Annotated in this window: 111 protein-coding genes and 1 tRNA gene (2 of these 112 cut by a window edge); 65 read left to right on the top strand and 47 right to left on the bottom strand. The window is 55.8% G+C overall.

Translation table 11 applies throughout. From position 1 onward, the window contains the following. Both EY643_RS08400 and EY643_RS08405 read left to right on the top strand, forming a co-directional pair. A protein-coding gene (locus EY643_RS08400) for an alkene reductase (RefSeq protein ID WP_170287328.1) crosses the window boundary here: on the top strand, window positions 1-225 show its 3' end. The gene continues 840 nt to the left of window position 1, outside the view; 225 of the gene's 1065 nt are visible here — the last part of the coding sequence; the start codon falls outside the window, past its left edge; it ends in the stop codon at window positions 223-225. Between the two features lie 47 nt (window positions 226-272). Next, complete coding sequence (locus tag EY643_RS08405; protein ID WP_152661780.1) at window positions 273-1199, top strand: NAD-dependent epimerase/dehydratase family protein; 927 nt, start codon at window positions 273-275, stop codon at window positions 1197-1199. Here the strand turns inward: EY643_RS08405 and EY643_RS08410 are convergent, their stop codons facing one another. Together EY643_RS08410 and EY643_RS08415 are read right to left on the bottom strand one after the other, a co-directional pair. Continuing rightward, a complete protein-coding gene (locus EY643_RS08410) occupies window positions 1200-1958 on the bottom strand; it encodes an SDR family NAD(P)-dependent oxidoreductase (RefSeq protein ID WP_152661781.1) in 759 nt (252 codons plus the stop codon). A gap of 4 nt (window positions 1959-1962) precedes the next feature. Continuing rightward, window positions 1963-2463 carry a hypothetical protein gene (locus EY643_RS08415; protein ID WP_152661782.1) on the bottom strand — a complete coding sequence of 167 codons (501 nt, stop codon included), beginning with the start codon at window positions 2461-2463 and terminating at the stop codon, window positions 1963-1965. A 108-nt stretch (window positions 2464-2571) separates the two neighbouring features. Between EY643_RS08415 and EY643_RS08420 the strand changes: the two genes are divergently transcribed. From EY643_RS08420 to EY643_RS08500, 17 genes are all read left to right on the top strand, one after another. Further along, window positions 2572-3666 (top strand): AraC family transcriptional regulator, encoded by a 1095-nt coding sequence (locus EY643_RS08420; RefSeq protein ID WP_170287329.1) that lies wholly within the window; start codon window positions 2572-2574, stop codon window positions 3664-3666. Further along, a complete protein-coding gene (locus EY643_RS08425) occupies window positions 3663-4415 on the top strand; it encodes an SDR family NAD(P)-dependent oxidoreductase (protein ID WP_152661784.1) in 753 nt (250 codons plus the stop codon). The genes EY643_RS08420 and EY643_RS08425 overlap by 4 nt, the downstream gene beginning before the upstream one ends. A gap of 4 nt (window positions 4416-4419) precedes the next feature. After that, complete coding sequence (locus EY643_RS08430; RefSeq protein WP_152661785.1) at window positions 4420-5427, top strand: SDR family NAD(P)-dependent oxidoreductase; 1008 nt, start codon at window positions 4420-4422, stop codon at window positions 5425-5427. A 418-nt stretch (window positions 5428-5845) separates the two neighbouring features. Then, on the top strand, window positions 5846-7636 hold the full coding sequence (locus EY643_RS08435) for a DUF1302 domain-containing protein (protein WP_152661786.1): 1791 nt from the start codon (window positions 5846-5848) through the stop codon (window positions 7634-7636). Window positions 7637-7682: 46 nt separating this feature from the next. After that, on the top strand, window positions 7683-9044 hold the full coding sequence (locus EY643_RS08440) for a DUF1329 domain-containing protein (protein ID WP_152661787.1): 1362 nt from the start codon (window positions 7683-7685) through the stop codon (window positions 9042-9044). A gap of 79 nt (window positions 9045-9123) precedes the next feature. Further along, window positions 9124-10206: a WD40/YVTN/BNR-like repeat-containing protein gene (locus EY643_RS08445; protein ID WP_152661788.1), complete on the top strand. Its 1083-nt coding sequence runs from the start codon at window positions 9124-9126 to the stop codon at window positions 10204-10206. 24 nt (window positions 10207-10230) lie between these two features. Further along, entirely contained in the window at window positions 10231-12621 is a 2391-nt protein-coding gene (locus EY643_RS08450; protein WP_152661789.1) for an efflux RND transporter permease subunit, read from the top strand. A gap of 64 nt (window positions 12622-12685) precedes the next feature. Further along, window positions 12686-13333, top strand: a complete 648-nt coding sequence (locus tag EY643_RS08455) for a DUF3313 domain-containing protein (RefSeq protein WP_152661790.1) — start codon at window positions 12686-12688, stop codon at window positions 13331-13333. Window positions 13334-13593: 260 nt separating this feature from the next. After that, window positions 13594-14580, top strand: coding sequence for a LysR family transcriptional regulator (locus tag EY643_RS08460; RefSeq protein ID WP_152661791.1), 987 nt, complete (start codon window positions 13594-13596; stop codon window positions 14578-14580). Window positions 14581-14642: 62 nt separating this feature from the next. Then, entirely contained in the window at window positions 14643-15410 is a 768-nt protein-coding gene (locus tag EY643_RS08465; protein WP_170287330.1) for a DUF3450 domain-containing protein, read from the top strand. Next, window positions 15407-16759, top strand: a complete 1353-nt coding sequence (locus EY643_RS08470; protein WP_152661793.1) for a MotA/TolQ/ExbB proton channel family protein — start codon at window positions 15407-15409, stop codon at window positions 16757-16759. The genes EY643_RS08465 and EY643_RS08470 overlap by 4 nt, the downstream gene beginning before the upstream one ends. Continuing rightward, entirely contained in the window at window positions 16760-17284 is a 525-nt protein-coding gene (locus tag EY643_RS08475) for a MotA/TolQ/ExbB proton channel family protein (protein ID WP_152661794.1), read from the top strand. Next, window positions 17281-17691 (top strand): ExbD/TolR family protein, encoded by a 411-nt coding sequence (locus EY643_RS08480; RefSeq protein WP_152661795.1) that lies wholly within the window; start codon window positions 17281-17283, stop codon window positions 17689-17691. The genes EY643_RS08475 and EY643_RS08480 overlap by 4 nt, the downstream gene beginning before the upstream one ends. After that, window positions 17688-18386: a TonB family protein gene (locus EY643_RS08485; protein WP_152661796.1), complete on the top strand. Its 699-nt coding sequence runs from the start codon at window positions 17688-17690 to the stop codon at window positions 18384-18386. Before EY643_RS08480 ends, EY643_RS08485 begins: the two co-directional genes overlap by 4 nt. Beyond that, window positions 18376-20190 (top strand): tetratricopeptide repeat protein, encoded by a 1815-nt coding sequence (locus EY643_RS08490; RefSeq protein ID WP_152661797.1) that lies wholly within the window; start codon window positions 18376-18378, stop codon window positions 20188-20190. Before EY643_RS08485 ends, EY643_RS08490 begins: the two co-directional genes overlap by 11 nt. A gap of 39 nt (window positions 20191-20229) precedes the next feature. After that, window positions 20230-21537: a metal-dependent hydrolase family protein gene (locus tag EY643_RS08495; RefSeq protein WP_152661798.1), complete on the top strand. Its 1308-nt coding sequence runs from the start codon at window positions 20230-20232 to the stop codon at window positions 21535-21537. Window positions 21538-21605: 68 nt separating this feature from the next. Next, window positions 21606-21965, top strand: coding sequence for a hypothetical protein (locus EY643_RS08500; protein WP_152661799.1), 360 nt, complete (start codon window positions 21606-21608; stop codon window positions 21963-21965). Here the strand turns inward: EY643_RS08500 and EY643_RS08505 are convergent. From EY643_RS08505 to EY643_RS08515, 3 genes are read right to left on the bottom strand one after another with little or no spacing between them, the layout of a single operon-like run. After that, window positions 21962-24088, bottom strand: a complete 2127-nt coding sequence (locus EY643_RS08505) for an oxidoreductase (protein WP_152661800.1) — start codon at window positions 24086-24088, stop codon at window positions 21962-21964. The two genes, EY643_RS08500 and EY643_RS08505, sit on opposite strands and share 4 nt — an antisense overlap. Window positions 24089-24123: 35 nt before the next feature. Beyond that, window positions 24124-24921 (bottom strand): SDR family NAD(P)-dependent oxidoreductase, encoded by a 798-nt coding sequence (locus EY643_RS08510; protein WP_152661801.1) that lies wholly within the window; start codon window positions 24919-24921, stop codon window positions 24124-24126. Between the two features lie 24 nt (window positions 24922-24945). Beyond that, window positions 24946-25932: an FAS1-like dehydratase domain-containing protein gene (locus EY643_RS08515; RefSeq protein WP_170287331.1), complete on the bottom strand. Its 987-nt coding sequence runs from the start codon at window positions 25930-25932 to the stop codon at window positions 24946-24948. Window positions 25933-26111: 179 nt separating this feature from the next. Here EY643_RS08515 and EY643_RS08520 point away from each other — a divergent pair, with 179 nt between their 5' ends. From EY643_RS08520 to EY643_RS08550, 7 genes are all read left to right on the top strand, one after another. Beyond that, on the top strand, window positions 26112-26633 hold the full coding sequence (locus EY643_RS08520; protein ID WP_152661803.1) for an FAS1-like dehydratase domain-containing protein: 522 nt from the start codon (window positions 26112-26114) through the stop codon (window positions 26631-26633). Continuing rightward, complete coding sequence (locus EY643_RS08525) at window positions 26630-27052, top strand: MaoC family dehydratase (RefSeq protein ID WP_152661804.1); 423 nt, start codon at window positions 26630-26632, stop codon at window positions 27050-27052. The genes EY643_RS08520 and EY643_RS08525 overlap by 4 nt, the downstream gene beginning before the upstream one ends. Before the next feature lie 193 nt (window positions 27053-27245). Further along, window positions 27246-27953, top strand: coding sequence for a TIGR03619 family F420-dependent LLM class oxidoreductase (locus tag EY643_RS08530; RefSeq protein ID WP_240732867.1), 708 nt, complete (start codon window positions 27246-27248; stop codon window positions 27951-27953). A gap of 12 nt (window positions 27954-27965) precedes the next feature. Further along, window positions 27966-28493, top strand: coding sequence for a nuclear transport factor 2 family protein (locus tag EY643_RS08535; protein WP_152661806.1), 528 nt, complete (start codon window positions 27966-27968; stop codon window positions 28491-28493). 32 nt (window positions 28494-28525) lie between these two features. Beyond that, window positions 28526-29584 carry a TIGR03857 family LLM class F420-dependent oxidoreductase gene (locus EY643_RS08540; RefSeq protein WP_152661807.1) on the top strand — a complete coding sequence of 353 codons (1059 nt, stop codon included), beginning with the start codon at window positions 28526-28528 and terminating at the stop codon, window positions 29582-29584. Between the two features lie 2 nt (window positions 29585-29586). Beyond that, a complete protein-coding gene (locus EY643_RS08545; RefSeq protein WP_152661808.1) occupies window positions 29587-30654 on the top strand; it encodes a phosphotransferase in 1068 nt (355 codons plus the stop codon). A 57-nt stretch (window positions 30655-30711) separates the two neighbouring features. Next, window positions 30712-31686: a medium chain dehydrogenase/reductase family protein gene (locus EY643_RS08550; protein WP_240732868.1), complete on the top strand. Its 975-nt coding sequence runs from the start codon at window positions 30712-30714 to the stop codon at window positions 31684-31686. 38 nt (window positions 31687-31724) lie between these two features. On the opposite strand, the gene EY643_RS08555 is transcribed toward EY643_RS08550, so the two are convergent. Further along, window positions 31725-32639: an SDR family NAD(P)-dependent oxidoreductase gene (locus EY643_RS08555; RefSeq protein ID WP_152661810.1), complete on the bottom strand. Its 915-nt coding sequence runs from the start codon at window positions 32637-32639 to the stop codon at window positions 31725-31727. Between the two features lie 11 nt (window positions 32640-32650). Beyond that, the gene (locus tag EY643_RS08560) at window positions 32651-33826 is read right to left on the bottom strand and encodes a steroid 3-ketoacyl-CoA thiolase (RefSeq protein WP_152661811.1); all 1176 of its coding nucleotides are present in this window, start codon (window positions 33824-33826) and stop codon (window positions 32651-32653) included. Window positions 33827-34068: 242 nt separating this feature from the next. On the opposite strand from EY643_RS08560, the gene EY643_RS08565 reads away from it, so the two are divergent. The 3 genes from EY643_RS08565 to EY643_RS08575 all read left to right on the top strand — a co-directional run bounded on the left by EY643_RS08565 (window position 34069) and on the right by EY643_RS08575 (window position 37206). Then, on the top strand, window positions 34069-34536 hold the full coding sequence (locus tag EY643_RS08565; protein ID WP_152661812.1) for a MaoC family dehydratase: 468 nt from the start codon (window positions 34069-34071) through the stop codon (window positions 34534-34536). 64 nt (window positions 34537-34600) lie between these two features. Further along, window positions 34601-35749: a DUF819 family protein gene (locus tag EY643_RS08570; RefSeq protein WP_152661813.1), complete on the top strand. Its 1149-nt coding sequence runs from the start codon at window positions 34601-34603 to the stop codon at window positions 35747-35749. Between the two features lie 23 nt (window positions 35750-35772). Then, window positions 35773-37206, top strand: coding sequence for a pyridoxal phosphate-dependent decarboxylase family protein (locus EY643_RS08575; RefSeq protein WP_152661814.1), 1434 nt, complete (start codon window positions 35773-35775; stop codon window positions 37204-37206). Window positions 37207-37231: 25 nt separating this feature from the next. Here the strand turns inward: EY643_RS08575 and EY643_RS08580 are convergent, their stop codons facing one another. The 4 genes from EY643_RS08580 to EY643_RS08595 are packed head-to-tail and all read right to left on the bottom strand — an operon-like array spanning window position 37232 to window position 41041. Further along, window positions 37232-38407, bottom strand: a complete 1176-nt coding sequence (locus EY643_RS08580) for a lipid-transfer protein (protein ID WP_152661815.1) — start codon at window positions 38405-38407, stop codon at window positions 37232-37234. 3 nt (window positions 38408-38410) lie between these two features. Next, on the bottom strand, window positions 38411-38842 hold the full coding sequence (locus tag EY643_RS08585) for a hotdog family protein (protein ID WP_152661816.1): 432 nt from the start codon (window positions 38840-38842) through the stop codon (window positions 38411-38413). Further along, entirely contained in the window at window positions 38839-39816 is a 978-nt protein-coding gene (locus EY643_RS08590; RefSeq protein WP_152661817.1) for a bifunctional MaoC family dehydratase N-terminal/OB-fold nucleic acid binding domain-containing protein, read from the bottom strand. Before EY643_RS08590 ends, EY643_RS08585 begins: the two co-directional genes overlap by 4 nt. A gap of 52 nt (window positions 39817-39868) precedes the next feature. Continuing rightward, entirely contained in the window at window positions 39869-41041 is a 1173-nt protein-coding gene (locus tag EY643_RS08595) for an acyl-CoA dehydrogenase family protein (protein WP_152661818.1), read from the bottom strand. A gap of 80 nt (window positions 41042-41121) precedes the next feature. Between EY643_RS08595 and EY643_RS08600 the strand changes: the two genes are divergently transcribed. After that, the gene (locus EY643_RS08600; protein ID WP_170287332.1) at window positions 41122-41808 is read left to right on the top strand and encodes a TetR/AcrR family transcriptional regulator; all 687 of its coding nucleotides are present in this window, start codon (window positions 41122-41124) and stop codon (window positions 41806-41808) included. A 16-nt stretch (window positions 41809-41824) separates the two neighbouring features. Then, window positions 41825-42973 (top strand): acyl-CoA dehydrogenase family protein, encoded by a 1149-nt coding sequence (locus EY643_RS08605; protein ID WP_152661820.1) that lies wholly within the window; start codon window positions 41825-41827, stop codon window positions 42971-42973. Here EY643_RS08605 and EY643_RS08610 read toward each other — a convergent pair. From EY643_RS08610 to EY643_RS08625, 4 genes are read right to left on the bottom strand one after another with little or no spacing between them, the layout of a single operon-like run. After that, window positions 42962-45172, bottom strand: a complete 2211-nt coding sequence (locus EY643_RS08610) for a DUF3604 domain-containing protein (protein ID WP_152661821.1) — start codon at window positions 45170-45172, stop codon at window positions 42962-42964. The two genes, EY643_RS08605 and EY643_RS08610, sit on opposite strands and share 12 nt — an antisense overlap. Window positions 45173-45176: 4 nt before the next feature. Continuing rightward, a complete protein-coding gene (locus EY643_RS08615; RefSeq protein WP_152661822.1) occupies window positions 45177-45977 on the bottom strand; it encodes an SDR family NAD(P)-dependent oxidoreductase in 801 nt (266 codons plus the stop codon). Further along, complete coding sequence (locus EY643_RS08620) at window positions 45974-46648, bottom strand: VOC family protein (RefSeq protein WP_152661823.1); 675 nt, start codon at window positions 46646-46648, stop codon at window positions 45974-45976. Before EY643_RS08620 ends, EY643_RS08615 begins: the two co-directional genes overlap by 4 nt. Continuing rightward, window positions 46645-47862, bottom strand: coding sequence for an NADH:flavin oxidoreductase (locus tag EY643_RS08625; RefSeq protein ID WP_152661824.1), 1218 nt, complete (start codon window positions 47860-47862; stop codon window positions 46645-46647). Before EY643_RS08625 ends, EY643_RS08620 begins: the two co-directional genes overlap by 4 nt. A gap of 77 nt (window positions 47863-47939) precedes the next feature. Between EY643_RS08625 and EY643_RS08630 the strand changes: the two genes are divergently transcribed. Next, complete coding sequence (locus tag EY643_RS08630; RefSeq protein ID WP_152661825.1) at window positions 47940-48521, top strand: TetR/AcrR family transcriptional regulator; 582 nt, start codon at window positions 47940-47942, stop codon at window positions 48519-48521. Between the two features lie 14 nt (window positions 48522-48535). Here the strand turns inward: EY643_RS08630 and EY643_RS08635 are convergent, their stop codons facing one another. The 6 genes from EY643_RS08635 to EY643_RS08660 all read right to left on the bottom strand — a co-directional run bounded on the left by EY643_RS08635 (window position 48536) and on the right by EY643_RS08660 (window position 53693). Further along, window positions 48536-48958: a YqaA family protein gene (locus EY643_RS08635; protein WP_152661826.1), complete on the bottom strand. Its 423-nt coding sequence runs from the start codon at window positions 48956-48958 to the stop codon at window positions 48536-48538. Beyond that, the gene (locus tag EY643_RS08640; RefSeq protein ID WP_205743184.1) at window positions 48958-49725 is read right to left on the bottom strand and encodes a gamma-glutamyl-gamma-aminobutyrate hydrolase family protein; all 768 of its coding nucleotides are present in this window, start codon (window positions 49723-49725) and stop codon (window positions 48958-48960) included. Before EY643_RS08640 ends, EY643_RS08635 begins: the two co-directional genes overlap by 1 nt. Further along, complete coding sequence (locus tag EY643_RS08645) at window positions 49722-50747, bottom strand: amidoligase family protein (RefSeq protein ID WP_152661827.1); 1026 nt, start codon at window positions 50745-50747, stop codon at window positions 49722-49724. Before EY643_RS08645 ends, EY643_RS08640 begins: the two co-directional genes overlap by 4 nt. A 12-nt stretch (window positions 50748-50759) precedes the next feature. Next, window positions 50760-51584, bottom strand: a complete 825-nt coding sequence (locus EY643_RS08650; protein ID WP_152661828.1) for a TauD/TfdA dioxygenase family protein — start codon at window positions 51582-51584, stop codon at window positions 50760-50762. A gap of 62 nt (window positions 51585-51646) precedes the next feature. Next, window positions 51647-52999, bottom strand: a complete 1353-nt coding sequence (locus tag EY643_RS08655) for an ATP-binding protein (protein WP_152661829.1) — start codon at window positions 52997-52999, stop codon at window positions 51647-51649. A 1-nt stretch (window position 53000) separates the two neighbouring features. Next, complete coding sequence (locus tag EY643_RS08660) at window positions 53001-53693, bottom strand: response regulator transcription factor (protein ID WP_152661830.1); 693 nt, start codon at window positions 53691-53693, stop codon at window positions 53001-53003. A 145-nt stretch (window positions 53694-53838) separates the two neighbouring features. On the opposite strand from EY643_RS08660, the gene EY643_RS08665 reads away from it, so the two are divergent. After that, a complete protein-coding gene (locus EY643_RS08665) occupies window positions 53839-54288 on the top strand; it encodes a Spy/CpxP family protein refolding chaperone (protein WP_170287334.1) in 450 nt (149 codons plus the stop codon). Window positions 54289-54396: 108 nt separating this feature from the next. Here EY643_RS08665 and EY643_RS08670 read toward each other — a convergent pair whose 3' ends face one another. Then, window positions 54397-54666, bottom strand: a complete 270-nt coding sequence (locus tag EY643_RS08670) for a nicotinamide mononucleotide transporter (RefSeq protein WP_152661832.1) — start codon at window positions 54664-54666, stop codon at window positions 54397-54399. Between the two features lie 154 nt (window positions 54667-54820). Continuing rightward, complete coding sequence (locus EY643_RS08675; RefSeq protein WP_152661833.1) at window positions 54821-57298, bottom strand: TonB-dependent receptor; 2478 nt, start codon at window positions 57296-57298, stop codon at window positions 54821-54823. A gap of 167 nt (window positions 57299-57465) precedes the next feature. Between EY643_RS08675 and EY643_RS08680 the strand changes: the two genes are divergently transcribed. Then, window positions 57466-58416, top strand: a complete 951-nt coding sequence (locus EY643_RS08680) for a VOC family protein (protein ID WP_170287335.1) — start codon at window positions 57466-57468, stop codon at window positions 58414-58416. A gap of 1 nt (window position 58417) precedes the next feature. Here the strand turns inward: EY643_RS08680 and EY643_RS08685 are convergent, their stop codons facing one another. From EY643_RS08685 to EY643_RS08710, 6 genes are read right to left on the bottom strand one after another with little or no spacing between them, the layout of a single operon-like run. Continuing rightward, the gene (locus tag EY643_RS08685) at window positions 58418-58996 is read right to left on the bottom strand and encodes a VOC family protein (RefSeq protein ID WP_152661835.1); all 579 of its coding nucleotides are present in this window, start codon (window positions 58994-58996) and stop codon (window positions 58418-58420) included. Further along, window positions 58993-60129, bottom strand: a complete 1137-nt coding sequence (locus tag EY643_RS08690) for a nitrilase-related carbon-nitrogen hydrolase (RefSeq protein WP_152661836.1) — start codon at window positions 60127-60129, stop codon at window positions 58993-58995. The genes EY643_RS08685 and EY643_RS08690 overlap by 4 nt, the downstream gene beginning before the upstream one ends. Before the next feature lie 22 nt (window positions 60130-60151). Next, window positions 60152-60931, bottom strand: coding sequence for a GntR family transcriptional regulator (locus EY643_RS08695; RefSeq protein ID WP_152661837.1), 780 nt, complete (start codon window positions 60929-60931; stop codon window positions 60152-60154). A 10-nt stretch (window positions 60932-60941) separates the two neighbouring features. Further along, entirely contained in the window at window positions 60942-61874 is a 933-nt protein-coding gene (locus EY643_RS08700; protein ID WP_152661838.1) for a polysaccharide deacetylase family protein, read from the bottom strand. After that, the gene (locus EY643_RS08705; RefSeq protein WP_152661839.1) at window positions 61864-62817 is read right to left on the bottom strand and encodes a polysaccharide deacetylase family protein; all 954 of its coding nucleotides are present in this window, start codon (window positions 62815-62817) and stop codon (window positions 61864-61866) included. The genes EY643_RS08700 and EY643_RS08705 overlap by 11 nt, the downstream gene beginning before the upstream one ends. A gap of 1 nt (window position 62818) precedes the next feature. After that, entirely contained in the window at window positions 62819-63499 is a 681-nt protein-coding gene (locus tag EY643_RS08710) for an isochorismatase family protein (RefSeq protein ID WP_152661840.1), read from the bottom strand. A 229-nt stretch (window positions 63500-63728) separates the two neighbouring features. On the opposite strand from EY643_RS08710, the gene EY643_RS08715 reads away from it, so the two are divergent. The 4 genes from EY643_RS08715 to truC all read left to right on the top strand — a co-directional run bounded on the left by EY643_RS08715 (window position 63729) and on the right by truC (window position 66581). Then, the gene (locus tag EY643_RS08715; protein WP_152661841.1) at window positions 63729-64196 is read left to right on the top strand and encodes a winged helix-turn-helix domain-containing protein; all 468 of its coding nucleotides are present in this window, start codon (window positions 63729-63731) and stop codon (window positions 64194-64196) included. A gap of 153 nt (window positions 64197-64349) precedes the next feature. After that, window positions 64350-64703 (top strand): hypothetical protein, encoded by a 354-nt coding sequence (locus EY643_RS08720; RefSeq protein ID WP_152661842.1) that lies wholly within the window; start codon window positions 64350-64352, stop codon window positions 64701-64703. A gap of 140 nt (window positions 64704-64843) precedes the next feature. After that, on the top strand, window positions 64844-65833 hold the full coding sequence (locus EY643_RS08725; protein ID WP_152661843.1) for a type II asparaginase: 990 nt from the start codon (window positions 64844-64846) through the stop codon (window positions 65831-65833). Continuing rightward, complete coding sequence (truC, locus tag EY643_RS08730; RefSeq protein ID WP_240732869.1) at window positions 65820-66581, top strand: tRNA pseudouridine(65) synthase TruC; 762 nt, start codon at window positions 65820-65822, stop codon at window positions 66579-66581. The genes EY643_RS08725 and truC overlap by 14 nt, the downstream gene beginning before the upstream one ends. On the opposite strand, the gene EY643_RS08735 is transcribed toward truC, so the two are convergent. After that, entirely contained in the window at window positions 66564-67007 is a 444-nt protein-coding gene (locus tag EY643_RS08735) for a winged helix-turn-helix transcriptional regulator (protein WP_205743185.1), read from the bottom strand. The genes truC and EY643_RS08735 overlap by 18 nt on opposite strands. A gap of 86 nt (window positions 67008-67093) precedes the next feature. On the opposite strand from EY643_RS08735, the gene EY643_RS08740 reads away from it, so the two are divergent. The 7 genes from EY643_RS08740 to EY643_RS08770 all read left to right on the top strand — a co-directional run bounded on the left by EY643_RS08740 (window position 67094) and on the right by EY643_RS08770 (window position 72875). Continuing rightward, a complete protein-coding gene (locus EY643_RS08740) occupies window positions 67094-67483 on the top strand; it encodes an MAPEG family protein (protein ID WP_152661845.1) in 390 nt (129 codons plus the stop codon). A gap of 35 nt (window positions 67484-67518) precedes the next feature. Continuing rightward, the gene (locus EY643_RS08745) at window positions 67519-68166 is read left to right on the top strand and encodes a glutathione S-transferase family protein (RefSeq protein WP_152661846.1); all 648 of its coding nucleotides are present in this window, start codon (window positions 67519-67521) and stop codon (window positions 68164-68166) included. 62 nt (window positions 68167-68228) lie between these two features. Further along, window positions 68229-69710, top strand: coding sequence for a glutamate--tRNA ligase (gene gltX, locus EY643_RS08750; RefSeq protein ID WP_152661847.1), 1482 nt, complete (start codon window positions 68229-68231; stop codon window positions 69708-69710). Window positions 69711-69719: 9 nt separating this feature from the next. Then, the gene (locus tag EY643_RS08755) at window positions 69720-70463 is read left to right on the top strand and encodes a glutathione S-transferase N-terminal domain-containing protein (RefSeq protein ID WP_205743186.1); all 744 of its coding nucleotides are present in this window, start codon (window positions 69720-69722) and stop codon (window positions 70461-70463) included. A 15-nt stretch (window positions 70464-70478) separates the two neighbouring features. Beyond that, on the top strand, window positions 70479-71879 hold the full coding sequence (locus EY643_RS08760; protein ID WP_152661848.1) for an L-serine ammonia-lyase: 1401 nt from the start codon (window positions 70479-70481) through the stop codon (window positions 71877-71879). After that, window positions 71873-72490: a trimeric intracellular cation channel family protein gene (locus tag EY643_RS08765; protein WP_152661849.1), complete on the top strand. Its 618-nt coding sequence runs from the start codon at window positions 71873-71875 to the stop codon at window positions 72488-72490. The genes EY643_RS08760 and EY643_RS08765 overlap by 7 nt, the downstream gene beginning before the upstream one ends. Next, complete coding sequence (locus EY643_RS08770; protein ID WP_152661850.1) at window positions 72483-72875, top strand: YchJ family protein; 393 nt, start codon at window positions 72483-72485, stop codon at window positions 72873-72875. The genes EY643_RS08765 and EY643_RS08770 overlap by 8 nt, the downstream gene beginning before the upstream one ends. Window positions 72876-72884: 9 nt before the next feature. On the opposite strand, the gene EY643_RS08775 is transcribed toward EY643_RS08770, so the two are convergent. The 5 genes from EY643_RS08775 to EY643_RS08795 form a co-directional block, all read right to left on the bottom strand. After that, window positions 72885-74498: an ABC-F family ATPase gene (locus EY643_RS08775; protein WP_152661851.1), complete on the bottom strand. Its 1614-nt coding sequence runs from the start codon at window positions 74496-74498 to the stop codon at window positions 72885-72887. A gap of 104 nt (window positions 74499-74602) precedes the next feature. Then, entirely contained in the window at window positions 74603-75460 is an 858-nt protein-coding gene (locus EY643_RS08780) for a PA4780 family RIO1-like protein kinase (RefSeq protein WP_152661852.1), read from the bottom strand. Next, entirely contained in the window at window positions 75457-76866 is a 1410-nt protein-coding gene (gene dbpA / locus EY643_RS08785) for an ATP-dependent RNA helicase DbpA (RefSeq protein ID WP_420841645.1), read from the bottom strand. Before dbpA ends, EY643_RS08780 begins: the two co-directional genes overlap by 4 nt. Beyond that, window positions 76841-77323, bottom strand: coding sequence for an FKBP-type peptidyl-prolyl cis-trans isomerase (locus EY643_RS08790; RefSeq protein ID WP_152661853.1), 483 nt, complete (start codon window positions 77321-77323; stop codon window positions 76841-76843). The genes dbpA and EY643_RS08790 overlap by 26 nt, the downstream gene beginning before the upstream one ends. A 61-nt stretch (window positions 77324-77384) precedes the next feature. Further along, complete coding sequence (locus EY643_RS08795) at window positions 77385-77756, bottom strand: DUF4345 family protein (RefSeq protein ID WP_152661854.1); 372 nt, start codon at window positions 77754-77756, stop codon at window positions 77385-77387. Between the two features lie 34 nt (window positions 77757-77790). Here EY643_RS08795 and EY643_RS08800 point away from each other — a divergent pair, with 34 nt between their 5' ends. The 5 genes from EY643_RS08800 (at window position 77791) to EY643_RS08820 (ending at window position 81181) form a co-directional block, all read left to right on the top strand. After that, window positions 77791-78075, top strand: a complete 285-nt coding sequence (locus EY643_RS08800; protein WP_240732897.1) for a transporter suffix domain-containing protein — start codon at window positions 77791-77793, stop codon at window positions 78073-78075. 100 nt (window positions 78076-78175) lie between these two features. After that, window positions 78176-78251: transfer RNA gene (locus EY643_RS08805), tRNA-Ala, on the top strand. A 473-nt stretch (window positions 78252-78724) separates the two neighbouring features. Next, window positions 78725-79093, top strand: coding sequence for an EthD domain-containing protein (locus EY643_RS08810; RefSeq protein ID WP_170287336.1), 369 nt, complete (start codon window positions 78725-78727; stop codon window positions 79091-79093). Window positions 79094-79267: 174 nt separating this feature from the next. Next, window positions 79268-79801 carry a hypothetical protein gene (locus EY643_RS08815; protein ID WP_152661857.1) on the top strand — a complete coding sequence of 178 codons (534 nt, stop codon included), beginning with the start codon at window positions 79268-79270 and terminating at the stop codon, window positions 79799-79801. A 90-nt stretch (window positions 79802-79891) separates the two neighbouring features. Then, entirely contained in the window at window positions 79892-81181 is a 1290-nt protein-coding gene (locus EY643_RS08820; protein WP_205743187.1) for an amidohydrolase, read from the top strand. 55 nt (window positions 81182-81236) lie between these two features. Here the strand turns inward: EY643_RS08820 and EY643_RS08825 are convergent, their stop codons facing one another. Beyond that, complete coding sequence (locus EY643_RS08825; protein WP_205743188.1) at window positions 81237-81836, bottom strand: hypothetical protein; 600 nt, start codon at window positions 81834-81836, stop codon at window positions 81237-81239. A gap of 81 nt (window positions 81837-81917) precedes the next feature. Between EY643_RS08825 and EY643_RS08830 the strand changes: the two genes are divergently transcribed. From EY643_RS08830 to EY643_RS08870, 9 genes are all read left to right on the top strand, one after another. After that, window positions 81918-82763, top strand: coding sequence for a hypothetical protein (locus tag EY643_RS08830; protein ID WP_152661859.1), 846 nt, complete (start codon window positions 81918-81920; stop codon window positions 82761-82763). 129 nt (window positions 82764-82892) lie between these two features. Continuing rightward, window positions 82893-83555, top strand: coding sequence for a TetR/AcrR family transcriptional regulator (locus tag EY643_RS08835; protein WP_152661860.1), 663 nt, complete (start codon window positions 82893-82895; stop codon window positions 83553-83555). Between the two features lie 182 nt (window positions 83556-83737). Next, complete coding sequence (locus EY643_RS08840) at window positions 83738-85996, top strand: TonB-dependent receptor (protein WP_152661861.1); 2259 nt, start codon at window positions 83738-83740, stop codon at window positions 85994-85996. A gap of 85 nt (window positions 85997-86081) precedes the next feature. Beyond that, window positions 86082-88514, top strand: coding sequence for a beta-glucosidase (locus tag EY643_RS08845; protein ID WP_152661862.1), 2433 nt, complete (start codon window positions 86082-86084; stop codon window positions 88512-88514). 7 nt (window positions 88515-88521) lie between these two features. After that, complete coding sequence (locus EY643_RS08850) at window positions 88522-90012, top strand: sulfatase family protein (protein ID WP_152661863.1); 1491 nt, start codon at window positions 88522-88524, stop codon at window positions 90010-90012. A gap of 127 nt (window positions 90013-90139) precedes the next feature. Beyond that, window positions 90140-90880, top strand: coding sequence for an enoyl-CoA hydratase/isomerase family protein (locus EY643_RS08855; protein ID WP_152661864.1), 741 nt, complete (start codon window positions 90140-90142; stop codon window positions 90878-90880). Between the two features lie 43 nt (window positions 90881-90923). Next, window positions 90924-92138 (top strand): acyl-CoA dehydrogenase family protein, encoded by a 1215-nt coding sequence (locus tag EY643_RS08860; protein WP_152661865.1) that lies wholly within the window; start codon window positions 90924-90926, stop codon window positions 92136-92138. Between the two features lie 7 nt (window positions 92139-92145). After that, window positions 92146-93306 carry an acyl-CoA dehydrogenase family protein gene (locus tag EY643_RS08865; protein ID WP_152661866.1) on the top strand — a complete coding sequence of 387 codons (1161 nt, stop codon included), beginning with the start codon at window positions 92146-92148 and terminating at the stop codon, window positions 93304-93306. An 81-nt stretch (window positions 93307-93387) separates the two neighbouring features. Further along, window positions 93388-93933, top strand: a complete 546-nt coding sequence (locus EY643_RS08870) for a cytochrome b (protein ID WP_152661867.1) — start codon at window positions 93388-93390, stop codon at window positions 93931-93933. Window positions 93934-94280: 347 nt separating this feature from the next. On the opposite strand, the gene EY643_RS08875 is transcribed toward EY643_RS08870, so the two are convergent. The 3 genes from EY643_RS08875 to EY643_RS08885 form a co-directional block, all read right to left on the bottom strand. Next, the gene (locus EY643_RS08875) at window positions 94281-95603 is read right to left on the bottom strand and encodes a spinster family MFS transporter (RefSeq protein ID WP_152661868.1); all 1323 of its coding nucleotides are present in this window, start codon (window positions 95601-95603) and stop codon (window positions 94281-94283) included. Between the two features lie 38 nt (window positions 95604-95641). Next, window positions 95642-99193 carry a thioester reductase domain-containing protein gene (locus tag EY643_RS08880; protein ID WP_152661869.1) on the bottom strand — a complete coding sequence of 1184 codons (3552 nt, stop codon included), beginning with the start codon at window positions 99191-99193 and terminating at the stop codon, window positions 95642-95644. A 97-nt stretch (window positions 99194-99290) separates the two neighbouring features. Beyond that, window positions 99291-100220, bottom strand: a complete 930-nt coding sequence (locus EY643_RS08885) for an SDR family NAD(P)-dependent oxidoreductase (RefSeq protein WP_152661870.1) — start codon at window positions 100218-100220, stop codon at window positions 99291-99293. Between the two features lie 203 nt (window positions 100221-100423). Here EY643_RS08885 and EY643_RS08890 point away from each other — a divergent pair, with 203 nt between their 5' ends. The 3 genes from EY643_RS08890 to EY643_RS08900 all read left to right on the top strand — a co-directional run bounded on the left by EY643_RS08890 (window position 100424) and on the right by EY643_RS08900 (window position 106092). Continuing rightward, window positions 100424-101506: an alpha/beta hydrolase gene (locus tag EY643_RS08890; protein WP_152661871.1), complete on the top strand. Its 1083-nt coding sequence runs from the start codon at window positions 100424-100426 to the stop codon at window positions 101504-101506. 39 nt (window positions 101507-101545) lie between these two features. After that, the gene (locus tag EY643_RS08895; protein WP_152661872.1) at window positions 101546-102502 is read left to right on the top strand and encodes an SDR family NAD(P)-dependent oxidoreductase; all 957 of its coding nucleotides are present in this window, start codon (window positions 101546-101548) and stop codon (window positions 102500-102502) included. Window positions 102503-102642: 140 nt separating this feature from the next. Beyond that, the gene (locus EY643_RS08900; RefSeq protein WP_240732898.1) at window positions 102643-106092 is read left to right on the top strand and encodes a thioester reductase domain-containing protein; all 3450 of its coding nucleotides are present in this window, start codon (window positions 102643-102645) and stop codon (window positions 106090-106092) included. A gap of 37 nt (window positions 106093-106129) precedes the next feature. On the opposite strand, the gene EY643_RS08905 is transcribed toward EY643_RS08900, so the two are convergent. From EY643_RS08905 to EY643_RS08920, 4 genes are read right to left on the bottom strand one after another with little or no spacing between them, the layout of a single operon-like run. Next, complete coding sequence (locus EY643_RS08905; RefSeq protein ID WP_152661874.1) at window positions 106130-106552, bottom strand: PaaI family thioesterase; 423 nt, start codon at window positions 106550-106552, stop codon at window positions 106130-106132. Window positions 106553-106578: 26 nt separating this feature from the next. Continuing rightward, window positions 106579-107496 carry a metallophosphoesterase gene (locus EY643_RS08910; protein ID WP_152661875.1) on the bottom strand — a complete coding sequence of 306 codons (918 nt, stop codon included), beginning with the start codon at window positions 107494-107496 and terminating at the stop codon, window positions 106579-106581. Between the two features lie 18 nt (window positions 107497-107514). Then, window positions 107515-108132, bottom strand: coding sequence for a 4'-phosphopantetheinyl transferase family protein (locus EY643_RS08915; protein ID WP_170287337.1), 618 nt, complete (start codon window positions 108130-108132; stop codon window positions 107515-107517). A 43-nt stretch (window positions 108133-108175) separates the two neighbouring features. Continuing rightward, a complete protein-coding gene (locus EY643_RS08920; protein WP_152661877.1) occupies window positions 108176-109087 on the bottom strand; it encodes an oxidoreductase in 912 nt (303 codons plus the stop codon). A gap of 174 nt (window positions 109088-109261) precedes the next feature. Between EY643_RS08920 and EY643_RS08925 the strand changes: the two genes are divergently transcribed. The 3 genes from EY643_RS08925 (at window position 109262) to EY643_RS08935 (ending at window position 112180) form a co-directional block, all read left to right on the top strand. Beyond that, window positions 109262-109888 (top strand): TetR/AcrR family transcriptional regulator, encoded by a 627-nt coding sequence (locus tag EY643_RS08925; protein WP_152661878.1) that lies wholly within the window; start codon window positions 109262-109264, stop codon window positions 109886-109888. A gap of 78 nt (window positions 109889-109966) precedes the next feature. Beyond that, complete coding sequence (locus EY643_RS08930; protein ID WP_152661879.1) at window positions 109967-111316, top strand: MFS transporter; 1350 nt, start codon at window positions 109967-109969, stop codon at window positions 111314-111316. 12 nt (window positions 111317-111328) lie between these two features. Then, complete coding sequence (locus tag EY643_RS08935; RefSeq protein WP_152661880.1) at window positions 111329-112180, top strand: enoyl-CoA hydratase-related protein; 852 nt, start codon at window positions 111329-111331, stop codon at window positions 112178-112180. Window positions 112181-112312: 132 nt separating this feature from the next. Here EY643_RS08935 and EY643_RS08940 read toward each other — a convergent pair whose 3' ends face one another. The 4 genes from EY643_RS08940 to EY643_RS08955 form a co-directional block, all read right to left on the bottom strand. Beyond that, complete coding sequence (locus tag EY643_RS08940) at window positions 112313-113182, bottom strand: alpha/beta fold hydrolase (RefSeq protein ID WP_205743189.1); 870 nt, start codon at window positions 113180-113182, stop codon at window positions 112313-112315. 37 nt (window positions 113183-113219) lie between these two features. Continuing rightward, the gene (locus EY643_RS08945) at window positions 113220-113990 is read right to left on the bottom strand and encodes an SDR family NAD(P)-dependent oxidoreductase (protein WP_152661882.1); all 771 of its coding nucleotides are present in this window, start codon (window positions 113988-113990) and stop codon (window positions 113220-113222) included. 49 nt (window positions 113991-114039) lie between these two features. Further along, complete coding sequence (locus EY643_RS08950; protein ID WP_152661883.1) at window positions 114040-114942, bottom strand: crotonase/enoyl-CoA hydratase family protein; 903 nt, start codon at window positions 114940-114942, stop codon at window positions 114040-114042. Window positions 114943-115008: 66 nt separating this feature from the next. Continuing rightward, on the bottom strand, window positions 115009-115343 hold the 3' portion of the coding sequence (locus tag EY643_RS08955) for an SDR family NAD(P)-dependent oxidoreductase (RefSeq protein WP_152661884.1). It continues 391 nt past the right edge of the window; 335 of the gene's 726 nt are visible here — the last part of the coding sequence; its start codon lies beyond the right edge, outside the window; it ends in the stop codon at window positions 115009-115011.

A 115343-nucleotide genomic window follows, 5' to 3' on the forward strand; every position in this document is an offset into this window, starting at 1 on the left:
TATTTTGCTGCGAACATGATTGGCAATGAGAGCTATTCAGCTGTCGAAGCGGCGGCGGCCATCGCTGCCGGTGCAGTAGAAGCCGTGTCGTTTGGTCGGGACTTTATTGCCAATCCCGACTTGCCACGGCGAATTCGCGAGGGCCGCGACCTGGCGCGTATGGATTTCGCGACACTGTATACCCCGGGCGAGGAAGGTTATACCAGTTATCCTCCGCTCAATTGAATAACAACCATCCGTAAAAACGATGCATAACAGAAAAAGGATTGACCATGCCATGTAACCCGGTAGAACTTGCTGGCCGAAAGATATTGATCACTGGCCCCACCGGCCAGGTAGCACTGCCAGTTGTGGAGCACTACGCCAAAATCGCTGATGTCTATGCGTTGGCCCGATTCTCGAAGCAGGAAGATCGTGATCGAATCAGTTCACTTGGTGCGACGGTGATAGCCGCAGATCTGGCCGATACTGATTCCCTGGCCGCGATACCGGAGGATATCGACTACGTTCTCAATTTTGCCGTCGTCAAGACCGGTGATTTTGAATATGACCTCAAGGCTAACGGCGAGGGTGTGGGCAACCTCATGCTGCGCTGTCGCAACGCAAAGGCGTTTCTGCACTTTTCGTCAACGGCGGTTTACGATCACGAAGAAGGCCAGAAGCCGAGAGTGGAGAATGCCCCGCTCGGTGACAGCCACCGGGATATGTTTCCCACTTATAGCATTTCCAAGATCGCGGCGGAGACGGTGTGCCGGTTCACCGCGCGTGAGTTTGGGATTCCCGCCACGATAGCGCGCCTGAGCGTGCCCTATGGCGACAACGGCGGTTGGATGTATTTTCACCTGTTGATGATGCAGCAGGGCATGCCTATCGATGTGCACCCGGAGCGACCGAATTACTTCAACCCCCTGCATGCCGACGATTACATCGAAAAAATTCCTTATCTGCTGGGTGCGGCATCAACCGATGTGGTCACAGTGAACTTTGGGGGGTCTGAGCAGGTCGCGGTAGAAGAGTGGTGTGAATACATCGGCGAACTTACGGGTCTTTCGCCCGAGTTCAAGGAGAACCCGAAGGCATTCGGTTCACTGGCTATCGATCCGACCCTGATGCACGAACTGATCGGGCCGACTCGCGTGAGCTGGCGAGACGGTATTCGACGCCAGATCGAAAACCTGGCGCCCGATGCGTTGACTTGATCAGCGTACCGCGCCGCCGCCGTCTACCGACAGAATCTGTCCGGTAATAAAGGAGGCGCGGTCGCTGCACAAGAAGACGACTGCTTCGGCGATCTCCTCGGGTTCTCCCAGGCGGTCCAGCACCGCGGCTTTCTTCAGTCCAGCGGCTTTCTCTGGCTGCTCGGCAAAGTATTTTTCGATGCCCGGTGTGCGAATGACGCCGGGGGAGACGGCGTTGATGCGAATACCTTCACGACCGTATTCAGCAGCGGAGCTTTTGGTAAGCACATTGACGCCGCTTTTAGCGGCCGCGTATGCGGTGTTGAACGCCTGACCTCGCAGGGAGGCGTTGGAGGAAATGTTAACGATGGCTCCACCGCCCGCCGCCAGTAGTGCAGGGATTTCGTATTTCATGCACAGCCAGGTATTGGTGAGGCACATCTCCAGCGTCTGGTCGAATACGTCTCGCTCGAACAGATGAATCGGGCCGGATCCGCGGCTCAAGGCAGCGCTGTTGCAGGCAATGTTCAACTGACCGTAGTGGGCGACGGCGGTGTCTACCATTGCTTGCACAGATTCTTCGTTGCTGACGTCGCCGAAGACGAATACCGCGTTGCCGCCCGCAGCGTTGATAAGCTCGGTGGTCTCTTCGCCCATCTCACGGTTGAAATCAGCGACCACCACGCTTGCACCCTCGCGAGCGAACGCCCGGGCGATCGCGCGCCCAATGCCCTGGCCCGCGCCAGTGACCAGTCCGATTTTGTTTTCCAGTAAGGACATTGAGTTAAACCTCTTTGTTTGTCGTTGGGCGCAGTGCCACGAGTACCATGGGCACTACCAGTGCTGCGGCCATTAAACCGGCCCAGATGCCCTTGAAAATGCTGTAGGTAGTCGGGCGCACAGAATCAATATCGAGTATATAGAATCCAAGCAGGGTGAGTGGTGCGATCGTGCAGAGGCCTGACAGGCCAAAACAAAGCGCACTTTTGAAGGTATTGTGGGGCAAGCGATCGGCGAATTTCTGGAAACGATTTTCCGGCCCGAGTGCGATGCTCTCGAGCTTGCCTTTGCGCAGTTTGCCACGCTGCAGGGGGATCACAATCAGGGCCACGATAAAAGGAAGTATAAATGCTGTCGCCAGGACGTCGAAGGCGAAACTGGATTGACCGCCCCAGGCCAGTTCGGGGCCGTTGCGCAGCAGCAGCCAGGCAATCAGGCCATTGAATATGGCGTTTGATACACCGCTGATCCAGGCTTCTTTGCGTAGATGGTGGTCGGGATTCATGAGCGTGTCACTATACTATTCTCTGTCGCGTTTAATGATAGGCTGAAGTCGTGGTTACAACAGGGCAGCAGGGGTCACTTTGATAAACATAATCAACCGGCGGGGTATATGGCAGAAGTAACTGTGGCGGCTAAGAAAGTCTCGCGGCTGTTCGATTATCTGGATCACATTGGGCTTGATGCTGCAGCGATTGGCGCGAGGGTCAATCTTGCGCCAGCAACCGTGACGGCGCTCGACCCGGATTATGCGCTACCGCTGAGGCAGTATTCTTTGTTGTATAAGCATGCCGTAGAGGCCATGCAGACCCTCAAGGAGCCGTTACCCTGGGCAGCAGGGGTTGGCAGTGAGGCGTTCCAACTCATGTGCCACTGCATGATTTCTGCCCGGACCCTGGGCGACGCTATCGAATTGGCGGCGCGCTACGAGCACATGTTGTACCCAATGATTGGGCATCGAGTGCAACTCGAGCGCGTGGGTGACGAAGCTCGGCTTACCTACCACATCCGCTTCACTGAACGGGGTGCCGCACTGGCGCCCCAGGGCTGGGATCGGGCTGAATACCAGGACACGGTGGCCAAGGCATCCGGTCTGTTGGTGTGGCATGGTCTGTGTGGCTGGCTGATTGGTCGATCCCTTGCCACCAATTCACTAAGAATTAATGCGCCATTTCTCAATGCCGCCTATAGCCAGAGCCTGAAAACAATTTTCAACTGTGAGCCAGAGTTTGACGCTGACGCAAATTACTTTGCGTTTGCAGCCAGCGATCTCGAGCGGCGCCTCGTGCATACCGATGAGTCCTTGCGCCACTTTCTCGAGGATGCCGTGTACGAGCTTTTCATGCTGGAGCAGCGCAATGCCAGTACCAGCGCGGCGATAAGGTCTTTGATTGCCATTGACCTCCCGGTGGGCCTCCCATCCTTCGCCCAGGTCGCCCAGTACCTCAATATGTCCGAGTCGAGCCTGCGCAGACGCCTGCAGGCTGAAGATACCAGCTACCAGAAGCTGAAAGACGAGGTGCGTTGTCGGGTCGCGGTGGACAAGCTACTCAACGAGGATGTGAAGGTGGCTGATCTTTCAGACTATCTCGGATTTACTGAACCCAGTTCCTTTGTGCGTTCATTCAAAAGCTGGACGGGAGAGACACCTAGCTCTTATCGTCAGAATATAATCGATCTGAATGTTGGCAACGGAGCTCAACCATGATGTTAGAGAACAAAATTGCGCTGGTAACAGGGGCGGGGCAGGGTGTGGGTCAGGGCATCGCTCTGGCGCTGGCCGCCGAGGGCGCGAAGATAGCGGTTACCGGGCGTACCGAATCAAAGTTGCATACTACCTGCGAGTTGATTCGCGAGCGCGGCGGCGAAGCCCTCCCGGTTGTCTGTCAGGTGAAGTCTGAGGAGTCCTTGGCGAACTGCGTAGAAACCGTAGTGGGGCACTATGGCGGGCTACAGATACTGGTTAACAATGCACAGGAAGTCCCGCTGGGTGAACTGCACGACATCACCGACAAGGCATTCACCGCAGGTTTCGAATCCGGTCCGCTGGCTACGCTGCGCATGATGAAGCTGTGCTACCCGCACTTGAAGGGAGATGGTTGTATCGTCAATCTGGGAACATCTTCGGCCAAGCGCTGGGACGTCAATGGCTTTGGCGCTTATGCAGCGATCAAAGAGGCCATACGCGCATTGAGTCGTGCAGCCGCCTGCGAATGGGGCCCCGACGGTATTCGCACCAATGTCATTCTTCCTCATGCCAAGTCGCCTGGCCTGGAGTGGTGGATGAATCAGTACCCTGAGCAGGCAGCCGAATTTATCCAGAGCATTCCGCAGAAGCGCATCGGCGATTGTGAAGAGGACATCGGGCGTTTCGTAGCGCTACTCTGCAGTGAGGGTTCTTCCTATATCAACGGCCAGTCCATCGGTGTGGATGGCGGCCAGGCACTGATAGGCTAATGCCATGCGGGTAATGATTACCGGGGCAACCGGCTTTGTCGGTTACCACACGGCGTGTGAATTGATCGAGGCTGGCCACGATGTCAGTTTGTTGGTGCGCAGTGCCGCCAAGATGCGCCGTGTGTTTGGCGATCTCCCCGTTGCCAGTTATACCGAAGCCGATATGACCGATGAAGAGGGTGTTCGTCAGGCCATGTTCGGCTGCGATGGTGTTGTTCATGTAGCGGCGCTGGTTTCCACTCATGCCGCTGATCGCAAAAAAGTCCTTGAGACTAATGTGGCGGGCGTGCGCAATGTCATCGGCCAGGCGCTGGCACTCGGCATCGACAATATCATTCACGTTTCCAGTGTTACCGCGCTCTACGACCCTCAGCTGACTGTGCTCACTGAAGACTCCGCTCTCGGCAGCGGCGAAGGCGGATACGGCGAATCAAAGGTGGCCTGTGAGCGCTATGTGCGCTCACTTCAGGGCCCGGACAATCGGCTTACAATAACTTATCCAGCGACGGTGTTGGGCCCGGACAGCCCTGAAATGACCGAGGCGCACACGGGTGTGCAGACCTACTTGCGAGCCTTCGTGCCGATGATGAGTTCCGGCACCCAGTACATTGACGTGCGTGATATTGCGCGGGTTCATCGCCTGATACTGGAGGGCGTCGCACCCTCAAATCGCTATGTGTTGGGCGGGCACTACCTGAGTTGGCGGGAGCACCCCGGGTTTCTGCGCCAACTGACTGGCAGGCGGCCGTTGGCTATACCGCTGAATGGCAGCCTGATGCGGCTGGCGGGTAGGGTGGCAGACCGTGTGGTCCCGATTCTGGGTAAGGATACGCCGCTGACTGCAGAGGGCCTGACCTACGCCACCGGCTGGATACTGATGGACAACAGCCGGGTGCTGCGCGAGCTCGACTTCGAGTTTCGTCCGCTTGAAGTGACGTTCAAGGACACCATTCGCTGGCTGCATGGGGCGGGCGAACTCAACGCCCGTGAAACGGGCTTACTCGCCAGTTGATTAAAAAACTGCTGTGAAATTACGGGTTTACAAACCGGCCTGATGGCCTAAAATCACAAAAGCCTGTCCCAAATCAATATCTTGACCGCCCAAGATGTATTGTAATATTCGCCGACAGGAAGTGACCCTGACTTCAGATGCTTGAATACGTCTAATCAGAGCGAGCAGTTCGGGTTGCCATGGCCTCCTGGTATGGGGCCGTTGTTGTGTCAGCAATGGAAAGCACCGCAAGCGAGCAGACTGCCCGGCAGTCAGAATAACGCAGCGACACAACAGCCAAAGCGCAATCAATAGCCATGCTCGAGCGACGCCTTACGCAACGGTGCGCTGCACACGAGTCGGGCATTGAATGAAAAAAATAGCGGCGCGAGCTGCATAAATACAAGCATTGCAATACCTACTCGCAGAGGGAAGTACCATGAAGAAGAAGCTGCTAGCACTGTCGGTTCTCACCGCCATCAGCACGCAGGCCCACGCATTCCAGTTCGATACATCCGACGACTGGGAAGTTCGCTGGGACAACACCGTAAAGGGCAACCTGATGGTGCGCACCGAAGATCAGGACAAGCGAATCACGACTCCCCAATGCGCATACAAGGGTTGCGGTTGGTGGCTTGCTGACGACAATACCTTGTCGGTCGACAAGGGCGATGTCGTAAGTTCCCGGATAGACATTCTCTCTGAATTCGATGTTATCTATAAGATGAACTACGGCTTCAGGGTCAGCGCAGCGGGCTGGTACGACTACGCTTACAAAGACAGCGATCATCCGAAAGACCGCATAGCCACCTGGGCCAACGCCAGCGTTTCTCCCGGCGAATACAGCGATGCTGCCGATGACTACCATTACTTTGGTGGCGAAATTCTCGACGCATTTGTCTTCGGTAACTGGGACATCGGGGAAACAGCTCTGGGGGTCCGCGCCGGTCGTCATACCATTTACTGGGGCAACAGCTTGCTGGCGGCAGGCGCCATCAATGGCTTTGGCGGCTCAATGTCTCCCATCGATTTCAACAAAGCGCTCTCAGTGCCCGGCTCTGAAGCGAAGGAATTATTCCTGCCTACTGCCAAGCTTTCTACCGTATGGCAGCTTACAGACAACCTCACCTTTAATGGCTTCTACAATTTCGAGCATGAACGCCATCGCCTGCCGGAAACCGGTACATACTTTAACCCTGCGGCCGGCCTGACTGAGAATACGGACTTCGTAGTATTTCCGCCGACCATCATTGGCGAAGACTTGACCAATCCACTGCGCGCGGGCTACCGCGTGGATCACAAGGATAAGAGCGAGTCGGGTGACTGGGGTATCAATTTCCAGTACTGGATAGATGCCTGGGCACTTGAGACCAGCTTCATTTACATGAACGTGACCGATCGTAACCTGCACGGTCTGGCCGCAGGTGCAGATTTCAACCGTACCTTCCCGCTATTGGCTGCGGGTGTGTATCCTGACCCCACTCCCGGCTGGGACGAGGGTGCTCGGGCCATCGGTGATGGCTACTGGGTGTTCACGGAAGATATGGAGGTGATGGGGGTTTCCTTTGCCAAGGAAATTGCCGGTATCAGTTTTGGCCTGGATGTTGTCTACCGTCCGGACACCGCTATGGCACCTGGCCTCGGTGCGGCGTTGACTCGTGCATATAACGTGCCTGAACCTCTTGAAGGGCTGGTTCAGTCCTTGGGTTTTGACATCATTCGCAATGGCGACACCGAATTCCTGGATTTGTACACGCCGGGGGATACAGTGGCCCCCCTGGGCGATACCTGGTCAGTGGTGTTCAATGGCGTAGGTCTCCTGAATAATAACGGCTTGTGGGAAGGCGGCAGCTACATTTTCGAAGCAACAGCCGCAATGCTGGCTGACTGCACCAAGAATTGTCAGTTGCTGGACGACCGTATCAATGAGGACAGGGTCGTCACAACCCTGGCCGGTGTCTTCCGTCCCACCTGGTACCAGGTGTGGCCGGGGATCGACCTGACGATTCCGTTTAGCGTCAACTACACCATCGATGGTGAGAAGTCGCCCTTTACCTTTGGTGGCGACGAAGAGTCGGGCAGCGCCAGCCTGGGTGCTGAGTTGAGCATCAACCAGACCTGGACCGCGCGAGCAGCATACAACTGGCGCTTTGGTCCGGTACTGGCGGGCATCGGTGGTTTGCTGACCGACCGCGATAACTTCGCCGTGACTGTCAAACGTACTTTCTAAACATCCGGACAATAACGAACTACACGTTGTAGATGAGGATTTGAAAATGTTGCAGAAAAAAACCCTGGCAGCCCTTGGCCTGAGCACATTGCTCTCTGGCGCTGCTTTAGCTGCGGTTTCCCCCGAGGAAGCTGCGCGTCTGGGGCAGGACCTGACCCCCATGGGCGCGGAAGCCGCTGGCAACGCCGACGGCTCCATCGGTGCCTGGAACCCCGCCGGTTCGCCGATCCCTGCGGGCTTCGTCGAGGGCTCTGATAATTACATCGATGCCTACCCTGAGGATGAGGTGCAGTTCACCATTGATGTGAACAATTACAAAGAGTACGCCGCGAACCTCACCGAGGGTACGATCGCGATGTTCGAGAAACTGGGCGCTGACGGTTTCAAGATGGATGTCTATCAGTCCCGACGCGACTTTGTGACGCCGGACTGGGTGTATAACAACACCAAGAAGAACGCGACAGGGGCTACTCTGGAAGACGGTGGTCAGCGTGTCGCTAACGCCTATCCCGGCGTGCCGTTTCCTCTGCCCCAGAGCGGTCTGGAAGTGCTGTGGAATCACCTGACGCGTTATCTCACAGACCACTCGGTCACGTACGATACCTATTATGTGAGCTCTAACGGTAAGCCGATCCTGTCGACAACCGGGTTTATGACCAATGTCATGCCCATGTATGTGACGCCCGATCGCATCATGGACGACACTCCCTGGCTGAAACTGCGGATTAACTACAAGGCTCCGGCGCGCCGCGCGGGTGAAATCCTGCTCGTTCACGAACCCGGTGCTGACTTCACCAAGGGCAAAGGTCGCAAAGCGTGGCAGTATCTGACTGGACAGCGCCGCGTACGACTGGCGCCAGCCGTGAATTTTGATACGCCAAACCCCGGTGTTGCAGGCACTTCTACCTACGACGACTCTTTTATCATCAACGGTTCTCCCGAGCGTTTCGACTGGAAACTGGTTGGCAAAAAAGAGATGTACGTGCCTTACAATTGCTATGACTTTGTTTTCCAGACCGAAGTGAAAGATACGCTGGGCGAGAAGTTTCTTGATCCCTCGGTCATTCGCTGGGAGAAACACCGTGTCTGGGTGATCGAGGCCGATCTGAAAGATGGCAATCGTCACCTGTACTCGAAGCGTCGTTTCTACATCGACGAGGACAGCTGGCAAGGTCTGGCGGCAGAGAACTACGACGGCCAGGGTAATATGTGGCGTGTTCAGTACGCCTATGGTGCGAACCTGTACGACATCAAGTCGAACTACCATTTTGCATATGGTGCCTACGACTTGCTGCAGGGCATCTATAATATTAATACCAAGCCGGCCCCCGGTGGCTTCAAGAACGGCGTGAGCCAGAACGACAAGTACTTCACTCCCAAGGGCATGGCCCGCGGCGGTGTACGTTAAGTTGGTCTAGCCAGAAGGGGTGCCGCTTGTTGCGGCACCCTTTTTTTTGTATGGCACAAGAATAAACGGAAGTACCGAGATGGGAATAAAACGAGTACTGCTGGGCTGTCTGATGGCTCTCTCGATTACGCCGCTGTCTGGCGCCTGGGCCAAAACCTACGACGTCCTTGAATTACCTGCGGTCAAGAGTGAACTGGCTGCCAAGTCATTGATTTTCGCGGTGCGTGAGTATCACGGAACCTATTATGCCACCGGCCATCGCGGCCATATCCTCTTTTCAGAAGACGGTGGCGATACCTGGAACCAGGCCGAAGTGCCTGTTCGTAGCACGATTCTCGACATTCACTTTCCGACGCCCGAGCTGGGCTGGGCGGTGGGTCACGAGGGCGTCATCCTGCACTCGACCGACGCAGGTCGCAGTTGGGTAAAGCAATATGACGGTTTGCGCTATGGCGCCGAGGGCCTGGCTTTTTACGAAGAATTGGCGCAACAGAATCCCGACAACGATCTCTACCCCTACCTGATGGAGGAAATGCAGTTCGCCGTCGACCAGGGCGCAGACAAACCCCTTTTCAAAGTCTACTTCCACAATGAAAACTACGGTCACGCACTGGGCGCGTACGGCATGATCCTGCGCACAGAAGACGGCGGCAAAAACTGGATGCATGTGCTGCACAGTATGGAGAATGACTCCTTCTATCATGTCTTCGATTTTGCTCCGTTGCCGGAGCAGGGCCAGTTTTTCCTGGCCGGCGAAGCGGGGCTGTTCATGATCGGCGATGCAGTGGCCCAGACGGGCACTCTGGTCGAGAACATACCCTGGGAAGGCAGCTTTTTTACGGCCTCCGCCGCACCGGATGGCACCATTGTCCTTGGCGGTCTGCGCGGTCGCATGTTCCGCACAGCTGACGCGGGCGAGAGCTGGCTCGAGGTAGAGAAGCCGCCGGGAAGCTCGCTGGTGGATTCGGTGCTCATGAAAGATGGCCGTATGGTGTTCGCCGGTATCGCGGGCGACATTGTGTTCAGCACCGACAATGGCCTCACATTCAACTACCTGCCGGTGCGGCCTCAGGGCCGTATTTACTCCATCGAAGAGGGGCCGGAAGGCTCACTGTTCGTGGGTGGCCCGGCGGGCATTCAAAAACTTACGCTGCCGCAATAATCAAGCAAGACCGGAGAGTTAGACATGGCGCACGCTGAAAATTCAGATCTGCCGATTATTTCGGATCTCAGCGAATTTGATTTCAATTCGGGTACATTCCTCGAGAAGCTGGTATTCAATCACCGGGCTGTGGTGATGGCGCTGTGCGCTCTCGTCACGGTGGTGCTCGGTTTTTTTGCTGTCCAGATTGAGCTTAAAGCGGGTTTTGAAAAGACCCTGCCCAAGGCTCATGAATATGTCATCAATTACCAGGAAAACAAGGAAGACCTGAAGGGGTTGGGCAACAATCTGCGCATCGTGGTCGCGGTTGAAGAGGGTACGATTTTCACCAGGGAGAATCTCAAGTTCCTGGAGGAAGTGAACGATGCGATCTTCTTTATCCCCGGCGTAGACCGCAACGGGATGAAGTCGCTGTTTACCCCGAACACTCGCTGGCGCGTGGTGACGGAGCTGGGCTTCGAAGGCGGCCCGGTTATTCCCGGCAATTTCGATGGCTCAGATGCGTCCATCGCTGAGGTAAAACGCAATATATTGCGCGCGGGCGTCGGCGGCGACCTGGTGGCCAACGACGAAAAATCCGCGGCGATCATCGTACCCCTACTGGACAAGAATCCCGAGACCGGCGAGCGTCTTGACTATACCGAGCTCAGTGACAAACTCGAGGATATCCGCGCCAAGTACACCGAAGGACACGACGATCGCTCTATTCACATCATCGGCTTCGCCAAGCTGATCGGTGATCTTATTGACGGCTTGTTTTCGGTGATGATGTTCTTCGCCATTGCCGTGGTGATCGCAACGGTGCTGTTGTACTGGTACACCCGTTGTCTGCGCTCTACGGTCATGGTAATTGCCTGCACCCTGGTGGCTGTTGTCTGGCAGTTGGGCATTCTGACAATGCTCGGCTATGAGCTCGATCCGTTCTCGATTCTCGTGCCGTTCCTGATCTTCGCTATCGGTGTGTCACATGGTGCCCAGAAGCTCAATGGCGTACTGCAGGACATTGGCCGTGGCACGCATCGCTATATCGCTGCCCGTTACACCTTCCGTCGCTTGTTCCTGGCGGGTGTGACAGCGCTGCTATCTGATGGTGTCGGTTTTGCGGTGATGATGATTATCCAGATTCAGGTGATCCAGGACCTCGCAGTGACCGCGAGCATCGGTGTGTTGGTGTTGATTTTCACCAACCTGATTCTGATTCCGATCGTGTTGTCGTACACCGGAGTGGGGAAAACTTGCGCCGAGCGCGCCTCCCATCCGCCCAAGTCCATCGAAGATATGCATATCCTCTGGCGCTTCCTGCTGCAGTTCACTCACAGGGGGCCAGCTGCTGCAGCGATCGGCCTCAGTGTCGTGCTGGCAATAGTCGGTATTTTTGTGGCAATGGATCTGCAGATTGGCGACCTCGATAAGGGCGCTCCCGAACTGAGACCAGATTCTCGTTATAACCAGGACGTGGCCTTCATGATCGAGAACTACTCGGTCAGTACGGATGTGTTCGCGGTCATTATCAAGACCCCACCCGATGGTTGTATTGATCATGAGGGGCTTAGCCTTGCCAATGAACTCGAATGGCGCCTGCGGCAGGTGGAGGGCGTGGAAGATGTCCGTGGCCTGAATGTGCGCACCCGTGAAATCATGATGGGTATCAATGAGGGCTTCCCCAAATGGCAATCGCTATTCCGCAACCAGGACACGGTGAATTATGCGGTGAGCGAGTTGGTGACACTGGAATATGTGGACCCGGCCTGTTCTATATGGCCCATGCTGATCTACCTCGCGGATCACAAGGCGGCCACGCTGGAGCGGGTTGTTGACGCTCTGGAGCAATTCAACGCCGATTGGGGAGACGTCGAGAAGATCGAATTCATGGGTGCAGCGGGCAGCTCAGGGTTTGAGGCAGCGACCAATATTGTGGTCAAGAAAGCGAATCGTGAGATGCTGTTCTATGTCTACGGCGCAGTGACCCTGCTGTGTCTGCTGACATTCCGCTCTATTCCTGGCGTGATTTGTGCGGTCTTGCCGCTGATGCTGACATCCATTCTTTGCGAAGCGCTGATGGTGTGGCTGGGCATCGGGGTGAAGGTAGCGACCCTGCCGGTGATTGCGCTCGGGGTGGGGATAGGGGTGGACTACGCCCTATACGTGTTAACGGTGATACTGGCGAAAGAGAAACAGGGCATGGACCTGACAACCGCCTATTACGAAACGCTGAACTTTACCGGACGGGTCGTAGCGCTGATTGGCGTGACTCTGGCTGCCGGCGTAATTACCTGGGTGATGTCGCCCATCAAGTTCCAGGCAGACATGGGTATCCTGCTCACATTCATGTTTATCTGGAATATGTTCGGTGCGTTGATTCTGATGCCGGCGTTGGCCTGTTTCCTGGTGAAGCCTAAAACCGAAAACGCCTGATAGCTGAGGCAGTAAATGACGGCCACGGGGTGACTCGCTGGCCGTTTTTTTTAGGAGGTATAGCGTGTCATTTTCGAGAATGATTATTCAATTGTCTGCACTTTCGTTGGCACTGGCTGTGCTGCCCGCGTGCACAACACCGACTATCAGCGAGGAAGTCGCGACGGAATTTGCAGCAGAGGGCCTGGTTGTCATCAAGAACAGTGGATTTGATGAGGCCTATGTTTTGCCCGGGGCAGGTTTGCCCGAGTATAGCGAGGTCGATTTTGATCCGCTGGATGTCAGTCGTCTCGAGGTAACCCAGACGGCAGTAGCCGGGACAGTTCGGAGCCAGTGGCAAATGACCCCCGAGCGAGAACGCCATCTGCTCGAATCGTGGCAGGGTGCAGCCGCAAGGGCCTTTGACGATTATCCCAGAGCAGGAGCGAGAGCGGGCCTGATCGTTGAGGCCGCACTGTTGCAAGTGGCGCCCGGGCGCGGCGTGTCCAGCGAAACTGCGGCGAGTGGTTCGCCGATCTACGGTACATCGGATGTCGTGGATATTTCTGTGGAATTCCGCCTGCTTGATGCGGATACGGGGCAGTTACTTGGCGTGGTCCGAGATCGGAGGACGGTGGCCTCGCTGCAGTGGGGTAGAGCGGCCGGCACTGATCTTGCCGGCCTGTTCAATGCGTGGGCTGGGCTGCTCCACACCCGTGTCTCAGGGCGCTGAGCCGGGCCTCGTTACTTACCGTAGCGATCCGAACCCAGGTCGGCTTCAACGTGGCTGTTACCACACTTCTCTTGTATGAGGCCCAGTGCCAGTACGACTGCGCTAATAGATACAATATAAGTCATGTCCAATTCCTCTCGATTTGAGCCGGGGCTAAGCGCCGGCCTTGGTACCTAATGTATGTCCGCTTGATATATTCCTCAAATGGCATATATTCATCTAAATCATGAATTATATTCATCAAGTGGCGAGTGCAGCGCATGAATATCAGCGATCTGGGTAAGTTGGACCTCAATCTACTGGTAGCTCTGGAAGCGCTGATTGAGGAGCGCAGCGTGTCGAGGGCAGCGGAGCGCCTCTTTGTCACCCAATCGGCGATGAGCAAGACCCTGGGGCGGCTCAGGGAGTTGTTTGACGACCCTCTGTTCGTGCGTCGCGGCAGCGGGATGATTCCCACGCCCAGGGCGGAGCAACTCGCCCTGCGATTGCCCGGCGTATTGCAGGCAGTGCAAGCCATGGTCCAGCCCCTCGAGTTTGACCCGATGGCTTACGATGGGGAGATGAACCTGCTGGTGCAGGGGCATATGGGGGCCTGGTTCGTGCCGCCGCTGGTGCGCCTGCTGCGCGAGCGCGCGCCGCTGATGCGGATCAACACCATCTCCGGTGATGAGGCACCGTTTGAAAAATTGGCCGAGGGTAGTCTCGATCTGGTGTTTCAAATTGAACGGCTGTCGTACCCGGACGACCTGGAACTCACGACACTCGGTGTGGCCGAGCCGGTGTTACTGGCCCGCAAGGAGCATCCTCTCGTGGGGCGGAAGATCGGTCCCGAAGAACTGCTGGCCTATCCCCTGGTGAGCCTGCTGTCGACCGATATTGCCGGAATGCGGTTTTATGAGGGTGCCAGTAGCGAGCTACTGGAAATTCAGCGGCAGCATACACCCCAGTATAATACCGACGACCTGCAGACGGCTTTGGAGATACTTCGAACAACAGATTGCCTGTTTCCTGCCCCTCCGATGTTCGCGACCCAATTCGATCTCGACCGGCATGTCGTCGCACTGCCTGTTGTGGGTATGGAGGAGCTGAGTATTCGCTATGTCGCTGTGCGCCATCGGCGAGTTCAGGGTTCGCCGGTGCACGATTTTGTCTACGCGCTTGTGTTGGAACTGGTGGAGAGCTTTCGAGCGACGCTGGGTCTGCCGACACTGCATGCGCTGCGCGAAGAGCGCGGTCTGGCCTACTGAGTGCGGCTGCAAACTGGTATGCTCAGGGTTCGCTCAAATCTCACTCCAATAAGGATAAAAGCGTGCTAAAAGAGAGACTGACAGCGTTGTTGCTGGTGGCACTTGCCGCCTATGCTGGCAACGCGCCAGGGCAGGATGTCGACGCCAGCCTCGACGTTGTTGCTGAGACCAACCGCAGTGCCGAACGCTCCCAGCAAAAGGTCGATGAACTCTCCAGAGAGACCCGCATTCTGCTGGAGGAATATCGCAGCCTGCGCGAGAGTTCCGAATATCAGCAGGCTTATACTCGCGAGCTGGAGCAGCTGGACGCAGCGCAACAAGCGCAGATTGAGTCACTCAATCGCCAGATCGCGCAAGCCCGTATCACCCGCCAGCGTATTTTGCCCTTGATGCGTAGCATGGCCGACGCGCTGGAAAAGTTCGTAGTGCTCGACCTGCCATTCCACCAGGAGGAACGCGTGGCTGGCGTGTTGCAGCTCAAGCAGCGGCTCGACAATCCAGGGCTGTCGGTGGCGGCGCGTTTTCGGCTGCTGCTGGAGGCCTACCAGCTTGAACAGGACTATGGGAGCACCGTGGAAGCCTGGCGCGGGGCATTGCAGCGCGACGGCGACGAACTCTCGGTTGAATATCTGCGGCTGGGGCGGGCGGCGCTTTACTACCAGACCCTCGATCGTCAGCGCGCGGCCTACTGGGATACATCTCAGCAGGGCTGGGTAAATCTCGATGAAAGTCACCAGCGGAGTATTGCCCAGGCGATGCGAGTGGCCCGTAGTCAGGCGGCACCGGAGTTGCTTGAGCTGCCGCTGCAAATGACCGGGGGCGCGCAATGAAGGCGCTGCGAACTATCCCACTGTTTTCGCTCACTCTGGTACTGCTGTCGCCCCTTTTCGCTCAGGCGCAGGTTGACGACCTGGACCAGCTTCTACAATCCGTAAAACAGCAACAGCAGCAACAACGACAACTCAATCGACAGCGCGAGGCCGAATTCCTGGCCGACAGACAGCGTCAACAACGCCTGTTGAACCAGGCTCGCACCGCGTTCGAACAACAGCAACAGGAAAATCAGCCGTTGCTCGCCGTTACCGAGGCAAACGCTCGGGAAATTGAGCGCCTGGAAAAAGACCTTGCCGGTGTGGTCGAGGACATGGGCGATCTGTCCAGCGGCTTCCGTGAATTCGCCGGTGACTTTTCGGCGGTGTTGCAGGAATCGATGCTCACTGCTCAGTTGCCAGAGCGCGGCGCTACTCTGCGAGCACTGGCCGATGCCAACACCCAGGTGACCATCGAGGAAATCCAGTCACTCTGGCTGCTGGTTCAGGAGGAAATGACGGAGGCGGGCAAGGTGACACGCTTCGATGGTCAGGTCATCGATACCGCAGGTGTGAGCAAGACAGCGGATGTGCTCAGGGTAGGTGTGTTCACTGCGTGGGCGGGTGGGGAATACCTGCGCTATGTCCCGGAGACCGGCGAATTGCTAGCGCTCAGCCGGCAGCCGCCGGCACGTTATCGCTCTGCAGCAGCTGGCTTTGGCGGCAGCAGAGAACCTGTGGTGCTGGCTGTAGACCCGACTCGCGGCAGCTTATTGGGTATGTACACGTATACACCTGATCTGCGCGAACGCGTGGATCAGGGCGGCACGATCGGCCTGATTATTATCGCGCTGGGTTGCTTCGGTATTTTGCTGACCCTGTGGCGACTTATCGTATTGTTTTTCGTCAGTGTGAAAATCAAGCGCCAGCTCGGGCAACTCGATACAGCATCGGCAGATAATCCTCTCGGCAGAGTGCTGCTCTCAGTGTCTGATGTCTCTCATCAGGAAGAGGAACTGCTGCAACTGAAGCTTGACGAGGCAGTGCTTGCGGAGATGCCAGGGTTGGAGCGCGGCAATGGTCTGATAAAGCTCATCGCAGCGATTTCGCCGCTGCTGGGTCTGTTGGGTACGGTAACGGGAATGATCCTGACCTTTCAGGCGATTAGCCTCTTTGGTACTGGAGACCCGAAGTTGATGGCCGGTGGTATCTCACAGGCGCTGGTGACGACTGTGCTTGGGCTGGTGGTTGCTATCCCCCTGTTGTTCGGCCACAGCCTGGTGGCGTATCTTGCCCGCGGCATGATCCAGCGCCTCGACGAGCAGTGCGCCGGGGTGCTTGCACGCCATGCCGAGCGCAAGGAAAGCTAGATGACGATGCTCTATGCCATTGCAGACTTTGCCGATCAAGGCGGCGGGGTGCTGTGGTTGTTGTTTGGAACCTGCCTGCTCTTGTGGACATTGATCCTGGAGCGGGCATTGTTCCTGCGTTTTGCCTGGCCGTCGCAGGCCCGGTCCGCGATCCAGCAGTGGCAGCAGCGCAGCGATCGGGATTCCTGGCGGGCGCTGCGTATTCGCGAGGCACTTGTGTCTGAAAGCAGTATGGCGCTGCACGCGGTATTGCCGTTGATTCGCGTGCTGGTGGTGCTGTGCCCTCTGCTTGGCTTGTTGGGCACGGTGCTGGGAATGATCGGTGTGTTTGAAGTGATTGCCACCAGCGGTAACGACGACGCCCAGGCGATGGCTCGCGGTATCTACAGGGCTACCATTCCTACCATGGCAGGGCTCGTGGTCGCGCTCACCGGGATCTACTTCACCGTACGCCTGGGGCAACTCGCGGACCGGGAAGCTGCGAACCTGCAACGCCAGCTTGAACTGGATGGAGGTGTGGCATGAGTGCGAGACGCCATATTCCAGCCACGGATGATACAGAACTGGACATGACGCCCATGCTGGACATCGTGTTCATCATGCTTATCTTTTTTATAGTCACGACCTCTTTCGTCAAGGAGTCTGGCGTGACGGTCAATTCACCTGAAGCGAAAACGGCAAGCAGTCAGGAAAATGCGAATATTTTTATCGCTATCACTGCCGAGGGTGAAGTCTGGGTGGATCGACGTCCGGTGGACGCCCGTAGCGTGCGGGCAATCGTAGCGCGCCTGCATGCTGATAATCCTGAGGGCTCGGTCATCATTCAGTCAGATGAAGATGCGTCTACCCGCATGCTGGTCGAAGTGATGGATCAGGTGAGACTGGCCGGTGTTAAAGGAATAGCTATTGCCGCCAACAAGGGCGACGAGTGAGCTCAGCCCTGCCTTTACGATTAGTGCCCGCGGTCGGGGGGGCGCTGCTCATCACCCTGGCGGTCATCCTCTTTATGCAGAGTTTGATCGAACGAGGGCAGCGCGAGGAAATTCGTCTCGCGGTCTATGAAGATGTCACTATCCTGCGCAAACAGCCTGAGCCGGAGCGTGATAAACCGGACCAGCAGGCGCCTGAAGAACAACCACAGGAGCCGGTCCTTGAACCCTTGCAGGTGGCCGCGCCAACACCTGCTCCGATGGAACAGAACCTTGAGATGCCGGCACTGGATCTGGCGATTGGCGATCTCGCCATGACAGCGGGAGGAGATGCCTGGCGCGCGCCAGCCGGGCAGGGGGCCGTTGACTTTGGCAGCGGCGGCCAGGATGCCCGTGGCTACGTGGAAGTAGTGCCATACAATACTCGCCGGCCCAATGTGCCGGATGTGGCCTGGGAAAACAAAATCAATGGCTGGGTGCTGGTGGCCTTTACCGTGACTCCCAAGGGTGAAACCCGCAATGTTCGGGTGCTCGATGCTCGTCCCCGGGGTGTCTTTGAAGAGAAGGTGATCGCGGCGGTCGAGGATTGGCGCTACACCTTGTCCTTCAAGGGCAAGAACAGTGCAAACCTGGTCCTGACCCAGCGCGTCGAAGTGCGCTGGAAGGACTACCCGCAAAACCTGCCCAATGTCGATTAGATACACGCTGGCCGCGACGGTGCTTGCACTGTTCGCTTCGTTCTATGTCACTGTCTCAGTCGCGCAGGAGACCGGGCAGTATCGCAGCCGCATCCTGCTCGATCCACTGGATGAACTCGGCAAGGGCAGTGAGATGTCAGTGCGCGAACTGGAACAGAGTATTGACAGTATTCGCGACCCCTACGCTCGGTCCAGTGCAACCCGCCACCTCGCGCGGCACTATGTCAGCGAGGGCAACTACAAAGCCGCTATTGATTGGTATCAGGAGGCGCTGCGAGCCGACGGCCTGTCGCATGTGGCGAACAGGGAGATGCTGCGCGAGCTGGCCCAGGTCTACCTTCAGGCTGAGCAGTACGGTGCGGCGGCGGGGGCGTTGGAACAGGTGCTCGACATAGATCTCGTCCCGTCGGCGACTGACTACCTGTTACTGGCCCAGGCACGCTATCGCCAGGGTGACTATGTGGCGGTAGTTGTCGCCCTCGACGGTATCGAGGCGGCGGGCCTGGCGCTCGACAAGCCGCAGCGTGAGCAGGCGCTGGCCTTGTATTACCGGGTGGGTGCCTTTGCCCAGTGTGAGCCTCTCTTGCAGGCGTTGCTGGCGGCATCTCCGCAAGAGGCAGCTTACTGGCACCAGCTTGTATCGGTCTACCTGCAGCAGAACAAACGCCGCGAGGCTCTGGATCAGCTCCAGCTAGCCATGGAGAACGGCGTTGCGTTTAACCGCGCCCAGCGATCGCTGCTGGTTGATTTGATGGCGGTCAACGGCAATCCCTATGGCGCAGCCTTTCTTATGGAACAGTTCATGGCGAGCGGACAATTGGAACGCAATGGCGAACATCAGCGCAAGGCGTTCGAACTTTGGTTCCAGGCCCGTGAGCGTGACAAGGCTCGCACTGCACTGGCATCGGCGGCGCGCCTGACGGGGGATACTGAATTGTTCCTGTATCTTGCCCAGCTGCAACTCGAGGACGAGGAGTGGGTCGCGGTAGAGCAGACAATGATGACGGCGTGCGAGTCTCGATTGCAAGATCGATACGTGAGCCGGGCGAACCTGCTGCTGGGCGTGAGCTTGCTCAAGCAAGAGCGCGAAGAGGCTGCGCGACAGGTATTGATTAATGCGACCCTGATTGGCGGCGCGCATCAGCAGGCAGCCCAGTGGCTGAAGTTTATGGACGCCAGACCGGCTACCGAAGATGAATTACGCAGGTTGCGCGGGCCATGTATTGGCAGTGAAGGGAAGAAAGCCGCCCTGCGTGAGGAAGAGAAGGGCGGGCCGCTTGAAGAAACTCTTGTGGCCGAGGCCGAGCTACAGTCTCAAGTTCAGCCTGTAGCGGATGAAATTCGATCAGTCGAAGGTCTCATTCTCGACGACCAGATTCTCACCGTGCAGAGAGCGGCCGCGCAGCGCTATTTCTTTGCAGAGCACGACGAGCCTATTGCTGAGCTGCTGCCGCGTTTGCGCACCCTGGCTGTACGCCAGAGCGTTAGCCTGGTTAAAGCAAGTGGCACTGCTGATGGGCCGCCGCAGTTCCTGCATCACGGGGACGAGCAGGGTCTGGGGATTCCGCTGCGAGGCAGTGCTCAGGCGCGTGGCCGCTACAGGATCTATACAGCAGACGTTTTTCTTTACGTTGCGTTCCCTATTGACCCGGTTAAAGATCCGCACGTGCAGTTCGCTGCCGCCCAGAGACAGTTGGAATCTGCCGGCCATGCCCCATCCGGCGATTGGCGCCTCGTATCGGCCGACGCTCAGGGCGATACATTTGAGCTGCAACTGGGTGTAATGGCCCCCGGCGCACAATAAGCTACATACTAGACATTGGGAAAATCAGGAGTGAGTAACATGAAAGGATTCTTGCGGGCGGCTCTGGCCGTAGCGCTAGGCGGAGCGGCCAGTGTGACGGCACAGGCGGGTACGGTGATCTACTGCGGTCAACTGGTACAGGTCGAGCCACTCAAAATGCTGGAACGCCAGACCATTCGTCTGTCGGGCAATCGAATTTCTGCGGTGGAGGAGGGTTATCAGTCCCCTGCGCTTGAAGATGAAGTTATCGACCTGAAAAGTGCGACCTGCATGCCCGGCCTGATGGACATGCATGTCCATCTCGCGCACGAATTCTCGGCCCATGCCTATATGGAGGACTTTACCCTCAACGCGGTGGACTACGGTATTCGCGCGGCGGTGAATGCTGAGAAAACGCTGATGGCTGGATTCACCCAGGTCCGCGAGCTCGCGGACAAGAGCTTCGGCTCATCTATTGCCGTGCGCAATGCTATCGACAAGGGCCTGGTGGTCGGCCCACGTGTGATCGCCTCGGGCCAATCGATTGCGACTACCGGGGGTCATGCAGATCTCACTAATGGCCGCCAGCGTCAATTGATGTTCGATGTGGGGCCAACTGGCGGGGTGATTGATGGTCCTATTGAGGCGCGCAAGGCGGTTCGTCAGCGCTACAAGAACGGAGCTGACATGATCAAGATTACCGCCACAGGCGGTGTGCTCTCTCCTGCAAAGTCGGGTCAGAACCCGCAGTTCATGGCCGACGAATTGGCGGCCATCGTGGCCACTGCCCACGATTATGGGATGCCGGTAGCCGCCCACGCACACGGTACGGAGGGTATGTACCGCGCGGTAGAGGCGGGCGTTGATTCTGTTGAGCACGGCACCTATATGGATGAAAAAACCATGAAGCTGATGAAGAAGCAGGGAACGTGGATGGTGCCAACGCTGATGGCGGGCAAGTGGGTGCAAGACAAGGCTGAGACCGACGGTTTTTTCCCGGAGATGGTGCGCAGTAAGGCGGCGGTCATTGGCCCACTGATGATGGATACCTTTACACGCGCCTATGAATTTGGCGTGCCCATTGCCTATGGCACAGATACCGGCGTGTCAGCCCACGGTGATAATGGCGAAGAGTTTGCGCTGATGGTGGCGGGGGGCATGAAACCCCTGGAGGCCATTCGCAGTGCCACACTCAATGGTGCCCTGCTAACGCGCACCGACAGTGAGCTCGGAAAACTGGATTCAGGCTATTTAGCAGATATTGTGGCAGTGCAGGACGATCCGCGGGACGATATAACCACCATGGAACGTGTGGCATTCGTCATGAAAGACGGAGTGGTCTACAAAGATGTCGTGCGCCGAGACTAGATGGCGCGCCTGACGACAGTCGCGTAGGATTGCGACTGATCGGTCTTTGATTGCAACAGGATGACGCTATGAAGAACTCAGCACAAAGAATTCTGGCTCTGATGCTATTTGTTTTTCCGCTTGAACTCGCCTTCGCAGAGGAAGTGACTCGCGAAGAGGGGCTTGCGTTAATGGATGAATGCCAGCGGCAGCGCGAGGAGAACATCGCGCCATTGCGTGAGCAGGAGATCGAGAATTGCGTGGATCAGCAGGGCAAGGACAGAGACTACTGCGAAAGGTATAACCGTGACTTTGGCGAGTCCCGCTCCACAGCCACGGGCGGAATGCGCCTGGGCCTGTTCTGGGATCTCCCGGTCTGCGAGGACGCATTCGAGGCAGAGCGATACTTCAAGATGAATCCGCGGGCGAAGTCCTTTACCTTGCCCTAGATCTTCTGTGCGACTCGGCGGGCATCGAGAATCGCACCGTCGATATAGCCGATCTCACGGCAATCTCCGAGCTGGTGTAACTGGGCATCAATTGCGGTCAGTTCCGCGGCCAGGCGATTGTCTCCCTCAGCACCCATCGCGATGATGACCTGTTTTGCCGGCAGTGTGCGCTGTACGTTCTTGTGTTGAAACACGACTGAGTCTGCAGTGATCTCAGTGATGTCGGCTTTGTTTACGATCTCTACACCGTGGTCACGCAACTGATGCAGAACTCTCGCACGTCGCACGATTGCGAGCTCCGCGCCCAGTGACGGCCCGGGCTCTACCACCGTGATGTTACGACCTCGTTCAACTAAAAACTCCGCCAGTTCAAGCCCGACCAGGCCGCCGCCAATAATCACTACATCATCTGCTATCGGCATCCAGATACGGGAGGCAAATCGCAGTAGCTGGATCGAACGCAGCGCCTGGCTCCAGCGCGCCATTGTGAGAGCGAACCTGGCGAACAGGGACAGTTTTTTCGCGGCCTCTGGATTGTTGCCAAACAGTACGCCGCGCAACTCATCGCCGTCGAATACATGCCGTTGGTCCTTGCCGGGAATCGCCGGCGCCTTGCGCAGGGCACCCGTGGCCAGAATGACATGATCCGCTCCGTGAGCGGCGATAGCCCGGGCAGAGGCCTCCTTGCCGAGCTCCAGTTGTATTGGCAGGCGTTTCATCTCACCCGCAAGATAGTCGATCAGCCGACCATTCGGTTCATACGCCAGGGCAGCGACGCGGGCGGTGCCGCCGAGATCCCTTTCTTTTTCCCACAGGGTTACGCTGTGGCCGCGTTCAGCGAGAATGCGAGCGACCTCCATGCCACCGGGTCCGCCACCTATCACCAGTGCATTCACTGGTCGGTCGCTCGTGGCAATGATGTCGCCCTCGTGCTCGCGCCCCGTGGAGTGATTGACCGCGCACATCATGGGTTGGTTGATAAATATCTGGCTGACGCAGATGTAACAATAGATGCAGGGGCGAATACTCTCGGGGGTGCCTGCGGCGAGTTTGTTGGGCAGTTCTGGATCGGCCAACAGTTTGCGTCCCATGGCCAGAAAATCGAAGTCGCCGTCGGAGATGTGTTGGTCGGCCTTTTCGGGCTCGATCCGGCCGACACCAATGACAGGTATGCTGACGGCGCTTTTGATCTTCCGGGCGAAGTCCACGAAGCCGCCGGGTTCGTGAACCAGCGGCGCTTCAGTAAACGCAATGGCTTGCGCGATATTGCCGTAGGCGCTGACATCTATCGCGTCAGCCCCGGCCACCTCGCAGAGCTTTGCCGTGACCACCGCGTCGTCGATAGTGATGCCACCTTCGGTGCGATACTCCATGGCATCGAGGCGCACCAGTATTGGAAAGTCTGGCCCGCACGCCGTTCGTGTGGCGGTGATGACTTCAGTTAGAAAGCGTGCGCGATTCTCGCGTGAACCGCCATAACGATCTCGCCGTTTGTTGGTGTAGGGCGACAGGAAGCTCGCAAGCAGGTAGCCGTGCCCAGCGTGCAGTTCGATGCCGTCAAAATCACACCGTTTGGCTCTCTCTGCAGCTGCTGCGAATTCATCGACAATCTCTGCAATATCGAGTTCGGTCATCTCGAAGTACTGCGGTCCTTTGCCGTCAGGCCCTGCTGCCTTGATGAAGTGACCGATCTCTTCGCGTGTCAGTACCTGGAACATTTCGCTGGCTGACGGTTTTATTGTCGATGGGAGCGGTATCGCGCGGCCTGCTGCCGTATCTTCCTGGGCCAGCTTTCCGCCATGATTCAGCTGGGCGACAATTTTCGCGCCGTGATCATGTACACGCTCGCTCAGTTCGCTGAGGCCGGGTATGAACTCGTCGTCGGAGAAGGCAACGGTGTTGGGCATGGTGGAGCCCCTGGGAAAGCAGGCAGCAGACGTTTCCAGCACCAGCAGGCCGGTGCCGCCAGCGGCCCGTGCCTCGTAGTAGGCGATCAAGCGTTCATTGCAGTGACCGCTGGCATCAGCGAAATTCGAACCCATGGCCGCGAGTACAGTGCGATTGCGCAGTTGCATTGTGCCGATGTGGCCGGGTTGTAGGAGATGATGATACTTGGCTGACATGGTTTTACCTTGGCACTCTTCCTCCTGACCGATGGTTACCGGTTGTCGAGGGTTAGTTCCCAGTCGGGTACGTGCAGCTGTGGGGTCTTGCCGCCGTCAACCGGGAGCACGATACCGGTAATGAAGGTGGCGTCGTCCGACGCGAGAAAACAGATGGATTGCGCGAGGTCTTCAGGTGTCCCCAGGCGTTGGATCGGAATGGACGAGGCCATCAGCTTCTTCATCGCCTCGTTCTTCATTACCGACGCATCCAGCCCAGGCGTTTCCACGGCTCCCGGTGCAACCACATTGACTCGCACACCGTAGGGCGCTGCTTCCATTGCTGCACACATGCTGAACTGATTGACGGCTGCCTTGGCCGCAGAATAGGCGCCGGCAGCCATGCCTGCGCGCAGGCTGCTGACAGAAGAAATATTGATGATCGAGCCACTGCCCTGCGGTTGCATGACCTTTAATGCGGCTTGCACGCCTATGAAAACACTCTCAACACACACACCGAAATTGGCGCGCCAGGCGTCGATGTCCTGGTCGACGATCATGCCACCGATGACAGTGGGCGCGTTGTTGACGAGGATGTCCAGGCGACCAAATTCCTCTGCAGTATTCTCGATCAGCGCGGCGAATGCTCCGATGTCGGAGATGTCCAGGGCCACCGCGCGGCACTTGCCACCAAAAGCATCTACTTCCTCAACCAGGCTATCCAGACGCGGTTGACGACGGGCACAGGCAATGACCTGGGCGCCTTCTTTAGCGAGCTGCAGTGCTGTGGCCCTGCCAATGCCCATGCTGCCGCCGGTGACGATGGCAACTTTTCCGGTGAAGCGATTGCTCATGGTGGTGTACTCCTGTTGTAAAACTTATGAATTGCCAAGCTGCAGGACGGCCTTGCCAGTGAGGTGGAAGCCACGGCCATTGCGGCCGGCGAAGTCCACGCCCACGTGTTGTGCGTCTACGCTTGATACGCTCCCTTGCATTACCATCGTGTCGCCGGGTGTATTGGGGGCGAGCAATTTGAAGCTGAGCCGCTCGAGTCGTGCCCGGGGGCCCGCCCAGTCGCTCAGGTAGCGCCCGGCCAGGCCACATGTTGTGAGAATGTTCATGAAAATATCCGGCATGGCGGCGGCAACGGCCTGCGGCGCGTTGTGGTGCACGTCAATAAAATCCTGGCTTGCGACTGCGCCACTCACAATCAACTTGTGGGTGATGGGAATGGCCAGTTCAGGCAGCGTCTGGCCGGGTTCAAGCGAACGAGTATCCAGATCCTTGAAGTCGGGCTGCCATTTTCCTGCCGGGGGTTGCGGCGGCTCGAATGCCTGTGTCTTTTCGGTCTGGGCAGTGGGCTGGTATTGGAAATAGGTGATCAAGGCTTCCGCAAACAGCTCCTCATCTTCGGTGAGGTATTCAACCCGTTCGGTCACGAAGTGGCCCGCGCCCAGGGCGGTTTTTTTCAGCGGGGTAATACTCACCACAGTGGTGTAATGATGGGCTTGCTCTCCCTCGGAGAGGTAGCGGTGAAACTGGATGTCGTAGCTCACCGCCACGTTGGCCGGAAAGCCAGCGGCTTTGAGATCGTCAAAGACCTGGTAGGGCGCGGCATCGGTGGAGCCCGGTGCGTAGGTCATGGTGACGTCACGCATGGTCCACATCTGCATCATGGCAGGCGGGGCGATCGCGCCTTCGATACCCTTGCTCTCTTGATACGCCTCGTCGAGATACAGTGGGTTGTGATCACCCATGGCGCGACACCACTGCCAGATCTGGACCCGGCTGACAGGGTTGAAGCTTTTGTACGGCCCCAGACGCTTGCCTGTGAGCTGCTCAAGATCGATGGTGTCTTTGGTCATTTTGCCGTGCTCATTAACGCAGTGTTCAAGATAGGGCGAATGACTTCGAAGTGCTATCACCTCTGAAGCCAAATTCATTGATCTGAGGATTCAGACCGCGGTGGCTTTTTTGCCTGCAGGGGGCTTCGCTGGCCAGGCGCCAGGCCGTATAGTTTTCGCTGTGATAATTCGGAGTGACAATGTTGCAAAGCGATACGCTAGAGCAGTACCTGGGTGGTGATTGTGGCCCCTACCGGGCCTGGGATGCGGTAAATGCCGCAATGATACGCCACTGGTGTGAAGCGATGGGCGATGACAACCCGATCTACACCGATGTCGAGGCGGCGCAGGCCGCGGGTTTCAGCGGCGTGGTGGCGCCGCCAGCCATGCTTCAGGCCTGGACCATGGCCGGCTATGCTGGCGAAGCAGCGCCGGGGTCCACCGATGCCAATCCAATGGCAGTATTGCCGGTGCTGGAGGAGGCCGGTTATCCAGCCATTGTGGCCGTGAATTGCGAGCAGGAGTATGCGCGACCTATCGTGGAAGGCGACGAGATTTATCACCGATCTACGATTGAATCCATATCGACAGAGAAGACCACCGCGCTTGGCGTGGGTTTCTTTGTGACCCAGCTCTGCAGCTATTATAACCAGCGCGATGAGCTCGTTGGCACCATGCGCTTCCGGGTGTTCAAGTATCGCCCCCACGAGGCGACGCTATGAGTGTCAGCAAGGTTCACGACGTCGCAGCAGGGCAGCCCTTACCTGAACTATCGATTCCCATTACGCCAAAGTTGATAGTGGGTGGCGCCATCGCGTCTCGCGACTACCAGAATGTGCATCACGACAAGGATGCGGCACAGGCACTGGGCTCTCCTGACATTTTCATGAATATCCTCACAACCAATGGCCTGGTAGGGCGCTACATCACTGATTGGGCTGGCTCTGGCGCTTCCATGCAAAAACTTGCAATACGTCTGGGCGCACCAAATTTCCCCGGTGACACCATGGTATTGAGTGGTGCAGTTTCAGCGGTCGATGAAGATGAAGGTACCGCCACCATTAGCTTTCGCGGTAGCAACAGTCTGGGTGATCATGTCACCGGAACGGCTACGGTGAAAATAGTGGAACAGGCAGACTGATCAATATTTGAATACTAAAAACCACGGGAGTCACCCTGATGCATCTCGCATTTAGCTCGATGAATACGCCCAATGACCCGCATCCTGCGGAGCTTGCCACAGCGCTTGAGGAGAGCGGATTCGAATCCTTATGGTATGGCGAGCACAGCCACATTCCTTGCTCGCGGGCCACTGCTTACCCCCCGGAGGGGAGATGCCTGACCCCTACAAGTTGATGATGGACCCTTATCTCTCACTGATGACGGCTGCGAACGCTACCACGACCTTAAAACTCGGTACTGGCATCGCGTTGCTGATGGAGCGGGACCTGTTTTCGCAGGCCAAGACTATCGCCACGCTGGACAGGCTCTCGGGCGGGCGCGTCATGATTGGTACCGGCGTGGGTTGGAACCAGGAGGAGTTTGAGAATGCCAATCCGCATCCATTCAGGAAGCGGTACACGGTTTTGCGCGAAACCGTGGAAGCTACCCGTGCGCTCTGGACCGAAGAAGAAGCTGGATATAACGGCACTTTTGTTAACTTTGATCCGGTGTGGAGCTTTCCAAAGCCACTCCAGCCCGGCGGCCCAAAAGTGTTTCTGGGAGCGATGGGGCCCGTGGGCGTAAAACATGCCGCCAGCTGGGCCGATGGCTGGTATCCAGTGGATGTCGCCCTGGGTGACGTCGCAGCCAGTGTGGCGGCTTTTCGCGAGCAAGTAAAAGAAGCGGGGCGCGACCCCGATGACGTGGAAATCAACATCCAGATTATGGATACAAGTAACATGGATAAACTCAAGGAGTACCGTGACATCGGCATACAGCGAGCGACAATCGGCGTCAATATGGAGCTCTGGGATAAACCGGAAGCGGCGCTGCCAATGATCGAAGAGTACGCCCGTATCATTCCCGCGTTGCAGGCCTGACAGGATATCGCTATGGCTGTATTAAGCGCGGAACTATTGCGGGCGACGGCGGACAAGTTGATCGCCGCTCATCAAGAGGCCTCCAGAACCAACGACTGGCTCTTTTTCGTTGATGAACTGTACGCCCAGGATTGTATTTATACCTGCGAGTACGCCGGCGTGATGGAAGTCATTGCCAATGGCATAGACGAGATCAAGGCCACGCACTACGGCCGTGATATGCAAGTCGGCTGGGAGGGTTGGTCCTTTCCCTATGAGGGCGTCTATGTCGGTGGCGACAATAATCTGGTGACCCACTGGTGGAACAGAGGCCCGGGTGCGCGGCCTGATGGCAGTTACTACCAGACCCCGGGAGTGTCATTCATCACCCTGAATGCTGATGCCAGAATCTGCCGTCAGTTCGATATGTTCGATCTCGCCCACCAGATGCGCCTCTGTGACGATCTGGAGCAGGCGGGATTGCTCTCGCCGCAGTTAAAAGCGCAGTGGGTTATTCCCATGAAGGAGAAGTTGGCTGCGCAATTGACCCAAAATCACTGATGTCCGTATAACCTAAAAAAGAGCCGATATTCATGTCGCAACAAGAATTTCCCGAACTGGGCTGCTACCTGCTGCCCGGCCATACAAAAACACCTCGCGATGCATTGACCGAAGCACGGCATGCCGAGGATCTTGGCCTCGGCAAGGCGTGGTTGTCCGAGCGCTTTGACGTTAAAGACGCCGGGGTAATCTGTTCAGGTGCGCTGGCGGTGACCGAGCGTATTCACGTGGCAACGGCCGCTACCAACCTGCATACACGCCATCCAATGGTGCTGGCCACCATGTGCAGCTCATTGCACTACATGTCCGACGGGCGCTTCGAACTCGGGCTGGCACGGGGTGTTGCGATCCGCAATCAATTGATGGGGCTCGATACCGTCACCAACAAGCAGATGGTGGACGGGCTGGATATCCTGCGCACACTGTGGCGCGGTGAGAAGGTTATGTCTTATGAGGGCCCGATGGGTAACTTGCCCTATCTTAATCCGGGAGATTGGCTGGATGCCGATATCCCCATCTATTTTGTTGGCTTCGGCCCCAAGAGCCTGAGTCTGGCAGGAAAGCATTTTGATGGCGCACACCTGCATACCTTCATTACGCCTAAAGGCCTGGAAAATGCCCGCAAGGCGGTCGATGGCGGCGCAGGCGAGGTGGGACGATCCACTGAAGATTTGAAGATTTGCAGCGTTATGGCAACGGTCTTGAACCCCAGTCGTGAAGACCATCTGAGAAAAATCGTGGGCAGGATGGCGACTTACATGCAGGCGGCGGGCTATGCCGAAATGTTGGTGAGCCTGAATGAGTGGGATCCCCAGGTGCTCACTGATTTTCGTGCCGATGCTGAAGTGAGTTCAATGCTCGGTGGCATCGACAGTGTTGCGACGCTGGAGCAGCTTGAACATTTCGAGACCTTGATTCCGACAGAGTGGCTGTCTGCCGCGGCAGTTGGTTCAGCGGAAGATTGCGCACAGCGGATATATGAAGAGCTTCAGAATGGCGCGGACGAAGTCTGCATACACGGCTCGACGCCGGCGGAGTTTGCGCCGGTGGTGGATGCCTATCGTTCAATCAAACACGGGAAGGGCGGATAGACATGGTTGATATCGTCAACAAGCCCGAGAACATTACCGCCGAATGGTTCACTCAGGCCCTGAGAGAGTCTTCCAGCCTTGCCCAGGGCCGCGTAAAGAGCGTCGACTACAAGATTATTGGCACTGGAAAGATGGGTGACAATGCACGGTTTGAACTTGGCTACGAGGGCGATTCCGGCCGCGCGCCTGCCTCGGTTATCGTCAAGTTTCCCGCCGAAGACGAAACCGCGAGAATGATGGCCGGAGCACAGGGCGCTTACTACAACGAGGTGATGTTCTATAAACACCTGGCAAGCAGGGCCCGTATTCGCACTCCGAAGATTTTTGCCAACGAGATCAGCGACGATCGCATGGATTTCATTACGGTGATGGAAGATATGGCGCCTGCCGAACCCGGCAGCCAGCTGATTGGCGAATCTCTGCAACGCACCCGGATAGCACTAAAAGAGGCGGCGAAATTGGCCTCTGCATTTTACGGTGATGAAAGTCTCCTGGGCTTTGACCATGTGCTCAAGGGTTCTGAGGCGGAGGGCGCGAAAATCGCACAGGATTTCCTGCTGCAATTCTGGCCAACCTTTGTGGAGCGGTTTGGTGGCTCCCTGGATGAGGACGCGCTCGAATTCGGCGAAAGCTATATCCATAACCATGTAAAGTTTTCATGTCACTACTCTGGCCCGAAAACGCTGATACACGGTGATTTTCGCAGCGAGAACATTCTTTTTGACGATGACAGTGCCTGTACGGTCGATTGGCAGACGACTTCACATCAAAGCCCCTTGGCCGACCTCGCGTACTTTATGGGCGGCAGTGTTGATACCGCGCAGCGTCGCGAATGGGAGCGGGATGTTGTTGCCGAGTACAGTGAAGAGCTGGCCGGTCATGGCGTGCAGCTTTCCTTTGATAACTGCTGGGAGCAATACCGTCTGCAAAGCATGCACGGTTTGATGATCACTATTCTCGGAGCGTGTTTTGCTGAAGCAGGCGAGCGCAGCGACAAGATGTTCCTTACCATGGCGCAACGTCATTTCCAGCACTGCCTGGACCTCGACGCGACTGAATTTCTCACATAACGGCGGCGTATGACTTACAAAAAAATAGTACTTGAGGCCTTTGGAGGCCCTGAGAAATTGAGTGTTGCAACAGTGGCCGGGTTACCAGAACCCAGGGAGGGTGAGGTTCGGGTCAAGGTGTTGGCCGCAGGTACAGGCTTCACTGACACTATTATTCGTCAGGGGCAATATACCGGGGTGAAAGAGAAGCCGCCGTTTGTCCCCGGCTATGACTGGTTTGGTGTGGTTGACGAAGTGGGGGCAGGCGTCAATCGTCTTAAGTTGGGTGATTGCGTCGCTGATATGCCGGTGATTGGCGGCTATACCCAGTACCTTTGTGTACCCGAGGAACGGCTGGTGTTGGCACCGGCGGGGCTTGACCCTGCCAGTGCCGTTGCCATGATTCTCTCCTATACCACCGCTTACCAGATGTTGACTCGAATCCGTAGTTTGCGGGCGGGAAGTACTTGCCTGGTGCACGCGGCGGGCGGGGCCGTGGGCAGTGCCTTGCTCGAATTGGGTCGGGAGATGGGTTTAACGATGTACGGGACTGCCTCTGCCGCCAAGCACGAGTTGGTTCGGCGCTATGGCGCGACACCGATTGACTACCGCTCGGAGGACTTTGTTGAACGTATCAAACGGGAAACCGCCGGGGAGGGCGTCGACGCCGTTTTTGACACCATTGGCGGCCGGAACTGGTCGCGCTCTTACCAGTGCGTGAAACGCGGCGGTATTCTGATTGCCTTTGGCGCCATGCAGATAACCACGGGAGAGGAAAGCGTGCCCTCGGTGTTGCTCGGTTTTTTCAAACTGATGGCGGGTTGGAAGCTGATTCCCGATGGTCGCAAGACCGCGTTCTACAATATACAGACAAGGCGTGAAAAGCTGCCGCAGGAGTTCAAGGACGATGTGGAGGCTCTGTTCAAAATGCTGGAGGCTGGCAAATTGGAACCTGCCATCGCCGGTATAGAGCCCCTGGAGCAAGCTGCGGATGTTCACAGGCGAATCGACGCGGCTGAGATAGCCGGCAAGGTTGTACTGGATTGTAGCTGAGGGACAAGCCCCGCCAGTGGCGGGGCTTGTGGCGTCGTTTAGACCGGGGGTACGGAGAAGCCTCCCCAAACGGACATATAGTCGTCGTTGTAGTGCTCGGCCAAGGTGGTATGCAGGTCATCTACTTCCCACTTGGCTGCGCCTTTCGGGTTGACGAAGGCGTCGCGCAGGGTCGGCCGTTGCGCCACCTGTACTTCATTACCCCATACCACCAACACTTCACCGGATATCTTGCCCGCCTCCGGGGAGGCCAGGTAGCCCACCAACGGAGCGACGTTAGCCGGGTCGAACATGTGGAAGCTGCCATCCTCGGGCGGAGCAAACATCTCTGCGGTCATGCCGGAGTTGGTCATGTCGGTAAATGCGCGAGGCATGATCACGTTGGCAGTAATACCGTACTTGCCCAGCAGTTGGGCGGCACCCATGGTCATGGCAACAATCCCCGCCTTGGCCGCCGCGTAGTTGGGTTGGCCTGCAGAGCCGTAAAGAGCGGCCTCGGAAGAAGTGCTTATCAGGCGGCCATAGACGTCGTCACCCGCTTTGGCTTTACCGCGCCAATAGGCAGTGACATTGCGCATGTTGATAAAGTGACCGCGCAGATGCACGCGCACGACCGAGTCGAATTCTTCATCTGACATGCCAAAGATGGTCTTGTCACGGCAGAAGCCCGCGTTATTGACCATGATATTGATGTCGCCGAAGGTCTCCAGGGTGGTTTTCATCAGGTTTTCAGCGTCGCCTGAGTCAGCGCAGTCGCCATAGACCGCGATCGCTTCCGCACCGAAACCCTTGATTTCTTCCACTGCAGACTCAGCGGCTTCCTTTGCGTCTGGCAGGCCGATGTCATTGATAACAACACGCGCGCCTTGCTTTGCGAGCTGGATGGCTTCTTCGCGGCCAAGGCCTCGGCCCGCGCCAGTGACGACGGCAACCTTTCCGTTAAGGTCTCCCATGGTGATACTCCTTAAATACGTTCGATGATGGTGCCAGTGCCCACAGAGGAGCCGCAGCACATAGCGATAAGAGCGGTAGATCTATCTGAGCGCTCGAGTTCGTGCAGGGCCGTCGTGATCAGACGGGCACCTGTTGAGCCCACCGGGTGTCCAAGAGCGATTGCGCCGCCGTTTACGTTAACCTTATCAAGGTCGGCGTTGTACACACTGGCCCATGATAAAACCACGGCAGCGAACGCTTCGTTGATTTCAACCAGATCTATGTCTTCCATGGTCATTCCGCTGCGTTTGAACAGTCGGGCCGTGGCATCTACAGGGCCGTCCAACAGGTAGTAAGGGTCGGTGCCCACCACACAATCGGTGATAATTCGTGCGCGGGGTTTGAGGCCGCGAGCCTTGGCTTCATCGGCAGTCATCCAGAGTACGGCGGCAGAGCCGTCAGAGATCTGTGAGGAGTTTCCCGCGGTGTGGATACTGCCGTCCATCACCTGGCGCAGCTGGCTAAGCCCCTCCAGTGTGGTGTCGCGCAAGCCCTGGTCTCGGGACACGGTTCTGGTTTCACCGGTTAGCTGGCCGTCCTCGCCCATGATCGGCGCTTCAACTGTGAAGGTCTCACGGTCAAATCGGCCTTCATCCCAGGCTTGTTTAGCGCGTAGCTGTGAGTTGTAGCCCAGTTGATCCGCCATTTCTCGCGTGATACCGCGGTTGTCGGCGATACGCTGGGCACTGGAAAACTGATCCGGAGTGGAATCCCAGGGCCACCCTTCGGGAACGAAATAGCCAGGGCCGTTCATGACATTCATGCCCAGGCCTACGCGGCTCATCGACTCCACACCACAGGCAATGCCGATGTCGATGGAGCCGGAGCTGATCATGGACGAAATCATGTGATTGGCGGTTTGAGCTGAGCCGCACTGGTTATCCAAAGTGGTGCCGCCGGCGGTGTAGTCCTTGCCGAGATTCAGCCAGGCGTTGCGCGTGATATTGCTGGATTGTTCACCGGCCTGGGTAACGCAGCCGCCTGCCAGGTAGTCGACATCGCTGTACTCGAGGCCGCTGCGCTGCATGATCTCGGCCAGTGACAGGCCGAGTAACTCTACGGCGTGAAATCCGCTCAGGTCGCCGACCACAGGCTTGCCGCGACCGATAGGGGTTCTCACGGCTTCTACGATAACTGCTTCGCGCATGTTTGATCCTCATTAAAACAGGGGGGAGATTGCCAGGTCGAACAGTCTACTGCACAACCTCGATGGAACAATGACAGATTGCGTCATTTGAGTGTGCGTATTCTGCCGCCTCCCAAGCCTTGGCGGCAATGCTCCTGCGCGGGAAAAACGCTGCCGGTATAGAGGTTTAGGCCCGTCGCCGGGCGTAGCGCGCGTATCATGTGGCGCTCTATGAGGATCACAGTCTTAAGGAGTAAAAGGCGATGAAACAATACCAGTATGACGATGTAGAAGCGATGCAGGCACTGGTCTCAGAGACGTTCGGCGACTGGAGCCAGGCTGTCCTTATCAGTCAGGAAATGGTCAACCAGTTTGCGGAGCTGACTGGCGATGATTACTGGATTCACACCGATCCGGAAAAAGCCAAAACCGACAGCCCGTTTGGGTGCACGGTGGCGCACGGATTCCTCACTCTGGTGTTAATGCCCAAAATGCGCGGAGAACCGACGTATGAGGTAGTTGGCTTCAACAATATGCTCAACTACGGTTCGGATAAGCTGCGCTTTACCGGTGTCGTTCCCGTGGGATGTTCTGTCCGCAGTCGTTCGCGGATCAAGGAAGTGAGCGCCACGCCCAAGGGTACGAAGATGGTGATGGAGCAGCATATTCATGTCGAAGGCCAGGACGATCGCCCGGCAGTCATCTACGAGCTGATCTTCATTTACATGTAAACCTGCCCCCTGACATCGAAAACGGGTAGTATTTGGAGGCATAATCTTCGGCGAAACCCTTTTGATGTCCGCTATCTTCTGGGCAGTATTTTTGACGATACCTGCTCTCGCAATCTGGCTTGCCCACCACCAGGCCTGGGCCCATCGTCTGGGCGTGGTGGTGTTGTGCTACGTGGCTGGATTGTTGGTGGGCAATTTCGGTGGCCTGCCGGTGGCCGCAGTTGAGTCTGCTGAAGATGTCGGCACGCTCGCCATCGGCATGGCCTTACCCCTGCTGTTAATGTCGCTGGATATCCGCCGTTGCAGCGAGGTGGCGGGTAAGGCGATGCTCTCCATGTTGCTCGCTACCGTTTCGGTTGTGTGCGTGGCGACCTGCTTGTATTTCCTTTTTGCCGACGGCATCAGCGAGAAGCCGGCGCATCTGGCGGCAATGGCGGTCGGAGTCTACACCGGCGGTACGCCTAATCTTGCAGCGATTAAAGCCGGGCTGGACATTGCCGACACCGATTACCTGTTGTTTCACAGTATCGACACTCTGCTCGGGGGGCTGTATATGCTGGCGATGCTCACCGTGGGTATTCCCTTTTTCCGTCGCATTCTGCCCGCAACAACCGCAGGCACTGAAAGCGCAGAAGAACTTGACCTTGAGGAGAGCTATCAGCCTTTTCTGCAGCTGGAAAATGTCCCTTCGCTGTTGGCTACACTCTGCATTGCTGGCGCCGCTGTGGCAGCAGCCTATGGGCTGGCCAATGCATTGGCCAGCGTGTTTGGCGAGCAAACCCTTTCGCCGTTGCTAATTCTTGTGCTGACCACAATAGGCGTGGGGCTGTCCTTTTCGCCCGCGCGTCGCAGGCTCAAGTACGCCTATCGTATCGGCATGTACCTGATCTACGTATTCTGTTTTGCGATCGCATCCGCCACGACGCTGGATATGCTCGCCGCGGCGGACCCCATGATTGCAGTGTTCACGCTGGCAGCGGTGCTGGGCAGCGTGATCATGCACGCGCTGTTGTGCCGCCTGAGTGGCGTCGATGGTGATACTTTTATGGTGACTTCGGTAGCGGCGGTCTGCAGCCCGCCGTTTGTGCCGCTGGTGGCGCGGGCGCTCAACAACCGGGGGCTGATTTTTGCGGGCATGATGACCGGAATTGTCGGCTATGCGATCGGCAACTATCTTGGTATCACCCTGGCCCTGATTCTTTCAGGGTCGTAAGCATGGCAGAGGAGCCAACGAATATGCATAAGGCAATGCCGGAAAAGGGACGCGCTGGCGACGAGGTGCTGACAGAACTCACCGCGTTCAAGGGCGAGGACCCGCGGTATAAGGAGGGCAGGGTTTGGAGCCTTGTCTATTATCTGGATGAAACACATTCAGATTTCATTAAAGAGGCCTATCACAGCTACTCCAGTGAGAACGGTCTGAATCCAGGCGCGTTCAAGAGTCTCAAGAAGATCGAGACTGAAGTTATTTCGGCGACCGCTGATATTCTCAATGGCACGAAAGATGTGTGTGGCGTCGTGACCTCAGGCGGCACCGAGAGCTGCCTGATGGCGGTGAAAACATACCGCGACATGGCCCGCAGCAAGCGCGGCGTGAAACGGCCAGAGATGATTTTGCCGAAGACAGCCCATGTGGCGTGGTTTAAGGCTTCGGAATACTTTGGTGTGAAAGTGCGGCTGGTTCCACTACAGGATGACTTCACTCCCGATCTGAAAAAGCTCAAGCGTTTAATCAACCGTAACACCGTAATGATTCTTGGCAGCGCCCCTGAGTATCCCCACGGCATCATCGACCCCATAGAGGAGATGGGTGCTATTGCCGAGAAGAAGGGTATTCCGCTGCATGTGGACGCTTGTGTGGGCGGATTTATTCTGCCCTTCATTGAGGCGAACGGTGAGGATGTACCTCTATGGGATTATCGTGTTCCGGGTGTTACCTCTATCTCCGCTGATATTCATAAATACGGTTACGCGGCCAAGGGTGCGTCGACGATCACCTATCGCAACCTGGACTATCTCCGCCACCAGATGTTTGTGTACGAAAACTGGCCCGGCGGTGTGTTCGCATCCCCGGCGCTTTTAGGCACGCGCCCCGGTGGTGGCTATGCGGCGGCCTGGAGTGTGCTGCAGTATTTCGGCAAGGAGGGTTATCGCAAGCTGGCTGAAGATACGGTGGCCGCTGTTAACGGCCTCAAGGCAGGCATTGACGACATTCCCGAATTGGAAGTGATGGGTAAGCCAATCGGGCCGTTGTTTTCGTTTCGCTCTACCGACCCGACACTCAACATTTATGCTGTCGGCGACCAGATGGACGCGCGTGGCTGGCAGGTAAATCGCAACCAGTTTCCGGAGGGGCTGCATGCAATGGTGACGGCGCAGCACCTCAGGGTTGTGGATCAGTATATCGCTGATCTGAAGGCCTCAGTGGAGGTGGTACGGTCGAATCCAGCATTGGCGAAGGAGGGCGGTGCGGCCACCTATGGGATGTTGGCACATGTTCCGCTGCGTGGAATGGTCAAAAAGAAGGTGTTGGAAATGTTCAGCGAGCAGTACCGTGCCGGCGGAGGCGAGTTGGACCTCAAGTCAGGGGCGACTGCCGGCGATACGCCAGGGTTGCTCGACAAAGTCGTAGGCTGGTACGTAGACCGGCAGCAGCGAAAAGGCAGGTAGGCGCGGCCGCAGCCGCGCTCGTCATCTAGTCCAGCTTGCCGAGTATGGCGCCACCTGTCGGAACGCCTACACCCGATGTTACCAGGGCGTGCGACACGTCCTTGTTGGGTTGGTTGATGGACTGTCCGCGTACCAGGCGGGTCGCTTCCACAATACCATTCACGCCGTGTATATAGGCCTCGGACAGCTGTCCCCCGTGTGTGTTGGTGGGCAGGCGGCCGTCGGGACGCATGGCGCCGCCGAGGACGAAGTCTCCCGCACCGCCAAATTCACAGAATTGCCAGGCTTCCATCTGGAGCAAGACATTGGGCGTGAACGCGTCGTAGAAAACCGCGGCGTCGACGTCGTCCGGTGTCAGATCGCTCATCTCGTAGCACTTGCGGGCAGCGATGCGGTGTTCATCAATGTTTGAGAACTCCTCGCGATAGTATGACGTCATCTGTTCCTGATCTTTGCCAAACGCCTGCGCTACACCTTTGACGACTACAGCGGGTTGCTTAAGGTCGCGGGCGCGCTCAGGTGTCGTGACGATCACCGCAGATCCGCCATCGCTTTCCTGGCAGCAGTCGAACAACTGCAGTGGATCTGCGATGTAGCGGGCGTTGTCATACGCTTCGCGGGTCAGGGGTTGTTCGTAGAAGAATGCCCCCGGATTGTTGACCGCATAGTCGCGGGTGGTTCTGGCGACTTCAAACAAGGCGTCCTTGGTCACACCTGTGCGATGCATCCAGCGCTGGGTCACCATGGCCGTCCAGGAAGCGGGGGTCAGCAGGCCGTAGGGCATATACCAGCCCCAGTGGATCGCATCGGCGGTCAGGATCTGGCCTGAGACGCCTTCCGAATAGCGGTGCCCTGAGCGGCCATTCAGGGCGCGGTACACTGCGACACACTCGGCCATGCCGGTGGCAACGGCGAGCACGGCCTGATGGAGTGAGCCGGTGGCGGCGCCGCCGCCGTAGTGAGAACGTCCCCAGAAATTGATTTCACCGCAGCCCAGCGAGCGGGCAACTTCCACCTCGTCGTTGTTGTCCATGGTGAAGGTAGCGAAGCCATCGATGTCTGAGGGCGTAAGGCCCGCATCATCCAGCGCCGATTTAATCGCCTGCGTCGCGAGACTTAACTCGGATACCCCGGAGTCTTTGCTGAATTCGGTATTGCCGACCCCAACGATGGCCGCCTTGCCATTGATATTTGCAACCATCTCTTAAACTCCCTGCGGCAATGCCAGTTGAACGGTGCCCGCCATATGCATGCCCCAGATGTTGTTCTCACCCATCACCGCAATATCAATCACGCCGCTGGCATCGTCTTTCGCCGTCACTGATCCTGTGACTTTCATCACCATGCCGGGCACATTCGGTGCGCCCAGTTTTATGTCGAGGGATTTCACCACGGCTTCGGGGCCACTCCAGTCGGTTGCGAAGCGGGTCATCAGCGCCTGGCTGGTGAGAATATTCATAAAAACGTCCGGCAAGCCCGCCGCCTGGGCGACCGATTTGTCGTGATGTACTGGCTCGTAGTCACGGGTGGCGAGGGCGCCGGAGACAACCAGGCCGGAAGTGATATCGATTTCCTGCTCGGGCAGGGCGTCACCGACGTTCACCTCGGAAAAATTCAAAGTAGGGTAGTCGCTCATGATCTCGCGCCTCCTGTTCCCGGGTAAAATTGAGGCAGCATGGTTTTTTCGTCGACCTGTTCGACCTTGCCCTTGACGCGCATCCCGATGCTGACGTCTTCATATTCGCAACCAACAATGTTGGACACCAGATGAGTACCCTCATCCAGTTTGATGACTGCGCAGACAGGATCCTTTGGGTAGCCGGGAATGGAAGGGTGACGTAAACAGGTGTAGGAAAGCACTTCGCCGTCCAGCGTCGACTCGATGGCATCCCATTCAATGGACTGGCATTCGCCACACATGGGGCGAGGAGGGTGGCGCAGCGTCTGGCAACTTGTGCACCGCTGAATCATTATCCGCCCTTCATCGCAGGCCTCCCACCACCACTTGTTGTCGTGCCCGCGTGGTGAGGGGATGCGAGTGGGGACTTCCAGGGCACTGTCACTGCTGGCGGCAGCGGGTTGTTCCTGGGGAATGAACTTCAGCACCCTGAAGCGTTGTGTGCCCAGTTTGACGCCGTTCTGATTACTGAATGTCGCCAGCGTTTCGTAGAAATAGCCGGTGCCGCGGGCCGTGGCCTTGCGCTCGGAGATTGTATCGATGACCATTTCCATCACGACCTGGTCGCCCGGGCTGGCCTCGGCAAAGTACTCCTGCTTGACGTTGGTGCCCAGCACGCCGGTGTAGCCATGGTCATTGAACAGTTGTACCAGGTCGGACTGGGCGTCTGAAGGGCGGCCCGTACTGGCAACCGCATAGCCTTCCTGGTTCCACACGTACATCATGGCAGGTGGCGCGATGGTTTTGCCGCGCTTGCTGCTCGCCGCCCACTCAGGGTTGGTATAGGCGGGATTGGTATCGCCCATCACCTCTGTCCAGTGGCGAATCATGGTTTCATTGACTGCATCCTTGGCAGGCGTCGCGGTACAGACCTCTTTGCCCACGTAGGCATAGATCTGCGCTTCAAGGGCTTCTATTTCTTCTGGCGTCATAGTCTTTCGTCTTGTATTGGGCGCGGCACGGGCCGAGCCTCTATTTGTGTGGTTATCGGTGCTGGGGCATGCCCAGGCCGTGGGTGGCGACAAGGCCGCGCAAAACTTCCACTACGCCGCCGCCGAAAGTGTTGATAGTGGCGCGGCGGTGTTCGTGCTCCAGGTTGCCGTGTAAAGCTGCGCCTTCGCTGGTGCCGGAGAGCAGGGCATGGGGGCCGACGACCTCCATCAACAGACGGCAAAGCTCAAGCATGATCTCGGTTGAATAGACTTTGATAGCCGAGGGAAATACAGCGTCCATTTCGCCCTGGTCCAGTTGCCAGGACATGCGTGCATTCATCACGCGCATGGCCTCAAGATGAGAGTAGACCTCAGCCAGGTTGCGTTGAGCGAGAGGCTCATCGATGACCCGCTGGCCATCCGGCCCTTTCGTTTCGCGCGCCCATTCGAGTGTATCACGGAACAGCTTCCAGCCCTGTATACCCCAGGCAGCGAGGCCCACACGCTCGTGGTTGAGCTGTTCGGTAATCAATCGCCAGCCGCCATTTTCCTTGCCGATGATCATATCCAGCGGCACTTTGACGTCTTCGTAGTAGGTGACATTGGTCCGCACGCCGCCCATGGTATGAATGGGGCCCAGTGCGAAGCCCGGGTCAGCTGTCTCTGCAACAAGGATTGAAATGCCTTTGTGCTTCGGTGCCTCAGGGTCGGTGCGAGCAGCGAGCCACACGTAGTCAGCGCCCTCTGCGCCGCTGGTGAAGATTTTGCTCCCGTTGACCAGGTAGTGATCGTCTTTCTTTACCGCGGACGTGGTGAGCGCGGCCAGGTCGGTGCCGGCGCTGGGCTCGGTGTAGCCGATGGCAAAGTGCAGTTCACCACTGGCTATCCCGGGAAGAAAGCGCTGTTTCTGCTCTTCCGTGCCACGGCTGATGATAGCGGGACCCACGGTGTTAAGCGTGACAAAGGGGGTAGGGGCACCTGCGAGCAATGCTTCTTCGTAGCGGATTAATTGCTCGGACTCGGACAGGCCTCGACCACCGTACTCTTCTGGCCAGCCAACGGCCAGCATTTGGTCTTTGCCCTGTTGGAGGATCAGCTCCTTGTAAAGGTCACCGCTTTCGGCGTTGCGCAACTCCTCGCGGTGCTCGGGTTTGATCAAGTCACTGAAATAGGCACGAAATTCGCGGCGCAGTTCTTTCTGGGCGTCTGTGTAATCTACAAACATGTCTCTTCCTCCGATCGGATGACACAATAATATTGAAATTGAATTCAAATTCAACTATTTTGTGCGTCATGGGCATTGAAGTGAGAAAAGAACAGCCTGGGGCCAAGCCCCTGAGTGCGAAGGGTGAGAAGGCCCGGGCGCGGCTGATGGCGGCTTGTCTGGCGGTGCTGGAACGCGATGGCTACCACAAGATGCGTATTGCGGACGTCACCCGCGAGGCGGGTATGGCGCAGGGTTTGTTCTATCACTACTTCAAAGATCTCAAGTCACTGACTGTCGAGGTTTTGACCCAGTTTGCGTCGGCAGTCCACAGCCCGTCGCTTGTAGAACAGGATGTTGAGAAGGGTGACTGGTACGGGCGCATATATGCCTACAACCTGCTCATCGTAAAGAACTACGCCCGTCGTCCCGGCGTGATGCGCTGCCTTTTGCAAATGGCGGATGAGGATTCAGATTTTTCACAAATGCTGCGCGAGCAATATCGCGAGCAGCTGATGTGGCTGGTGAAATTGATGCCCGGGATGTTTCCTGAGGTGAAGTTTAAACGTCACCAGGCACTGATGGTGGCATATTCTCTCGCGGGTATCGGTGAAGGCATGCTGCGCGAATACTTCATCAATGGAAGTCGAACCTTACAGGCCGCAAAGTTGAGTGAAGAGCAGTTTGCCGAACTACTGTCGACAATGTTCTACCGGGCGCTTTTTCTTGAGCACCCGGATGCAGAAAAATTGAAATACACAAGCAACCTGGCCGGCATGGTCAGATGATTTCGAGGTACATCTAATGGATTTTCAATTCAGCGAAGACCAGAACGCCATTCGCGACCTGGCCCACCAGATATTTACTGATCGTGCGACGGATGAGTTCCTGTTGGATTTCTCCCGCAGCGATAAGACATACGACGACGGCCTATGGCAGACGCTGGCGGAGCAGGGTTTACTCGGCATTGCTGTGCCGGAAGCCGCAGGTGGCACCGGGTTAGGTCTCACCGAGTTGTGTCTGGTATTGGAAGAGCAAGGGCGCAGAGTGGCGCCCGTGCCACTGTATGCGAGCTTGGTGCTCGGCGGCCTGCCGCTGGCCGAATTTGGTACGGATGAGCAGCAGGAGAGACTGCTGGGCGCAATGGCGTGCGGGGAAGCGAAGCTGAGTGCAGCTATCGCTGAGATTGCGATGAGCGCGGCAGTTGCGACAGAAAGTACGGCGTCAAGGAGCGGCGATGCCTGGGTGCTGAACGGAGCTAAAGCGATGGTGCCTGATGGTGCTGTAGCCGATTACGTATTAGTGCCTGCGACCACCGGTGAGGGCTCCTCAGTATTCATTGTGCCAACCGCAGCGGATGGCGTGACTGTGACCGCGGCCGAAATTGGTATTAGCGGCGATCGCACTGCACACCTGAGCTTTGACGGTGTTTCGTTGGGGTCTGAGGCCCTGTTGGGTGGCGAGGGTCAGGGTGAGGAGATTGTCACCTGGCTGGAAGAGCGAGCGAATATCGGCCACTGTGCGCTGCAGTTGGGCGTGACCGAGGAAGCGATGAAACGCACCGCTGAATACGTCAGCGAACGCAAGCAGTTCGGCATTCCTCTGGGTACCTTCCAGGCGTTGGCAATGCGTATGGCCGACAGCTATATCGATGTCGAAGGTATCCGCTCAACTTATTGGCTGGCACTCTGGCGGCTGAGCAACGACCAGGATGCACGCGCAGAAGTACGCGCGGCGAAATGGTGGTCCTGTGATGCAGCTCATCGGGTCGTGTGCACAGCGCAGCACTTGCACGGCGGTATGGGGGCTGATGTGGAGTATCCAATACATCGCTTTTACCTGCTCGCGAAGCAGATCAGCTATGCGCTGGGCAATGCCGGGCAGCAGCTCGAGAAGCTGGGTAAGTTACTGGCTGAAGATGACAGCCTGGGGTATCGCGCGCTACAAGTCTGATCCCACGATATCGACATAGATGGGCGATGACCAGGCACGCTCCTGGGACGGTGCCAGGCAGTCGTCATCGAAGGGTGTTCTATAGTCGCCATAGCAGGGATCTATTTCTATCCCGTCTTTCCCGGCATTTTCTTTCGGCCGGAGGTTGTCTGCATTGATGGCGGGTGTTGCCTGTTGCAGGGCGCGCGCGTAATACACTGAGTCGCGCATATCGCCGACATAGTCCGGATCTGTGAACTGCACGCTGCAGCCGGTTTCCTCTGGCTTGCACTCGAAGCGACGCCAGGGGTCTTCGATCAGGTCGGCAATAGGCTCGCCGGGATAGGCCTGCGGCCGGATGCGCACAATCTCTATAGCATCGATAATTTCCCGTTCTTCTGACGGATTAAAGCACTCGCCGGCACAGAGGTATTCGAGACGCTGCGCAGTAAGTGCGCCGGTGTCAGTGGGGCAGCCTGGATTTTGTTTCCAGGCACCCACCGCGCGAACTTCAAATACAGGGTTCTCCTTGAGTGTTACTCCAGAGCCCATCGGTACAGCCCCCTCAGGGCCATTTAACAAGTCGAACCAGAGCAGCATTCTCGGGCCCGAGGTGCCGTACACTTCCTTGCGTTTCAGAGCGTCCCAGATCGCTCGCCGATCGCGGCTGGCTGCGTGCACTGCCATGATTCCGCCGGGGTATAGAAAACTGTTCATGCGCTCGAGGTCAGGCACCGGGTTGGTCGTGGTTACCTGCTGTGGCATTTGCGGATCGTCAGATTCACCCGTCAGGCCCGCGGTCAGGCCGCCATAGAAGTCGCTGCGCACGCCCGCGGCCTGAGTCATCTTGCGCCGCTCGTACTGCTTGTAACCGGTGCCGGGGCGCGATGTGTGATCGTCAGTCGCGGCGATAAAACCCCATCGGAACCGCAGGGGTTTACCGGCAGCGTCCGTTTCTTCGAAGTTGCTCAGCGCCATGGCGTACTGGGAGCTTTCAGGGAAGACCTGGTTGAAGGCCGGTTTGAAACAGTCGGAACACTGGCCGCATTGGGCCCAATCTGTTGCCCCGGTGTCCGGGAAAACACCCATGTAGCGATTGCCGGCCTCAACGGCGAGCTGACGTGACAATTCGACCCGTGCCTCGCACTCGCTATCGCTCAGCCCGTCACAGCGTTGGCGCATGATCTCGCCGGCCTGCCAGCAGCAGGGTATGTAGTCACCCTGCGGTTCGGGGCAACTGAGGCTGCCGTCGGCATTGATTGTGGCCTGCTCATAGGGACGGTATTCCTCGCTATTACCGTGACCGGACATGATTTCCAGTAGCGGCTGGCGATCATCTGAGTGATAGCGAGTGGCCAGGGCTTTGTCCCAGGTAGCCGTCGGCGGCGTGTAGGCGCCCCAGGTATTGCCGTGGGGGATCACCATGTGTTCGAAGCCCCACTCGTCCAGTTTGCGGTAAAGCACGTCGGGGGAGGGCGCATTCTCGTGGCAATCAAGAGGAAGGTCGCGGCTGTTCACATCCGTCGGGCACCCCGGCACGGCGACAATATCATCCAGCAGGCGAATCAGGTTGGCGTAGGACTTCCAGTTGAGCGGGTCGATGTAGCGGGCGGCACCGCTTTGTCGGGACATGGCGAAGACACCCAGATCTTCTGGTGTCAGTCGCGCACTTATTGGGCGAGCAGGCAACTCGTGATCAGCCGTGGTCGGGAAAATGACGTTCTTGTGCCCGAAGTGGGCGTTGGCGTCATTGCGCATCTGTGTCCACTCCCATCCGGCGAACGCGACCAGATCAGGGTTGACCGCTGCCGAACTGGCGTTGCAAGCGCGCACGGTGTCTTTGGTGTCCTGCCAGAATTTCGGGGTAAGACCTTCTGCGTGATCGTTGTAGCTGAAGAAATCCAGCTTGGCGCAATAGCGTGCAAAATCGCAGGAGTCTGCAACTGTGTGAATTCCCTGTAATCCCATAATCGGTAGCTCCAGCGTGTGGGCATCTACCGAGTAAGTACTGTGGACGTGTAGGTCGCCAAAGAGAATTTGCTTGTCGGATGCGTCACCGTCTGGCAGTTGGCGGCGTGCGTCGCGTTGCTCGATAGTGGCTGGCGCGAGCGCGCTGCCTTCCACCGTGCCTGCCGGATGCGGGTCACCGCCACAGGAAGCGCCGAGCAGTGCCACGGCAGGCGCCAAATTTCTGGCAAATTGTCTTGCAGCTTTGAACATGCTGTCAGGCTACTTTGCGTAACAGCTTTTGTACACCAACCGGGAACCAGCGTTTCATCAAGTCGAGAAGCACTGCGTCCTTGCCGACACGAATCCTGAGTTGTTTTTTCTCGATCGCCTTAACGATACGCTCAGCAACATGTTCTGGCGTGACGCCGATCCGCTGGGCTATATCGTAGTTGCGTGTGGCAGCCTCTATGTCATCGGAGTTTTTCAAGGTGGCCTGAATCATGTCTGTCTTGATCGCACCAGGGTGGACTGATGTCACTCCGATGTTCAATTTTCCCATCTCAGCCCACATGGATTCCGAGAGGAGCTTCACTGCGGCCTTGGTTGCGCAGTAAGAGGTTTGGCCGGGCAGGCCGACGAAGGCGCTCATGCTGGACAGGTTGACGATATGCCCCTCGCCCGCGGCCTTGAGTGCGTCGAGAAAATAGTGGCAGCCGTACAGCACTCCCCACCAGTTGATCCCGGTGATCTTCTCCCAGTCCTCCATGGAGTGGGTTGCAAAGGACTTCTGATAAGTAATGCCGGCGTTGTTGACCAGAATATTTACCGTGCCGTGGTGTTCCAGAACTGTGGCGGGCAGCGCAGCCATTTGTTCTTTGGAGGTGATGTCGATCAGGTGAGTGGATACCGTGACGCCCGAAGAGGAGAGTGCAGCGGCCGTTTTTGCGAGCGCCGGCTCACTGATGTCGACCAGTGCGAGGTGGCAGCCGCGGTCGGCAAGTTGCCGCGCCAACGCGCTGCCGACGCCACCACCAGCACCCGTGATCACTGCGACCTTGTTTTTGAATTCTTTCATGCTGCGTTTCCTGTGTTTGTGGGTCGGCGGGTCTGCTCAACACGGCCGAGCATTTTGTTAAGCGAATACGTCACCAGTTTCCCCAGTACAGCGCTTTTTGGTGTCAAATCCGCCAGCTTGAAATCATGTGAGATCTGCTTGCTGTCCGAGCTTCGAACCAGTTTCTCAAGTCCGTCAAAGTAAGGGCGGGTGAGGGCGTTCCACTCGATGACTTCCAGAATAAGGCCAGTATCGGGGTTTTCTACATAGGACATGCGTGCGAGCCCGTCCATGCCCGCGTCGATGACAGCGTCGTAGCCGTTGTCCAGGGCCCAGTTGTAGGCAGTTGGAAAATCCTCTACGCAAACCGCGTAGTGGTGCACGCCGGTGTGTTTTCGGTCGATGGCTTCCTGATACAGGCCGGGCGTGTCACCGATCTGCTCAATAAGCTCGATCTGCATGTCACCCACATAGCCGAAGGCAATGTTGACGGATGTTCTTGGTGCTTTTTCACCGCGATAGAAAGCATTACTCAGCGGCGAGGCATTGCGTGCCACCATGAAAGGGCCAACGCTATGCTCGCGGTGCCAGTAGTCCATGCCTTCGTCGATATCGTCGACCAGATAGGCGATTTGTTTCGCGGGACCCATGATGGGCGGCAGCGTGGGAATATTGTCAAAGTCTGCAATCATGAAGTTTGCCCTTCCACGTTCAGAGGGCAGTAGACGCCGCCGGGCGCTTCGATCAGCGAGGCACAGCGGTTACAGTGAATACAGCCGTTCTTGTAGTTGCGGTCGGCCTTGGCGTTGTTGACGAAAGCCGGGTCCTTGATCAGGGGGCGGCCTAACTGAATGAAATCGAAACCCGACTGCATCACTCTTTCGACCGAGTCGAGGTCGGTACAGCCGCCGATATAGATCATCTGACAACTGACCCTGTCACGAATTTTCTTCGCATCCTCGAGGAAGTACAGTTCTTCGTAGGGGTAATAGCGGAACATCCTGGGGCCGATAAGCTTGAGACCAAGCCTGGTGATCGGGTTGGTTTCAGTTTCGATAAGGCCCTTGTCCAGTGTGTCGCCGCGAAAATACACCATCGGATTAAAGCTACTGGTGCCGCCGGAACAGATCAGGGCGTCGATGCCTCCCTTGTCCAGCATGGCTGCAACTTCGATAGCTTCATCAAACTGCAGCCCATCTTTAATACCATCGGTCATTCCGATTTTACCGAGAATCGGAAAATCATCGCCTACGGCCTTGCGCACAGCCTCGAGTACACGCAGCGGCAAGCGCATTCGATTCTCCAGGCTGCCGCCATATTCATCGGTGCGCCGGTTTGTTTTCGGGCTGATGAACTGACTCAAGCCATAGCCGTGGCTGAAGTGGATTTCAGCTGCGTCAAAGCCCGTCTCTTTCATGAATCTGGCAGCATCGTGGTAGGTCTGCACCAGATAGTCGATGTCTTTAGTGGTCATGGCGCCGGCAAAGGGTAGACCCGATGGCATGCCCAGCATGTTGAATTGGCGCGATGGACCGAGTGGTCGCTTCAGGCGCTGCATTTTGCGGTTTTTGGAAAAGTTGCCACAGTGGGTCATCTGCCCGGAGATCTTCGCGTCAGGGGCTGTTCTCTTCAGCTCCGTATTCATATGTACGAGGCGATCGCGAATGTCTTCGTGCATCCACATCATTTGGTCATTGATGCGCCCATCAGCCTCGGTCGTGCAGTAGCCGATAGTGGTCATTGCAGTGCCGCCGGCGACCACCTCCCGGTGGAAGTCCAGCAACAGGTCACCGGGTATTCCGTCAGGGGTTTTGCCTTCGTAAGTGGCCGCTTTCAGAATACGGTTTTTGAGTTGTAGTTTGCCCAGGTTTGCCGGGGAGAATGCGCGTTCCAGATGCTCGCTCATGGAGGACTCGTTATTTATGTAGTGACGGTGCATATGTTATGTAGTAGGGTTACACAAGTCAACGAGAGCGCGGTTCAATGACAGATACCACACAGAAAAGAAAAACCCAGGCGCAACGCCGGGCTGAATCCAGTCAGGCAGTGTTGCGCAGTGCGGCGCGCCTGTTTGGCGAACGAGGCTATGCAGATACTTCGCTGGATGACATAGCGGCCGACTGTGGCCTGACCATTCGCCCCATCTATCACTACTTCGGCAATAAAAAAGCGCTGTTCGGCGCGGTGAATGAATTGATGGAGCAGCGCATCATCGCTGCACTTGGCGCCGGCGAGGAGAGCGAGCCGGGTGAACGGTTGCTGGTGAACTGGCGCGCTTATCTGGATTTGTGTGACGATCCAGCATTTCGGCGAATTGTGCTGATAGACAGCCCCAACATACTGGGCAGGGAACGCTGGGTCAGCAGCCCGGTATCTTCAAAGGCGCGAAAAATTCTGGATGAGGCCGGCGGGAGCAATCTGCGTTCGAGTCTCATCAATCGAGTGCTAACGGGCGCACTCACGGAGGCAGCGCTTGCGGTGGCCGAGGCGGACGATATCGATGCTGCAAAGATTGAGGCCGAAGCACTGATATCAAAGCTGTATTCAGCGCTGGTCTCGGTATGATTTTGACGGCGTGGCTAGAGCGCCGTGATGAGGCCCAGTAAAATGGCGTAGCGCAATGTCTTGCCGATTGCGGTGAGGACAAAGAACAACCAGAACGGCACCCGCATCATGCCGGCAATAAACGTGAGCGCATCACCCCCCACCGGCATCCAGGCCAGTAGCAGCGACCAGACCCCCCATTTATTGAACCATTTCTGCCCAGCGCTAAGCGAACTCTCCTTGAAAGGGAACCAGCGTCGGTCTTGAAAGTGCAGCAGATAGCGTCCCATGAGCCAGTTCACGGCAGCCCCGAGCGTATTCCCCAGCGAAGCCCAGAACAGCAGGGTGAGTGGGTCATAGCCCGCTGACACCAGCCCGGCGAAGAGAATCTCTGAATAGGCCGGCACCAGCGTCGCGGCGAGAAAGGCGGCGAGAAACAGGCTCAGATAGGCTTCCATTAGCTGCTCTGGCCTGCGCGCGCGGTGTATACCAGGTGGCGGAACAGACCCTGCTGACGAATGCTCTGGGGCATGTATTCCGGGTGCCACTGCACCCCTATGACAAAGTTTGCATAGCTGAGTTCTATGGCTTGTATGACCCCGCTCGCCTCGCGCGCAGAAACGATGACATCGCCCCCGAGTTCCTTGATGGACTGCTCGTGCAAGGCATTGACGCGGCAGCGCCGGGTTGAGAGTACAGTGGCGAGGGTACTGTTCTCGGCGAGCATGACTGTTTTGGCTGGCAATACACTGCGCGGGTTGCCGGTGCCTTCGCTGTAGAAATGTTCGATGCTCTGGTGCAGGGATCCACCCAGAGTGACATTAAGAAGCTGGGCGCCACGACAAATCCCCAGCAGGGGTTTGCCTGCATAGAGGGCGTGGCTGATAAGCTGCTTCTCCAGCGCGTCACGATCCGGGTCGTAGTCGCCGGCGCTGTGCCGTGCGAACAGAATGCGCAGGGGGAACAGTGCGAGGCTGACCAGCCAGTCTTTCCAGCTAAATGCCATCTGGGATTTGGCCGGTGGCTCTTCGCCATAGTGCAGCGGGTCGACGTCGGTGCCGCCGCCAATGATCAGCCCATCCAGCGCACTCTCCTGATACGAGTAGCCCGGCCTGATTCGTCTGGGTGTGCCGCCCGCCCGGAGCACGGCCAGTGCTGTCATCGCCCAGGCGGCATAGCCGCCGCGGTCCGGGCCAGTTATCCCGATGACAGGGCGATCGCTCAAGGTAGAAGCAGTTTTTGGCCGAGGAGGGAGGTGAGAATGGCGATCCAGCGGCTGTTGGGTAGCAGGCTGAAATGTTCGCTGTGTTCTTGCCAGGTATCGATCAGCTCGCTGCGAAGGCTGTCGTCGGCTGCCAGTGTCTCGACCATTACCCAGCGATTCCAGGCGGAGGAGACACTCCAGTCGGGTTCGTTGACCTTGCAGTCCGGCAGGCGGTAATGAAATGCTGGCCGGGCGGATACCAGTTCGCGTTCTTCCGGGCTGAGGTTCTCCAGGACTGTCTTTTCGTCGAGCATGCTCAGTATGGGAAGCATATCCAGGGCGCGATTGCGGGTGGGGTTGTGCTGCATATAGTCCGCCACCAGGCGGTGTGAACTGGGCTGATAGCTGTTATCCAGCGCGAGCTGCACATATTCCGGGGGGAACGGGTCGATATAGCGTGTGAGGTAACGGCGCGTGCGATCCGTCTCCGCCAGTTCCATGATCCAGGCATGCAGCAACAGGAATGACTGGATATAGGCGAGCGTAGTGGGGGCATCAAGCCTGGGGATAGACGCGTTGATGTGCAGGCCGAAGGCGTAAATGATCGACTGCTGAGTGCCCTCGGCGCCCATTTTGTTGAGGGTGTCGACGAGAATATCCAGCTGCTGGATTTCAGTGAGAGGAATGGGTGCCGTGACAACTTCGCAGGGCACCAGGCCGCGACTGGCATTGTCGATATTTGTTTCGAGCTCGTGGCCCAGTGACCCGGGCTCAAATTCAAGGCCCAGGTTCCCGAGCCACTTTCGGTAGCGGCCGGCTTTCAGTATGTTGGCATCGCGCTCAACCTTAAGCCGACCGAGGCTGCTGTCGTGAATGATGGCTTCAAACGGACTGAGGGTTTCCAGGCGGCCGCCCAGCGCTTCGCATAGTGCGCTGCTGGTCTCCGCGATGGGCAGGTTGCCAAATTCAAATTCGAACCCGGCCCGGCGCGGTTCGTCGCTGGAGTCCAGCAATACAGGTGGCATCTGGTACAGCGCTGCCATGGTAACTCTCCGCTAAAAGGGTTTGTCGCCATCGATGGTGATACGTTCCATGCGTCGATGAGCCGGAAAATAGTCGTTGATCGGGCGGTGTTGGGTGCAGCGATTGTCCCACAAGGCGAGGCAATCAGGCCCCCACTGAAAGCGACAGGTGAATTCATCCGTTTTCACATGCTCAAACAGAAAACTCAGCACGGCGTCGCTTTCCTCGCGCCGCAGGCCCTCAATATGCGTGGTGAATAACGAGTTGACGAAAATGGCCTTCTTGCCGGTTTCCGGATGGCTGCGGATCACCGGATGGCGTACCGGTGAGTGTGCTGCGATGGCATCAGCGAGGCGCTCACTGCCGCCGGGCTCGGCCAAACTCTCCTTGAAGCCAAAAGCGAAGTCGTGAACGGCGGAGAGACCCTCGAGAAACTTTTGCATACGCGGTGACAGGGCGTCATACGCCGCCGTCATGCTCGACCATAGCGTGTCCCCACCCTTGGGCGGCAGTATCACCGACTTGAGCATGGTGGCCATGGGAGGATGCTCGCTGTAGGTCATATCGGTGTGCCAGGCCTCGATCTTGGTGGGCGCTTCCGGCTTGCTTTCAAGAATGGTGATTTCGGGAAAGCCTACAACCGTTTCGTAGGCCGGGTGCGCCTGGACAGGGCCAAACGACAGGGCAAGTGCCCTCATATTCTCTGGCGTGATGCCGCTCTCGCGGAAAAATATTACCTGGTACTCATTGAGTAGTTTGCGCACCCGCAGAAAGTCTTCTTCGGTTAGCGTAACGGACAGGTCGATGCCGCGAATCTCGGCGCCCAGGGCGCCAGCCATCGGTTTAATGTCAAGCATGGACGTTTCTTCTCTGATGTTCTTTGATGATTTTACACCGCTCGCCGGGTGTAGCGAAAGCATCAGTTAGACATCGGTAACGACACAGTAACGCGCAAGCCGCTGCCAGTATTTTCTGCGCGGATAGTGCCGCCGTGCAGCTCGATCGCCCTGCGAGCAATGGACAGGCCAAGGCCGTGGCCACCGTCCTCGCGGCTGCGCGCTGTGTCAACCCGATAGAATTCATCGAAGATGCGATTCAGTTCGGTTTCTGGCAGGCCTGGGCCGCGGTCTTCGATTTCAATGCGATACTGGTGGTCTATGCGCAGGATACCGGCGGTGACCACTGATCCCGGTGCCGTGTGTCGCAGACCGTTGCGCAGGATATTTTCAAAGCAGCGGTGTAGCAGATCGCCCGTGCTGGCCACCACAGCCTGTTCCAGCCCGGTGTCCAGTCTCGCTGTGGTGCCCTCTGCCTTGCCTTCAAAACTGGCGTCCTGGCACAAATTCTTCAGCAGCCCCACAAGATCAATATGTGAATCCAACTCGCGTTGTTCCTGGTGGGCGCTGAGTAGCTGTTGAATGAGCTCTTCGAGTCGTTCTGTTTCGCGTTCCATGCGCTCGAGATAACGGGCGCCTTGATCAGGCGCGTCCTGGGCCAGGGCTAGCGCTACTCGCAGTCGGGCCAGCGGGGAGCGGAGTTCATGTGAGATATCGCTCAGCAGCTGGCGCTGGGCTTCCATGCGTGCCTGCAGCTGCCCGGCCATGCTGTTGAAGTCCCTGGCCAGCTGATCGGTTTCGTCGCCGCCTTTGTCGCGCACATCCAGGCGCGCTTCGAGGTCGCCGCCGGCTATTCGATTTGCTGCCTGCTGCAGCTGGGCAAGACGGCGGGTCATGAACCTGGACAGGCCGTAGCAGACCAGCCCGCTGACCAGCAGGGCGAGGAGTATTCTGAGCCAGAGGTGTTCGATGAGCGCATTGATGAAACCGCGGCGGTCCGCCTGGAATTCCAGTACCACACGCAGATTGCCCTGCTGGCTGTCGCGCACCCGGTGTGCGAAATAGCGTTTATCGCCCTGGCGTAAATAAGCGCGGCCCCGGCGATGGCTCAGGCGATCAGCCACTTCTGCGACCGCCGGTGGCACGGCCTTGCCAAGAATTTCGCCTTCGCCGCGTTTGAGCAGGTAGACCTGGAGATTGTGTTCGCTCTCGAGAGTGGCAACGAATTCGGCGACTTCCTCCGGTGACTGATGTTGTATCTGGTACAGGAGATTGAGTACGAAGCGGGGAGGAGGGCGTCGATCGCCGTCGCTATCGGGATGTTCCTGCCGGGGTTGATCGTCAAAATACTGATTGACCAACATTGAGCTGCCCACAATGGCAATTGTCGCCAGCCAGAAGCCGAGGAATATTTTCAGGAATATACCGCTACGCATATCAGTTGCCTGTAGGACTTACAAACTGATAGCCGGCGCCGCGCACGCTGAGAATGAGTTTGTCGCCACCAGCCTCCGCGAGTTTTTTGCGAATTTTACTCACATGTACATCGACGCTGCGGTCGTAGGCGGAGAGCGGCCGGCCCAGCCCCTCTTCACTGAGCGTGTCTTTGGAGACCACGTCGCCGGCATGCGCAATCAGCACGGCCAGTAGATTGAATTCGGCGCTGGTGAGCTGGAGCGGCGTGCCTGCGTATTCGGCGCTGCGGTTGCCGCGGTCTAGTATGGTGTCGCCCACGCTTGTCTGGGCGCTGGTTTGCGTGCCGAGGCTGTCCGCACGGCGCAGAATGGCTCGGAGCCGTGCTGCAAGTTCGCGGGGATTGCAGGGCTTGGGCAGGTAGTCATCTGCACCCAATTCCAAGCCGATAATACGGTCCGTGTCCTCGCCCCGCGCGGTGAGCATCAGGATGGGAGTTGCGCTGCGCTCCCGCAGTTTGCGTAAAACGTCCAGGCCTTGCATTCCCGGCAGCATGATATCCAGTATCAGGGCGCTGTAGCTGTGTTTTTGCAGATGTTCAACTGCCTCGGCGCCATCGTGCACTGCAGCTACTGCAAAGCCTTGCGTGCCGAGGTATTCTGCTAGCAGTGCGCACAGCTCCTGATCGTCATCAATAATGAGAATAGGGGTTTCCATGACGGTAAGTGTGGGGAAATGCTTACACTTTGTCACCCGTGTTTAACAATTCTTAACTCGTTGACGGCAGAGCTTTACGAGGGCTTTGAGTAGAGTTATATCCATGGCGCAACGGTGTGCCGGACCAGAAAACCAGGAGACTGAAATGAAAAACACATTATTGAAAGCAATTCCCGCAGTAGCACTCAGTGGCATGCTCATGGCGACTACCGGTTGGGCGATGGGCCACGGTAAAGGGCACGATTCTGAAAAAATGATCGAGCGTATGGCGGACAAACTGGAGTTGACCGATTCGCAGCGCACCCAGGTTGAGGCAGTGTTTGCCGAAGACAGGGCGCAGATGGAGGCAGACCGAGTGCGTATAGAAGAAATACGCGAAGCTTTGAGTGAGCAGCGTAGCAACTTCAACGCCGGCACAGCCCAGGCGCTGTCAGATGAACTTGGCGAAATCACGGCGCGCACAACCTACGAGATGACCAGCAATCGCGCGGCTGTCTATCAGCTGCTAACTGATGAGCAGCGCGCCAAAATGACAGAGATGCAGGCAAAAATGTCTGAGCGCAAGGCCAAAGGTAAGGGGCGCCGAGGAGAGTAGCTCTATTGAGTTCCCTGTATTGGGCAGCCTTCGGGCTGCCCTTTTTTTTCGTGTCTGGATACAACGCCGGGCGTCTGATGGCGGGCCGGAGCAAACAGCTTGCGCGGGTTACGTGGCAGTGACCGGGGCAGAAGTTTCAGGCTCACTATTTCTTACCCAGCTGAGATAGCCCCGGATATTGAGAATCATGAAGACGACATTGCCTACTGCCATTCCAATACTTTCCATCCAGGTAAGACCCAGAAAGATGAAAATCAGATTAGAAAACGCAAACAACAAGAATCCCGACCGTTGTTTGTTTCCCAGCATATAGACCGAAAGCAAGCTGAGAATCATGCCGATCCAATCCACAAAGTAGTACTGATACAGCGAATCCATAAACTCTGGAAATATCCTTATATAGTTTTATTACTTAACAGCTAGCGCTACAGGCGGGTGGATAAATGACGGGAGCCATCATAACAGTCTCTGCCAAAGCACTCGCCAAAAAAAACCCGGCCAGAGCCGGGTTTTTTGCAGTAGCACTAACGCCCTAGAACGCAGCGGTGAACGTAGCACCGAAGTAGGTGTCGCGACGGCTCATGCCGACGAAACTACGCTTGAAGGAATCCGCGCCATCTGCGTAACGCAGTGCCAGTGGTGTGGAGTCCTCTCCGGTGAGGTTCTTGCCCCACAGGCGGACAGCGTACTGGCCGTTGGTGAAGCCAATGCGCGCGCCCACCAGGTTGGTGTCGCCGGTTTCTATCAGGTTGTGCACCTGGGCCCATTTGCTGCTTTCGTAACTGTAGTCGGCGCCTACGCTCCACTCCCAGTCACCTTCGCCGAAGGGGCGACGGTACTCAAAGTCGACATAGGCCTGATGCTCAGCGGTACGCGGAATTTCCTTGCCGTCGATGGAACCGTAAGCGGAAGTACAGTCGTCCTGGTCAGGGAATTCGTTGCCGGTGGAGCAATCAACGAGGCCATTGTCAGCAACGTCGTTGAGGACACCCTGGTTCTGGTCGAAACCGTCGGTAAACTCTGAGTCAGTCCAGGCATAGTTGAAGCGCATGCCCAGGCCTTCGATCGCCTCTGGGAACCAGCTCATCTCAGCTTCGAAGCCAAAGATTTCGGCGTCACCCGCATTGGTCACAGCTGAGGTGGTGTTGGTCAGGTCAGCGGTGCGAACGTTCTGGGTCAGCTGGTAGCCTTCCAGGTCATTGAAGAACAGAGCGAAGTTGGCGGTCAGGCGGCCATCGTCGAAGACGTTCTTGGAACCAATTTCGAAGGACTTAACTTCTTCTTCGTCATAGGACGGTACGCCAGCCTCGATGGCCTCGGTACCATTGAATCCGCCCGGCTTGGTGCCCTCGGCATAGAGTGCATACAGCATGCTGTTGTCAGAAAATTTCCAGTCGAGCGTAATGCGAGGGCTGAAGCTGTCGAAAGTTTCAGATGCGCTGGTAGTGTTCTGCACGGGGCCGCCGAGATCCTGAGCGATCGTGTCCTGGGAGATTTCTTCTTCCTGATAACGACCTTCAAGGGTCAGCGTCATGGTTTCGGTGAAGTCCCAACCCCACATGCCGAACGCTGCCATGTTCTCAATGTCTTCGGATTCCTGGTCGCGAGAAACGACGATGGTGGGGCCGAAGAAGGGAACGATCGATCCACAGATCGGGTTAGCGGCACAGACGCCCTGCATTCGGCCAAACTCGATGCCGTAATTTCTGCCGGCGATGGCAGCGGCATCGTCAGGAAGGTCGCGTATGCTGCGAGAGTCTGTTGTGCCGTCGTAGTAGTAAGCGCCGATCAGTGCACGCGTGTTATCGCCCTCGAATGAGAAGCGCAATTCCTGCGACCAGTCTTCACTCTCGCTTTCGCTGGCGAAGGTGAAGTCTACGATGGATCCAACGTAGGCGTAGTCAAATGGCGGTACCGGGAAGCCAGCGTAGGGGAAGCCGTTGGGTGTGAAGTTGGCCACCTGGAAGGAGGTCGGGCTGTAGTCTGCCTCGCTGATTTGTGTGTAGTCTCTTTCGTTGTAGCCTGTGATCGAGGTCAGGGTCCAATTGTCACCGATGTTCCAGTCAATGTTCAGGCTCACCTGTAGCGTTTCGACGCTGTCCTGTGCATCGGGCGCTTGTACGGTCCAGTCGGAGTCAACGTCGCGGGGCTTCAGAGTGCCGCAGTAGTAGCGGCCCAGGCCCTGGTAGAGCGAACCGTTGTCTTCATAGCAGTTATTCTCGGAAGCGGGCTGTGAGAACAGCGCCGGCTGGCCGTCTTCAAGTTCTGCCCAGGCGGCACGTGTGCGGATGCGAAGGTCATCGCTGGGGTTCCACTCGAGTAGTGCCGCGATGTTCTGGGACTCCTGTTCGCCAATGTCGTCGCCATCAAACTGATTCTCGAACACACCGTCACGCTCGTAGTAGCGGCCGGAGATGCTGCCGCCGAGGGTATCGGTGATGGGGCCACGGATCGCGCCCGATACGTCGTACTGACCGTCTTCAGCAAGCTCTATTTTGATGTCCGAGGAAAATTCGTCGCCCGGGGACTTGGTGATCATATTGATCGCACCTGAATAGGTGTTCCGGCCGTATAGCGCGCTCTGGGGGCCTTTAATCACTTCCACCCGTTCAACATCATTCAGGTCGTAACCCGCCAGCGAGCCATTGATGTAGACGCCGTCGATAAAGTAGGAAACACCGGACTCACCGAGGATGGTGCCCTGGCCGCGAATGACAGGGCGATCAGAGACGCGACTGAATTCGTTGTCGAACACCAGGCCCGCGGTGATTTTTGAGATGTCTGACAGGTCTTTGATCGCCAGTTCATCGATAGTGTTGGAGCTGATAGCAGACAGGGCGATGGGCACGTCCTGAGCGCTTTCCGAGATCTTGCGCGCGGTGACGACCACTTCTTCCAGCTCAAAGCTGCTCTGTGCGAGGGCGGGGGCGCCCTGTAGAGTTGCCGCAGCAGCGGTTGAGATGATCGCCGCGCGAACTGCCTGGCGGCAGAGATTGGGTTTGCTGATCATTGTGATATCCCTGTATGTCGGTGCGAAGTTAAAGCTTTTTGTGTTTTATATGTTATATAAATATAACATTAGGTTTTACTCGATTAGACCACAGGGAAAACCGGCGTGCAAGAGGCTAAGTCGTTGTCAGCATTGACATTTATCAATGGATGCCAGAGGTAAGTAGAGTGATTGAAGGTTTCTCAGAGAGCGTTGTGATTGTTCGCGATGCCCGGAGCGCGGCGGACAACTGGTTACAGTTGAGCGGCTGGGCAGAAAGGCATCAAGGCGCAGTGCCAGGGTCTTTGCTGCGGGCCTGGGGTTTAGCAGATACGTGCGCAGGCCGTGAAGTCGTATTGCAGCAGCAAGATGCTGTTGCGGGCAGGCTGCGCCTGATTGAACTGGCAGGCTGCGAGCAAGAGGACATACGCCCCAATCCTCAAACATGGGATTGCGGTGCCCTGCTGGACCTCAATGTGCGGGTGGCGGATATGGGCCAACGTCAGCGCGAGTTCCGCGCGGCCAACTGGCGCGGCCCCAGCGACCCGGTTGCCTGGCGATTCGGCGAAGTGAAAGTGAGTGAGTGGCTGGCTATGGGCGAGGATGGCCTGGCCGTTGCGCTAATAGAGCGTCTGTCGCCGCCGCTACCGGATGATCAGTTGCCCGATAGTGTCGGGCCGGTATTCAATTCCAGCCAGGTGGTTGCCGATATGGCAGTATCGCTGGCGTTTTATGAGCAGGTGCTGGGCTTCGACAAGTTTCTCCATATTCGTCAACCACTGCTGGATGCGCCCGGGGAAAACCCGCTGGGCATTCCCCACAATCTGGTGAGCGAGCTGGATGTAGAGATAGCCATCCTTTCGCCCGGCGGCAGTATGGATGGCTCTGTAGAATTGATTAAGATGCACGGTCTGGAGGGGCGGCAGTTCGCCGCGCGCTCAAGGCCGCCAAATCTGGGACTGCTGGGGCTGCGTTTTCCGGTGCAGGATGCCGCCGCACTGGCTCAGCGGCTGGCGGGCGAGGGTGTAGAGATTCCCTTCGCCCCGACAACATTGGCCTTTGCGCCGTACGGCAGTGTGCTGATGTTTGCGGCACGTGCGCCTGAGGGCGCCTGGCTGGAGTTCTACCAGTTGCTGTAACTCAATTGAGTTTGTCTACCAGCAGTTGATTGAGTTCGATGACGAAGCCGTCCGGGTCGCGAATGACGCTGACCATCACCGGAATAACACCTTTGCCGTCATACGATGGATATTCGACCCGGGTGGGTTCGGAAATGACTTCTACCCCGGGCGTTGCTACAACGCTGTCCCAGCGCTGGTCCAGATCTTTTACATTGAACACCAACACGATCGTTCCGGGCTCGAAGGCGGTTTCGCTGCTGGCGAGGGGCTGTTCCTTGCGCGGTTTGCGATACTCGAGCAGGCCGAGCACGCCGATGAAATCGTCATTGGCCTGCAGGAATGTCAGCCGTCGCGAAATGTCGGAGGTCTCATCGGTCTTGGCGTCGCGCGGATTGCGGATCATCTTGTCGTAGCTGATGGTCATGCCCAGCGCTTCGTTGTAGAGGGCCAGTGAACGGTCGATGTCGCGCACCACCAGTGTGGTGCGGCGCAGGTCAAGAGACAAGCGCTCATCTTCAGGCACAGGGGCAGCGTGGGCGATGTTGTTGCCGATAGCGAGTAACAGGCCCAGGGTGAAGGCGCGCGTCAGTGTGTTCATTGGTTTACCTTTTTCGGTTTGGCGTTGGATTCGGTGTTCGTTTGGTTGAGCCAGCGGCTTTCTTGATCGAGCAGTTGTTTCATGTCTGCTCTGGTCTGCGGCAATTCTTCGGCGGGGACGTCCAGATGGTTGAGCGGGCTTTCCTGTTGGTACTGCTGAAATACTGGCGCCACGACCTCTACGGGGTAGCGCGGAATGCGACGACCCTGGCGGAATGTGGCGATGGGAACCACCCCTTCGATAATAGCCTCATTGTTGTGACGCGCTTCTGCCAGCACATTGCCATCTGGAGCGACGATAAGTGAGCCGCCGCCCATATGCTCGTAGCCACTACCTTCAGGGAAGGTGATGTTTGACATAGCTGAGTAGACGTTGTGGAAACGCGCAGTGGCTTTCACATCTTCCTCCGAAAACAGCGTGGCGGTGCGGAACATAATTTCGACGCCACGCATTGCGAAAGCGGCAAACACGAAGGGGTCCAGTTGAACGGTGCTCACGGCAAAATTTCCGTACTCGCTCCGGACCACGGGAAACTCTGCCTCGATACCGTACATTTGCCGGTAGCGGTCGCGAACGTTCTCAATGGTCGTGGTAGGTATCTCGCCATCGTTACCCAGGCGTTTTACGTTGCGGGTCTTCCAGAATTTTTCGGCAATCTCACCATCGCGGCCGATTACGGTGTTGATTGACAGGATGTGACCTGGCCATGCACGGTCGCGAGCGTAGCTGCCAAAAATAATGTAGGTGTCACATTTTTTTGCGACCTCGCCTAGCGCTGCGGTTTCGGGGCCGGGCACTTCGATCGTGAACTTGAGCTTTTCGTTGCGCGTGCCGAACGAGTAACCGGTGAGGGGGAACTCGTTGTACAGCAGGAAATCTGGCTTGCGTCCCTCACTGCAGGCCTGCTCAGCCAGCCTGATCATGCGCTGTAAATTGATATCCAGACCCGCGGCGATAGTTTCGGCATCCTGCAGGTTGGTGACACCGTTCTGGATAACCTTGACCACAACCTCGTCTTTTTCCAGCTTGGCGCGCGGGTAGCTGCCGTCTTCGTGGACTAGTACCGGGTCCGCGGAAGCGGTGAAGCAGACGCTGATAGCGCATGGAAAAATAACGTTCCTGAGCAATTTCATCGAGTAGGGCCGCCTGTTCCTATCAATTGTCGACCTTGAGGTCCATGCGGTACTTGAACCGCTCCGGGTGATAAAACACTTTCAGGTAGTCCACCAGGTGTTCCTTGTCGCCGTCTCTTTCGTAGGAGAGACGGACCAGGTTGAGCAGCGGTGCGCCGGGCTGGGTGTCGAGTTGGGCAGCCAGATCAGGCGTGGCCGCCAGCGCAGAAATGGTCTGGCTCACGTGGGTGATGGCGAGTCCATGCTTGCGGAAAATTTCCAGCCTGGGGGCGTTTTCGAAGTCGCGTTTGGTGACAGCTTTTGCCAGGCCCGCGGTCCAGCTGGAGTAGTAGCCGAAAGGCAGGCCGTCCCTGGAGCGGACCCGCACAACATGCAGGGCGGTATCCGCTTCGCCGATATTGAGCGCTTCGCGCACACTCGCTGGCGGCTTCAGGGATTTACATTCCAGTACATGTACATCCGAGTGGCGAGCCATGCTCTCGATTTCCTGGAGCATACCGACAAGGGGTGCCTGCACAGGCTGGGGGCTGTATTCATAGGTGACATGCGTTCCGCGGCCGCGACGTCGCTCTACCAGAGATTCTGCGGCGAGCTCGTCCATGGCGCGCTTAGCGGTGATGCGAGATACACCGAAGGTCTCTGCCAGTTGTTGTTCCGTGGGCATCTGGGCGCCATTGTCGATAGTTCCATTGAGAATCGCGTCTTTCAGTAGCGTATACAGACGGAAGTACAGCGGGGTCGGCGCTTCCTGATTCAGTGCCTGTAACTGACCTTCACTGAAAATGTCTCCGATGTTTTTCATGCACTTACCTTCATTGTGATTGTTGTTGCGCGAGCCATGCTGCGCGAATGTCGCCAGCAGAGGCACACCAGACCCCATCCAGTGAGGTGAGGTATTCCAGGGCCGCTTCGAGTTTGGCGATACGGTGAGGTTGCCCCAGCATCCACGGATGGATGTTCAGCGCGAGGATTCTACCGCCCGCGCTCTGTGCCTCCAGCAGCAGGAAATCGCCAGCGTCGCATACTTGTTCCAGCCACGATTGCTCTGAGTGCAGATTGTTCATGATCACGAAGCGGTCTTCCAATTCGTTCGACAGGGGCATCGCGATGAGTTGGCCCGCGCCCGTGTTAAACGCGTAGGGCATATCATCGTTAACCCAATCGCAGAAGTACTCGATACCATTGGCAGCGAGGATGTCAGGTGTGTTTTCGCTCTCGTTGCGCGCCGGGCTAATCCAGCCCTGAATTGGCTGGCCCGCAAGTTCGCGCAGGCGGTCAAGAGAGCGGGCCACCAGCGTTTCCTCTTCCTCGCGTGACTGACCCCCATAGTGGAGGCTGTCCATGTTCCAGCCGTGGCACATGATCTCGTCGCCACGTTCAACAATTCGCTGCAGCAAATAGGGCGCGCGCTCGGCGAGCTCGGTGTTGAATGCAAAGGTGGGCTTGACGCCGTACCGGTCAAAAGCCTGCAGGAAGCGGTAGATACCTACCCTGTTGCCGTAGTCGCGCAGGGAAAAATGGCGCAGGTCGGGGTAGGGCATGGTCATGCCGCCCGGCACAGCAAAAGGTTTGCCCTGCTGATTCAGCGGGTAGAACTGCATGCCGACGTTTATCCACAGGGCCAATTTGCTATCACCAGGCCAGGTGACCGGTTTGCGTTTCGAGAGCATGCTCCAGTCGTAGCGCTCGTGATCCATGCCGTAGCTGCGGTGCGGGTATTCCAGGTGCGAGCCATCAAGGGCCATCAGTTGTCACCTCCCGACGGTTGGCGATGTCGTCGACACTGCTCTCGTAGTGGTTGTCTATGTAGTGGCGGGCAATATCGCGCCCGGTTGTTACCCATACGTCGCTGTGGCCGGTAATGTATTCCAGCGCTTCCTCAAAGGCTTTTAGCCTATGCGGGCAGCTCACCTGATAATTGTGGGTGGGGATACACATCACCGTGCCGGACTCTGCCCCCTCCTGGTAGAGGCGATCGAAATTGTCTTTGAGCATCTGTCCGTAGCGGCGGGGCTCGATCTTGTTAACAACATAGGCAATGGTGTCGTTCATCTCCAGTGAATAGGGAATGGACACAAACTGCTTGTTTGAGCGCAAGCTGATCGGCGTGGGCTGGTCGTCGTGAAACAGGTCGCAGGTGTAAAACCCCGCGTCGTTACCGGCCAACTCAGTGCCCGCCTCGGCGAATAGGTCGAGGGTTTTTTCTGAGTGCGAGAGGGCGGGAGCGAGGTATCCGGCGCAATGTTGCCCGGTGTGTTTGTTGATGCTCTCCATGGAGTCGCGAATCATGTCGCGCTCCTGTTCTTCGGACATGCCGTAGGTGTAGCGGGTGTTGTATATACCGTGGCTGAAGAACTCCCAGTTGCGCTCGGCGCACATCTCGATGATTTCCGGATGGTGGTCGCATAGCGCGGTAGAAAGCGATACAGACCCCCGCACGCCGTACTTTTCCAATACGTCCATCTGGCGTACGTGGCCAACGCGATTGCCATAATCGCGAATGGAATAACCGGGCAGGGCGGGGTGCGGTTGGGGCCATGCCTTGCGTTGCGGATTGGCTGGAGGGTCGAGTTCGTAGTACTCAATGTTGGGCGCAACCCAGAAGGCCAGCTTTGCGCCGCCCGGCCATGTGATCTTTGGCCGGCCCTCGTAGGGCCAGTAATCGTAGAAACCTGGGTCCGCTTTCATCTTATTGCTGCCCACTTGCCTGTGCGCCGGACAACCATGTTTTAACCTCGTCCACGGACAGCACATCCGCATATTTGAGCGCGAGGTCGGTCAGGTTGGCGAAGTGGAAGCTCTCGTGCTTGTCTGCCACACACTGTTCGGGGACGATAGTTCGGTAGCCCCGAGACAGGCTGTCCACTGCGGTAGCGCGGATGCAGCCCGAGGTTGAACCGCCCGTGAGGATGACCGTGTCTACCTGGTGCCAGACCAGCAGGGACTGCAATTGGGTCTCAAAGAAAGCGGAGGGCATTTTCTTCAGATAGATGACGTCCTTTACCCGGTCGATCTCGAGCCGGTCGTCGAATTCAGAGCGCTCGGAGTCAAACTTGATATTTTGCAGGGAGTCAGGGGTGTCGGTGCGAGTGCCCCAGATGCCGGCGTCCTCCGCTGATGCCATGTAGGCGACGTGAGTCCATACCACGGGCCAGCCCAGGCGGCGGAATTCGCGGGAGAGTTCGTTGACGTAGTCCAGCTGCTTGGGGTCGGTCTCATAGGCCGTGGCAAACAGGTCGGTGCGGGTGTAGGCCTTCTGGGGGTCGATATTGACCAGCACCGCTTTCTGGCCGAAACCGAAACGCTTGCGCGCAGGATTGTTGATGACTTCCTGGTAGATTTCCCGGGCGGTCTTGTTCGAATGTTCCATGTGCTCTCCAGATCCGTTAACCCAGAAAAGATATAACATTATGTCATTATATCCAATAGCGATACACGAAATGATCCCCATCGAAGCGCGGATTGCGTTAGTTCATTAGAACTCCCAAGCGTTATTCGCAGATGTCTTAAGCGTAAAACGGTTTAAGCCGCGAGCTATGCTTTTTTCTCTGGCAGCTATACTTTTTGGATACATTCACCAGATAAATGGATATTAGTGCGTGAGTGCCTACCAAATCGGGCCGATACTGTTCGATGTTGAAGCCTGTGAAATCACGTCCGAAGGCGGGACCCAGCACCTGCAGCCACAGGTACGTTCAGTGCTGTTGTGCCTGGCACGTCACAGCGGCGAAGTGGTTTCCAAGGAGCGCCTTGTCGATGAGGCTTGGGCCGGTCGTCACACCAGCGACGAGGCAATCACCCGCTGCATATCCCTTCTCCGTAGACACTTTGAGGCCTGTGGTGAAAGGCACCTTATCGAAACCATACCGAAATCTGGTTATCGTCTTATTGAGTCGGCTGAAGCGGCGAACGACGCGGCACCGCTGGCGACGGGGCCAGGCTTGACGCTTGATATGCCGGGGTTCACCGCCAAGACCGCGGTAAACGTCGTTGTTACTGCGACAGTGGCTTTTCTCTTGCTCTCGGGTCTGGTCATTGCATCGGACTTCTTTTCGCTCACAAGATGATGAGAATCTGATACAGCGAAATCCCTTAAACGTCTTCTTTTGCTCAGGTAGTTTTCGCACAGGGGCGGTAGGCTTGATATGTCGCGCACTCTCTGCCGCGACATTCAACGACTGGGGGTAGCTTGTTCAGTGCGCCCCGGAAGGAGGCCAAAGATGACAATGTCCGTGAAAACCTTGTTAGCCCCGATGATCGTTGCCGGTGCCCTCGTGCCTGCTCTGGCTCTCGCTGGCGACAATGCTAAAACTGTTAAGTACGAAGGTGATTTGTCTGCACGTGCAGTATGTTTATCGATCGTCTATGACGACGTCGATGGGCTGGAGGATGCGTTTCGCCACGGGCGTTCCTACCCGCTGGAACGCGAACATTTGGCCTATGAGTGCAACAGTATGGCTCTGGATGAATTCGCGTTTACCCAGAATGCGGTAGAAGTCAGTGATTACCTCGCCCCGAAGTTTGGCAATCGGGGTCGTGTCACTATCGAACAAGTTGGCAGCATCGAAGACTAGATTGATGAGAGCAGCGGTACGGTGATACCGAGGTGATCCGTGCCGCGTCACCTGGGCCTTTTTTCTACACTTGTATTGCATCCAGAAATCTTGGCTGTACAGTCGCTGGTGATCATTAGCGCGCTGGAGTTACAGATTTCATGAAACCCAATATTGTCATTCTCGCCACCGGTGGGACGATAGCCGGTGCAGGCCAGTCCGGCACCGAGGCCGGCTATGCCTCCGGCCAGCTTGGGGTAGAGCAGTTGATCGAGGCCGTGCCCCAGTTGCAGGAGCTCGCATTAATTCGTGGCGAGCAGCTTATGAGTGTGGGTAGCCAGGACATGGACGATGCCGCCTGGTTGACTCTTGCACGTCGCATCAATGCGCTACAGGCAGCGTCGGATGTGGCGGGCATTGTCGTCACTCATGGCACGGATACGATTGAAGAAACGGCCTATTTTCTCAATCTCGTGGTCAATGGTGACAAGCCTGTGGTGATGACCGCAGCGATGCGTCCCGCAACGGCGCTCTCTGCCGACGGTCCTCTGAATATCTACAACGCGGTAGCCGTAGCGGCCGACGCAGACAGTGCTTCGCGTGGCGTGCTGGTCGTCATTAACGACAATATCCACGGCGCCCGGGGAATGACCAAGTCATCAACCACCGACGTACAGACGTTTGTATCACCGGGCAGGGGCCTGATGGGGGAAACCCATTACGGCCAGAATCGCTATTTTCGGCATCCCTATAAGCGCCATACACGCCAGTCCGAATTTTCAATAGACGAACTGGACGCGCTTCCCCGCGTCGACGTCATCTTTGTCAGTGCGGGCGTGTCGGCAGATCTAGTCGACGATGCCGTCGCCCGCGGTGCGCGCGGACTGGTGCTCGCGGGAGTCGGGAATGGCAATATGACCGCGCAAATGCAGGCAGCGGTTGGCCGTGCAACCGGGGCCGGCGTGGTCGTGGTTCGCTCTACACGTGTTAACAGCGGGGTAGTGGGGCGTAATATTGAGATAGATGACGATGCCCTGGGTTCCGTGGCTTCCGGCGAGCTCAACCCGGCGCAGTCACGCGTGCTGTTGAAACTGGTGTTATGCCTTACTGATGAGGCACATCAGGTGCAGGCCTATTTTGACCAATACTGATTCGTCGGAAACGCTACCTGTGCTCTTTCAGGATGAGCATATGGTGGCAGTGAACAAACCCAGCGGCTTGCTGGTACATCGAAGCCCCATTGATCGGCATGAAACCCGCTTTGCCTTGCAGTTGGTCCGCGACCAGATCGGTCAGCGGGTCTATCCGGTACATCGGCTCGACAAGCCGACTTCAGGGGTCCTCCTGTTCGCGCTCAATTCTGATATCGCTCGGGAGCTCTCGGCGCAGTTCGCCAGTCACACCGTGGACAAGCAGTATCTGGCAGTGGTTCGCGGGTATTGTCCGGAGGAGGGCGAGATCGACCACCCAATTACCGACAAGCCAGACAAGATGATCGACGGGCTTCGAAGCCAGCCCAGACCGGCGCAGGAAGCGCTGACCCGATACCAGCGCCTGGCAACCGTTGAAGTACCCTATGCCGTGGACCGCTACCCCCAGGCCCGCTATTCACTAGTCGCCCTGCAACCGGTGCACGGCCGCAAGCACCAATTGCGGCGACATATGAAACACCTCGGCTATCCAATGATTGGCGATGCGAAGTATGGCAAGGGCGTCCACAACCGATTCTTCCACACGCATTATGGCTGCGACCGGCTGCTACTTGCTTGTGTCGGAATGACGCTGCTCCACCCGGTGAGCGGTGAGCCCGTGGTATTGGAGGCAGACATCGGTCAAGGCTTTGAGAGAGTGCTGGAGGCGCTGGGCTGGGCGAGTGTTCTCTCAGGCAGCGCTCGTTAAGGCGTCGCGCTCCTCGGCGATCTGGGCTGAGACGCGTTGCTGAAGTTTTGCATTGTCGTGCACCAATTCGCGTTCAAGGTAGGGAACCAAGAGGGCGCGTTCATCATTCTGCAGGCCCCAGCGGACCATTTCGACCAATACCGGGATGAGGCTCACGCCCTTGTCTGTGGGGATATAAATTGCCGCCTTGCCATCGAGTGGATCCTTGAAACGCTCAATCAGCTCTCCCTCCTGCAACTGCTTGAGTCGGGAGGCGAGGATGTTCGTGGAGATCGGGCCGCTGGACGCGAGCAACTCTGAGTAGCGGCGTCTGCCGAAGAGCAACATGTCGCGCATCAGGCTCAGGGACCAGCGATCGCCGAGCAGTTCGAGCGCGCAGGTTATGGGGCAGCAAGGGCCGGATTGCATGTCTTTTATCTTGGTCATAGTGCTCAGTCTAAACAATAACTTGCATTAAGCAAGTTATGCGCTAGAGTGTTACTTGCATTTTGCAAGCTAAGGAGCGCACTCAGATGTCACTCGATGTTTCCCTGTTGTATACAGCCGTGCTGGGTCTATTGCACGTGCCCCTGACCGGTTTCGTTGCGCTGTATCGAATACAGCATCAAATTTTACTCTTCGATGGCGGGGACAAGGTGATGGGCCAGCGCATGCGTGCGCAGGCCAATTACGCTGAAAACGTGCCGATAGCGCTCATTCTGCTGCTGGCCTTGGATGCTGTGGGCGCGCCTGCCTTGTGGTTGCACGCGCTCGGCGCCACCTTGGTGGTGTCGCGCATCGTGCACTACATTACTATCTCGACGAACCCCGCCAATACATTGCCGCGAGTTATCGGTATGGCGGGCACGCTTGGTGTGATACTCGCTGCCGCGAGCTGGTTACTGTATTTCTACCTGACCTGATAACGGGCAACTGCCCTAATAGCTGGAGAATCCTGATGAAATTGATTGGTGTCCCACTGTCCCCCTTTGTACGCAAAGTTGCCGTCATCCTGGCGGTTAAAGGGATAGAAGACTTTGAGATCGAGGTAGTGCTGCCGGGCATGCAGCCCCCAGACTTTACCGATATCAGCCCGCTGAACAAGATTCCTGTTCTCGTAGACGACGATCTTACGATTCCCGACAGCAGTGTGATCGGCGAATATCTGAACGAGAAATATCCTGAGCCCGCGATGTTGCCAGCCAATATCGAGGACCGCGCCCGGGCGCGTTTTCTTGAGGAGTACGCCGATACCAAACTGATCGAAGTGCTTTCCATTCCTTTTATCGAACGCTTTATTGGGCCGCGTCTGCGCCAGAGCGAGCCCGATGAGGAGCGTATTCTTCATGCGGAGGAGGAGTTGATCCCGCCCGTGCTGGACTGGGTCGAGAGCAGGGTGCCAGAAGAGGGTTTTCTTTTCGGAGACCTGGCAATTGCGGACGTCGCTCTCATGACCCACACGATCAACGCGGCGTTGGGTGAGTACCATATCGATGCAGCGCGCTGGCCAAAGTATGCGGCCTATCTCGAGCGTGTGAAGGGCCATCCTGCTGTCGCCAAAGCACTGGCCAGGGAAGCTGAGGCAATGAAAGCCATGATGGGGTAGGTGGGATTTGCCGTGACTAGGCCGTATAATCGCGGCCTTTTCCAGCTATCCTCGAGAGAACCATGACTGTACGTACTCGCGTCGCCCCTTCACCCACCGGCGACCCCCACGTAGGCACCGCCTATATCGCGTTGTTCAATATGTGTTTCGCCCGCGCGCATGGCGGCCAGTTTTTGCTTCGCATTGAAGACACTGACCAGACGCGCAGTACGCCGGAGTCTGAGCAGGCGATCCTCGATTCCCTGCGCTGGCTGGGGCTGGACTGGGATGAGGGCCCTGATGTCGGCGGTGAACTCGGGCCTTACCGCCAGAGTGAGCGTATGGACATCTATGGCCAGTATGCTCAGCAACTGGTTGACGAGGGCAAGGCATTTCTGTGCTATCGCACAGCAGCAGAACTGAATGAATTGCGCGAGGCCAAGCGAGCGGCAGGCGACAGCAATGCTCTGAAGCCCTCTGAGTTGCTACTGCCGGAAGAGGAAGTCGCACGGCGCAAGGACGCCGGGGAGCCCTATGTGATCCGGATGATCGTGCCGGAGGATGCGGGCACTTGTGCAGTAGACGATATGTTGCGCGGTACCATCGAGCTGGAATGGGGTATGGTGGATGCACAGATCCTGCTCAAGTCCGACGGCATGCCGACCTACCACCTCGCCAACGTGGTGGACGACCATTTGATGGGTATTACCCATGTGTTGCGCGGGGAAGAGTGGATTAACTCGGCGCCGAAGCACAAGCTGCTATACGAATATTTTGGTTGGGATATGCCCAGGCTTTGTCATCTGCCGCTGTTGCGTAACCCGGACAAATCCAAGCTTTCCAAGCGCAAGAATCCCACCAGCATCCTGTACTACCAGCGCATGGGCTTTTTGCCTGAAGCACTGCTCAATTACCTGGGACGCATGGGCTGGTCCATGCCGGACGAGAGCGAAAAGTTCTCTCTGCAGCAGATGCAGGACAACTTTGACGTCCAGCGTGTCTCTCTGGGCGGCCCGATCTTTGATGTCGAAAAGCTGTCGTGGCTCAATGGCATGTGGATCCGCGAAGACCTCGACCAGACCCAACTGGCACAGCGCCTGGTGGAGTGGGCCTTCAACGAAGAGAACCTCATGAAAGTGCTGCCCCACGCACAGAAGCGGATGGAAACCCTGAGTGACTTCGCTCCGCTGGCATCTTTCCTTGTGTCGGGCACACTGCCTATTGACGAAGAGAGTTTTGCCGCCATCAAAGGTGAGCGTGAAGACGTTGTCAAAGGCCTGCAGTTTGCCCTGTGGAAAATGGAGGCTTTGCAGCAGTGGAATCGCGATAGCATCTGGAATGAACTGAAGGGGGTCGCCGATGCCCTGGACGTCAAAGTGAAGGATTTTCTCGCGCCGATGTTTGTCGCCATTTCCGGCACCAGTGCATCGTTTTCCGTGGTAGATTCCATGGAACTGCTTGGCGCGGATATGAGTCGGGCGCGCCTGCGTCACGCGATAGCGGTGCTGGGGGGTGTGTCCAAGAAGGGCATGAAACGCCTGGAGAAAGAGTACCAAAGCTTATAGGGGAACATTATGCTGGCCACATCCATGGTGTCGACGTTTGTGCGAGCCGCCAACGGTATTCAGAGCACGCCTGCGGCCGAGAAGCCTGCGGCCATGCTGCAACTCTACGATATCGAAAACTGCCCCTATTGCCGCCTGGTGCGCGAGGTGCTGACCGAACTCGACCTGGATGTGCTGGTACTGCCGTGCCCCAAGGGCGGCGAGCGTTTTCGGCCGGAGCTGGTGGAGCGGGGTGGCAAGGCGCAGTTTCCCTACCTCATCGACCCCAACACGGATGTTGAACTCTACGAGTCTCTGGATATTATCGCCTACCTGTTTAAAACCTACGGCGGGGGTGAGCGGCCGCTGAAGTGGAAGCTGGGCGGATTACAAACCTTCGGCTCTATGCTGGCCAGTGCGCCGAGATTGAACCGCGGCATGCGGGCCAGAACCGGTGACGTGCCAGAACAATTGCTCGAACTCTACAGTTTTGAATCCAGCCCTTATGCCAGGCTGGTGCGAGAGCAGTTGTGTGCGATGGAAATTCCCTACGTTTTGCGCAACTGCGGCCGGACCCTTGCCAGCGAGTGGTTGCCGCCACCGGTACGCAGCGCCTTGAAGAAGACGCCCGAGAGCGAGCTGGAGAATCGCAGGCACCTATTGCACCGAGAGGGCAAGCTCTCCATTCCCTATCTGTACGACCCGAATACTGATCAGGGTATGTTTGAATCAGGCGACATCCTGACTTACCTGCAAGATACCTACGGCAGCTGACGGAGCGCAGCCGCGATGTCTATCAGCGTTTTCGATCTGTTCAAAGTTGGTATCGGCCCATCGAGTTCTCATACGGTGGGGCCAATGCACGCCGCACGGTTATTTGCGCAACGTTTGGCCGATCAAGCACTGCTGGCAGGCTGTGAACGGGTGCGCGCCGAGCTCTACGGTTCGCTGGGAGCGACCGGCGCTGGGCACGGTTCGCCGAAAGCGATTCTGCTGGGGCTTGAAGGTGAGACGCCCGAGAAAGTGGATGTCGCAAGCATCGCCGGCCGGGTTGCCGGCATCCGTGAACAAGGCAAATTGACCTTGCTGGGCGACCGGGAAATCGAGTTCAGCTATCGCGATGACCTGGTGATGCATCGCCATGAGTCGCTGCCCTATCACGCCAATGGCCTGCGTTTTTCCGCATGGAATGCAGCAGGCGAGATTCTGTGTGAGGCCGTGTACTACTCGGTAGGCGGCGGTTTCGTCGTCGACGAAGCGGCGGCTGGCGCCGACGTTATCGTGGAAGATGCCACCCCATTGCCATACCCGTTTACAACAGCGGAGGCCTTGCTGCAGCAGAGCGCTGACAGCGGTCTGTCGATCAGCGCATTGATGTTGGAGAACGAAAAATCCTGGCGCAGTGAAGCCGAGATCAAGCAGCAGTTGCTGGCAATCTGGCACGTCATGGCCGAGTGTATCGCCACAGGCGTGGCCACAGAGGGCATTATGCCTGGCGGCCTCAAGGTAAAGCGCAGGGCCGCCCAGTTGTATCGCCAACTCAAGAGTGAGCCGCACTCGCTGGGTGATGCTTCGCTAACAACCATGGACTGGGTCACACTGTATGCGCTGGCAGTGAATGAAGAAAATGCAGCCGGGGGCCGGATTGTGACGGCCCCGACTAACGGCGCGGCAGGTATTATCCCGGCAGTACTCAAGTATTACCTCGAGCACTGCAGCGGAGCTGCTGAAGAGGACGTAGTGCGCTTCCTGCTTACGGCCGGTGCGATCGGTATCCTGTACAAGACCAATGCTTCGATATCTGGCGCGGAGGTCGGTTGTCAGGGTGAGGTTGGCTCGGCCTGTTCGATGGCCGCCGGTGCGCTTGCCGACGCGCTGGGCGGTACGCCCAAGCAGGTGGAAAATGCGGCTGAAATTGCCATGGAACACAACCTCGGGCTGACCTGTGATCCTATCGGCGGGCTGGTGCAGGTCCCCTGCATTGAACGGAATGCAATGGGCGCGATCAAGGCCATCAGTGCCGCACGTATGGCCTTGCGCGGCAGCGGCGACCACTATGTGTCGCTGGATCAGGTGATTCGCACCATGCGTGACACCGGTCGCGATATGCAGGATAAGTACAAGGAAACCGCTCGTGGAGGCCTTGCCGTCAATGTGCTTGAAGTCCCGGTGAATATCATCGAATGCTAATGAACGATGTCATCACGGGCGTGGATCTGCTGGCGACGGCGGTGTTTGCGATCAGTGGCGCGCTTGCAGCGGCCCAGGGACGCCACGACGTCCTCGGCTTTATCCTGTTCGGCACGATCACCGGCATCGGCGGTGGCACCCTGCGCGACCTGCTGCTGGGAGTGGATTCAATCTTCTGGTTTACCCGTACTGAATATCTGTGGATTTGCATGGGCGCTTCAGTGGCGACTTGGTTTCTGGCGCCGTTGTTCGACTCTATCAGCAAGGTGCTTTTGTGGGCCGACGCCGTGGGCCTGGCCCTGTTTAGCGTGCTGGGGGCCGTCAAGGCTGTGCAATTCGGCGCCCCTCCGATCGTCGCTGTGGGCATGGGGGTCATGACCGCCACCTTCGGCTCCATGATCCGCGATACGCTGCTGAACAAAGAGCCGGTCTTGCTGGGCCCTGAGATCTACGTGACCGCAGCGGTACTGGGTGCCGCTGCTTATACCTTGCTTCATAGCTATACCGACTGGGCGCTGCCCATCGCGATCGCACTGGCGTTTACACTGCGCGCCTGCGCGATTGTGTTCGACCTGCGCCTGCCCAAGTATGGAAAGCCGGCAGATGAGTAGGGACGGAACGCAAGAGTGCCCCTGCGGCAGTGGTGGTGACTACGCCGATTGCTGCGCGCCCTATGTTGGTGGTGCCGCCATCGCGCCCAGCGCGGAGAAACTGATGCGTTCGCGCTACAGTGCTTTTGCCAAAGGGGTTTCTGATTACTTGTTGGCGTCCTGGCATCCGAGCACTCGACCGTCCCGCGTTCGTCTTGATGACGAGCAGCGCTGGATAGGCCTCACGATCAAGGACACTGAGGCGGGCGGGGAGGGGGATTCAGCAGGGGTTGTGGAGTTTGTTGCACGCTTCAAGGTCAACGGGCGTGGCCACAGGCTGCACGAACGCAGCCGTTTCGAGAAGATTGATGGGCGCTGGTACTATCTGGACGGCGACCATCTATAGCGGTCAGGGCTAGGAGGCGTTGCTCAGCCGCTCCTGGGCTTCTACGCTCGCCAGATACTCATCGTACGTGCCCTGAAAGTCGTGCAGTTGCTCATCTTTGATTGCAATGATGCGCGTAGCCAGTGACGAGACGAACTCCCGGTCGTGGCTCACGAAGATCAGCGTGCCGTCGTAATGTTCCAGAGCGAGGTTGAGCGCTTCGATAGATTCCATGTCGAGGTGGTTGGTGGGTTCATCCATCAACATGACGTTGGTGTCCATCATCATTAATTTGCCGAACAGCAGGCGGTTCTTTTCGCCGCCAGAACACACTTTTACCTTTTTCTTGAAGTCGTCGGCCGAGAACAACAGCCTGCCCAGTGTGGCGCGGACAATCTGGTCGTCGTGATTGGCGCGGCGCCACTGGCTCATCCAGTCGAAGAGGTTGAGATCGCAGTCAAAATCGTTGGTGCTGTCCTGGGGGCAGTAGCCGAGCGTGGCATTTTCGGCCCATTTAATGGCGCCTCCTTCGGCTTGTAACTCATCCATAAGGCAGCGCAGCAGGGTGGTTTTACCCACACCGTTCTCACCGATCACTGCTACCCGTGCGCCAGCTTCAATCATCAGGCTGCCGTTGGCGAACAGGGTTTCATTGTCGAAGCCGTGGGTCAGGTGCTCAAGTGTTAGCGCCTGGCGGTGTAGCTTTTTATCCTGCTTGAAGCGGATATAGGGGCTGACCCGGCTGGAGGGTTGGATGTCGTCCAGCTTGATCTTTTCGATCTGCTTGGCGCGGGATGTCGCCTGCTTTGCCTTCGATGCGTTGGCGGAGAAGCGGCTGACAAACTGCTGTAGCTCGGCGATCTGGGCGCTCTTCTTGGCATTCTCACTCTGGAGACGTTCCCGCGCCTGGGTGGAGGCGGTCATGAAATCGTCGTAGTTGCCGGGGTAAATGCGCAGGTCACCGTAGTCGATGTCGGCCATGTGGGTGCACACGGCGTTCAGGAAGTGGCGGTCGTGCGAGATGATAATCATGGTGCACTTGCGCTCGTTGAGCATCTCTTCCAACCAGCGGATGGTGTCGATATCCAGGTTGTTAGTGGGCTCGTCGAGCAGCAGGATGTCCGGATCAGAGAACAGTGCCTGGGCCAGTAGAACACGCAACTTCCAACCCGGCGCCACCTCGCTCATGGGGCTGTAGTGAAGTTCCTGGGCAATACCTGCACCCATCAGGATTTCCCCGGCGCGGCTCTCGGCACTGTAGCCGTCCATCTCGGCAAACTGCACCTCGAGGTCGGCGACTTTCATGCCGTCTTCTTCTGACATTTCTGCCAGACCGTAGATGCGGTCGCGCTCTTGCTTGATGGTCCACAGTTCATCGTGGCCCATGACCACGGTGTCGATGACGCTGTATTCCTCAAACGCGAACTGGTCCTGGCTCAATTTACCGAGCCGCTCATTTGGCGTGATGGAGACGTTGCCGGCGGTAGGCGCGAGGCTGCCGTCCAGAATCTTCATAAAGGTGGATTTGCCGCAGCCATTGGCGCCAATCAGGCCATAGCGATTGCCGTCGCTAAACTTGACGGAGATGTTTTCGAACAGCGGCTTGGCGCCGAACTGCATGGTGATGTTGGCTGTGGAAATCACGGTAGTGTCCTGGGTAGAGAGCGTAACTGGCGGGGGCCAGCGAGGCGCGCACTCTACCTGTTTGTGGCGGTTTGGTCGAGAGGGCCGAGAGGGATTATTGCCGCTTATTCAGGCTCTTCGTCGTCAGCGATGCGTGCCAGCCGTTCCTGTTCTTCCTCCATGGCGGCCTTGATCTCCAGCATGACGAGATCGACGTCTGCGGTATGGGTGTCCTCCTCGGCATAACCGGTAAGTTCGGTGTCCGGGTGAAGGTCGCCGTCCTCGTACAATTCCCAGATTTCCTGGGCGTAGCGAGTGCCTTTGAGCGCGGGTGCAAACTGGCTGTAGTAGTCGGTCATTTTGTTGACGTCCCGGGCCAGCATGGACTGGGCGTTGTTGTTGGACGCAGCGTCCACGGCTTGGGGCAGGTCGATAATGACCGGGCCGTTCTCATCCACAAGCACGTTGAATTCAGAAAGGTCGCCGTGAACCAGCCCGGCGCACAGCATACGTACCACGTAGTGCATCACCAGGGCGTGATCTTCCAGCGCCTGCTCGGCAGACATGCTGACATCGTCCAGCCTTGGCGCCACGTCGCCATCCTCATCGGTGATCAGCTCCATTAGCAGTACACCGTCGAAGCAGCCGTATGGTGTGGGTACCCGCACTCCGGCGCGGTCAAGGCGATAGAGTGCGTCCACCTCGGCGTTCTGCCAGGTTTCTTCCTGCTGTTTGCGGCCGAACTTTGAGCCTTTTTCCATCGCCCGCGCCCGGCGGCTATTGCGGACCTTGCGGCCTTCCGTGTACTGGGCCGCCTTTTTAAAGCTGCGCTTTACCGAGTCTTTATAGATCTTGGCGCAGCGAATTTTACCCGAGCTGCGCACGACGAAAACGTCGGCTTCCTTGCCGCTCATCAGCGGGTGCAGAACTTCGTCGATGATGCCGTCCTCTACCAGAGGACGGAGGCGCTTGGGTACTTTCACTTCAGCTTGCGCACCTTGAACTTACGGCCTTTGATTTTGCCGTTCAGCAACCTACCGAGGGCCTGGTCCGCTACATTGCGCTCGATTGCGACGTAGGCGGAGTAATCTGTCACATTGATCTTCCCGACCGCTTTGCCGTCGATACCGGCGTCGCCAGTGAGCGCGCCGAGGATGTCGCCGGGGCGAACCTTCTGCTTGCGGCCGCCGGCTATGCAAAGCGTGATATAGGGGGGAGGGGACATGTAGTCGCCGGTTTCACGCACGGTCTCTATCGCCTCGAAGCTGATTTCCTTCTCGATGTAGTCAGCGATGCTGTTGAGCTTGTAGCGCTCCGAATCGGCGAACAGGCTCAGTGCCAGGCCGCTCTTGCCTGCGCGACCGGTGCGGCCAATACGATGCACGTAAACATCGGCATTGCGCGGTAATTCAAAGTTGATCACCGCGGGAAGGTCGTCAATATCAAGGCCACGAGCGGCTACGTCAGTGGCCACCAGTACGCTGCAACTGCGCTGTTGGAACTGGGTCAGCACCTGGTCGCGGTCGCGTTGTTCCAGGTCGCCGTGCAGCCCCAGTGCCGAGATGCCCTCGTCTGTCAGGTGCTGGCACACATCCCGCACCAGTTGCTTGGTGTTGCAGAAGACGACTGCGGTCTCAGGATGGTAGTGGTGGAGCAGGGTGACAAGCCCGTTGAGCCGGTCCGGCTTGCTGCAAATGTAAAACTGCTGATCGATGTGCTCAGCGCTGTGCAGTGATTCCACCGTGACCCGATCCGGGTCGTTCTGAAAACGCGCACTTAGCGCAAGAATGTCATCCGGATAAGTGGCAGAAAACAGCAGTGTCTGGCGGCTGTCGGGTGTGTGCCCGATGATTTGCTCGATGTCATCGACAAATCCCATTTCCAGCATCCTGTCCGCCTCATCCAGTACCAGCGTATTCACGCGGGCGATGGACAAGGTCTTTTTGCGCAGGTGATCCTGAATGCGCCCCGGCGTACCCACCACAATATGTGCGCCGTGTTCCAGCGACCCAATCTGCGGACCAATGGACTGGCCGCCACACAACACCACGACTTTGATGTTCTGGCGATAGCGGGCGAGGCGACGAATCTCGCCGGCCACCTGTGTCGCAAGCTCGCGGGTGGGGCAAAGCACTAATGCCTGGGCGCCGAAGTCTCGCGGATTGATCTTGTTCAGCAAGGGCAGGCCGAAGGCGGCCGTTTTTCCCGAGCCGGTTTTAGCCTGGGCAACCAGGTCTTTGCCAGCCAGCGCTAACGGCAGCGTGCGCGCCTGAATGGGCGTCATCTGCTTGTAGCCAAGACTGTCCAGATTCGCTAGCTGCTCCTCGGGTAGAGGGAGGGCGCTGAAGGCATTCTCCATAGGGCTAGTGATGGTGGCCGCCTGGCCCATGGGCGTGACCGTGCTCGATCTCCTCGGCGGTTGCGGCGCGCACGTCATCTATCTCAATGTCGAAGGTCAGGGTTTGCCCTGCCAGCGGATGATTGGTGTCGATGTCGGCTGTGTGTCTGCCGGCCTTGACGACCGTAACCGGGACACGGCCGTCGCTGGTATTGAGTTGCACAACCATGCCGGCTTTCAGTTTGCCTTTGAATACAAGGTGCTTCGCCGGTACACGCTGTTGACGCTCTGGGTCGGGCTGGCCATAACCATCTTCCGGCGCAACAGTGGCCGAGAATGTATCGCCGGCGGCTTTGCCGACCATCGCCTTTTCAAGGCCTGGAATGATGTTATTCGCACCGTGCAGATACGCGCTGGGGTCACCACCCCTGGAGGTCTCAACCTCAGTGCCGGATTCATCGCGCAGGGTGTAGTGGAATGTGGCTACCGTTTCTGGGCCTATGTTCATGAATTCTGGTCTCTGTTTGCAGGCGGGCAATGATACTCGCCTGCCAGATTACTGCCAGTGTTTAACGCCAGAGACAGCGCGCAGCGACCAGCGCGACTAGGGTTTCGAAAGCCAGTGCTCCCCAGGTGTACACGCCTACCAGGAAGTCGGCGTCCCAAGCGCTGTAGAGGCGGGCAGCTGCCAGACAGCCTATGGCTGTTACCAGCAGCATCAAGCCAGCGCGATACAGGCTGGGACGAAATGCACAGATGCCGCAGAAAAGACCGAACCCGAACTGAAGGCCGCCGTACATAGCACCCATTTCGGCGTAGGCGTCCCCGTTGCTGATCTGCAGGCCCGCATAGTTGGCTGGCAGGTTTGGGTCGATAAAACAGGCCATGCCGTAGGCGCCGAATATAATTGCTGTGGCCCACAAAAGTCCTTTGCCCAACATAGTTGTTCCTCGAAATAGTTGTTATCTTGGCGTGATGTTACAGCGCAGTTTACGCGAAATCGCCGGGTATGGTTTGCTCCTTGTCTCCTGCATCGCCTGGGTGGTGCTGCCGGCGATACCGTTTCTGGACATCTCCGGGGCTCAGAAGGCGGCATGGGGTGGCGGCCTTTTCGTTTTCGCGGAGGTGACCTGGTGGGCTGCGATGCCACTGTTGGGGCCAGAAGTGATGGCTTTTATACGAGGTTTTTGGGCCCGACTGCGTTCCAGTGGCAAGAATTCCAGCGCCGACAGCCCCGAGGACGAAAATTCACAGCCGTAACGCCTTGACAGTGCAGGCCGGGGTCAATAAAATGCGCAGCTCTTCGTTGATGTTGCTCAGGCAAAAATCCAGATAGATCAACGGGTTAGCTACAAATTTTGGGGCTATAGCTCAGCTGGGAGAGCGCAACACTGGCAGTGTTGAGGTCAGCGGTTCGATCCCGCTTAGCTCCACCAAATACAGATCAAGGGCTTACGAGAAATCGTAGGCCCTTTTTTTATGCTCTGGAGTAACATCTGGCGCAAGCGGCCCCCTCTCTGGTGACACTCAGTGTTTGGTTCGAATAGCCGTCGTCTACTTGATCAAGTAGGTTTTCGAGTTACGCCCCTGGTCGCAAAGCATCCGATTCCGTCTATTTTGTGATCTTCCGGATATGCTATCTTTGATGTTCAATTTCTTCGCGCATAGCAGCCTCTCAGTCGCACGAAAGGGCGAGCCGCAGACGGGGCCATAGCGGCACGCAGTTCGATAAGGAGTACACCGAGCGGCTTCGGCTGCGCGAGGAAATGCGTAAACGCTATTCTCGCTGATGCCCACCAATACGATTGAATGGGCATACGTAATAAAAAAATATGGGTACTTGGGTCAGTTCGGCTTTCGACTCTTCCCACCATGATGGTCAGAGTCTTCAATCCTGGGAGAACATATCGTGATTAAGCTGGTGTACTGCATAGCGAAAAGAGATGACGTGGATTTAGCAGATTTCTATCGAATTTGGCTCGAAGAACATGGGCCACTTGTAAAGTCTCTGGCAAGTGATCTTCAAGCTGTGAAGTATGTTCAAAGCCATACCATCTTGCCGCAGGTTAATCAGATGTTTAAAGGAGCCAGAGACGGGCTGGGAGACCCGTTCGAGGGAATCACTGAAGTGTGGTGGGAAAGCGAAGAAGATCTCACGCAGGCACTACAAACACCTGAGGGCCTCAGGGCCGCTGCCAGGCTGGTTGAGGATGAGTCCAGAATTATCGATTTTGCGAAATCCAGGGTCTTCATGACTGAAGAACACACTATATTCTGAGGTTTTTTCTGGGACGGCTCCCAGAGGTAAGCGGAATCGAGTGCTCAGTTACTCAATGTGCGCTGCTGGGCCCTTAGCTGCCCCTCATATTGAAAAGAGTTTTCGACGCACACTAGCTTTCAGAAATCTAGCTGTTGGGTGTCGAGTTATTTAAGTATTGAACTGAGAGAACCTATGAAGCACTTCATACGCCAAAGATTCTGTATTGTTCCCACTCTTTTAATGCTTGCCGCCTCCGTCGCGGCAGAGTCGGTTGAACCGTCATTTCAAGACAATGCGAAGACATTGGATGGCGTCATTAGTGCGTATTATGAGGTCGTGTCTGGGCCGAAAGGCTTTGAATACAACCCCGAAAGAGACAGTTTTTTGCACGCACGGAATGCGATGATTACCCGATTCAATGAAAAGGGGGACTTCCAGCGTCATACTTTACTGGACGAACAAAAATCCTTGGAAGAGCCTTACGCTGAAGGTTTTTTCGAAGTCGAAGTAAACCGCATTGTTGAGGAGTATGGAGGTATCGCTCATGTGTGGAGTACATATGAAATACGAGAATCTCCAAACGGCAAAGCATTTGCGAGAGGTATAAACAGTATTTCCTTATACTTCAAAGATGACCGCTGGTGGATTTCATCATGGAGTACACAAACGGAAGACACCAGAGAGATACCGGATAAGTACCTTCCTGGCCCCGGACATGCCTCATAGCAGCTTTGAATACCTGACTCGATCATCGCGGCGTGTCTTGCCTCAAGTTAGTCAATATGCCCAGCTGCTATGATCCTATGCTCATCAGCAATGGCGAGCCAGCAGGCAGGAAAGGGGGGGCTTTCGCCAGAACTATATTCTAGAGCAGGGGAGATAATTGAAGCAGATTCGCCGCGAATAACTGAAATATTCAAGGATATTCACCAGCATCCTGAGCTCGGCTTTGCGGAGGTTCGTACAGCGGGCATTGTGGCCAAAGAGCTAACTTCGCTAGGCTTTGATGTTCAGACGGGCATTGGAAAAACAGGGGTTCTGGCTATTTTGCGTAACGGTAAAGGACCTACTGTCCTATACCGAGCCGACATGGATGCAAATGCTGTGAAAGAAACCGCTGATTTGCCGTACGCAAGCACGACCGAGGTGACGTTGGCAGATGGTAAAGTAGTTCCCGTTAGCCATATGTGTGGCCATGATGCGAATGTCAGTTGGATGCTTGCTATGGCCCATGCAATGGTCGAGCTTAAGGATCAGTGGCGCGGAACCCTGGTGATTGTCGGACAGCCAGCGGAAGAACTGATTGCCGGAGCGGCAGCAATGATAGAGGACGGGCTTTATAGCCGATTTGGCATGCCCCGGCCTGACTACTTGATTGGACAACATACTGCACCAATACCAGTGGGAGCTGTTATGGCTGTAGATGGTGTGCGCTCTACCGGAACCGATCAGCTGGATGTTACGTTCTATGGTGTCGGTGGCCACGGCTCGATGCCTCAACACACCATCGACCCGGTTCTTATGGCCTCGTCGGCAGTCGTTCAATATCAAAGCATTATTTCTCGCAATATTGATCCGCAGCAGCCAGCAGTATTAACCGTAGGATCCATCCAGTCAGGTAGTGACAATAATGTTATTCCCGACAAGGCCATACTGAAAATCAACTTGCGGTGGTTCTCCGAATCAGTGCGCGAACAGCTCATATCTGGAATCAAGAGTATTAATCGTTCCATTGCCGTCGCAAATGGTGTGCCCGAGAGCAGAATGCCCACCATGCGGATGAAGGGTCACACTACCCCTATGGTCAATGACCCTGCATTGACGGCCCGCCTTGCTACCAGCTTTAAAGATCTCAAAAATATCCAGGTTATAGAAAAAGCCCCACCTGCCATGGCGTCTGAGGACGTCCATCTCCTTCTGGGGGAGTACACAGACGTACCTTTTTCCTACACCTTGATTGGTGTTGTGAGCCCTAAAGCCTTTGCAGATGCGGGGTTCAAGCCACCTTACTTTAATCACAACGGTGACTTTTTGGTTGAGCTCGGCGCGATGCCTATCGGTAGTCTCACTGCTACCATCGCTGCCCTTGAGTTGTTGGGAATCTGAAGCAATAGCTAATCACATTGTCCAGAGCTGCGTTTCCGAAACAGGGTTGGTCTTGTTAGACCAGTAGCATTACAGCAATAAATGAATTGAAAATCATAAGGACAAAATCAATTACAAAGATGCGCAGCATGACGCCTTTGAATACGTTCCATTGCCCCTCTCCATGGCGATTCCGCAATGCCATTGGAACGTTACCAACGAACTGGGACGCGTGCGCAATAGCATTGAAAGCTAATAACATCGCCCACTGCCTATCCGTGCTAAAACCACCGAGGTTGAATATTAGCGCAATGTTTAGCGCTGATAGCGCCAAATTGAATCCACCCATGAAACGCCCTGATTCGACCAAAGCATCGTAAGCTGTGTTTTCACGGTCCTCCCGGATGGGGACCATTACCTTTCCAAATACTCTCCGACGAATATAGAAAGCCTCAAACGCCAATCCAAACCAGATGGCGTTAAGCAGTAAGACTGCCACAAGCGTCATGGTCATCTGTATCTTCTCGATTAACTGGATGTTTTGCTGATAGTACCTTTCTTCAGCTATTAGGTCATAGCGGACCTTTCTGGATAGTGGGGCCATTTCAACCCCGAGAATGCCCGCATTCGCCTGATAACGGCGACCACACTGTGGTAGTGTTAATGCGTTCAGCATACTGTCGATATTTGCGCACCTTTGGGCAATTCAAGAATTACTGACGCGGCATTTCAACCACTCTGAAAACACGGGCACTCGATGAGACACTTTCCTCTAGCTCTGTTGTTCCTTTGCTCACTTGCCCTTGGTGAGGAGGCAGACTCTCTAGCAAACGCAGACCTCGCGGAACTTGATCGTAAACTGAACAATCCCCTTACAAGTATTTGGTCTCTCACGTTTCAGAACAACACTTCGGCGAATACCGGCGAGCTGGTGGATGGCACAGAGTATTCAAACACGCTATTTTTCCAGCCGTTCATGCCTTTCGAAGTCGGAGCTGACAAGCAGACCATGTTTACCCTGAGGCCGGTGTTTCCGCTAGTCACGCAGCCAGAAGTCGATTTTTCGACGGGTGAGTCGAGCTCTCACAAGACGGGCTACGGCGACACTCAGCTTTTGCTGCTAGCTGGGCCGAACACTGGCGAGGGACTTGTATGGGGTGCCGGTGCTACGCTGATTTTCCCAACGGCTTCTGATGATATTCTCGGTCAAGGCAAGTACCAGGCAGGCCCCGCAGCCATGGCGTTCAATATCGGAAAACCTTGGGTGTACGGTGTATTGGCTCAGCATTGGAGCTCGTTTTCGGGTGACAGCGATCGAAGCGATACCAACCGTACTGATATCCAGTACACCATTCGTTATTCGCTACCAAACGCTATGTCTATCGGTATGGGGCCGACTATAACTTACGATTGGGAAGCGGACTCTGATAATGCGCTTACTTTCCCTATAGGTCTGGGGCTTACCAAGACCACCCGATGGGGGCGGACACCGGTGAAGTTGAGGGCCGAAGTGCACTATTCTCTTGTTAAGCCAGAAGACTATGCGGCAGAGTGGAACTTTCGAATTCAGGTCACTCCCGTCATAAACAGTCCATTTATGTAGTTTCACCTGCTGGGCAACATCATGATTAGTTGACTGCATGAGGTGGAAGCAGACTTCGATACTCCGTGTTGACATTCAATCTTCAGAGGCGGTACCGTGCTCAGGCTTTCGTCAAACACGTGTATCAGCATGCAGGACAGAATGATCTACCAGGTCGAAGAGACCCGAGAAAAAATTCTTCAGGTCGCTGAAGCGTTATTTCAGGAGCAGGGGTTTTTCGATACCCAGATGAAAGATGTAGCGGTTCAAATGGGTATGAGTCGTCACACCTTGTACCGCTATTTTCGCGACAAGGCCGACCTTGGGCACGCTATCCTGGTCAAGATTTTTGCAAAGCTTAGTGCCCAGATAGAAAAACAGCTGGAAGAGGATCTGGAACAAAGGGCGGGGCCCGGAGCTTCAGTTACTGCGCGAGAGCAATTGGTTATTTGCCTGACAGACCTCTTCGCAGCGCCGGAAAACCAGGCGGGTCTGCGGTTTATGGGTGAATTTGATGCGTTCTATTCCGGTAGCCGGATACCAGAAGACTTCCTCGACATGATCGCCATCGATTTTGCCCGGGCGGAGGAACTGGCGGGAGAACTCTTGAGGTATGGGATGGACGAAGGTTCTATACGAACCGATCTCGAGCCCGAGGACCTGCTTGCCACTTGCCTGTACTCCATAAAAGCCCTGCATCAGTTGGTAGCAGCCCGTGGCGGTGCGCTGGTGGGTTTGTCGAGCGAGGGCGAACAACAAATGCTACAAACCAGCGTCCAGCTCCTGATGGACGGCCTCAAGCCTCAAATTTAGAGCGCCTGACAGGGCTGTCATAGCAGGCCCTGCTACGATCAATTTTTCTTGACAAACGTTTAGCCGGTGGTTATTTTTTGAACTAAATAATACACGTGTAATATAAGGCGTGGTAGATCACCTGAACGTGAGATCCAAATACAGTCAACTACAACGTCAAACTCCTGGTGGGGAAACCAATAATGAACAAAATAAATCCGAACGTGAGCAGAATTCGCCAGCTATCACTTGCGATCGCAATGGTAAGTGGTTCTATGGCCGCCACTGCACAGGAACTGGCGCTGGAAGAGGTTGTCGTCACCGCCCAGAAAAGAGCGGAAAGCGTGCAGGATATTCCTGTTTCCGTGACGGCAATGGATTCAAGCACGATCGAGAAGCTCGGCATACAAAGCAGTGCTGATATCGTCAGGCTCACCCCCTCGATGACGGTGCTCGAGAGTAACAACAAGACCAACAGCGGCTTCTCTATTCGCGGCATAGGCACCAATGTTTATGGCGTTGGGGTGGAGCAGGCCGTAGCCATGATCATCGATGATGTGGCCATGCCTCAACAGGGCCAGAGTATGGCTAACCTGGTGGACATCGAGCGCATCGAGGTGCTGCGTGGCCCCCAGAGCACACTGTTTGGCAAAGCGGCATCCGCAGGTGCCATTAATATCACCACCAAGGCGCCGTCCGAGGAATTCGAAGGCACCATCGAGCTGACAGCGACTGACGAAGACGCTTTGCATATTGTAGGCTCGGCGTCCGGGCCCCTGACAGACAGCCTCGGTTACCGGGTCACGGGTTACTGGGCTGACCGGGACGGGTACGTTGAAAACCTGGCCGAGGGTTACGACGACCTGAATGGAGAGGAATCCCAGGGCGTCCGTGCCAAGTTTCAGTGGGACATTTCAGACACCATAAGCGCAACTCTTGGCGGCTACTACATGGAAGAAGATAGTCAGTGCTGCGGGCGAAATTCGACCTACTGGGAGGAGGGAGCCCTGCTGTTTGGCGTCCTCCCGCAGGAGATAGCTGGGCCGGGGATTACGTCATCAAGGGAAAATTCCAAGATCATTAATGACACATTGCCAGACGCCGAGCTGACTAACGAGGGCCTTAATCTCCGCCTGAACTTCGAGCTTGGGGAATACAGCCTTGTATCGATCACAGCAGTAGATAAGTGGGAGTATTCGAACAGTGAAGATGTCGACGGCACAGATTTTGATTGGCTAGGAATTTTAACCGGCGGGGTCTTGAGTGGTGGCTTCTATTCAGATAGTGCACGGGAAACGGACTTTTTTTCACAGGAGTTCAGGCTGGTTTCTCCCTCCAATGATCAATACGACTACTTGATCGGACTCTACTACTCAGATTCTGACACCGACAGAACTTTTTTCCGGAACCTACCCGTTGCTCCCGCTGATAACGCCGTCAGTGCAAGTACGGAATATATTGCCCTGTTCGGGCAGTTGAACTGGCACTTTACAGAGCGTACAACAGCCAGCATCGGCCTGAGGACCTTCGAAGAAGAAATCGGCGCTTCCTCCCAGGATTACCTGATCCCGGGTTCCCCAGAGGTTAGCGGTGACAACAAAGACGACGATATCGTGGGCAAAGCCTCACTGCAGCACTTCATTGCTGAAGATACCATGGTTTTCGCCAGTTACACGCGGGGCTACAAGGGCCAGGCCTTTGATTTGACCGGAGGGTTGACCCCGGAAGAATCGGAGAACCCCATCAGCCCCGAGATCGCTGATGCATTTGAACTTGGAATGAAGAGTGAGTTCTGGGATCAGCGCCTGCGTTTAAATGCGACACTATTTTATACCGAGTACACTGATTTCCAGACTCAGGCGACAGATAGCACCAGCGGCGTTGTAGAGTTCAGGATGACAAACAGCGGTGATCTCAAAACGCAGGGCTTGGAACTCGAAACGATCACGCTGCTATCTGAAGCGTTTACCCTGACCTTGAACGCTTCGTACATTGATGCAGAGATTAATGATGGCTTTGGCCAGCAGTGCTGGCCGGGTCAGACCCCGGAGCAGGGCTGCCTGGATGGCTCCAGCCAAACCCTCGACGGTGCCACGTTGCCGAACTCGCCGGAGTATAAGGTCGCCGCGCTTTTGGACTATTACCAGGAGCTCGATTCGCTGCCCTTCGACCTTTTCGCGAATATTAGCTACACATGGCAGGACGACATTATTTTTAATATCAACCAACACCCAGACCTCACGCAGGATGCCTACGGTTTAACCAATCTCAGGTTCGGCGTCAGCGATAAATCCGGACGATACGAAGTCAGTTTGTTTGGTAACAACGTATTTGATGAGAGCTACGTGAGCGATATGTTGGATTCGTCTGTAATTTCATTGGGTACCGGCCAGCTTCTGGCCCATGTTCTGCCGAGGAATTCGCAGAGTTATTGGGGTATAAAAGCCAAGTATAATTTTTAGACCCGTTTGAAACTTTCTATGTTTGTGCCTCTGCGGTGGCACTCCCATTCGCCCTCATAAGAGGGCGTTTTTTCAGGTACCCAATATGAATAGTGATGCTGTACAACAACTGTTAGGGCAACTGTCACTAGAAGAAAAAGCCCGCTTGTGCTCCGGAAAGGATTTCTGGCACCTTCACGGCATAGAGCGGCTTGATCTTGAACCTATCATGGTGACCGACGGTCCCCACGGCATGCGCAAACAGGCAGGGGAGAGCGATCATGTCGGGTTGAACGATTCGGTAAAAGCCACCTGTTTTCCCTCTGCTTCCGGTCTCGCCGCCAGCTGGAACAAGGCCCTGCTTTACGAGGTGGGTACGGCGCTGGGCAGGGAATGCCGTTCTGAGAATGTTTCTGTGTTGCTCGGCCCCGGTATCAACATCAAGCGCCACCCGCTTGGCGGTCGCAACTTTGAGTACTTTTCCGAAGATCCGTACTTGTCCGGCGTCATGGCGCGAGAGTGGATCAATGGGGTACAGGCCCAGAATGTCGGTACCAGCCTGAAGCACTTCGCGGTCAACAATCACGAACATTGCCGCATGGTGGTGGATGCGATCGTCGATGAGCGCACCTTACGCGAGATCTATCTGCCCGCGTTCGAGATTGCCGTTAAGGACTCGCAGCCCTGGACGGTTATGTGCGCCTATAACAAGCTGAACGGTACCTATCTTGCGGAGCATCCGCGGATGCTCACTTCCATCCTTGAAGAAGAGTGGCAGTTTCAGGGCCTGGTTGTGACCGACTGGGGCGCCAATAATGACCGCGCAGAAGGTGTCAAAGCCGGTCAGGCGCTGGAGATGCCTGCTTCGGGCGAAAACGGCAAGAACGCGATTCTTCGTGCCATTGAATCTGGCAGCCTGAGCCTTGCTGAGCTGGATCGCTCCGTTGCCAAAGTTCTGCGGCTGATACGCGACGGCCAGGAAGCCAAACGCTGCAATGAGAAAGTGGACCTGGACGCGCACCACGTATTGGCGAGAAAAGTCGCGGAAGAATCCTGCGTGTTGTTGAAAAACGATCATCACACTCTGCCTTTGGCGCAACAGCAGTCCATCGCGGTTCTTGGGGCAATGGCCGTTAATACCCGCTACCAGGGCTCCGGTAGTTCCCAGATCAACCCCTATAAGCTGGAGCAGCCGCTGGACGCGCTGGAACACGCTTTCGGCAGTGAAAATATCGTCTACAGTGAGGGCTATAGTGCCCGCGGAGAGTTGACGGAGGCCCAACTGAATGCGTCCCTGGCAGCAGCAGAGGGCGCTGACAAGGTCGTGTTGTTTGCCGGCTTAACGCCAGACTATGAGTCGGAAGGTTTTGATCGCGGGCACATGTCTTTGCCGCCGCAGCAACTTGCCCTGATTGAAGCACTGGCACCTGTTCACCACAAACTTATAGTGGTATTGCAAAATGGTGCCCCTGTGGCCATGCCTTTCGCCAATACGGTGGCGGCGATTCTCGAGGCTTATCTAGGCGGCCAGGCGGGCGCTTCAGCACTTGCCCGTGTACTGAAGGGCGATGTCAATCCCAGCGGGAAATTGGCAGAGACCTTTCCGCTGGCGCAAGCGGATGTAGCCAGCGATACCTGGTTTCCGGGATCTTCACGGCAGTCGCAGTATCGTGAAAATATCTGGGTGGGTTATCGCTACTTCGATACGGTGGAGAAACCTGTTGCCTTCCCATTCGGTCACGGCTTGTCATATACACAATTTGAGTACAGTGATATCCAGGTGTCCGGCACGGACGCTAAAGTTGGGGACGCGTGCTTTTCAATGAAAGCCAAGGACACAGTGACTGTTCATTTGAAAGTGACCAATGTGGGGCCGGTGGCGGGCGCAGAAATCGCGCAACTTTACGTGGGTCAACTGGCGCCAAATGTGCCGCGTCCAGCGAAAGAGCTTAAGGCCTTCGATAAGGTGTACCTCGAGCCAGGCGAAAGCAAATCGCTGTCTTTTGCGCTCTATGCACGTGATTTTTCCTACTGGTCAACAACGACAAATGACTGGCTGGCTGATTCCGGGGAATATACGATTTTTGTCGGGGCCTCCGTGGCCGATATTCGCCTGCAAAAAAGCGTACGGCTGGATACCGGTGTTCATTCGCCAGGGGGGCAGGCAAGCGCGAATTGCAGGCCTGCTCCCGATCAATTTACCGATGAAGCCTTTGCCGAATTGCTCGGACACGCAATTCCAGAGCCGATTCGCCGCGACCCGATACACACCAATTCAATGATCTCGGAAATTCAACACAAATGGCTGGGACGGCAAGTGCTGAAACTGATCAATAAGCAGATCGGCAAGCTAGTCGGCGATAGCGTGACCGAGGAAAACACGCTGATGCTCGAGGCAATAGTCCGTGAAATGCCTTTGCGCAATCTCGCCATGATGAGCCAGGGGAAATTATCGTCGAAGAATGTCCATCGACTTGTGCACCTGTTGAATGGACACTACGTGAAACTTGTTACCGGCGCCCCCGCAGAATCGAGGTGAATCGCAGATGCCAATGATTTCCCATATCCTCAAGTCAATTGCTACCGTTATTCTGTTGCTGGTACTGCTGATAGTATTTTTCGCTGTGTATCGCTATCTGAGCTTCGGTCAAACGGATAACGCGGATCGCGTTGCGAGCAAGGAAGAATACCTGTCACGCATTAAGAATATGCCACTTCCGGTGGATGCGCCCAATATCCTGTTTATCCTCTACGATGATATGGGCTACGGCGACCTGGGGGCCGGGAAGGCGGCTACCAGCTCAATACAGACGCCCAACCTGGATGCCCTGGCCGAGGCTGGTGTCGTACTGAGCGATTTCTACTCCCCAGCCGCTGTCTGTACGCCCGCCAGGGCGGGTTATCTCACTGGGCGACTGGCTCCCCGTGCAGGTTTGCCCAACGTGGTGTTCCCATCAGGTAGCCCGGAAGAGTTTATGCTCAGCAAGGTGATGAATCCCGACATCAACGTGAGGCTGCCAGAGGAGGAAATAACCCTGGCGGAGCTAGTGCTCGCCGCGGGCTATCGCACCGCCATGGTAGGCAAGTGGCACCTGGGGGATGTCTCTCCATCCCTGCCGAACGATAGAGGGTTTCAGGAGTTCTTTGGCAGCCGCTACAGCAATGACATGGAGCCCTTTGCCCTTTACCGCGACGAAGAGATCGAGATACCTGCGCCTGCCGATCAACGTCGCTTGACCGAGTGGTATACGCGCGAAGCGGTCGCATTTGTAGAAGCGGATGAGCAGCCATTCTTTCTCTACTTCGCCCACAACTTCCCACACGACCCGCTGTACGCCAGCGTGGAGCGCTCGGGTAACTCCAGCGCCGGTCTCTATGGAGACGTACTCGAGGAGATAGACGACGGTATCGGCAAGATTGTGGCCTCTCTTCGAAGCACGGGAAAATTGAAAAACACCTTGATTATAATCACCTCTGACAACGGCCCCTGGTTCCAGGGAAGTGCGGGAGGGCGGCGAGGGCGTAAGGGCAATACTTTTGAGGGCGGCATGCGGGTGCCGTTTATTGCCCACTGGCCGGCCGCAATTCCGCCGGGCCGTGCGGAGCGAACAATGACGATGGGTGTCGACTTGCTGCCGACCGTGCTGGATATTCTCCAACTCCCTGCGCCTGCAGATCGTGCGCTGGATGGATGCAGCCTGCTCCCGGCACTCGTCGAGGGTGGTGCTTCCGCGCACGAATATCTTTACTTTATCGACGGTCAGCAACTGTTTGCAGTTCGCGACCAGCGCTTCAAGTACCGTGGCCCCGAAGGCGTATTTTATAGTACTGACCAGATGAAGATAGGCTTCGCAATGCCCCAGAAAGAGTGGCTATTTGATCTGGATCTGGATCCACAGGAGTCTTACGACGTTTCCGCTCGGTACCCCGAAGTCCTTGCTCGCTTGCGAGAGGCTTTTGAACTCAAGCGTGAGGCTATGCTGGCCAACGCAAGAGGCTGGGACGAGAAGGGTAATTGCCGTCCGCCCGCGATTTAGTCGCCCACGACTTTTCGCTGTACAGTTGTTCCATTCTGGAAAAATATTGAATGAGCGTTTAATATAGTGCAGCATACAGCAGATATTAAATCTGCTTTTAAGACTAAAAGAATCTGGAACCCAAAGTATGAGCAACCTTCTTGTCGAGATTAGCGACCGCATTGCCACCCTGACATTGAATCGCCCAGAGGTGATGAACGCCCTGAATCACGATGTGTTCAAGGAGTTGGAAAACGCCGTGGCCGACCTGGGTTCACGCGAAGACGTGGGCTGCGTGATTTTGTGCGGCGCCGGCAGGGCATTTTCATCAGGCCATGACCTGAAGGATATCGATGCCGGGGCGGAGTCGGAGCACGCCCAGTTCGAGGCCGATGTGCTGGAGCAACTGGCATCCCTGCCCATGCCCACCATCGCCCGCGTGCACAAGTATTGCTTCACGGGTGCCCTGGAGTTGGCCCTCGCCTGTGATCTGATCTTTATCGACGAGGATACGCGTCTGGCCGATACCCATAGCAAATGGGGCTTAAGTCCCGTTTGGGGTATGACACAGCGGCTGCCGCGCCGTGTCGGTGCCGCTCGCGCCAAGGACTTGATGTTCAGTGCGCGCCTGGTGGGCGCTCAGGAGGCCCTGGCCATAGGCCTGGTCGAGAAGGTCTGTGCCGTCGACTCGCTGGAGGACGATACTCTTGCCTACGCCAGGGAGGTTACTGAAAACAGTGCGCACACTCACCGGGTGTGCAAGGACATTCTGGATAAGACCGACGGCATGCCGCTGGGCCAAGGCCTGTCGTACGAATATACAAATAGCCCTGGCGCCTGCGATGACGCGCAGGAGCGGGTGGCTAACTTCATGAAGAACCAGAAATAAGCTCGCGAGTGAAGTCTGCTACTAGCCCTGAGGATCTGCGGTAATGAGTGACGAAACGCAAACACTTGAAATTTTCCGGCAGAAGGTTGCGAAGTTCCTGGACGAGGAGTTGAGCGATCGCATTCGAGAGGGTGGTAAGAAAACCACCAGTATGTTTTCGCCTTTTGACGAGGCGATGGCCTTCCAGCAAGCGCTGCATGCGAAGGGCTGGTCAGGTGTCTCCTGGCCACGGGAATACGGCGGCACGGGCTGGAGCCTGGCGCAGCAGAATGTTTTCCAGGAGGAATGCCGGGTGCGGGAGCTGCCGTTTTTGTTGCCCAACGCGCTACAGATGGTAGGGCCGGTGTTGATGAAATTTGGTACCGAGGAACAGAAACAGCGCTACCTGCCGGGGATTCTCAGCGGCGAGGAATACTGGGCGCAGGGATATTCTGAGCCTGGCGCGGGCTCTGACCTGGTGTCGCTGAAGTGTCGCGCGGAGCGCGACGGCGATGAGTACGTGATCAACGGCAGTAAGATCTGGACAACCTACGCGCATCACTCGAAACGCATGTTCATGCTGGTGCGCACCGATTTCGACTGTAAGCCTCAGCGCGGTATCACCTTTCTCTTGCTCGATTCGCTGGATTTGCCCGGGATGCAGGTGCGCGAAATCATTGGCCTGGACGGCGTGCCTGAGCAGTGCGAGGTGTTCTTCGACAATGTGCGTGTGCCACTTGGCAGCCGCCTCGGTGAAGAGAACGACGGCTGGAGCGTGGCCAAGCACCTGCTGGTGCACGAGCGGGGCTCCACCCTGTCCATGGGTATCATTATGGAGAACGAGTTGCGGCGTATCAGGGGCTTGGCGACCGGCTTGGGCGATGGCTTTGGCGGTATGCTCGTCGACGACTCGGCCTTCCAGCGACGCTTCGCGGACCTACAGCGCGAGGCGGCCACCGTGGACGCGCTGGAAGATAAGATGTTCCGCATCGACAAGAGTAGCCCTGAATCCGGCCCCTACAGCTCCCTGATCAAGATCGCCTGGACGGAAAGCCTGCAACGGCTATGCGAGTTCGCCATTGATGTCTGTGGCTCTGTGTCATTGCCGCTGCAACTGGCGGCGTTGGAAGTGGGTAGCGATGTTGAGACGATCGGCCCGGAAGACGCACTCACCCTGATGCCCAAGTATCTGAATAATCACGCGGCGACCATCTACGGTGGCAGCAACGAGATTCAGCGAGAAATTATCGCCAAGGCGATTGTGGACGGCAGGGGTTGAGGTAGATATGACGTCACTGAATAAAGAGCTGAATACGGGGCTGAAACAACAGCTCGACGACACCATCGAACAATTTCTCAACAAGGAGTACGACTTCCCTGCACGGCAGGCGCTGGTGGCTTCAGAGGAGGGCTACTCAGGGGAAAACTGGCGAGCCTTCGCTGAGCTGGGCTGGCTGGGAATTCCCTTCGCTGAACAATACGGCGGCATCGGGGGAGCGTTCACGGACACCCTGAATATGATGCGCCTGTTTGGCAGGCACCTGGTTCTCGAGCCGGTCGTAAGTACGGTGGGCATGGTGGGAAGTGCTATTGCGCACGGAACGAACCAGAGCCTCAAAGAGGAGTGTCTGCCCCGTCTGATAGCGGGTGAAGTCATCGGGGCTCTGGCGCTGGAGGAGCCCGGATCGCGGGGCAACCCCGCCTTTGTAGGCGTGACGGCTCAGTCGCTAGGTCAATCACAGGGCGATGCGCAGAACGGCGGATATCGGCTCCGGGGCGAAAAGATATGCGTTCTCAACGCGTCTCAGGCCGATTACCTGCTGGTCTCGGCGAGAACTTCCGGTGAACAGCTGGATGTCGACGGCATCAGCCTGTTTCTCATCGAGGCCGGCCGGGAGGGTGTCCAGCTTACCTCCTATCCCACCGTGGACGGGCACCGCGCTGCCAATATCAGTCTCGATGTAGAGCTTGGTCCCGAGAGCATGCTGTCGGAGGCGGGGCAGGGCTACCCGATATTGGCCCACGCCGTCGACAACGGCCTGCTGATGCTCTGCGCAGAGGCCGTGGGGATCATGCAGGCGCTGCTGGATATCACGGTGGAGTATACGAATACCCGCAAGCAGTTCGGGGTACCCCTGTCCACCTTCCAGGTGCTGCGCCACCGCATGGTGGATATGTTCATCGAGTACCAGCGCACGAATGCGCTGTTGGACGCGGTGGTTCTGTCCTTGCCCGCCGGCACGACCGTCGACAGGCGTTCACTGCACCTGCTGAAGGCCCAGGTAGGGCACTCAGGTCGCATTGTTGGTGACGCGGCGATCCAGTTACATGGAGGTATGGGGATGACGGACGAACTCATCGTCGGCCACCACGTGAAGCGCCTGGTGGCTATTGGTCAGCTACTGGGGAATGCGGATTTTCACCTGCAGCAGGCGTGGAGGGGATGATCCCGCCATGAATGCACAGAAAAGCTTGATCAGCATGACATTTTTCACCCATTCTCACAGTTTGATTGAGGCGTAATCTCGATGGACAACATAAGCACCTATGGAAAATTCGACAAATTCATTCACTGGCTGATGGCCCTGAATATTTTCGCCACACTGATTTTCTCCTACGGTATGTCAGATCTGCCGGAAGCCTTGAAGGCCGAGGAATATGGCGGTCATGGCGCATCCGTAACCACGATCGCAATCTGCCTGGTCATTCGCGCGATCTGGCGGGCGCGGCAAGGCTTCCCACCTCTGCCAGCAACAATGACCGATGTGCAGAAATTGGCAGCCAAAGCAGTGCACTACCTGCTCTACGCCTGCCTTTTCGCTCAAGTCTGCGTTGGCATATTGCTGGCTTCAACCACTGAGCAGGAGTTCATCGCGCAGGGTTACAATATCAATTACACCAGTTTCGATCTCGTGGCCGACTCTATGCACGATACGCTGCTCACCTTTCACAAAGGTATCTACTGGACCATTGTCGCTCTATTGCTAACGCACATAGCGGCTGCGCTGAAGCATCATTTTGTCGACAAGGACGACGTTCTGGTGCGGATGCTGCCGTTTACCAAGCGGCCGTAGCAGGATGTTTTAAAAAGGGAGCTAGCGCTCAACTGTTAGCCTCCAGCTCAGGTTCAATGGCTAACGGAAATATCAGTATCAATCCCTTTGGGCCTCTTCTCAAATTCAGGAGCAAAATTAAATACTTGAGCTGGGGTAGCGGTGGTGGTGAGTATCTATTGATAGGCGTATCTATGTGTAGATAGACCTAATACAACCAGTACCGCCACGCCGACGCGTAGCAGTGCGCAAAGCGTCTCTAGCACTGTGGAGAGCATGGAGTTCTTAATGCAATTGCTTATGATAGTGCCGGGAAGAGCGCGCGCCAAACCGATGCACGAAGCGATGGTTGTGCGGCCACCACGATGTCAATCAGTAGCATCGTCTTCCCGACGAGAGACCTCGTTTCCCGCAGCCCAGTAGAAAGCGAAAGCAATGACCATGCTGATCAGGCAAACGCCGAGAGAAAAGCCAAGTGAATCTTCACCGAAGCTGTCGACAGCGGCGTCGCTGATGACTCCGATCAAGAGCGGGCCCAAGCCTAGCCCGAGTAAATTAGCTGAAAGAAGAACGAACGAAGCCGCCAGCGCTCTTTGATTGGGCGCCACAGCCGAAAGAGCTATCGACATAGCAGTTCCCGCTCCAATCTGATAAAACACCAGGCCAACGGCTAAAAATATTGTGGTAACTATCCAGCTATTCTGCATGAGTGCCAGAGCGTAAAACGGAATGACGAGAAGTGCTGCGTAGCCAACACAACGTGTAGCCAATTTGAGTGACTTTGCAATGAGGCGATCACCAATATAGCCACCAATGAGCAAACTAGGCACCCCGGCAACTAAGCCCATAGTGCCCAGTACGCTACCGACTTCAGCCTGAGAGAGATCGAACTGGCGTAGGTAGAGCGAAGGTTTCCATGAACTGAAGCCATAGCCGACAAATATTGCAAAGGTCTGACCCAGGGTGACCCATAACCACAAGCGGTTACGAAACAGTAGGCGGACAGTATCGAGAAAACCATCTTGCCGAGAGCTGGCAACGGAATCGAGCGCTCCGCGCACCGGCTCGCGCACGGTAGTGTACAAAAGCAGGGCCAGTGCTATGCCTGGCAGCCCCATAACAAAAAAGGCCCAGCGCCAACCATATTCCTGTGCGACCCAACCACCCGCAGCAAGACCGACGAAAGCACCGATAATAGGCCCCATGGAGAAAATGGAAAAGGCGACAGACCGCTCTTCGGGGGCAAAGTAATCAGATATGACGGACAGGGAAGGGGGGCCTCCACCCGCTTCGCCGACACCAACGCCCACCCTCGCAAGAAACAATTGCCAAAACGAACCCGCGAGTCCACATAATGCAGTCATTGCGCTCCAAAAGGTAATGGCGATTGAGACGATTCGTACACGGTTGCTGCGATCTGCCAGCCTCGCGATGGGCACACCGAGGGTGGCATAAAACAACGCAAATGCGAGGCCAGACAGCAGGCCCAACTGGGTGTCTGTCATATCAAACTCGAGGCGCAGATCCTCAAGCAGAATGGATACAATCTGTCGATCCATGTAGCTGAATGCATAAACCAGCACCAGCACACCGAGCACATACCAGCGGTAAATACCGCGATCGACCCTATCCTGCTGTGAACTCGGCGCCGCCTCTTGCGACTCTATCTGGGTATTTGTTGCTTCTGACATTTTTTATTCTCATTTTGAAGGAGCAGAATCCACGGGGTCTATAAGACCCCTTTGCCGTCAATAAAGCCAAGCGCCTTTAAGTCATCCAGGCATTTATGAATGAACTTCTCATCAAGATGAGGAAGTTCGGGCCCAGTACTTAAAGTGGGCACAATCTTCCTATAGTTAGTCGCCGCATGGCTTAGATCTTCAGTAGGCCGAGGTCTCGCATAGGCGCCCATCACTTCTTTGGCTGAGCGTTGTTTTTGCTCTTCGGTGAGATTGTTGAGTTTCTCTTCGAAGCGAGCACGCCAGTCGGCATGATCTGCAACCCTGCTGATGTCATAGCCAGCGCTTTCAATCGCATCAACAAAACTGTCGAGTGAACAACCATCATCGTGATAATTGGTCATGTTGACGGCGACACAAGCACGGTGATCAAAATTGGCATTTGCGACGACTGAGGCAGCCACAACATCGACTGGGCTGCCATCGTAATGCGCTCGCAACTTGCCTCCATCCTCGGCCGGCGCATAAAACGACTCCGGTGCCAGGCCCGTTGCGACCACGCTGTACAGTAAGCGAGAGAACATGTCGCTGTGATTGATCTGACCAAGATACTTCTGGTGTGGAAGCATCATGTTGCCGCGCAGTATATTCACTGGCACAGCGTAATCTCGATGTACCAGGCGCAACATATGCTCCCCGGCCCATTTGCTTGCCGCATAGCCCAGTGCGTATGCCTCTTCACCGATGGAGACAGTAGGCAGCGGTAGCGCTGATTCCAAGTCGCCATCAGAGGGGTCCATCATCCCCAAAGTACCCTCGGTGGAAATAAAATCGATAGGCTTGATTTTGGCTGTAAGCGCCAGTCTGACAATTTCAGCTGTGCCAGCAACATTGGGCCCAAACAAATGCTCATACCCTAAACGGTGGTTCACCAATGCCGCGACATGGCAAACCCGATCCACTTCGGCACCAACGCGCTCAAAAACCTCTTCAGACAAACCGAGCTTAAACTCGCCCACATCACCGGCCAGCACTTCCAAATGCTTCGAAGCCAAGGACTGGTAATGTTCTTCTAAAACAGCATCCGAACCGATAAAACCTGCGTCTACACGCTCGCGGGCTTCTTCATCACTGCGGGCACGAACGATACAAATAACCTTGCCGCCCACAGGGGATAAGCGTTCCATCCATTGAAGGCAGACATGGCGGCCCAGGAATCCATTGGCACCCGTGAGTAATACAACACGCTCATCATCAACAACGGCATCGGCTGACTGAGCTTTTTGCAGGGTTTCTCCGTCGAGGAAATTTGAAATAACCAGATCGGCACCGTGAAGATCAGTGGCGCCTTCACCATGAACGCTCTCAAAGCTTGCTCGTGTGCCTGCGCCTGATAGCGCAGCCTCAATTTCCCTGGTCCACTTACGAATACAGCCGGTCGGGCTGAGTACGCTATCGGCGGCCAACTTAACGCCCAGAATGTTTTCAACATCCAGCGAGAAGGTCACTGCCCCCATGGAGTCACCGCCCAGCTCGTTAAACGTCCTGTCCAGCAAATCATCAGCAGCATCCGCACCCAGCGTAAGTTCTGCCAGACGCACCAGTTTTTCTTCGATAGATAAGCCTGAATCAGGGTCTTTCAAAGCCTCGTAGGCCTGGTTTTGCTGCTCTTCGAAGTCCTCGTACATGGCTTCCATGCGCTCGCCGTATTTCGCTTTCAAGGCGGGGCGCAGGCGTTTACGTACACTGGAGAGCAGCCCATTTTCCTGGCTGAACTCTTCCAGCTCGAGAATAAAGTCGCGAGGAATTTCAAAACTTTTCAGCTCCCGCTCCTCTCCGACACGCAGCATTTCAGAGCGAATCAGACGTCTCAATTCATCTTCAGTGTAATCCTCTCCCAGGGCATTCACGACAGCCTCTGGGTCCGGAACAACCACCGCCAGCAGGTAGGAGCGCAATGAACTTCCGTCGATAAATATCTGTTTGATAAGCGGACTGCCGGATTCAAACACCGTACCCAAAGGCCCCACAGCGACATATTCAGCCTGTGACAGCTTGATAACATCTTTACGGCGATCGATGATCTTGATCTGATCAGGGCCTATCAGTTCGACGATATCGCCTGTTTTGATGTAGCCATCCTCATCAAGTAGGCCAGCGGTTGCTTCTGGATCTTTGTAATAGCCTTTAATTTGCCAGCGGCCTTTGAAAACGAATTCCCCTCTAGGGTTAGGTTTGTCGGCGCTGTAGTATCCAAGCTCAGGAACGTCAACCAGCTTGTAATCCAGTACTGAATCCCTATTGATGTGCCCGTCAATCGCGAGAGACCCGGCTCCGGTTTCGGTGTTTGCATAGCCGTCGACCAGGAAGACCAAAAAGCAATCGGCAATAAACTGGACTACTTTGGGTGATGTTGGGGCAGAACCATAAACACCGGTCAGTAGGCGATCACCCAGGAAGCTGGATCGCATGTTTTCCAACACCTGACGCTCTGCAGCCTCCTTCTCTGCCCCCGAGGCCAGGAGGCTGGTTACCTCATTCTGAAAGTACTGGTAGATCAGTTCAAAAACTCGAGGGAAGAAAGACAAGTGTGTCGGTCGCGCGATACGGATATCGTCGAACAACGTCGACATATCCGACTTCAACGTTGAGTACACAATACCGCCTTTACGCAGTTGCATGCACGTATAGACCCTGCCCATACCGTGATTCAGGGGGCCAAAATTCACGCCCACTCCGGGTCCATTGTCTTTCCTGGCATCCCAGAATTGTGCGAGCATCCGGTCGGTACTCATTGCACCTTTGGGCCTGCCCGTGGAGCCTGATGAATGCAAAATATAGGATAGGCGCTCGTCACCATCCGGGTGCGCGGGCATGAACTCCCACTCGTGTTTGCTGCCAAGGCTTTTGATCTCATCCAGCGTAATCAGGCGAGTATCTACTCCTCCCTGCGCCAGAATAGCCTCGGCTTCTGCCATTTGCTCCTTGTCGTAATCCGCTGCAAGGTCGCAATCAAATGCGATCAGTGTACGCATACCACCATGATTCACGGCATGTTTGGCAGCGATCACCAGGTCATCAATAGTTGCGGCCAGCGCGGCTGGGTTCACATTGGCGAACATCTCATCCAGATCTGCACCGGAGGTGGCGCTTTGCAGGGGAACGCTGACTGTCTGTGCAAAACAGCAGGCCAGGTCCAGCATAAAAAAGTCAGTACTGGTAAAACCAATGATGGCGACAAATTCATCACGTTGTAGGGCGATGCTTTCCTCATACCGCCAGGCATTGGCAATGGCGCGTACACCATCTCTAAGCTCAGCAAATGTTATGGTCGAGAACGCAGGTAGGTATTCTTTCACTTGCCTGCCGTTGGCATCAGCGACCAGCTTGTAGTCACGCATGCCCAGCGATTCCCGGTCCGCATAGCCAGTCAAAACCGTGTCTATACGCTCCGCAGTGCTCAAACCCTCAGCCGCTGCTGCTTCAGCCACATCCGGCAAGGGCATTATGCTGCGTATCTGTTCATCGGTTTCCAGCAAGTGCTGAAACCTTGCCATCATGCGCTCTAGCGGATCGGCTATTTTCTCGAATTCGTTTGTCACAGTCCTTTCCTCTTATGCTATTGATGTACGAGCCCACATGCGGGGCTTCTAACTTAATGGGCCAGGCAGTTAATCTGTAGGGCAGGGTGACGCGCGCTCACCACGAAAAAGTAGCACCCACCAGCTTTTCAGAAATTTCCCATAGTTTGTCTGCGTTTTCCTGCGAGGTGGCGTAAGTTTTTACGCCGATAGGTATAGGCCCATCATTAATCTCTGCAATCTGGCAGTTCGCCAGGAAGCTACCGCCTTTGTCGGCCAATTCTGCAGCTGTAGCAGCCCATACGCTGGTCGCCGAGCCCTGGGGTTCGGTTTTGAAGGGCTCTGGAGCCGTCGCGAAATGCGCTAAATCTTCCGGCACAAGGTGGCGCCCCAAGCCCGTAGGAATCATGCCCGGGTGGACGGCATAAGAGAGGACTCCTCTGGGCTTCAGGCGTGCATTGAGCCCCACGGAAAACAAGGCATTGGCGGTCTTGGATGCACCGTAGGCCTCCCACTTATCATAAGGGGTAGATTGATAATTGGGATCTTCGAAGTTGACCGCTCCTCGGTGATGACCTGAAGAACTCAGGTTAACTACTCGCGCGTCACCCGCAGCAATTAGTGGAGGGGCCAGTAGACAAGTAAAAAGAAAGTGAGCGAGGTGGTTGGTGCCAAACTGGCTTTCAAAACCTTGCTTGGTGCGGGCCAGGGGGCACGCCATAATGCCTGCGTTGTTTATCAGGATGTCGATCTTTGGATAACGGCTTAGCAGGCTTTCAGCGGCAACTTTAACGCTGTCTAGATCCTCTAGGTCCATAAGTTCTGTGTCGACCTTGGTCTGCCCAAATCGCATCAGCTGTATTTTTGCCATCTCGAGCTTTTCAGCATTTCGACCCACCAGCACTACATGGGCCCCCTTGCTTCCCAGAGCACGAGCCGTCTCAAAACCCAGGCCAGAAGCGCCACCGGTCACGATGACTTGTTTACCTTCGAGGTCTACACCTGCCAATACTTCGTAGGTGCTTGATTCAAATCCAAATTTACTCATAGTTTGTTCCTATTTGCTCTCAATCTGAGAGCACACAAGTCGGGGCCTTCAAGTTAAGTATTTACTAATTTGTAGCGAAGCATATATATTATTAAACGAACATACAATAAAATGATCAATGAAAATGCGCTCGAAATGACCGACCCTGGCTTCAAGAAACATGGATTCAACGCAAGTTGATTGGCTCGACCAAGGTTAAGGAAATGAAGAAAAACAAATCCACTAGAAACACGTGGCGATATATGGCCTGCTTCGCCCTAATCGCGCTCGTACTGGTCATTGCCAGCACATTTGAAGAACTGTCGCGTAAAGTGGGGTTCAGTTCTCTGCCGCTTCCAGTAAACACAAGTGAAGAAATGCGGGCGTCACTGAGTGAAGAGCCAGCTATGGGCGCCACACTCTACAAGTTTGTTTTCAAGTTCATGTCCGTCAATAAACTCATGGAACAAGTTGCCGAGGCTGATACGCGCCGAGCAGCGCTGGTCGAAGAAATCGCCGACAGATATTCCGTTTCTATTGAGCAGGATTATATCGAAGGCGTGAACGTATATTGGCTCACACCAGAGACCATTGACCCAAAACACGAAGACCACTTGTTTATTAATCTACACGGTGGTGGCTACATTATGGGCGCGGGAATGTCGAGCAATAACGAGGCGGTACTAATCGCAGCTCGCGGCAGAATTAGGGTGTTGTCCGTCGACTATCGCATGCCACCCGACCATCCCGCCCCGGCAGGGCTAAACGACGTAGCGGTTGTGTGGAAATATTTGCTGAACTTTCGCCCGGCTGACTCAATGGCACTGGGGGGAACATCCGCTGGTGGTGGCTTGACTCTGGGCTCAACGCACATGTTTAAAGATCTTGGTTTGGAACTGCCCGGAGCTCTTTATGTTGGTACCCCAGGCGGAGACTGCCATAAAACCGGAGACAGCCACTACACCAATGAAGGCAACGATCGAGCCTTGATTTCCTGGCATGGCGTCCTGCGCATGGTCTGTGGAGACATTTACCCCGGAGAGTTGGGGGCTGACCATCCGTATGTTTCTCCGCTGCGCGGCGAGTTTGAAAACTTCCCCCCCAGTTACTTAATTTCTGGGACGCGCGACTTACTGCTAAGCGACACTGTACTCGTTCACAGGAAACTGCGCAGGGCAGGTGTTGAAGCCGACCTGCACGTTTATGAGGGGCAGTCGCACGCGGACTACTCTACAGTGTGGGATTCTCCTGAATCCAGGGAACACTACGCTGAGCTAAATGCGTTTTTGCTAAAGCACTTAAGATGAAATCCAGATGCTTGATCAACCATTATCGGAGAGAAGGGCATGCAAGAAGCCGTAGAGACAGCATTCGACAGAAATACAACCGCAGAAGAAATAGCCAGTCAATGTGATCTGACAGGGAAAAACATCATAATAACAGGCGCTAACTCAGGGTTGGGCCTGGAATCAGCGCGCGTCCTTGGAGCCGCAGGTGCTTCGATCACGCTGGCGGTGCGAAATATCGAGGCGGGAGCGCAGGCAGTTGCCGAATTGGAAAAACAAACGGGTTTACGCAATTTCCAGGCAAGCGCCCTCGATCTGGCTTCCAAAGACAGTATTCACGCCTTCGCCTCCCGTTATCTGCAGGCGAATAATCACCTCGATGTGCTTCTATCAAACGCCGGTATCATGGGTGTGCAAGAAGCGTATATCGATGGTCTGGAATCGCAGATGGCCGTCAACTTCCTCGGGCATTTCCTGCTGTCCGCACTGCTGGCACCGCTATTGAAATCAACACCGGATTCCAGAGTGGTCACCCTGACATCAATCGCTCACCGGCTTGCAGATGTAGATTTCGACGACTTTAATTTTGAGAAAACCCCCTATCACCCAATGTTAGCTTACGGGCGTTCAAAAACCGCCACTGCTTTACTGGCAGTCGCTCTAGATGAGCGTCTCGCCCCCTTTGGTGTGACATCACTCGCAGTGCATCCAGGCGTTATTCACGAAACAGGGCTTAATCGGAGCATGGATGAAAAGACCATTAGCATGATCGCGGCACGAGCCGACGGTTCCGAAAAAAGCGTCGAAACCGGTTCGGCAACCAGTGTCTGGGCGGTCACCAGTGAGGCTCTGCGTGGCAAGGGCGGGCTGTATCTGGAGGATTGCCAGGTCGCAGAACTTCGTGACAACCCTGATTTCAGAACCGGAGTGCTTCCACATGCATTAAGCCCCGAAGCTGCCAACCGTCTCTGGGCTCAAGCAGAACAGTGGCTCTCTCACAGCTACGACTTGAGTTGAATACGACTCTGAATCGAAGGCGTACCACGTTCAAATAAGACTGGCCCATGAATAATACGACGGGATTACCCGAACCTAGTAGCCGATTGAAAGCGCGTTTTAAAGAGATGGTCGAAAAGGACCCGGATATGCTGCGGTATATGCCGGACACCAACGTGACCGAGCAGGCGCTGCAGCCTGGCCTCTCGATAACAGAAAAGCTCGACCTGATTATTGATGGCTACAGTCAGCGTACGGCGCTGGCAGAGCGCGCATATACCCTGGAGCCAAACGGTACCAGGCAGCACCAGCAGACATTTACAGGCATAACTTACGGTGAATTCGGTCATCGGGTGCGAAGTCTCGCCAACGCCTGGCGAAACAACAGCGAACACTCTGTCGAACCCGATGGGATGGTCTTCGTGATTGGTTTTGCCAGCATCGATTATCAGGTGATCGACACCGCCTGTTTGTACGCTCAGGCGGTTACCGTGCCTATGCAAAGCATGACCTCCGGTGCAGACCTTGATGAAACCATTGCGAATATTGATCCCGCAACTATCGCGGCTAGTCTTAACGATCTGGAAATTGCGACCGAGCACGCCATACGGCATAAGGGCATCAAGAGCCTTATTGTTTTCGATTTCGAACCGCAAGATGTGGACGATTGTAGTAAGTACCACAATGCTGAAAAGATGATTGCTGCCTCCGGTCTGCCGATAGCGCTGACGTCGCTGCAAGAACTGATCGAATTGGGGGGGTGCATGGAGTGGGAGCCCTTGCCGCCACATCCGCAGGGCGAAGAAAGGCTCGCCGCAATCATTCATTCTTCCGGAAGCACAGGAAAACCCAAGGGCGCAATGCTTCAGGAGAAAGCCATCAAAAAAATGTATGACACCTTATTGATGGCCCCCCGAATGGCTCCGCAATTTGTTGTCTGCTACGCTCCGCTCAACCACATACTGGGGCGCGCTGCCGTTGCCGGAGCACTGCTGGTTGGCGGTATCTGCAACTTTACCCTCAGGCCAGACATGTCCAGCCTGTTTGAAGATATCAGGATCACCGAACCGACACGCCTCAGCTTTTTCCCGCGCGTGTTTGAGTTGATCTATCAACAGTTTCAGAACGAAGTCGCCAAACGTGTGCGTGCAGGTGAAAAGGAAGACGTTGCGTCTGCACAGGTCAAGCAGGAAATGGGCCGTAATTTTCTTGGTACGCGACTGCTTACAGGCTCCGTCGGTGGCGCACCCACTTCGGCACATGTCCGCCAGTTCATGGCAGAGTGTTTCGAGTTCCGGTTGCTAAATAGCTATGGCAATACCGAATCCGGCTCTGGGAATATCGCTATTGACGGCAAAATTTCTCCGCAGACCATCGCCGAATACAAGTTGCGGGATGTCCCTGAATTGGGTTACTACACATCGGATAAACCCTATCCCAGAGGAGAGCTTTGCTACAAAGGCACAGTGTCTACTTCTGGCTACTACAAAGACCCCGAAGCCACTGCCGAGCTGTTTGATGAAGAGGGATTTCTCCTGACGGGAGATATTGTGGAGGAGATAGGATCCGGTCACATTGCGATCATCGACCGTCGTAAGGACGTGCTGAAACTATCGCAGGGTGAGTATGTTGCATTGGGCCAACTTCAGGCCAAGTTTGAAAGTGGCAGCGCAGCCATCAGGCAAATCTATCTATACGGCAATTCACTGCAGGCGTATTTACTGGCAGTTATCGTACCCGACTTAGAAGCTGTTCATTCATTGATTGGCGCAGATGCAGCTGAGACGGATCTGGATTCCTTTTTACGGCAGGAGATGCAACGAGTAGCTCGTGAAGAAAGCATCAAAAGTTTTGAGGTGCCTCGGGGTTTCATCGTAGAGAGAGAGCCTTTTTCACAGGAAAACGGCTTGCTGTCGAGCGTGAGAAAGCGCCTGGCGCCGGCTTTCAAGAAAAAGTATGGCGAGCGTCTGGAAGCGATATATGCTGAGCATGAGAGTCGGAAAGACGAGCATCTGCAGCAGATCAAAGACACTACAAACAAACTATCGACCAAAGAGAAAGTTTGTGAAGTACTGAAGTACTTGCTGAATATCGAGAACATTTCCCCTGATAGCCCCGGCAATTTTTCTGACCTGGGTGGTGATTCACTAGGCGCGGCATCATTCTCGCTGCTGTTAGAGGAAGTTTTCGGCGTTAATATTCCTGCCGATCTGCTGCTCAGCCCGACCGCTGGAATCTCCCGCTGGGCAGAGACGATTGATCGCTCCCTGAACGGCGAACTGGAAGCAGTGAGCTATGCGTCCATTCATGGTAAAGGTGCTGAAGAGGTTTTTGCATCGGACCTGAAAGTTGAACGGTTCCTGATCGACACAGACCTTGAGCTTGCTCGCTCGTCTTTGCCCGCTGTGGCGACAGAAGATGAAGCAACCTTCTTGCTTACAGGTGCTAACGGCTTTCTGGGGCGCTTTGTCTGTGTGGATCTGCTGAAAAAGGCATCAACCGTTGGCGGCAAAGTAGTATGCCTGATTCGCGCCCATGATGACGCCTCTGCTCGGAGCCGCCTTGACGAAGTGTTTAGCGCATGGTCCGACGTGGACGCGTCGCTTGAAAACGAATATCTCAAGCTGGCCAGCAAGCATCTGGAAGTATTGGCTGGTGATATCGCTGAGCCGGATCTGGGATTGGATAGCGCGACCTTCAGGCGCCTTACGGAAGAAGTTAACCGTATTGTCCATGTGGGAGCGCTGGTAAACCACAAAATGAGCTACCCGAACCTCTTCAACGCCAACGTGGTGGGTACTGCCGAAATCATCAAGATGGCGCTGCTGGTGCGCAAGAAACCAATCGACTTCGTATCATCCGTTGCAGTGAGCCAATTCCTCGATACCAGCCAGGGTGTGAACGAAGAAGCCCCCTTGCAAGACAGCGCCCAGCTGTCCGATTTCTATGCCTCGGGCTACGGGCTGAGCAAGTGGGCAGGAGAACATTTACTGCAGGACGCGCATGCCGGATACGGAATACCGGTTAACGTATTTCGCGGCGAAATGATGCTCGCGCACGAAAGCTATGCAGGACACATGAATACTGACGATATGTTTACCCGTCTGTTGTTCAGCGTGATAGAAACCGGGCTGGCACCGCGCTCTTTCTACCAACTGGATAGTGAAGGCAAAGTGCAGAGCGGTCACTACAATGGTTTGCCTGTTAATGTGGTGGCGCAGGCCATCGTCAATGGTCGCAACTTTAACCCGGATGCGTACAAGTTGTATTACATCTCAAACTACCACCATGACGACGGCTGCTCTCTCGATGCATTTGTCGACTGGATTGAAGCTGCCGGGCATGTAATAACCCGCGTTGACGACCACCGGGAATGGGTGCAGCGTTTCGAGCAGAAACTCAAAGCCTTGCCGGACGAGCGCAAACAGTTTTCAGCCCTGGCCATAATTAGCGCATTTAGTCAGCCCTATCCCGCGGGCAATTACGGCCGAGGATGCGATAACTTCATGGCTCTTATGCAGCAACATTATGAATCGGGCGTGCCACATCTGGATCAACGTTTTATCAATAAGTGTCTTGCAGACATGAAAGTCCAAGGTTTAGTCCATTAGGCCGCCCGCGACATCAACAGACTTTCTTGATAAGACTCTACTTTCTACTGATCTTGGCGACTGTGCTTGCCGTTGCGGATAGCACACCCTCGGCATTGTATAGACTCCCTTCCAAGAAGGCTGTCCTGTAACCTGCCTTCACAATTCTTCCCTCGGCCCTCAATAAGCCCGCGCGCGTAACATCAGGATAGCTCGTCTTTATCTCAAGCGATGACACCGCCTTCACGTTGTCCTCGCAAGCGAACATCGCATGGCTCATTGCTGCATCGAGCATAGCAGTTGTAAATCCGCCTTGGACAATGTCCACCGAGTGACAGAAATCTGTACTAACATTGAATTCAAAAGTACAGCTTTGGGCCTCGATGTCTACCGTAAGGAGGCGCGCGCCAAGCATTTGCAGGAATTTTGGTGCTTGCGCGTTGAACTTATCGACGAGGTTTTGTTCGTGTGTAGATCGCATTTATTCAAGTTCTCTCAAGATTCAGGTTAATGAAATGTGTCGTCAAAGACTTCTTCGGGTTCAAGGAATATGCCGTCGCACCACAAGAGTTTGGGGGCTACGTAGCCTCCCAGGCGGTCACGCTCGCGGGCATAGCCCAGGCAATTGGAGACATAGGTCACGCCGGCTATCGATCGGTTGCGTTGGTGGTGCTGATGGCCGTAGACATGCATGACCGCACCCAATCGCCTGATCTGCTCGTCGAGCTTGTCGCAGCCGGCAACCCGCGTGAAGTTGAACGTCGGTGCAGGGTCCTTAGGATAACTTGGGATCACAGCACCTTCCTGGCAGAAGCGCGCTGCAGCCTCCAGTTGGTCAAAGATCAGTTCCTTGCGCGGCAGGAAATGACTAAAACTTAGTATGGGAGCATCGTAAGAGCGTGCGATTGCTTCGTTGTTCAGTGACAGAAAATGATCGGCAATAGCGCCGCAATCCTGATCAAATCGGTCTGGCCATCGGCAGTAATAATTGTCCATCCAGTAGCTGTTTTTCCAGTCCTCTCCCTCTTTGTTAATAAGCAGGGTATGCCTGTCGGCTTCCGCTGTTCTGTACCAGGAATACAGTGGCACCAGCCAGACGGCACTCTGGCCCTTGCCGACCCTGAAAGGCTCGGTATAAACCCCGAGTCGCTGGCAGAGGTCCACAATGTCATGGAATTTTTCCAGTGAATCTGCCGCAGCCTCATCTCGCACCCAAAGTTCGTGGTTGCCGGGAACGTAGACTAGTTGAGCGAATTTCTGCTGCAAGCTGACCAGCAATTTTTCCAGCAGGCTCAGTGAATCACTCACATCCCCAGCGATGATCAATGTGTCATCAAGGTAGTCGTTGTTGGAAAGCGACAACATGTATCGCAGGTTTTCGGGATAATCCACATGGAGGTCTGAAATGGCGAAAATGCGTGGCATGCTTTGCTTGCAACGACCCTAAGGGGTGCTTGGCTTCAAATCTTGCGTCAACAATGTGCTGGCATAGATGTACCGATTATCCATACTGAAGCGGCCGCGATAACAGCACTTGATGCCCTTGTCTTGCTGATGAATGTCCGCCGTGAAACTCCAGTCAGAGAGGCAAAGCTGGACTTCCGCTTCCTGGAAGCCTAGAAAAACGTCATGGATTGGATTAAATACCTTGTAAAGCGTCTCTTTGATGCAAAATAGGGTTTTCCCCCAATCCAGCTTACGGTCGTCATCTGGCTGTCGGGCGATCCATTGTTGTTCACGCTCGGTACAGATTTTGGAAAGAACATTTGGGTTCATAGGTGTACGTGGCTCAACGTCGATACCGATGGCACGATAATGAGCCTGGGGTGCAACGGCGGCAGCACAATACCCCGCTGTGTGGGTGATGCTGCCAACATACCCAGCAGGCCAATCCGGGCGCTTGCCACCGGCTACGGGTAGCAGATTGATATTCTCTTCGAACCCGAGCTGCAGCAAGGCAGCTTTCGCAGCGTGGCGGCCACTACGAAACTCACGTTTACGTTTTTCCACGGCGTTAGCGACACATGCTTCTTCATCATCGTTTAGCAGTTGGGTCTGCATGGGCTCTGTCGCCACGACAAGAACGATATCTGGGGGGAGGTGATTAGCCAGCATTGCGAAGGTAGTCGACCCCCGTCAATTCCACAGAAAGATCCCAGAGCTTCTCCAGCTCCATCTGGTCAATCTTTCTCTGCGATACGCATATTGCTGGGCCCGCCATCTGCTTACGCTTCGAGGGTCCGCAGTATTCCCCGCCCTGTAAGGAAGAATCCGTAGCCGCCATCAAAGTCGGCCATGCACCTTGCTTGGGTGAATTTGCGAGCAATGCAAATAGTGGTGCAGCTAGCATTACCCACCATGGGAAGTGTCGCGACAGCTCGGTAGTGGCTATGCCTGGATGACAGGCGATGGAGACACAGTTAGAGCCGGATGCTTTCAGGCGCTTATCAAGTTCTCGCGAAAACGCGAGATTCGCCAGCTTACTCATGCTGTAGCGCTCCATCGCGTCGTACCCTGTCTCGGCATTTATGTCATCAAATAGAAACTTGCCCTTAACCGCGGCAAGGCTGCTTGTGTTCACTACGCGACCAGCTGGACCTTCATCTAACTTATCAAGCAGGAGGCCTGTCAGGGCAAAAGGGCCTAGATGGTTAACGCCAAATTGCGATTCGAAACCGTCGGCTGTTAGTTCGTAAGGAGGAATCATAATGCCTGCGTTGTTGATCAGCAGGTCCAGGCGAGGCATTGCATTGATCTGCTCAGCAGCTTCTCTTACCGAAGACAGGCTGCCAAGATCCAACGGTATGTATTTGAGCAATGCGCTACTGTGCGCTTGCCTGATCTGCTCCATCGCGGCCTCGGCCTTGGCTTCTGAGCGACAAGCAACAAGAACCTCAGCGCCACGGCCGGCGAGTACTTTTGCCGTCTCAAAGCCCAGGCCTGTGTTAGCGCCTGTTACCAAAACGGTATTACCGGTCATGCTCGGCACGTCCCGGTCGGTGAATCCTTTAAGCATAAGTGCACCTGTTCCTGGTGGGCGAGCACGCGACGTGCCCCACCATTTGAATAATAATAAATGACCATTTAATATATTTCGAACGGTACATGATATCAAATGCCAATACAATTACTATTCGCCGAGTCGTGAGGTAGACTTTGGAGTTACAAGCGATAGAGGAAACAGGACGCCATGCCAGCCCCCGCAAAACGCCGAACCCAGGCAGAACGCATCGAAGCCACTGAAGAGGCGATGTATGCGGCTGCTATCAAGTTAATCGCCAGGGACGGCCCCAACAAGATGACGCTTGCCAGTCTAGGCAAAGAGGCGGGCGTTAGTCCTGGGCTGGTCAACCATCGCTTTGGCTCGAAAAATAAGCTGCTCCAGGCTACCTGCATGAGGGTCCTGGAGGAGTGGACAGAGATGCTGCGTGAGTCTTCGGTGGGCCACTCTGACTCCAGTATTGAGACACTGAAGTCAATGTGCCGATTCTACCTGGACAACGTCGCCAAACGCAGTGATCTGGTGCTGGCGCAGAGCCGGCTGATGTCGGAAGGGCGCGCATTAATTCCCGAATTGCGAACCACCTTCCGCAAGTACAACCGCCAGATTAGTGACATGATTGTTGAACTGCTGGAAAACGGCCAGAAAACCGGCGAAGTCAATGCCGACTTGGACCTCAGGTCCTTTTCCCACATGTGCATTGGCATGCTCCGGGGAATCGGGTCGCTACACCTGATAGACAAGACTGTGGACATCAATGCGGCCTACGACATGATTACCAGCACCTGCACCGAGGTACTGAGTGCTCAGACGTGACCTGTCCGGGCTCGAAAATGGACCAGGCCTGGGCATTTCAGGCTTGCCAGGATTCGCGTAGACACACGCTATAGCCATATGTCCTCAAGGCCTAAAAGCACAAGAATATCGGTCCTGGCGAGCTATTGCTCGGTTTCATTACCCTTCGCCGCGCTCGGTCTGCCCTTAGCGGTTTATCTGCCGCCCTTTTTTGCGCAAGACCTTGGATTAGGTGTTGCAACCGTGGGGCTGATTTTTACGCTTGCCCGAATATGGGATGTTATCACCGACCCGACCATTGGGTATCTGATGGACCGTTTCCCCAGTCGATGGGGCAAACGCCGGCACTGGATCGCTTTAAGTGTACCAATCACAATAGCCGGCGCATTCGCAATCTATATGCCGCCGGATGCAGTATCGCCTTTCTATTTAGTCGCCTGGCTTTTTGTGCTCTATCTGGGCATGACCATAAGCTCGGTCACTCATCAGGCCTGGGGCGCTGATCTCACGACTTCATATCACGAGCGATCCCGTATTTACGGTTGGCGCGAGATCATTATGAGCCTTGGGATGCTACTGGTATTGATCGTACCTGCGCTCGCAGAACAACTATGGAATGTAGGCGCTCGGCAAAAAGTGGCCAGCATGGGTTGGTTTCTAATCATCAGCATGCCGATTACGGTTTTACTTTGCCTTAGGTTTGTACCCGACAAAGCAACCACTACACAGGTGCATACTCGTCTGACTGACATCATAGCTATTTTTAGTACCAATCCGGCCTATATCCGCTGCCTGATCGCAGTATTCCTCACGTTCTTTGCGGCTTCGGCGACGAGCGGTGTACTACTGTTTGCATTGAAGTGGATCTGGGGCCTGGAGGAGCAATCGAGCTCATTGTTATTGCTATTTTTCCTGCCGGCTATTTTCGGGGCGCCTCTATGGATGGCATTGAGCTATCGGATCGGTAAACCAAAGGCGTTACTCATTGCTATGCTGTACGGCAGTTGCTGCCAGCTGGGGCTACTTTTGGTGCCTCACAATGACATCGTTTCTATCGCGTTTCTGTTTACACTAATGGGGCTGGGGGTCAGTTCGTCACCCATCTTGTTACGATCTCTTTTGGCTGACACTACCGATTTGGACGCGCTGCAGAACAAGGGTACCTATCGCACAGGATTTATGTTCGCTTGTTTTACGACCGGTGAAAAGTTAGCAGGTGCCTTGGCGATTGGCAGCACCTATTTTCTGTTAGACCTTATCGGCTTCGACTCTACGGCAGAGCTTAACTCGCCTGAATCCGTACAGGGGTTATTGTACCTGGTCGTAGCTATACCCATTTTAGCCAATGCTGTGGCGATGCTGATGATCTGGCGGTTTCCTATTACGCCGGAAGCTCATAAGGAAATTATCGCTGAGCTGGAAGGTATTGGCGCACTAGCCAACCATTAGAAGGAACACACTATGTTGAAAGACAACTACGAATGTTTTGATGTCACTATTAGCGACAAGGTGGCCCACATCGTGCTATCTCGACCAGAAGCGATGAACAGCATGAATAAAGCCTTCTGGAACGATCTGCCTCAAATCATACAGGCAATCGATCGCGGTGCGCTTGCACGCGTTATCGTCATTTCCTCGCAAGGCAAGCATTTTACCGCCGGCATGGACTTGTCGATATTTGCGGGAGACGATCTCACTAGTGCTGAGCAGCACGACCAATACATCAACGCAGATGTTTTCCGCAATAACCTGAAACGCATTCAGCATAGTTTTAATGTCATCGAAGAGGCCCGCATGCCCGTCCTGGTGGCTTGTCAGGGAGGTGTTATTGGTGGAGGTATTGACATGATCTGCGCAGGTGACATTCGCTGGTGCACCAGCGATGCCTTTTTCTGTGTGCAGGAAACGAACATAGCCATGACTGCCGATGTCGGTACTTTTCCACGCTTGCAGCGGTATGTAAGCGAAAGCTGGGTAAAACAAATGGCTTACACTGGCGAACGAGTCCCTGCAGAAAAAGCCAAGGAGATTGGCTTGGTGAATGATGTTTTCGAATCACACGACCAGATGCTGACACACGTTATGGCCATAGCCAGTGAGATAGCCAAAAAGAGTCCTCTGGCTGTGACCGGGTGTAAAACGCTCATAAATTACGGCCGCGACCACTCTACTAGCGACACTCTGGATTACATTGGTGTGTGGAACGCCGGCATGCTCGCGGAAAGCCATATGCAAGAAGCTTTCACCGCCAGTATGGAAAAACGAGAAGCGGTGTTTCCTGAGCTAGGAAAAACTCGTGATACAGCGTTCTAGCATCAGCAGGTGATCACGCTGTGACCTCCAGCAACTTAGCGAGTCGTCTCGTGGAGCTGGCTGTTGCAGAGGGACGCTCCGATCAGAGCTGTAACCAAGGTCGCTTGGGGGCTATGTCGAATAAAGTCCAGGTTAAGGAAGAATCTTGTTAAGATCGCTCACGAAACTGTCGAACTGATCGTGATGGAGCCAGTGCCCGGCATTTTCATAGGCGATGACTTCAGCATTGCGGAAATGTGACAGGCGCCCGTCGGATTCAGGGCTTGAGGCCCAACTATTTTCGCCCCACATTAACCAGGTTGGACAGGTGATAGCCCCCCAAAGATCATGCAATACGTCTGAAGATAAATCGATAGGCGAGAGGGCGTTCAGGTGATAATCGAACTTCCAGCTATAACTGCCATCTTCGTTGCGGTTGAGGGCATGCCACGTTAAATGGCGCACTTGCTCGTCCGACAGCTGTTGATTCGCTGCTTTCATGCGCTGATAGGCCTCATCAAAATTTGAGTAGCACTTTGTTCCTCTGGCAGCATTCTTTTGCTTGGTTTCTATCCAGTCTCGTAAACGATCCAGTGATGGCTTTTCCTCAGAAGCTTTGTCTGGTGGGCTTAGTGGCCTCAAGCCTTCGATAGCCACCAGTTTTTCGACCTTATCAGGGTAAAGGCCGGCATATCTGAGAGCCATTGCTCCACCCAGGGAGTGTGCAACTATCCTGACTTTTTTATCAGCACTTAAGTTTTGGACCAGTTGCGCAATGTCGTAAATGAATGCATTTGAAGCGTAATTTCCATCGGGAGCCCAGGCGCTATCGCCATGGCCACGCAAGTCGGGGGCCACGACATGCCAATCATCTCTTAAACGTTCTGCGACCCAATCCCAGCTGCGACAGTGGTCTTTGCCGCCATGGATAAGGATGAGTAGGGGAGCTCCTGGGTTGCCCCAGTCGGTGTAGTGTAGCTTCAGGCGCTGTGAAATATAGTAATGCGAAGTAGGGTAGATCAATCGGTTATACCTGAGTATGAAGGGGTTTGTGGCTGCCCTAGAAAATCCAATAGCCACCATCGATAATAAAATCCTGGCCTGTATGCCAGCTGCTGGCATCGCTCATGATATAGACTGCTATCGCGGCGAAATCTGAGCCTTGGCCCAGCCGTTTAGTGGGGATCCTTGACATCGCTTTTTCTCTAAATGCCGGTGTATCAACTGTGCCTTTGGTAAGCCCTGTTTCCACAAAGCCAGGTAGAATGCTGTGTGCGGTAACGCCGTGTTTTGCATACTCTACTGCTAACGCCCGGATCATCGCGTTCAAACCACCTTTTGCTGCCCCATAGTGCTCGCCCCTGGGCTGGCCTGATATAGCGGCCAGGCTGGATGTTCCCACCAAGCGGCCAAATGGGTCACCGGCTAAGGCTCGCTCGCGCATATGCTTTGCAGCACTGCGAAATACGTAAAAGGCACCGTTCAGGTTGATGTCGATGATACGGTTCCACTCTTCATCCTCAAACTCATCAAAGCGAGTTATTTGGGCGCCATAGCCCGCGTTGGCAAAGCAGCCGTCTATCTTGCCGTGATCATGTAATGCTTTAGCAAAAGCTGCATCTACAGCAGCTGCATCTGTGACATCACAGATGTTGGCAGTAATTTTTGGCCCATAGGTTGAAAGCTTCTCCAAGGCGGCATCGTTTTTAGCCGCATTCGTACCCCATATGACTATTTCGCAGCCGTGTTCTGCCAGGCCCTCTGCCATACCGAGGCCAATGCCGCTGTTGCCTCCGGTAATCAGGGCGACTTTTCCAGTGAGATCAAACATAGGTTTTCCTTGAATCGATAAGATAGCGTGGTAAAACGGCGATCAGCCACTATTCGTAGTCAGGTTCTTCCCACCAAGGGAAAAAGTCGGGCAGGTTTTTTGGGACTGTATCGGGGTAGGCTGGGGCTCGCTTCTCCAGAAAGCTGGCTACGCCCTCGGCAGAATCTTTTGATTGGCCACGGCTGAAGACGCCACGGCTATCTACTTTATGTGCTGCCATTGGGTGGTCTTGTGTGGGTATGCGCCAAATCATATGTCGTGTGAGTGCGACTGAAACTGGCGCCGTATTATCCACGATTTCGCGCGCCAGTGATCGGGCAGCGCTCAACAGTTCGTCAGCAGGGTGTATCGAACGTATAAGCCCACCGGCCAAGGCTTCTTCAGGCCCGAAAATTCTGCCGGTCATACACCATTCCAGAGCCTGGGCGCGGCCAACGATTTTGGGTAAAAACCATGCGCAGGCAGATTCTGGCACTATACCTCTGCGTGCAAAAACGTAACCAAACTTGGCCTTTTCGCTGGCCAGCCGTATATCCATGGCAACAATCATAGAGCCACCGGCGCCAACAGCGGCACCGTTAATGGCGCCAATAATCGGCTTGTTGCATTGGTACATGCGCAAGGTGATAAAACCGCCGCCGTCACGGATGGAAGGATCACTGTAGTTGATGCTGCCGTCGGCATTTTTCGGGATCTGGTATTCAAACGGATTTGAGCTATCGCCTGGACCGGCTGATTGCGTAAGGTCTGCGCCAGCACAAAAACCTCGGCCTTCGCCAGTGACGATAACCGCTCTTACGTCATCATCAGCGTCGATTAGATCCAGCGCTTGAACCATTTCCTGCATCATTTGTACCGTCATAGCGTTTAGCTGGTCGGGTCGATTCAGGGTGATCGTCGCGATATGGTCTTCGACGTCATATTTGATTGTTTCGAATTGTTTGGTGTTCACCGGAGTCTCCTCAGTGCCAATTGCAATTGCTTGGCGTTATTGAATTGGGTCTATGTCGGTTGCCGATTACAAGGATAAGCCACCGTCTACCACTAAGTGATGGCCGGTTACGTAGGCGGCCAGTGGGGAGGCTAAAAACAGCACACCGCCCGCAATATCTTCAGGTGTGCCAAAACGACCGGCAGGGCATGTTTTAGCAAATTCTGCCTCTTGCTCTGGGCTCGATTGGTTGGCTGTTAGTTTGGTGGGCACCATACCGGGAGCCAGGGTGTTGACACGAACGCCTTTGCGGCCCCACTTTTGAGCCAGTGCCTTGGTAAGCTGTACCAGACCAGCCTTGCTCGCGGTGTACGCGGGGTTAGCAGGTGCGGGTCGAATGGATACGACAGAGTCGAGGTTAA

It is taken from the genome of Halioglobus maricola, assembly GCF_009388985.1.
Taxonomy (GTDB): Bacteria; Pseudomonadota; Gammaproteobacteria; order Pseudomonadales; family Halieaceae; genus Halioglobus; species Halioglobus maricola.

Excerpts from the sequence above, each read along its gene's own strand:
- EY643_RS08885 (WP_152661870.1), bottom strand. The coding sequence starts at position 100,220 with ATGAGTAAATTTGGATTTGAATCAAGCACCTACGAAGTATTGGCAGGT.
- EY643_RS08890 (WP_152661871.1), top strand. The coding sequence starts at position 100,424 with ATGAAGAAAAACAAATCCACTAGAAACACGTGGCGATATATGGCCTGC.
- EY643_RS08440 (WP_152661787.1), top strand. The coding sequence starts at position 7,683 with ATGTTGCAGAAAAAAACCCTGGCAGCCCTTGGCCTGAGCACATTGCTC.
- EY643_RS08710 (WP_152661840.1), bottom strand. The coding sequence starts at position 63,499 with ATGGAACATTCGAACAAGACCGCCCGGGAAATCTACCAGGAAGTCATC.
- EY643_RS08415 (WP_152661782.1), bottom strand. The coding sequence starts at position 2,463 with ATGAATCCCGACCACCATCTACGCAAAGAAGCCTGGATCAGCGGTGTA.
- EY643_RS08815 (WP_152661857.1), top strand. The coding sequence starts at position 79,268 with ATGAAGCACTTCATACGCCAAAGATTCTGTATTGTTCCCACTCTTTTA.
- EY643_RS08735 (WP_205743185.1), bottom strand. The coding sequence starts at position 67,007 with ATGACCAAGATAAAAGACATGCAATCCGGCCCTTGCTGCCCCATAACC.
- EY643_RS08430 (WP_152661785.1), top strand. The coding sequence starts at position 4,420 with ATGCGGGTAATGATTACCGGGGCAACCGGCTTTGTCGGTTACCACACG.
- EY643_RS08945 (WP_152661882.1), bottom strand. The coding sequence starts at position 113,990 with ATGTTTGATCTCACTGGAAAAGTCGCCCTGATTACCGGAGGCAACAGC.
- EY643_RS08560 (WP_152661811.1), bottom strand. The coding sequence starts at position 33,826 with ATGCGCGAAGCAGTTATCGTAGAAGCCGTGAGAACCCCTATCGGTCGC.
- EY643_RS08495 (WP_152661798.1), top strand. The coding sequence starts at position 20,230 with ATGAAAGGATTCTTGCGGGCGGCTCTGGCCGTAGCGCTAGGCGGAGCG.
- EY643_RS08870 (WP_152661867.1), top strand. The coding sequence starts at position 93,388 with ATGGACAACATAAGCACCTATGGAAAATTCGACAAATTCATTCACTGG.
- EY643_RS08690 (WP_152661836.1), bottom strand. The coding sequence starts at position 60,129 with ATGAAATTGCTCAGGAACGTTATTTTTCCATGCGCTATCAGCGTCTGC.
- EY643_RS08460 (WP_152661791.1), top strand. The coding sequence starts at position 13,594 with ATGAATATCAGCGATCTGGGTAAGTTGGACCTCAATCTACTGGTAGCT.
- EY643_RS08570 (WP_152661813.1), top strand. The coding sequence starts at position 34,601 with ATGTCCGCTATCTTCTGGGCAGTATTTTTGACGATACCTGCTCTCGCA.
- EY643_RS08800 (WP_240732897.1), top strand. The coding sequence starts at position 77,791 with ATGTTACAGCGCAGTTTACGCGAAATCGCCGGGTATGGTTTGCTCCTT.
- EY643_RS08645 (WP_152661827.1), bottom strand. The coding sequence starts at position 50,747 with ATGGCAGCGCTGTACCAGATGCCACCTGTATTGCTGGACTCCAGCGAC.
- EY643_RS08745 (WP_152661846.1), top strand. The coding sequence starts at position 67,519 with ATGAAATTGATTGGTGTCCCACTGTCCCCCTTTGTACGCAAAGTTGCC.
- EY643_RS08770 (WP_152661850.1), top strand. The coding sequence starts at position 72,483 with ATGAGTAGGGACGGAACGCAAGAGTGCCCCTGCGGCAGTGGTGGTGAC.
- EY643_RS08535 (WP_152661806.1), top strand. The coding sequence starts at position 27,966 with ATGGCTGTATTAAGCGCGGAACTATTGCGGGCGACGGCGGACAAGTTG.
- EY643_RS08470 (WP_152661793.1), top strand. The coding sequence starts at position 15,407 with ATGAAGGCGCTGCGAACTATCCCACTGTTTTCGCTCACTCTGGTACTG.
- EY643_RS08475 (WP_152661794.1), top strand. The coding sequence starts at position 16,760 with ATGACGATGCTCTATGCCATTGCAGACTTTGCCGATCAAGGCGGCGGG.
- EY643_RS08740 (WP_152661845.1), top strand. The coding sequence starts at position 67,094 with ATGTCACTCGATGTTTCCCTGTTGTATACAGCCGTGCTGGGTCTATTG.
- EY643_RS08405 (WP_152661780.1), top strand. The coding sequence starts at position 273 with ATGCCATGTAACCCGGTAGAACTTGCTGGCCGAAAGATATTGATCACT.
- EY643_RS08515 (WP_170287331.1), bottom strand. The coding sequence starts at position 25,932 with ATGACCAAAGACACCATCGATCTTGAGCAGCTCACAGGCAAGCGTCTG.
- EY643_RS08545 (WP_152661808.1), top strand. The coding sequence starts at position 29,587 with ATGGTTGATATCGTCAACAAGCCCGAGAACATTACCGCCGAATGGTTC.
- EY643_RS08510 (WP_152661801.1), bottom strand. The coding sequence starts at position 24,921 with ATGAGCAATCGCTTCACCGGAAAAGTTGCCATCGTCACCGGCGGCAGC.
- EY643_RS08490 (WP_152661797.1), top strand. The coding sequence starts at position 18,376 with ATGTCGATTAGATACACGCTGGCCGCGACGGTGCTTGCACTGTTCGCT.
- EY643_RS08820 (WP_205743187.1), top strand. The coding sequence starts at position 79,892 with ATGGCGAGCCAGCAGGCAGGAAAGGGGGGGCTTTCGCCAGAACTATAT.
- EY643_RS08675 (WP_152661833.1), bottom strand. The coding sequence starts at position 57,298 with ATGATCAGCAAACCCAATCTCTGCCGCCAGGCAGTTCGCGCGGCGATC.
- EY643_RS08825 (WP_205743188.1), bottom strand. The coding sequence starts at position 81,836 with ATGCTGAACGCATTAACACTACCACAGTGTGGTCGCCGTTATCAGGCG.
- EY643_RS08620 (WP_152661823.1), bottom strand. The coding sequence starts at position 46,648 with ATGATTGCAGACTTTGACAATATTCCCACGCTGCCGCCCATCATGGGT.
- EY643_RS08575 (WP_152661814.1), top strand. The coding sequence starts at position 35,773 with ATGCATAAGGCAATGCCGGAAAAGGGACGCGCTGGCGACGAGGTGCTG.
- EY643_RS08910 (WP_152661875.1), bottom strand. The coding sequence starts at position 107,496 with ATGCCACGCATTTTCGCCATTTCAGACCTCCATGTGGATTATCCCGAA.
- dbpA (WP_420841645.1), bottom strand. The coding sequence starts at position 76,866 with ATGGGCCAGGCGGCCACCATCACTAGCCCTATGGAGAATGCCTTCAGC.
- EY643_RS08635 (WP_152661826.1), bottom strand. The coding sequence starts at position 48,958 with ATGGAAGCCTATCTGAGCCTGTTTCTCGCCGCCTTTCTCGCCGCGACG.
- EY643_RS08410 (WP_152661781.1), bottom strand. The coding sequence starts at position 1,958 with ATGTCCTTACTGGAAAACAAAATCGGACTGGTCACTGGCGCGGGCCAG.
- EY643_RS08445 (WP_152661788.1), top strand. The coding sequence starts at position 9,124 with ATGGGAATAAAACGAGTACTGCTGGGCTGTCTGATGGCTCTCTCGATT.
- EY643_RS08450 (WP_152661789.1), top strand. The coding sequence starts at position 10,231 with ATGGCGCACGCTGAAAATTCAGATCTGCCGATTATTTCGGATCTCAGC.
- EY643_RS08875 (WP_152661868.1), bottom strand. The coding sequence starts at position 95,603 with ATGTCAGAAGCAACAAATACCCAGATAGAGTCGCAAGAGGCGGCGCCG.
- EY643_RS08530 (WP_240732867.1), top strand. The coding sequence starts at position 27,246 with ATGCCTGACCCCTACAAGTTGATGATGGACCCTTATCTCTCACTGATG.
- EY643_RS08435 (WP_152661786.1), top strand. The coding sequence starts at position 5,846 with ATGAAGAAGAAGCTGCTAGCACTGTCGGTTCTCACCGCCATCAGCACG.
- EY643_RS08700 (WP_152661838.1), bottom strand. The coding sequence starts at position 61,874 with ATGGCCCTTGATGGCTCGCACCTGGAATACCCGCACCGCAGCTACGGC.
- EY643_RS08725 (WP_152661843.1), top strand. The coding sequence starts at position 64,844 with ATGAAACCCAATATTGTCATTCTCGCCACCGGTGGGACGATAGCCGGT.
- EY643_RS08425 (WP_152661784.1), top strand. The coding sequence starts at position 3,663 with ATGATGTTAGAGAACAAAATTGCGCTGGTAACAGGGGCGGGGCAGGGT.
- EY643_RS08650 (WP_152661828.1), bottom strand. The coding sequence starts at position 51,584 with ATGCTTGACATTAAACCGATGGCTGGCGCCCTGGGCGCCGAGATTCGC.
- EY643_RS08930 (WP_152661879.1), top strand. The coding sequence starts at position 109,967 with ATGTCCTCAAGGCCTAAAAGCACAAGAATATCGGTCCTGGCGAGCTAT.
- EY643_RS08585 (WP_152661816.1), bottom strand. The coding sequence starts at position 38,842 with ATGAGCGACTACCCTACTTTGAATTTTTCCGAGGTGAACGTCGGTGAC.
- EY643_RS08720 (WP_152661842.1), top strand. The coding sequence starts at position 64,350 with ATGACAATGTCCGTGAAAACCTTGTTAGCCCCGATGATCGTTGCCGGT.
- EY643_RS08705 (WP_152661839.1), bottom strand. The coding sequence starts at position 62,817 with ATGAAAGCGGACCCAGGTTTCTACGATTACTGGCCCTACGAGGGCCGG.
- EY643_RS08760 (WP_152661848.1), top strand. The coding sequence starts at position 70,479 with ATGTCTATCAGCGTTTTCGATCTGTTCAAAGTTGGTATCGGCCCATCG.
- EY643_RS08865 (WP_152661866.1), top strand. The coding sequence starts at position 92,146 with ATGACGTCACTGAATAAAGAGCTGAATACGGGGCTGAAACAACAGCTC.
- EY643_RS08755 (WP_205743186.1), top strand. The coding sequence starts at position 69,720 with ATGCTGGCCACATCCATGGTGTCGACGTTTGTGCGAGCCGCCAACGGT.
- EY643_RS08840 (WP_152661861.1), top strand. The coding sequence starts at position 83,738 with ATGAACAAAATAAATCCGAACGTGAGCAGAATTCGCCAGCTATCACTT.
- EY643_RS08830 (WP_152661859.1), top strand. The coding sequence starts at position 81,918 with ATGAGACACTTTCCTCTAGCTCTGTTGTTCCTTTGCTCACTTGCCCTT.
- EY643_RS08685 (WP_152661835.1), bottom strand. The coding sequence starts at position 58,996 with ATGAACACACTGACGCGCGCCTTCACCCTGGGCCTGTTACTCGCTATC.
- EY643_RS08905 (WP_152661874.1), bottom strand. The coding sequence starts at position 106,552 with ATGCGATCTACACACGAACAAAACCTCGTCGATAAGTTCAACGCGCAA.
- EY643_RS08480 (WP_152661795.1), top strand. The coding sequence starts at position 17,281 with ATGAGTGCGAGACGCCATATTCCAGCCACGGATGATACAGAACTGGAC.
- EY643_RS08610 (WP_152661821.1), bottom strand. The coding sequence starts at position 45,172 with ATGTTCAAAGCTGCAAGACAATTTGCCAGAAATTTGGCGCCTGCCGTG.
- EY643_RS08660 (WP_152661830.1), bottom strand. The coding sequence starts at position 53,693 with ATGGAAACCCCTATTCTCATTATTGATGACGATCAGGAGCTGTGCGCA.
- EY643_RS08915 (WP_170287337.1), bottom strand. The coding sequence starts at position 108,132 with ATGCAGACCCAACTGCTAAACGATGATGAAGAAGCATGTGTCGCTAAC.
- EY643_RS08855 (WP_152661864.1), top strand. The coding sequence starts at position 90,140 with ATGAGCAACCTTCTTGTCGAGATTAGCGACCGCATTGCCACCCTGACA.
- EY643_RS08925 (WP_152661878.1), top strand. The coding sequence starts at position 109,262 with ATGCCAGCCCCCGCAAAACGCCGAACCCAGGCAGAACGCATCGAAGCC.
- EY643_RS08525 (WP_152661804.1), top strand. The coding sequence starts at position 26,630 with ATGAGTGTCAGCAAGGTTCACGACGTCGCAGCAGGGCAGCCCTTACCT.
- EY643_RS08860 (WP_152661865.1), top strand. The coding sequence starts at position 90,924 with ATGAGTGACGAAACGCAAACACTTGAAATTTTCCGGCAGAAGGTTGCG.
- EY643_RS08670 (WP_152661832.1), bottom strand. The coding sequence starts at position 54,666 with ATGGATTCGCTGTATCAGTACTACTTTGTGGATTGGATCGGCATGATT.
- EY643_RS08520 (WP_152661803.1), top strand. The coding sequence starts at position 26,112 with ATGTTGCAAAGCGATACGCTAGAGCAGTACCTGGGTGGTGATTGTGGC.
- EY643_RS08595 (WP_152661818.1), bottom strand. The coding sequence starts at position 41,041 with ATGTTTGTAGATTACACAGACGCCCAGAAAGAACTGCGCCGCGAATTT.
- EY643_RS08765 (WP_152661849.1), top strand. The coding sequence starts at position 71,873 with ATGCTAATGAACGATGTCATCACGGGCGTGGATCTGCTGGCGACGGCG.
- EY643_RS08835 (WP_152661860.1), top strand. The coding sequence starts at position 82,893 with ATGCAGGACAGAATGATCTACCAGGTCGAAGAGACCCGAGAAAAAATT.
- EY643_RS08845 (WP_152661862.1), top strand. The coding sequence starts at position 86,082 with ATGAATAGTGATGCTGTACAACAACTGTTAGGGCAACTGTCACTAGAA.
- EY643_RS08580 (WP_152661815.1), bottom strand. The coding sequence starts at position 38,407 with ATGGTTGCAAATATCAATGGCAAGGCGGCCATCGTTGGGGTCGGCAAT.
- EY643_RS08505 (WP_152661800.1), bottom strand. The coding sequence starts at position 24,088 with ATGTCAGCCAAGTATCATCATCTCCTACAACCCGGCCACATCGGCACA.
- EY643_RS08630 (WP_152661825.1), top strand. The coding sequence starts at position 47,940 with ATGACAGATACCACACAGAAAAGAAAAACCCAGGCGCAACGCCGGGCT.
- EY643_RS08420 (WP_170287329.1), top strand. The coding sequence starts at position 2,572 with ATGGCAGAAGTAACTGTGGCGGCTAAGAAAGTCTCGCGGCTGTTCGAT.
- EY643_RS08615 (WP_152661822.1), bottom strand. The coding sequence starts at position 45,977 with ATGAAAGAATTCAAAAACAAGGTCGCAGTGATCACGGGTGCTGGTGGT.
- gltX (WP_152661847.1), top strand. The coding sequence starts at position 68,229 with ATGACTGTACGTACTCGCGTCGCCCCTTCACCCACCGGCGACCCCCAC.
- EY643_RS08790 (WP_152661853.1), bottom strand. The coding sequence starts at position 77,323 with ATGAACATAGGCCCAGAAACGGTAGCCACATTCCACTACACCCTGCGC.
- EY643_RS08605 (WP_152661820.1), top strand. The coding sequence starts at position 41,825 with ATGGATTTTCAATTCAGCGAAGACCAGAACGCCATTCGCGACCTGGCC.
- EY643_RS08795 (WP_152661854.1), bottom strand. The coding sequence starts at position 77,756 with ATGTTGGGCAAAGGACTTTTGTGGGCCACAGCAATTATATTCGGCGCC.
- EY643_RS08590 (WP_152661817.1), bottom strand. The coding sequence starts at position 39,816 with ATGACGCCAGAAGAAATAGAAGCCCTTGAAGCGCAGATCTATGCCTAC.
- EY643_RS08900 (WP_240732898.1), top strand. The coding sequence starts at position 102,643 with ATGCCGGACACCAACGTGACCGAGCAGGCGCTGCAGCCTGGCCTCTCG.
- EY643_RS08695 (WP_152661837.1), bottom strand. The coding sequence starts at position 60,931 with ATGAAAAACATCGGAGACATTTTCAGTGAAGGTCAGTTACAGGCACTG.
- EY643_RS08625 (WP_152661824.1), bottom strand. The coding sequence starts at position 47,862 with ATGAGCGAGCATCTGGAACGCGCATTCTCCCCGGCAAACCTGGGCAAA.
- EY643_RS08665 (WP_170287334.1), top strand. The coding sequence starts at position 53,839 with ATGAAAAACACATTATTGAAAGCAATTCCCGCAGTAGCACTCAGTGGC.
- EY643_RS08895 (WP_152661872.1), top strand. The coding sequence starts at position 101,546 with ATGCAAGAAGCCGTAGAGACAGCATTCGACAGAAATACAACCGCAGAA.
- EY643_RS08555 (WP_152661810.1), bottom strand. The coding sequence starts at position 32,639 with ATGGGAGACCTTAACGGAAAGGTTGCCGTCGTCACTGGCGCGGGCCGA.
- EY643_RS08935 (WP_152661880.1), top strand. The coding sequence starts at position 111,329 with ATGTTGAAAGACAACTACGAATGTTTTGATGTCACTATTAGCGACAAG.
- EY643_RS08655 (WP_152661829.1), bottom strand. The coding sequence starts at position 52,999 with ATGCGTAGCGGTATATTCCTGAAAATATTCCTCGGCTTCTGGCTGGCG.
- EY643_RS08850 (WP_152661863.1), top strand. The coding sequence starts at position 88,522 with ATGCCAATGATTTCCCATATCCTCAAGTCAATTGCTACCGTTATTCTG.
- EY643_RS08540 (WP_152661807.1), top strand. The coding sequence starts at position 28,526 with ATGTCGCAACAAGAATTTCCCGAACTGGGCTGCTACCTGCTGCCCGGC.
- EY643_RS08500 (WP_152661799.1), top strand. The coding sequence starts at position 21,606 with ATGAAGAACTCAGCACAAAGAATTCTGGCTCTGATGCTATTTGTTTTT.
- EY643_RS08565 (WP_152661812.1), top strand. The coding sequence starts at position 34,069 with ATGAAACAATACCAGTATGACGATGTAGAAGCGATGCAGGCACTGGTC.
- EY643_RS08920 (WP_152661877.1), bottom strand. The coding sequence starts at position 109,087 with ATGCTTAAAGGATTCACCGACCGGGACGTGCCGAGCATGACCGGTAAT.